The following is a 113,067-nucleotide window of genomic DNA, read 5'->3' as shown; positions in this document are numbered from 1 at the left end:
ATCGCTGACGGTGCCCGCCGAGATCTTCGCGAGCCGGCCGTAGACCAGCATCAGGGCGAGGTCGGTGAGCGAGTCGCCGATGGTCGCGAGCTCCCAGTCGACCACGGCGCCGGGCTCGTCCTGCGGGGTCACCAACACGTTGTCGAGCCGGTAGTCGCCGTGCACGATGCCGGGGGCGGCGTCCGCGGGGACCCGCGCCTCCAGCGCAGCGAACAGCTCGTCGACCTTGGGCAGGTCGCGGGTGTGCGCTGCGGCGAACTGCTTGCGCCACCGCTGGACCTGCCGGCCGAGGAAGCCCTCAGGGCGGCCGTAGTCGGCGAGGCCGACGCTCGCGGGGTCGACGTGGTGCAGCTCGATCAAGGTGTCGACGAGCCGCTCGGAGATCGCGCGGGTGCGGTCGGCGCCCAGCGCCTCGAGCTCGGACGCTCGCCGGTAGGGCACGCCGTCGATCTCGCTCATGAGGTAGAACGGAGCCCCGAGCACCTCGGGATCGTCGCAGAAGGCATACATCACGGGCACGGGCACGGCGGTACCGCCGAGCGCCGACATCATGCGGTACTCGCGACCCATGTCGTGTGCCGTGGCCAGTAGCTTGCCGACCGGCGGGCGGCGCAGGATCCAGGAGGAGGCACCGTCGGAAACGCGGTAGGTGAGATTGGACTTGCCACCCGCGATGAGGACCGCCGTCAGATCCGAGCCCGCGCCCTGCACGTGCTGCGGAAGCCAGGTGCCGAGGACGTCGAGGTCGAGGCCCGGGTGCTGCTCGGTCATCAGAACACCACCACGGAGACGATCTCGCCGACGCACGCCGGTCGCTCGCCTCCCTCGATCTCGATGGTCACCTTCGCGATCACCTGCTGGCCGCCGCCGCCCGGCGTGACGGACAGCAGCTCGACGCCGGCGCGCACGCGCGAGCCCACGGGGACCGGGGCGGGGAAGCGAACCTTGTTGCTGCCGTAGTTCACCCCCATCTTCGTGCCCTCGACGGTGTAGATCTGCCACGTCAGCATGGGGATCAGCGAGAGGGTGAGGTAGCCGTGGGCGATGGTCGTGCCGAACGGTCCGGCCTTCGCCTTCTCCGGGTCGACGTGGATCCACTGGTGATCGCCGGTCGCCTCGGCGAACATGTCGATGCGTTTCTGGTCGATCTCGACCCAGTCGCTGTAGCCGAGGTGCTCGCCGACGGCCGCCTGCAGCTCCTCGAGTCCGTTGAGTACCCGCATGATGGTGTGCCCCTAGTCCTTCGGTCCGCCGGCGACGTAGACCACCTGGCCGGAGACGAAGCCGGCACCCTCGCTCGCGAAGAAGCTGGCGGTGTGGGCGATGTCGGCGGGCAGGCCGACGCGCTGCACCGGGATCTCCTTGGCCGCAGCGGTCTTGAAGTCCTCGAACGAGACGCCCATGCGCTCCGCGGTGGCGGCGGTCATGTCCGTGGCGATGAAGCCCGGGGCGATCGCGTTGGCGGTGACGCCGAACCGGCCCAGCTCGAGGGCGAGGGTCTTCGTCAGGCCCTGCATGCCGGCCTTCGCGGCCGAGTAGTTGGCCTGGCCGCGGTTGCCGAGCGCCGAGGTCGACGACAGGTTGACGATGCGGCCCCAGCCCTCCTTGGTCTGGTACTTCTGCACCTCGCGCGACATCAGGAAGGCGCCGCGCAGGTGCACGCCCATCACCGAATCCCAGTCGGAGACGGTCATCTTGAAGATCAGGTTGTCGCGGATGATGCCGGCGTTGTTGATCAGGATCGTGGGCGGCCCCAGCTCCTCGGCGACGCGGGTGACCGCGGTGGTCACCTTCTCCTCGTCGGAGACGTCGACGCCCACGCCGATCGCCCGGCCGCCGGCGGCGGTGATCCGGTCAGCGACCTCCTGGCAGGCGGCCTCGTCGAGGTCGAGGACGGCGACGGCGTGGCCGTCGGAGGCGAGGCGGGCGGCGACCTCGGCGCCGATGCCGCGAGCGGCTCCGGTCACGATGGCGATGCGCTGGGTCATGAGAACTCCTTCTGTGGGGACGTGCGGCGGGCGAGCGCGGGGACGAGGTCGGCCAGCGCGGCCCGGGTGGTGTCGGGATCGGTGTGGTGCACGGCGCGGATGCCGAGGGCGGCGGCACCGTCGACATTGGGCGTCGCGTCGTCGATGAACGCCGCGCGCTCCGGCTGGACGCCGAGGCGCTCCAGCGCGAGGGTGAAGATCGCGGGGTCGGGCTTGCGCAGCCCCACCTCCTCCGAGATGATCACCGGCGCGAACAGCGCGGCGAGACGCTCACGGGGATAGAGGTTCCCGCCGCCCCAGCTGTTGGAGACGATGGCGACGGGCACGCCCGCGGCGCGCAGGTCCTCCGCGAGCTCCCACATCGCCGGGTCCTCCTGGATCCGCGCGAACATCCGCCGCAGCACGCCCTCGGGGTGCACCGGCGCGCCGGAGGTCGTGCGCAGCGCGGCGGCGAACTCCGCGTCGAACGCGGCCTCGGGGAGTTCCCCGGTCTCAAGCCGGTGGATCGGGCTGCCCGCGGCGGCGTCGCGGCCGAGCCACGACTTGAGCGTGGCGGTGAAGCTCGCGGGGTCGATGCCCTCGTCCGCGATCCACGCCTCGATGCTGTGGCGCATCGGCTCGGTGAGGACGCCGCCGTAGTCGAACAGCACGGCATCGACCTCGCGGCCCGCGGCGGGGTCGACCTCGCGGCCCGCCGCGCCCGACGGTGCCGTCACCGGTCCGCCTGGTAGACGACGCGGCCCACGGTGGTGCCGTCGGCGAGGCGTTGGAGGCCGTCCGGGACCGCGTCGAACGAAAGCCGCTCGCTCACCAACGGATTGATGAGGCCCTTGTCCGCGAGCGCGGTCAGCTCCGCGTGGCACTGCTGGATGGCGGCGGGGTCGTACGCGTTGTACAGGCCCCAGTGCAGGCCCACGATCGAGTAGTTCTTGATGAGGGCGTGGTTGAGCGCGGCCTCCTGGATGGTGCCGCCGGCGAAACCGATGATGAGGATCCGTCCCTCGAAGGCGACGCACTTGGTGGAGCGCTGGTAGGTGTCGCCGCCGACCGGGTCGTAGATCACGTCGGCGCCGCGGCCGCCGGTCTCGGCCTTGACCACCTCGACGAAGTCCTGGGTGTGCCGGTCGATCACGATGTCGGCGCCCAGCGTGCGGGCCACCTCCGCCTTCGCCTCACCGCCGACGACGCCGATGACCTTCGCGCCGGCCGCCTTGCCGAGTTGGATCGCGGCGCTGCCGACGCCACCGGCCGCCGCGTGCACCAGCAGCGTCTCACCGGACTGCAGGTGCGCCCGGCGGTGCAGGCCGAACCAGCCGGTCTGGTAGCCGATGAACAGCGAGGACGCCTGCGCGTCGTCGAGCGACGCCGGGGCCGCGAAGGTCTGCGCGGCGTTCAACACCGCGTACTCCGCGAATCCGCCGGCGGGGAGCGCCGCGCCGCCGAGCACGCGGTCACCCACGGCGAAGCCGTCGACGCCCTCGCCGAGCGCCGTGATCTCACCGCACAGCTCGACGCCCGGTGTGAACGGGAGGTCCGGCTTGACCTGGTAGAGGCCGCGGCACATGAGCACGTCGGGGAAGTTCGCCGCGGTCGCGAGGGTGCGCACCACGACCTGGCCCGCGGCGGGCTCGGGCGTCGGGATATCGACCTCGCGCAGCACCGCGAGCGGCTCGCCCAGTTCGGGGACCTGCCATGCCCTCATCGCGTGCCCTCCTTCTCTTCCAGCCGCTGCTGGAGCTTGTTCATGCCGTGCAGCCACTTGTCGGTGGCACCCGCACGGGTCGCGTAATAGCCCGCCACCTCGGGGTGCGGGAGGATCAGGAACTCGTCGCCGGCGAGCGCGTCGACGGCCTGCGTCGCGACCTGCTCGGGGGTGAGTGCCGTGTCACGGCTCAGGAGTTCCTCGAGGTCGCCGGACTGTTCGAGCATCCGGGTCTGCACGCCCTGCGGGCAGATCGCCTGGACCACGACGCCCCGATGCCGGTAGGTCACCGACAGCCACTCCGCGAACGCGACCGCGGCGTGCTTGGTCACCGAGTAGGCGGGCGCACCGATCATCGTGAGCAGGCCCGCCGCCGAGGCGGTGACGACGAACCGACCACCGCCGTTGGCAGCCCACTCGGGGACCAGCAGCCGCGCGGCGCGCACGTGCGCCATGACATTGACCTGCAGCGAGATGTCCCAGTCGGATTCGGGGGCCTCGAGGCCACGGCCCCGGTCGACACCGGCGTTGGCGTACCAGGCGTCGATCGTGCCGAGCTCGCGGCGAGCGACCTCGACGAGCGCGGTCACGCCCTCCTCGGAGGCCGCGTCGCCCGGCGCGGCGACCGCGGTGCCGCCCGCAGCGGTGATCTCGGCGGCGACGCGAGCGGCACCGTCGGCGTCGAGATCGGAGACGACGACGCGGGTCCCACGGGCACCCAGTTCCCGGGCCAGCGCCGCGCCGATGCCGTTACCGGCCCCGGTGACGACGACGCCGCGGCCGTTCGGATCGAAGGCGGGCACGGCTAGACCCCGCCGGTGAGCAGGACGCCGCCGTCGACGGTGAGCGTCTGGCCGGTCATCCAGGCCGCATCGTCGGACAGCAGGAACGCGACGACCGAGCCGATGTCGTCCGGGACGCCGAGCCGCTTGAGCGGGTAGGCCGCGGAGACCTGCTCCTCGCGACCCTCGTAGAGCGCGGTGGCGAAGCGGGTCTTCACGACGGCCGGCGCGACCGCGTTGACGCGGATGTTCGGGCCGAGCTCGACGGCGAGCTCCTCGGTGAGGTGGATAACGGCGGCCTTGGTGACGCCGTAGAAGGCGATGCCGGGCGCGGGGCGCAGTCCGGCGACCGAGCCGACGTTGACGATCGCACCGCCGTGCTCCTTCTGCCAGGCGGCGTGGACCTTCTTGGTCCAGGACAGGGTGGAGAGCACATTGACCTCGAAGATCTTGCGCGCCGCGTCGGTGTCCAGGTCCATCAGCGGGCCGTACACCGGGTTGATGCCGGTGTTGTTGACGAAGAAGTCGGCGCTGCCGAAGGTCTCGATCGCGGTGGCGATCGCCTGGTCCTGGTGCTCCGCGTCGTCGCCCGAGCCCGCCACGGCCACCGCGACCTCGGGTCCGCCCAGTTCCGCGACGGCGGCGTCGAGCGCCTCCTGCTTGCGGGCCGTGATGACGACCTTCGCACCGTCGGCCACCAGCCGCTGGGCGATGGCCAGGCCGATGCCCCGGCTGGCTCCCGTGACGATCGCGGTCTTCCCGGCGAATCGGGTCATGCTGCACACCTTCCGTTCAAACTGACTAAGCGCTCGCTTATTTTGTAGCTTAGGACACACCTCGCGCGGAGACGACCCCTCCGGAGCACGCAGCCCTGTGACTCTTCTCACACAGTACTGAACACGCTCGCCGCAGGCCCCCGGAAACGACGGAGCGGCCCGCGCGAAGGCGCGGGCCGCTCCGGGGCGGTTCAGCAGTGGATCAGCTGAGCCGTTCGATGATCATCGCCATGCCCTGGCCGCCGCCGACGCACATCGTCTCGAGGCCGAACTGCTTATCGTGCCACTGCAGCGAGTTGATGAGTGTGCTGGTGATCCGCGCGCCCGTCATGCCGAACGGGTGGCCGATCGCGATGGCGCCGCCGTTGACGTTCACCTTGTCGGCGTCGATGCCGAGGTCGCGGACCGACGGGATCACCTGTGCCGCGAAGGCCTCGTTGACCTCCATGAGGTCGATGTCGCCGATGGACAGGCCCGCGCGCTGCAGCGCCTGCTTCGACGCCTCGACGGGGCCCAGCCCCATGATCTCGGGCGAGAGGCCCGTGACGCCGGTGGAGACGATGCGCGCGAGCGGCGTGAGGCCGAGCGCCTTGGCCTTGGTGTCCGACATGATCACGACCGCGGCGGCCCCGTCGTTGAGCGGGCAGCAGTTGCCGGCCGTGACGGTGCCGTCCGGGCGGAAGACCGGCTTGAGCCCCGCGATGCCCTCGTAGGTGACGCCCGCACGCGGACCGTCGTCCTTGCTGACGACGGTGCCGTCGGCGAGGGTGACCGGGGTGATGTCCTTGGCCCAGAAGCCCGAGGCGATGGCGGCCTCGGCGCGGTTCTGGCTGCGCACGCCCCACTCGTCCTGATCCTGCCGGCTGACGTTCTTGAACTGCGCGACGTTCTCCGCGGTCTGGCCCATGGCGATGTAGACATCGGGCAGGAGGCCGTTCTCACGCGGGTCGACCCAGGTCTGGCCACCCGCCGCAAAGGTCGCGGTACGCGCCTCGGCGTCCGCGAACAGGGCGTTCTTGGTGTCCGGCAGGCCGTCGGCGTTGCCCTTGATGTAGCGGCTCACGGTCTCGACGCCGCCCGAGAGGAACACGTCACCCTCGCCGGCCTTGATGGCGTGGAAGGCCATCCGGGTGGTCTGCAGGCTCGAGCTGCAGTACCGGTTGACGGTGACGCCGGGCAGGTGATCGAGCCCGGCCTCGACGGCGACCACGCGGGCGATGTTGAAGCCCGACTCGCCCGCCGGCTGGCCGCAGCCGAACATCAGGTCGTCGATGTCGCGCGGGTCCAGCTCCGGAACCTTGGCCAGCGCGGCACGCACCATCTGGACGGACAGGTCGTCCGGTCGAACGTCCTTCAGGGAGCCCTTCGCGGCGCGGCCGATGGGCGACCGCGCGGTGGAGACGATGACGGCTTCGGGCATGTGAGACCTCCGAGTTCGAACCATAAGTAACTAAGCGCTCGCTTAGCGGTGTACCATCCACTCTGCACCACTGCGTCGCGAGCGTCAATCCGCCCGTCGCTGTGGTCCCGTTCACAATAGGCAGACCGCCGCGCGGTGGCACACCCGGAAGGGAAGACGATGACCGAACCCGACGCACCGTCCCGCGCGGACGCCACCCGCGCCCGCCTCCTGGCAGCCGCCGCAGCCGCCTTCGCCGAACGTGGATTCCACGGCACCACCACCCGCGACATCGCCGCTGCGGCCGGCATGAGCCCCGCCGCGGTGTACGTGCACTACAAGTCCAAAGAGCAGCTGCTGCACCAACTCTCGAAGGTGGGCCACCAGCGGATCATCGACGCGATCGACGCCGTCGACGACGCCGCGGACACCCCCGCCGACCGGCTGGCCCGCGCCGTCCGCGCGTTCGCCAGCCACCACGCGACGGCGCACACCAGCGTGCGGGTGGTCAACTACGAGCTCGACGCCCTCACCGAGGAGCACCGCGCCGAGATCGGCGCTCTGCGCCGCGAGATCACCCGGCGCATGCGCGCGATCGTCGACGCCGGCGTGGCCGACGGCTCGTTCGACACCCCCGATCCGCGAATGGCGACGATCGCCGTCCTGTCCAGCGGCATCGACATCGGCCGCTGGTACCATGACGGCGGCGAGATCACCCCGGAGCGGATCGGCGACTTCTACGCCGACCTGGCCCTGCGCACCGTCGGTGCGACCACACTGGACACACAGCAGTAGAACCGAAGGAGAACACCATGCTGCGCACCATCTACACCGAGGACCACGAGGCGTTCCGCGACACGCTGCGCTCGTTCATCGAGGCGGAGGTCGTTCCCCACTACGACGAGTGGTACGCGAACGGGATCGTGCCGAAGGAGTTCTACCGCAAGCTCGGCGAACTGGGCGTGTTCGGCATCGAGGTGCCCGAGGAGTTCGGCGGCGCCGGCGAGCACACCTTCAAGTACGAGGCGATCATCGCCGAGGAGTGCGCCCGGGCGGGCGTCTCCTTCGGCGGCAGCGGCGTGCACGTGAACCTGTGCCTGCCCTACCTGATGAAGTACTGCACCCAGGAACAGAAGGAGCGTTGGCTGCCCGGCTTCGTCGAGGGCACCAACATGTTCGCCATCGCCATGACGGAGCCGGGCACCGGCTCGGACCTGGCCGGCATGAAGAGCACCGCCAAGCTCTCCGAGGACGGCACGCACTACGTGCTCAACGGTTCCAAGACCTTCATCACCGGCGGCGTCAACGCCGACCGCGTGATCGTGTGCGCGCGCACCTCCCCCGCCACCGCGGAGGACCGCCGCTACGGCATCTCCCTGTTCGTGGTCGACACCACGCTCCCCGGCTACGAGGTCGGCCGCAAGCTCGACAAGCTGGGCCTGAAGGTCTCGGACACGGCGGAGCTGTCGTTCACCGACGTCGAGGTGCCCGTGGAGGACCTGCTCGGCGAGGAGAACAAGGGCTTCGGCTACCTCGGACAGAACCTGCCCCAGGAGCGCCTGTCGATCGCCAACGGCGCGTACGCCCAGGCCAAGGCCGCGATCGCCTTCGCCCAGGACTACACGCAGCAGCGCAACATCTTCGGTAAGCCGGTGGCCTCGTTCCAGAACACCAAGTTCGAGCTCGCGGCATGCAAGGCGAAGCTCGACGCGATGGAGTCCAGCGTGGACCGCGGCATCGAGCTGCACGACGCCGGCAAGCTCACCGCCGCCGACGCCGCCTCGCTCAAGCTGTTCTGCACGGAGGCCGCGTCCGACATCATCGACCGCTGCCTGCAGCTGCACGGCGGCTACGGCTACATGAACGAGTACCCGATCGCCCGCCTCTACGCCGACAACCGCGTCAACCGCATCTACGGCGGCACCTCCGAGGTGATGAAGACGATCATCGCCAAGGACATGGGGCTGTAACGACCGCCCTGCACGGCGGTGCTTGACTGAGCGCATGGACCTGCTGATCGGCCTGGTCGCGGTCGTGCTCTTCGGGGCCGCGGTGTGGAACGTGCGGCGTGCCGGGCCGGGCTCCGAGCGCATGCTCGGTACCGCCCGGTACGCGCGCGCGTGGGTGCGGGCGAGCCCCGTCGCCGCCCTGATGTGGCTGGTCGTGATGGCCAACACCGTGATGCTGCTCGGGCTGCCGCGGAGCCTCGGCGAGCAGGTCCTCGCGGCCCACAGCACCAATCTCGACCAGTTCGGCTCCCACCCGCTGCAGTCCCTGGTCACGTCCGCGCTGTGGATCGACCCCGTCGACATCCCGTTCGTCACGCTGATGACCGTGCTGGTGCTCGGCCCCGCCGAGCGGTGGCTGGGCCACGTGGGGATGCCCGCCGTCTACTTCGCCGGCAGCGCGACCGCCTCGCTGATCTCGGTGCTGTCCGCGAACCGGCTTCTCGCGCACGGGATCATCACCGACGACCTCGACGTGCAGGGCATGATCGACGTGGGTGTGAGCTACGGCAGCCTGTGCCTCGCCGGGCTGATGGTCTACCGGATCACCTCGTGGCGCCGGCGGATCGGCGCGATGATCACTCTACCGATCCTGGTCGCTCTGAGCATGCCGATGTTCGGCCTGTACTCCACCCTCGGGCACCAGCGCGCCGTCCTTCTGGGCTACCTCCTCTACCCCGTCACCCGGGTCCCGTCGATCCGCCGCCGCGCCGCGAACTGGACCTGGCGGTTCCGGGTCACCACACCCTGACGCGGTCCTTCGGGTCGAGCCATTCGCCGTCGCCGGCCTTCACGCCGAAGGTGTCGGCGAAGGATCCGACATTCTTGACCACCTGGTTCGCCCGGAACTCGTTGGGCGCGTGTGGATCCGTGGCCAGCGACTGAATCGCCGCGGCCTGCCGGGCCTTGTTGCGCCAGATCCGTCCCCAGCTCAGGAACAGGGGCGTCAGGTCCGGGCCGGACGCCGGTGTCGCGCCGCCCGACGGTGCCGCGCTCGCCCCCGCACTCGCCGACGGTGCGATGCTCGCCCGGCCCGCCCCCTCGGTCCCGGCGTCGCGGTTGGCGACGGCGATCCGGTAGGCGGCCACGGCGATCGACAGGCCGCCGAGGTCGGCGAGGTTCTCCCCCACCGTGAGTCCGCCGTTGACCTTGTTCTCCGGCGGGAGGCCCGCCGGCACGAGCGCGTCGTACTGGGCGATGAGTGCCTTCGTCCGCTTCTCGAACTCGGTCCGGTCGGCCGGCTCCCACCAGTCCTTGAGGTTGCCGTCACCGTCGTACTTGGCTCCCTGATCGTCGAAGGCATGACCGATCTCGTGCCCGATCACCGCGCCGATACCGCCGTAGTTGACCGCGGACTGCGCATCCGGGGAGAAGAACGGCGACTGCAGGATCGCCGCCGGGAAGACGATCTCGTTCATGCCGGGGTTGTAATAGGCGTTGACCGTCTGCGGTGTCATCAGCCACTCGCCCTTGTCCACCGGCTTGGCCAGCTTCGCGAGCTGGTAGGCGTTGTCGAACTCGCCGGACGCGCGGACGTTGTCGACGATCGACCTCGAATCCGTCTTCAAATCCGAATAGTCGCGCCACTGGTCCGGGTAGCCGATCTTGGTGCGGATCTTCTCGAGCTTCGCCGCCGCCGCCCGGCGAGTGGCCGGCGTCATCCAGTCGAGGTCCTCGAAGCTCGCGCGGTAGGCGCTGCGCAGGTTGTTCACCAGCTGCTCGGCCTGCTTCTTCGCGTCGGCGGGGAAGTGCTTCTTGACGTACAGCTCCCCCAGCGCCTCACCGAGGGCGCCCTCGACCACCGCCACGCCGCGCTTCCACCGATCGCGCTGCTGCTCCACCCCGCTCAGTGCCTTCGAGTAGAACTCGAAGTTGGCGGTCACGATCGGCGCCGCGAGGTACGCGGCGTAGGCCCGCACCACCTGAATCCGGGCGTGGTCCTTGAGGGTGTTCAGGTCGGTGTCCGCCCACAGCTTGGCCGCCGAGGTGAGGAAGCTCGGCTGCGCCACGACGATGTTCTTCGCGTCGTCGGCCTTGATCCCCACGGCCTTCTGCCAGCGGTTCCAGTCGTAGCCGGGCGCCAACTTGCCCAGTTCCGACCACGGGTACGGGTTGTAGGTGTTGGTGGCGTCGCGCGAGCGCACCCGGTCCCAGTGGCCCTTCGCGACGGAGGTCTCGAACGCGAGCACCCGCGCGGCGACGGCGGGCGGGTCCGACAGGCCCGCGAGCGAGGCGACCTTCTCGAGGTAGGCGCGGTACTTGTCGCGCACCTCCGCGTACTTGGCGTCGCGGTAGTACGCCTCGTCGGGCAGCCCGATGCCGGACTGCACCAGGTTGAGCACGTACTTCGAGGAGTCCTTCTGATCGGTGTCGACGTAGTAGCCGACGAGCCCGCTCACGCCCTGCTTCTGGTGCGCGCCGGTCACGTCCAGCAGCGCGTCCTTGTCGGCCGCCTTGTCGATCGCCTCGAGGTCCGGTTTGATCGGGTCGGCGCCCGCGGCATCGATCCGTGCGGTGTCCATGAACGAGTCGTAGACGTCGCGGATCTTCGCCTCGGAGCTGCGCGTGCGCGGATCCTTGATGCTCTCGATGATGGTCTTGAGCTGGTCGAGGGCCCGGTCGGACAGGTCGGTGAAGGTGTTGAACGAGGCCTTGTCCGCCGGGATCGTGAAGCCCTCGTACCACGCGCCGTTGACGTGCCGGAACAGGTCGTCCTGCGGCCGCACGCCCGGGGCGACGCCCGAGAGGTCCGGGCCGCTCAGGGGGCGCGGCGGGGCCGCGGAGGTCGACGGTCCGCCGCCCGGCGCGGTGACGCCGCAGGCGGCGAGCACGCCGGCGCCCGCCAGCACTCCGAACCCGGCGAGGAAGCGCCGGCGGTCGAAGCCGGGCCGGCCGAACGGATCCCGGTCCGTGCGATGCGGGTGGGCGTGATCGGTGGCATCGTCGCTACGCATACCCGAATCTAACCCGATCCCCCGCCAGGATGTGCGACGGACTAACTACCCGATCCGGTTTCGGCCGCCTGCGGACGTGCGTCCCGCGAGGTCACGACGATGGCGATCACGACGAGCGCGATCCCGATCGCCTCGATCCAGCCCGGGCGCTGGCCCAGCATCACCGCGCCGACGCCGGTCGCGGTGACCGGCAGGAGCGCGAGCAGCAGCGCGAACCGCGCTCGGCCGACCCGTCCCAGCACCACCTGGTCCAGCACGTACGGGACCACCGAGCTGAGCAGGCCGAGGCCCAGCCCCAGGACCCACACCTCCCAGTGCAGGAAGGATCCGGCGCGACTCACCAGGTCGGGGGCCAGGCCGGGCACGGCCAGCACGACCGCACCGGCCGCCAGCCCCACGCCGAGCCCCTCGATGCCGCCGCCGGCGTCGGCGACGCGCTTGCCGATCACGATGTACCCGGCCCACAGGGCCGCCGCGAGCAGCGCGAATCCGACGCGATGTTCACTCCCGCCACGCACACCACCCCGACCAGCGCCGCCGCGGCGGCGAGCAGGTCGACGGCGCGCCGCGACCCCGCGACCGCGACGGTGATCGGCCCGAGGAACTCGATCGCGACCGCGGTGCCGAGGTCGATGTGCGCGATCGCCTCGTAGAAGGCCATGTTCATGAGCACCGTCACGGTGCCGAACAGGGCGGCGACGCGCAGCCGCGCGGCGGACCAGTCCCGGCGGCGGGGTCGCAGCGCGACCAGCAGGATCAGGCCCGCCCCCGCGCCGCGCAACCACGCCACCGCGACGGGTGAGAGCGTCTCGAACAGGCCGACGCCGAGCGATGCGCCCACGTACTGGCTGATCGCCCCGATCACGAACATCGCGGGGATCATCAGCGGCGTCACGTCGCCCAGCCTAAGGGCCCGCTCAATCGGTTTTGTTCACCCTCCGAGAACATGCCGCCCACCTCCCGGATGCGGTGGAACAAATCGGTACCCTCGAACGTATAAAGAGATGTAAGAACGGTTCACCTAGGAACGGAGGAATCATGACGAACACTGTCACTTCAGAGGCCCCCGCGGGCGACGCCTTCGCTCCCCTCACCGCGTCCGATCGCTGCGATCGCTGCGCGGCGGCCGCCCAGGTCCGAGCGGTTCTCCCCTCGGGCTTCGAGCTGCTCTTCTGCGGCCACCACTTCACCGAGCACCGGGCGAAGCTCGACGCGCAGGGCGCGACCGTCGTGGGCGAGCCGCTCACCGTGTAGTCACCGATCCCGGCCGACGGCGCCGCGCATCCGCCCTACTTCCGGATGCGCGGCGCCGTCGTCGTTCCGGGTCACTTCCAGGTGCGCAGTGCCGCGATGCGCTCACGGAGCTGATCGGCCGAGGCCATCGCGGTCACCGGGCCGCCCAGCCTGCTGCGCAGCTCGTTGTGCACCACGCCGTGCGGCTTGCCGGTGCGGTGGTGGTGCATCGCGACCAGCGAATTGAGCTCACGGCGCAGCGCCGAGAGCTGCGCGCCGGCGGTGGCGCGCTCCTCGACCTCGGGCGGCGGCGCGGGCCTGTCCTCGACCGCCGACCGACCGCCGACCTGTTCCTTCTGCCGCTGCTGCAGCAGTGCGCGCATCTGCTCCGCGTCGAGCAGGCCCGGGAGGCCCAGGTAGTCGGCCTCCTCCTCGCTGCCGGCGAAGGTCGCGGTGCCGTAGGAGGATCCGTCGTAGATGAGCTGGTCCAGCTCGGCGTCGGCGTGCAGCGAGATGAACGCCTTCTCCTCCTCGCCCGGCTCGTCCTTCTGCTTGATGGCGTCGATGAGCAGCGCGTCCTCGAGACCGTCGGACTCCCGGTGCGGCTTGCCGAGCACGTGGTCGCGCTGTTCCTCCAGCTTCGCGGCGAGGTCGAGCAGGACGGGCACCGAGGGCAGGAAGACGCTCGCCGTCTCGCCGGGTACGCGCAGTCGCACGAAGCGCCCGATGGCCTGCGCGAAGAACAGCGGTGTCGACGCGCTCGTCGCGTACACGCCGACGGCGAGCCGCGGGACGTCGACGCCCTCCGACACCATGCGCACGGCGACCATCCACTTGTCGGTGCCCTCGGAGAAGGCCGAGATCCGCTTCGAGGCCGTCGGATCGTCGGAGAGCACCACGGTGACCTTCTCGCCGCTGATCTCCTCGAGGAGCTCGGCGTAGTCGCGCGCGGTGGACTGGTCGGTGGCGATCACGAGGCCGCCCGCGTCGGGCATCGCACGACGGAGCTGGTCGAGCCGGGTGTTCGCGGCCTGCAGCACCGCGGGGATCCAGTCGCCGTGCGGGTCGAGCGCCGTCCGCCAGGCGCGCCCCGTCTGCTCCTTGCTGAGCGGCTCGCCGAGGCGGGCCGTGAACTCCTCGCCGGCGCTGGTGCGCCAGCTGGCCTGGCCCGAGTAGGCCAGGAAGACGACGGGGCGCACGACTCCGTCGGCGAGCGCGTCCGAGTAGCCGTAGACGTGGTCCGCCTTGGAGCGCTGGCCGCCGCCGGCCTCCGGCTCGTAGGTCACGAACGGGATCGGGTTGTCGTCGCTGCGGAACGGGGTACCCGTCAGCGCGAGCCGTCGCGTGGCGCCCTCGAAGGCCTCGCGCACGCCCTCGCCCCAGCTCTTGGCGTCGCCCGCGTGGTGGATCTCGTCGAGGATGACCAGCGTCTTGTAGGCGGTGGTGCGCGCATGGTGCTTGTACGGGTGCATGCCGACCTGGGCGTAGGTGATCACCACCCCGTCGAAATCCGACGAGGTGCTGCCGCCCGAGTTGGTGAAGTTCGGGTCGAGGTTGATGCCGCTGCGGGCGGCGGCCTCGGCCCACTGGTACTTCAGGTGCTCCGTGGGCGCGACCACCGTGACGCGCTCGACGGTGCGGTCGGCGAGCAGCTCGGAGGCCACCCGCAGCGCGAAGGTCGTCTTACCGGCACCCGGCGTCGCCACGGCGAGGAAGTCCTGCGGCTTCGCGGTCAGGTACTTCGTGAGCGCTCGGCGCTGCCAGACACGAAGTGAAACCGCCATCGAGAAACGCACCCCTAAACCGCGAAGAGAAGGCCCGCCCGGCAGGTGTTGCGAGCGCGGGCGGGTCGATCGTGAACCCTGAAGGAGTCTACTCGCAACACGCGCCGATCCCGGTTCCGGCGTGATCGGCCCCGGTGCGGAAGACTGGACCTCGATGGACGACGCAGAGGGACCGGCTCCGGGCCGGCAGCAGGGTCCCGAGAAGGACGCGGGGCCGGTCGATCCGGGTCCGCACACGCGTGACCTGGACCGGCCCCGGCGCGCCCCGCTGCACCTGCGCGCATGGGCCGTGGTGCGGGACATGCCCGCCGTGCTGTGGCGCACCGTCGTCAAGTCCTGGGACGATTCGATCGTCGGACACAGCGCCCAGGCCGCCTTCTGGACCACCCTCTCACTGGCGCCACTGCTGCTGGCGCTGATGGGCCTCATCGGCTATGTCGCGAACTGGTTCGGCCCGGACACCATCGGCGTGATCCACGACCGGATCATCTCCTTCGGGCTCCGGGTGTTCACCCCCAACGTGGTCGACGAGATCATCCGTCCCATGGTCGACGGTGTGCTCCAACAGGGCCGCGGCGATGTCGCGTCCGTCGGTTTCATCCTGGCCTTGTGGGCCGGGTCGTCCGCGCTGTCCTCGTACGTCGACTCGATCAACATGGCCCACGACCAGCACACGGTCCGCAATCCCGTGTTCCAGAGACTGTTCGCCCTGCTCCTCTACGTCGAGTTCCTGGTGATCGCGGTGTTCACGCTGCCGCTGGTGGCGCTGGGGCCGACCTTCATCGTCAAGTACATCCCCGCGTCGTGGCACCCGGCCGTCGGGCAGCTCATCGACTTCGGATACCTGCCCTTCGTCGTGCTGATGCTGGTCGGCGGGCTGGCCCTGCTCTACCGGCAGGCCCTGCCGCGGCCGTTGCCCTGGTACCGGCACCTGCCGGGCGCCGCCCTCGCCGCGCTGATCTTCCTCGTCGCGTCGACCGGGCTGCGGGTGTACCTGTCGTTCATCGCGTCCGGACGGGGCATCTCCTACGGAGCGCTCGCGACGCCGATCGCGTTCCTGCTGTTCACGTTCTTCCTCGGCTTCGCCGTGATGGTGGGCGCCGAGTTCAACGCCGCCCTCCAGACCCGCTGGCCCGCCCGCGAGATCCGCACCGACCAGCTGCGCGACTGGGTGGTCGAGCAGATCAAGGAGGTCGGCATCCCCGACCCCGGGAAGGCGGCGGCCGAGGGACTGCGCCGCGCCACCGACCCGATCCGTCGACGGCAGCGCCCCGAACCCGCACCCGAGCAGCCCGCACCGCCGCCTCGGCCCGCTGCGCCGAGGCCCGCACCCCGGGTCGGGCCCCGCTGACCTACTTCTTCATGCGGTCGTAGATCTTCTTGCATTCAGGGCACACGGGCGAGCCTGGCTTCGCCGACTTCGTGACCGGGAAGGTCTCGCCGCACAGGGCCACGACGTAATTGCCCATCACCGCCGACTCCGCGATCTTGTTCTTCCGCACGTAGTGGAAGAACTTGGGTGCGTCGTCGTCGTTGCCGGTGTCGGCGTCGACATCGACGTCCGGCTTCTCCAGGGTCTTCGTGCTCATGACTTTCATTCTGCCAGGCGCAGTGGGACGATCGAAGGGTGGGAAATCAGGAGGACGGCACGTACGTCATCACCGACGCGGAGGAGTCGTACGAGGATCAGTACCGGCGCCGCGTGCGGCGCTACCTCATGATCATGGCCATCCGCATCCCCGCGCTCGTCATCTCCGCCTGGATCTACTCGGCGACCGGTAACTGGGTCATCGCGCTCGCGGTGCTGGCCGGATCGATCCCGATCCCGTGGATCGCGGTGATCCGCGCGAACGATCGGCCCCGCAAGCGCAAGGGCGCACCGGACCGGTTCACCCGGCGCAAGCTGGACCGCCTCGCGCTGCAGGGACACCCGATCACGACGCTCCCCGGACACGGCGAGTAGGTGCACCTCTCCCCCGCCCTGGTACCACTGTGCCGGCGGCTCGGCCCCGTGCTGGCCGCCGCCGACTTCGCGGAATCCACTGTCGCCCATCGGCTGGGTGCGGCGTACGGCTGCCTCTCGCGGGGCGAGCCCGGCCCCGTCGAGGCCGCGGCGCCCGGCGACGCGCCGCTCGACGTCCTGATCAGGTTGTTCCTCGCCGCAGCGCCCGTGTCCCGCCCGCAGGTCGACGATGCGCTCGCGCCGGTCACCGTCGACGAGGCGGTCGCGTCCGGGTTGCTCGAGCCCGACCCGGACGATCCGACGCGGGTGCGCGCGGCGCTGAGCCTGCGGCCGCTGGACCTGCCGGACGGGCCGCAGTGGTTCGTCTCCGACCTCGACGGGCTGATGCGGCCGCACCCGCAGCACCGCGAGCACGTGCTCGGCGTGGGCCACGCCTCCCAGTCCCTGCTGCGGGCCACGCCCCGTGAGCGCACGGGCACCGTCCTCGACCTGGGGACGGGCTGCGGCGTGCACGCATGCGCCGCCGCGCGATTCGCGGGTGCCGTGACGGCCACCGATGTCAGCGAACGGGCCGCGGGTTTCGCCGCGGCGTCGGCGGCGCTGAACGGCGTCGACGTCGAGGTGCTGACCGGTGACTGGTTCGCCCCGGTCGCAGGGCGCACCTTCGACCTGCTGCTCGCGAACCCGCCCTTCGTCGTGGGTGAGGGCCGGGTCGACCACACCTACCGCGACTCGGGGCTGGACCTCGACGGCGCCTCGGAGCTGGTGGTGCGCGGCGCACCGTCGCACCTGGCCGACGGCGGGACCGCCGCGCTGCTCGCCTCCTGGGTGCACCGCGACGACGAGGCCTGGCAGGCGCGCGTGGCGTCCTGGCTCCCGCCCGAGGGCGTCGCGGCCTGGGTGCTGCAGCGCGACGTGGCGGACCCCGCGCTGTACGTCGGCACATGGCTGCGGGACGAGGGGCTCGACCCGCGCGTCGGCGAGGGCCGCGCGAAGTCCGATCGGTGGCTCGCGCACCTCTCCGACGCGGCCGTGACCGGCATCGGCTTCGGGTTCGTGTTCCTACGGTCGATCGACGGCCCGTCCGAGGTGGTCTGCGAGGAGCTCTCGCATCCGTTCGACGACCCGCTCGGCGACGAGGTGCCCGAGCACTTCGCCCGGACGACCCTGCTCCGGGACCTCGACCTGGACGCCGCGCGACCGCTGCTCGGCGACGACATCGCGCTCGAGCGGGTGTCGGTGCGCAACGGCGACGAGGGCTGGGACGAGGTGGCGGTGCGGGCGACCCGGATGTCCGGCCCGCGGTGGACCCACGAGATCGACGACGCCGGCGCCCGGCTGCTCGCGGGATGCCGCGGGGAGCTCACGACCGAGGACCTGGTGATCCTGCTCGAGGCCGCGACCGGCGCGGACGGTCTGGCGGAACCGGCCCGCCGCCTGCTCGCGGATCTCCACCGGCACGGATTCGTAACCTTCCTCTAAGCAACTTCTCAGAACACCTCTGTGTTTCCGCAGGTCAGGGGAACCGGGCTCGGGAACTCTGCGCGCCCGCCGTCCGTTGAACCTCATGTACCGGCGAACAGGAGGCAGCCACATGGCACACCGCGTCAACACCGTTAGCACCGCCCGCCCCGCGGATCGGGTGCGGCCCCCGCTGACCGAGGCCGATCTCGATGCCCAGAGCCCCGCCGCAGATCTGGTGCGGGTGTACCTGAACGGCATCGGCCGCACCGCTCTGCTGACCGCGGAGGACGAGGTCGAGCTGGCCAAGCGGATCGAGGCGGGGCTCTACGCCCAGCATCTGCTGGCCACCAAGAAGCGGATGGCCGCGTCGAAGAAGCGCGACCTGGCGTTCGTCGTCCGCGACGGGCAGTCCGCCCGCCAGCACCTGCTGGAGGCGAACCTGCGCCTGGTGGTGTCGTTGGCCAAGCGCTACACGGGTCGCGGCATGCCGCTGCTGGACCTGATCCAGGAGGGCAACCTCGGGCTCATCCGCGCGATGGAGAAGTTCGACTACGCCAAGGGCTTCAAGTTCTCGACCTACGCCACCTGGTGGATCCGCCAGGCCATCACGCGCGGCATGGCCGACCAGTCCCGCACCATCCGCCTGCCCGTCCACCTCGTGGAGCAGGTGAACAAGCTGGCCCGCATCCGGCGTGAGCTGCACCAGCAGCTGGGCCGCGAAGCCACCGACGCCGAGCTGGCCGCCGAGTCGGGCATCCCGGCCGAGAAGATCGCCGACCTGATGGACCACTCGCGGGACCCGGTGAGCCTCGACATGCCCGTCGGCTCCGACGAGGAGGCGCCGCTGGGCGACTTCATCGAGGACGCCGAGGCCGCCTCCGCCGAGTCGGCCGTCATCTCGCGGCTCATGCACAGCGACGTGCGCTCCGTGCTGGCCACGCTCGACGAGCGGGAGCAGCAGGTCATCCGCCTGCGCTACGGCCTCGACGACGGTCAGCCGCGCACCCTCGACCAGATCGGCAAGCTGTTCGGCCTCTCCCGCGAGCGGGTGCGCCAGATCGAGCGCGAGGTCATGAGCAAGCTCCGCAACGGCGAGCGGGCGGACCGCCTGCGCGCGTACGCGAGCTAGGGACCAACCCTTTCGAAGGAACCGCGTCGGCTGCTACAGCCGGCGCGGTTCCGCTTGTTGGGCGAGGACGTCGTCGGCGTGCCCGATCCGGATCACCGTGGACAGCACGGACGCCCCGTCCGTGGTCGCGAGGATCGGCTGGCAGTCGATGGACGCGATCTCCGGCACCTCGTAGGCCAGGGCGGCCAGGCGTGTGATCACATCGGTGAGGGCGGCGCGATCGACGCCCGCCTCACCCGCGAAGCCGTCGAGCAGCGGCGCCGACCGGGTAGCGGTGATCAGGTCCTGCGCCGCGGCGTCCGTCAGCGGGAGCAGACGGTACGCCCTGTCCCCCAGGAGCTCCGGGACCGCTCCGCTGAGCCCGAAGGACAGCAGCGGGCCGACCCGCGGGTCGTTCTCGTACCCGACGGCGCAGCCGATCCCCTTGTGCGCCATACGCTGCACGTGCAGCGTCGTCTCGCCGGTGGCATCCGTCAGCTCCCGGAACGCGTCGGCGACGGCCTGCGGCCCGGTGAGGTCCAATCGGACCGCGGCGAGGTCGGCCCGCAGGCGCCAGCGCTCCCCCATCGCCTTGACCGCGACCGGATAGCCGAGGCGTTCCGCCGCGGAGACCGCGTCGTCGGCGGACGACGCGACCTCGAAGGGCACCACGTCGATCCCGTAGAGCCGCAGCAGTTCCGCACTCCGTTCGAAGGTCAGCGTGACGGGCCCGCCTGCGGCGTTCCCGGCGGCGTCGGGCGCACCGTCGGTCCCCAGCGGTGGAAGCCACTCCCGCACCCTGGTACGAGCGGTCTCCACGTCGGTGCCCTCGGGACGCGCGGTGTCCGAGACGGGGCGGGCGCGCCACTGCGCGTACCGCCAGCCGTGGGCCAGGACCCGCGCCGCCCGCTCGGGCTCGGGGTACGACGGGACGGAGCCGCGCACCCGCACCCCGTGCTCGTCGGTGGCGGCGAGCAACTCCGTGACGCCGTCGAAGGCCAGGAAGGTCGAGACGATCGGCTTGATCAGCTTCCGCGACGCCTCGAGCAGCACGGCGGCGTGGGCCTCCGGCGGCGCTTCGACCGGGGGCACGAAGACGGCGATGATCGCGTCCACCGCATCGTCGGCCAGCGCCGCATCGATGGCGGCCCCGAACTCCTCCGGGGTGGCGGCGGCGCCGAGGTCGACGGGCTGCGCGACGTCGAGCCCCTCCCGGATCCCGGTGTGCGTGGCGAGGATCCCCAGCGCCGTCGAATTGCCGATGACGGCGACCCGCGGTCCCGCCGGCAGCGGCTGATAGCTGAAGAAGGTCGCGCAGTCGAACAGCTCCGGGATCGAATCGACCTGCACCACACCGGAGTTCTCGAACAGCGCCTCCGATCCGCGCCGGCGCCGGTCGACGTCGATCCCACCCCGGTGCACCGCGACGATCGGCTTCTGCCGCGCCAGGCGGCGCGCGATACGGCCGAATTTGCGCGGGTTGCCGAAGCTCTCCAGGTAGAGCAGCACGACCTCGGTGGAGTCGTCGGTGTCCCAGTACTGGAGCACGTCGTTGCCGGACACGTCGGCGCGGTTGCCGGCCGAGACGAAGGTCGTCAGGCCCACGCCGCGCTTCGCCGCGGTGTCGAGGATGGCGATCCCCAGAGCGCCGGACTGGCAGAAGAATCCGACGTTGCCACGGCCGGGTACGACGGGGGCCAGCGTCGCGTTGAGCCGCACCTCCCGGTCGGTGTTGACGACGCCGAGCGCGTTCGGTCCGATCAGCCGCATGCCGTGCGAGCGCACCGCCGAGAGCAACCGCTGCTCGGACTCCTTGCCGCGCCCGCCCGCGTCCGAGAAGCCCGACGAGACGACGAGCAGGGTCCGGACGTCCTTGGCGAGGCAGTCGTCGAGCACCTGGTCCATATTGTCGGCCGGCACCGCGACCACTGCGAGGTCGACCTGGTCGGGGATGTCGCGCACGGACTCGTAGGCCCGGATCCCGGCGACCGAGCGCCGCTCGGGGTGCACGGGATAGACGGGACCCGCGAAATCACCGGCGATGATGTTGCGCAGCACCGCGTGTCCGACCTTGCCGGGCGTCGCCGAGGCGCCGATGACGGCGATCGAGGTGGGCCGCAACGCGTTGCTCACACTGCGCGCCTCGGACGCGAGCTCGCGCGCGTTGCGCACGGCGACCAGCGCCTCCGTCGGGTCGATGCCGAACTCGACGTGCACGACGCTGCCGTCGAAACTGCGCCGCAGCTCGTATCCGGCGGCCTTGAACACGCCCACCATGTAGCGGTTCTCGGCGAGCACCTCCGCCTCGAAGCGGTGGAAGCCGTTCTCCGCGGCGGCGCCCGCGAGATGCTCGAGCAGGATCGGGCCGAGGCCCCGCCCCTGATGCTCGTCCGCGACGACGAACGCGACCTCCGCCGAGGTCGGCTTGCCCGCGTCCGCGAGGCCCTCGTAGAGCCCCACGGCGATCACCTTGCCTCCGAGGATCGCGAGCAGGCACACGCGCTGCTCGTGGTCGACGGTGGTCATCCGCGCGACATCGCGCGGCGGCATCACCGGGTAGGGACCGAAGTAGCGCAGGTACCGGGTGCGTTCGGACAGGCCGGCGTGGAACTCCACCATCGCGTCGGCGTCGTCGGGAACCACGGGCCGCAGGTGCACGACGCCTCCGTCGGAGGCGAGGACGTCGGCCACCCAGTGCACCGGGAACTCGTAGGGACCGGCGTTGGAGTGCAGGCCCGGCGCGGGGAACGGATCGGTCGCGGGGCCGGACGGGTACAGCGGGGTCTCGTCAGTCACGGGGATCCTCCGGGTCGGGTCCTGGAGTGCGAAGTGCGGCAGGGAACACGTCAGTCACGGGGGTCCTCCGGATCGAGGCCCGGAGTGCGAACTGCGGGAGGGAACAGGTCAGTCACGGGGGTCCTCCGGATCCAAACCGTGGAGGGGGAAAACAGCGGAACGGGCGCGGGCGATGAAGCGGTCGGCGGTGGCGTCCAGCGTGGGCGCCGCCGGGTCGAACGACGACGGCTCCCAGGGGGTGAAGGAGGTGTCGCCGCCCTCGCCCATCGTCTCGGGCAGCGTCCCGACCGCGCCCACCTGATCGGTCGGTAGGGCGCCCGCGAGGTCGCGCCACTCGTCGGGGATGGGCGTCTCCGGCGCGATGTCGACGCCGACGACCGCCCCGATCAGGTGCGTCCACGCGCGGGGCACCACCTGCACGAGCTGGTAGCCGCCGCCTCCGACCGCGAGCCAGCGCCCGTCGCACAGCTCGTCGGCCAGGTCACGCATCGCGAGGATCGCTGCGCGCTGGCCGTCGACGGTGAGCGAGAGATCGGTGAGCGGATCGCTCGCGTGGGAGTCGCAGCCGCACTGGCTCACGATCAGCTGCGGCCGGAACTCGCGGACCACCGAGGGGACGACCGCGTGGAAGGCCCGCAGCCACAGGCCGTCCGGGCAGAAGGCGGGCACCGGGACGTTGATCGCGGTGCCGCGCGCTTCGGGTCCGCCGAGCTCCGTGGGGTAGCCGGTGTTCGGCCACAGGTGCTGTGGGTCCTCGTGCAGGGACACCGTGAGCACGCGCGGGTCGTTCCAGAACTGCGCCTGCACCCCGTCGCCGTGGTGGGCGTCGATGTCGATGTAGGCGATCCGGTCGAAGCCGTTGTCCAGCAGCCACGAGATCGCGATGGCCGCATCGTTGTAGATGCAGAACCCGGAGGCGTGCGTGCGCATCGCGTGGTGCATGCCGCCGGCGATGTTGACGGCCCGTGTGGCGGCGCCGCCGGCGATCGCCCTGGCCCCCGTGAGGGTGGAGCCCACGAGGCTCGCCGCCGCCTCGTGCATGTGCAGGAACACGGGGTTGTCGTCGTTCCCGAGGCCGTATCCGGTGAGGTCGATCCGCGAGCGACCGGACCCCGCGACCCGGACCGCCGCCTGGTAGTCGTCGGTGTGGGCACGCCCGAGCTCGATGGCGTCGAACCCGCGCGGCGCCACCACCTCCACCCCGTCGAGCACCCCGAGCATCCGCGCGAGCTCCATCGTCAGGTGCAGCCGGACCGGATCCATCGGGTGGGAGTGGGAGAAGCGGTAGTCGAGGACCGAGGGATCCCAGACCACCTGGGAGTCGGGGAACCGTGCCATGGCTGACGACCCTAGTCGTTGCGTCCGTGGGACGCGCCGAAGTTAGGTAACCTTTAGTCAGGATGGCGGGGCGCCGCCTCGGTTAAGCTTGCGGCGACGATAAGGAGCTGGATACGTGAACGATCTGGTGGACACCACCGAGATGTACCTGCGGACCATCTACGAGCTCGAGGAGGAGGGCGTCGTTCCCCTGCGGGCGCGGATCGCGGAGCGCCTCGAGCAGAGTGGCCCCACGGTGTCGCAGACGGTGCAGCGCATGGAGCGCGACGGGCTCGTCCGGGTGGCGGGCGACCGCCATCTCGAGCTCAGCGAGAAGGGTCGTCAGCTCGCGATCGCGGTGATGCGCAAGCACCGGCTCGCCGAGCGGCTGCTGGTGGACGTGATCGGCCTGCAGTGGGAGAACGTGCACGCCGAGGCGTGCCGCTGGGAGCACGTGATGAGCGAGGACGTGGAGCGCCGCCTGCTCGAGGTGTTGGGCAACCCCACCACCTCGCCCTACGGCAACCCGATCCCGGGGCTCGGCGAGCTCGGCGTGGCGATCGGCAACGAACCCGCGCGCCCCGCCCGCCTCACCGACCTGCCGCAGGGCGGGCCCTCCGCCGTGGTGATCAAACGCCTCGCCGAACACGTGCAGGCGGACACCGATCTGATCGCGCGTTTCCGCGAGGCGGGCGTAGTGCCGGACGCACGCGTCTCGGTCACCGTGCAGCGCGGTGCGGTGGTCATCTCGGTGGCCGGGCACGAGGACTTCGAGCTGCCCGACGAGATGGCCCACGCCGTCTTCGTCGAGGCGGTCTAGGTCGCCGTGCAGCTCCTGGTGACCGGCGGCGCCGGCTACGTGGGCAGCGTGTGCACGCAGGTGCTGCTCGAGCGGGGCCACGAGGTCACGGTGATCGACGACCTCAGCACCGGCAACCGCGACGCCGTGCCTGCGGGCGCGACCTTCGTCGAAGGCGATGTGGCGCAGGCCGCGCGCCCCCTGCTCGCCGACGGCGAGTTCGACGGTGTGCTGCACTTCGCCGCCAAGTCGCTGGTGGGCGAGTCCGTGTCGCATCCGCACATGTACTGGCAGGGCAACGTGGTGACCACCCTGTCGCTGCTCGACGCGATGCTGGCCGCCGGCGTGCCCCGGTTGGTGTTCTCGTCGACCGCCGCCACCTACGGCGAGCCGGAGTCGGTGCCGATCACGGAGGACACCCGCACCGCCCCCACCAACACCTACGGTGCGACGAAGCTCGCGATCGACGCGGCGATCACGTCCTACGCCACCGCGTACGGCCTGGCGGCCGTGTCGCTGCGGTACTTCAACGTGGCCGGCAGCTACGGCGGTTTCGGCGAGAACCGCGAGGTCGAGACGCACCTGATCCCGCTGGTGCTGCAGACCGCGCTGGGCCAGCGCAAGGACATCGCGGTGTTCGGCGCGGACTACCCGACCACCGACGGCACGGCGGTCCGCGACTACGTGCACGTCAAGGACCTGGCCGAGGCGCACGTGCTGGCGCTGGACCACGCCCGCCAGGGCGAGCACGAGGTGTTCAACCTCGGCTCGGGCGAGGGCTTCTCGGTGCGCCAGGTGATCGACACGTGCCGCGAGGTCACGGGCCGGGACATCCCCGAGATCGCGGCGGACCGGCGCGCCGGTGATCCCGCGGTGCTCGTGGCGTCCTCACAGCGCGCGATCGATGCGCTGGGCTGGCGGCCCGAGCACACCGACCTGCGCGGCATCGTCGCCGATGCGTGGGCGTACACGCAGGCGCTGGGCGACCGGGCCCACGCCGCCCGCCGCGCCTGACTGGTCAACCCGCCAGCGTGAACTCCGCGTCCCGCGGAGGCAGCTCGACGCCGAGCCTGCGGGCCATCGCGACCCCCAGCTCCGCCGCCTCGGACATCTCGGACGGGTGCAGTCCGGCACCGAACGCGGTAGCCAGGAGCCGGGCGGCCCGGTAACCGCGGTCCGCGGCCAGCGCTGCGTCGAGGGCGATACCCGTGAGCGGACCGTCACCGCGGAGATAGCCCGACGCCGCGACGAGAGTGGCCGCGGCCGCACGCGGTGTGCCCCGCAGCCGCCGGGCGAGTTCCGCGAACAGGAGCCGCGCCTCGTCGGCGATCACCGTGAGCGCCAACGCCATCGCGGCATCGCGCACCTGCAGGTCGAGCAGCGCGCCGCCGAGCAGCGCGACATCGGCGTCCGTGAGCTCGGCCGATCGTTGGCCCGTCGCTGCGGCGACGATCGCCGCGAGCAGCTCCCCGGGATCATCGTCCGCCTCGAACGCCGCGGCGTCCCGGCAGCGGTCGGCGACGACGCCCGGCCCCTCCTCCGCCAGCAGATCGGTGAGCGCCGCCCGCGAGCGGTGAACCGTGCGGCCCTCGACCAGCGCGGCCAGCATCACCGGTGAGGTCTCCGGGTCCGGGACGGCGCCGCTCTCCCCGTGCCGGCACACCCAGCGCTCCCCTGCGGCCACCCGCGGCAGCAGCATCACGTCCTCGATCTCGAGGTCGGGGTCCGCGAGGCTCCGGGACCGGGCGTGCTGCTGCAGCACCTGGAGAAGCGCAGGGGTGGCCCGGACCAGCGGCCGATCGTCGACCACCACGCAGAACACGCGGTCGGCGCCCTGGATCCGGAGCAGGCGCACCGCCTCACCGAGGTGCCGGCGGCAGTCCTTGCGCAGATCGCCCGCCTTGGTGAGTCCCAGGTCGATGCGCGCCGTGGCACCGATCCGCCCCGTCACCTCGTCGTGCGCGAGCAGCACGACCGAGTGGTCCGGGTAGAACCCCAGCAGGGCGGGAACGGCGGCGAGCAGGTCGCCGACGGAGTCGATCTTCATGGCCGTGGTCGTGCGTCGATTCGTCATGCGGGGAATGCTCGCGGAGACCGGCGACGGGTTCCGGCGCCCGCGCGGCACTGCTCCCCACTGTGGTTATGAAACGTTCTGTGCGCTGCGGTTCCTCCACAGGACCGCCCGTACCGGACACCACCCGCCGGGCGGCCGACGCCCCGCATCCGCGCGGGCTACTGTGAACCGCGTGATCGGCTTACCGCGGTTCTCGGACCGCACCCGGGACTGGTTCCTCAGCGGCATGTCCGAACGGGCGGGAACGCACGTCGGCCCCCACGCGAGCGACGCGGAGCATCCGCAGCCGTGGTGGAAGGTCATGTGCTTGACCGGCGTCGACTACTTCTCGACCCTCGGCTACCAGCCGGCCATCGCGTTCATCGCGGCCGGCGTGGTCTCGCCGATCGCGACGCTCGTGCTGATCGCCCTGACCCTGTTCGGCGCGCTCCCGGTCTACAAGCGGGTGTCGCGGGAGAGTTTCAACGGTTCGGGCTCGCTGGCGATGTTCGAGCGCCTCCTGCCGTGGTGGGGCGGCAAGTTGTTCGTGCTGGTCCTCCTGGGCTTCGCGGCCACCGACTTCATCATCACCATCACGCTCTCGTCCTCGGACGCGGCCGAGCACATCGTCGAGAATCCGCTCGTCCCCTCGTTCTTCCACGGCGCGAACATCCCGATCACGCTGGGCTTGGTGTTGCTTCTGGGGCTGGTCTTCCTCAAGGGGTTCCGGGAGGCGATCGGCACCGCGGTCGTGCTGGTGACCATCTACCTGGCGCTCAACGTCGTGACGATCATCGTCGCCCTGTGGCACGTCGCCGAGCGGCCGCAGCGGATCGTCGACTGGCAGGACCTGCTGTGGGCCCAGCACTCGAACCCGCTCATGGTGATCGCCGTCGCCCTGGTGGTGTTCCCGAAGCTCGCGCTCGGCCTGTCCGGCTTCGAGACCGGCGTCGCCGTGATGCCGCAGATCAAGGGCGACCCGAACGACGCACCCGAGTACCCGGCGAAGCGGATCCGCGACACCGGCCGCCTGCTCACCACCGCGGCCGTCATCATGAGCGTGCTGCTCGCGACCTCCAGTTTCGCGACCACGATCCTCATCCCGGCGAAGGAGTTCGAGCCCGACGGCAAGGCCAACGGCCGCGCCCTCGCCTGGCTCGCGCACGAGTACCTCGGGAACGGCTTCGGCACCGTCTACGACGTCTCGACGGTGGCCATCCTGTGGTTCGCGGGCGCGTCCGCGATGGCCGGCCTGCTCAACCTGGTGCCCCGCTACCTGCCGCGCTACGGCATGGCGCCGCGGTGGGCCTCCGCCGTCCGGCCGCTGGTCGTGGTGCTCACGGTGATCGCCCTCGTCATCGTCCTGATCTTCGAAGCCGACGTGAACGCCCAGGGCGGCGCCTACGCGACCGGCGTCCTGGTGCTGATGACCTCCGCCGCGATCGCGGTGACCATCTCCGCCCGGCGCAAGCGGCAGACCGTCGCAACGTGGGCCTTCGGGCTCATCTCCGCGGTCTTCGTCTACACGACGATCGACAACATCATCGAGCGGCCCGACGGTGTGCGGATCGCGGCGCTGTTCATCCTCGCCATCGCGGTGGTCTCCATCGGCTCGCGCGTCCGCCGCTCGTTCGAGCTCCGCGCCTCGTCGATCACCTTCGACGAGAAGGCCCTGGAGTTCATCCGCGACGACGCCGCCGCCCAGCACGCCATCCGGATCGTCTCCCACGAGCCCGACGTGGACACCAAGAAGGAGTACCGCGACAAGGTGCGGGCCGAGCGCAAGTTCGGGCACATCCCGGGTCGGTCGCGGGTGATCCTGCTCGAGGTGTGGCCGCGCGACTCCTCGGACTTCGAGGAGGATCTGGAGGTCCGGGGCATCGAGAAGTTCGGGTACCGCCTGCTCAAGGTCCGTTCGGGCAGCATCGCCAACACCATCGCCGCGGTGTTGCTCTACATCCGCGACGAGACCGGCGTGGTGCCCGAGGTCTACTTCCAGTGGTCGGAGATGAATCCCGTGCTCAACATGGGCAAGTACCTCGTGGAGGGCTCGGGCGAGGTCGCCGCGGTCTGCCACGAGGTGCTCCGGCAGGCCGAGCACGACGCCAAGCGCCGCCCGACGGTGCACGTCTCCTGACCCGTGCCCGGCGCGGGTGCCGCGGGGCGCGTCAGGGCCGGTAGGCGAAGGGCAGTTGGTGGTGCGACACGGGCAGCGTCTCGACCCGCATCCACGGGTACCGCTGCCCGACGGTGCGCGCCAGGGCCGCGCCGTCGTGGTACCGACTGCGCAGCCCGACGACGACCGTGACCCCGCCCGGCAGGTCCGCGAGCACGTCCAGGTCGACGGGGCGCGGCCGCTTCGGCACGAGCAGCTGCGGGCGTGGCCCGCCGGCTGCGAGTTCGGCCAGTTCCCCGAACGCGGGGCACGGCGGCCAGTGCCCCCTCGTCTCCCATCGCCGGTACGCCCGGAGTCGTCCGCCCGACGGTGCCGCGAGCAGTGGGAGCGCTCGGAGCACCGTGGTGGGCTTGAGCGGGACGAACACGCCGGTCGGATCGAGCAGGGTGAGCCCGACGACCCGTTCCGGATGCGCCGCGGCATGGGCGACGGCGATCTGCGCGCCGTACGAGTGCGCGAGCACCCGGACTTTCCCGGCACCGACGCCGTCGAGCACCTCGTCGACCCAGCCCGGCAGGTCATCGTGTGTCCGCATGCCCGTCCGCGCACTGCCGCCGACGTCCCCGGGGAGATCCGGGGCGATGACGCGGTGCGAGCGCACGAGTCCAGCGGCCTGCGCGCACCAGGAGGCGGCGGTGTCCCCGCCACCCGGCAGACACAGCAGGGGCGAGGCGGCGTCGTCGCCCGCGATCAGGACCCGGGTCCGGGCCAGCGCACCGTCGACGACGACCCGCCGCACGGGGACTCCCCAGTCCCGGACCACCGCGTCGTACGCGCTCTCGACGTCCTCACCCATGCCATTCCTCTCGATCATCGAGATATTTGACTATCAAGCTACCTGATAGGTTCGAGCCGTGAGCGACAACGAGCACCTCGTGCACGCCCTGCGCGCCGCGGCAGTGCGCTGGGACGACGAGATCGCGGCCTTCGGCGCGCGGCACGCGCTGGGCGGCACGGACGTCCGCGCCCTCATCGCGCTGCTCGACCTCGAGCGGGCCGGCGAATCCGCCACCCCGGGCGTCCTCGCCGGCGAACTGGGCCTGAGCTCGGCGGCCTGCACGGCGCTGGTCGACCGGCTCGCCGCGGCGGGCCTCGTCGGACGCGCCCCGGACCCGGCGGACCGACGACGCGTGCGGCTCACCGTCACCGATCGGGCGCGCACGCTCGGGGAGGGCTTCTTCCGGGCCTTCCTCGGCCCGATCCGGGCCGCGGCCGCCGCCCTCTCCCCCGCGGAGGCGCAGGTGGTGGCGCGTTTCCTCGGATCGACGAATCCGCCGTGAGCAGAAACACGCGTGACCGGGGAATCGGGACAACCGCCGGGAAGTTGTTCCTCTGTGAAAAACTGATGGTTCCTCCTCGCGGAGGAGCACGGTGACGGAGGTAGTGGCATGGACGAGCAGTCCCACATGTACGAGCTGGAGTTCCCGGGCCCCACGGTGTCGGACACCGACGGCAACGGGCCCGTGCTGGTACACGCGCTGGACGGCTACGCCGACGCGGGGCACGCCCTGGGTCTGCTGCGCAAGCACCTCAAGCAGAACCTCTCCGCGGAGCTGGTCGCGTCCTTCGACGTCGACGAGCTGATCGACTACCGCTCCCGCCGCCCCTCCATGACCTTCGAGGACGGATTCACCGGCGTCGAGGAGCCCGAGCTCAACCTCTACGCGATCCGCGACACCGCGGGCACGCCCTTCCTGCTGCTCGCCGGCGCCGAGCCGGATCTTCGCTGGAACGGCTTCGTCAGCGCCGTCGCGGGCCTCGCCGAGCGGTTCGGCGTGCGCACCGTGGTCGGGTTGCACGCGATCCCGATGGCAGTGCCGCACACCCGTCCGGTGCCGGTCACCGCGCACGGCAACAATCCCGACCTGCGCGAGGGCATCCGGTCGTGGGAGGGCACGATGCGGCTGCCCGGCACCGCGGCGGGGATGCTCGAGCTGCGGATGGCCGACAAGGGCTACGACACCGTCGGCCTGTCGGTCCACGTGCCGCACTACCTGGCGCAGAACGACTACCCCGAGGCCGTGCTCGGCATGCTGGGCGCGCTGCGCAGCACCGTCGGGCTCGACCTGCCCGACGGTGAGCTCCCCGTCGAGGCCGCCGAGCTGCGCGAGCAGATCGACGCGCAGGTCTCGTCCAGCGCCGAGATCTCCTCGGTCGTCGAGACCCTCGAGCAGCAGTACGACGAGGCCGCTGCGCAGCCGCGCGAGCTGCTCATCGCCGACGGCGAGGCGATCCCGACCGGTGACGACCTGGCGAGCGAGTTCGAGGCCTTCCTCGCGGAGCAGGCCGGCGACGAGGGCGAGAACGGCGAGAATCCGTGACCACGGTGCGCCGGCGGACGGCGCTGATCCACGGTCACCGTCGGGCGTACCGGATGGGCGGCAGCGGGCCCGCGCTCCTGCTGATCCACGGCATGGCCGACAACTCCTCGACCTTCGAGCCGCTGTTCGAGCGGCTCGCCGAGGACTACACGGTGATCGCGCCAGACCTCCTCGGCCACGGGGACTCCGACCGGCCGCGCGCCGACTACTCGCTGCCCGCGTTCGCCAACGCCATGCGTGATCTGCTGCTCTACCTCGGCGTCGAGCGGGCCACTCTGGTCGGCCACTCCCTCGGCGGCGGCATCGCCGGCCAGTTCACCTACCAGTTCCCGGAGATGGTCGAGCGGCTCGTCTTCGTGAACACGGGCGGCGTGACCCGATCGGTCTCGCCGGTGCTGCGCGCGGTCTCGCTGCCGCTCTCGGAGGTCGCGATCCGCTCGCTGGCGCTGCCGGGCGTGCTGCCGGTCACCAATGCGGCCCTGGGACTCCTCGGCCGGGTCCCGCTGAAACTGTTCGTCGACAACGCCGAGTGCGCCCGGGTCCTCACGGGCCTGCCGCACGCGGGAACGCCCCGCGCCTTCGCGCGCACGCTGCGGGCCGTCGTCGACCCGTCGGGCCAGGTGGTGACGATGCTGGACCGGACCTACATCGCCGATTCCGTGCCGGTACTGGTGGTGTGGGGTTCCGACGATCCGATCATCCCCGTCGAGCACGCGCACCTGCTGCACGCCGCACTGCCCGCCTCCCGCCTGGAGGTGTTCGACGGTGCCGGCCACTTCCCGTTCCGGACGGATCCGGAGCGCTTCCTGCGCGTCCTGACCGAGTTCGTCGATTCGACGGTGCCCGCACGCCTCACGCAGGACGACCTGCAAAACGCACTGCGCCGCGATGTCGCCCTCGACGTCGAGGTCGAGGTCGAGGTCGAGGTCGAGGTCGAGGTCGAGGTCGAGGTCGAGGTCGAAACGCCCGCGTAACCGACGGCGCCGCCGCACGTAACGCGGCCCGCGCACACTTCACAGCGCAGTGCAGACGCTGTGAGGAGGCCGTGATGAGTCCCGAGATCCTGCCGTTCCGGGCGCGCCCGTACGCGCCCGACCTGTGTTTCGCCACGATCCACGGCCACCGTCGCGCCTACCGGATCGGCGGCAGCGGCCCCGCGCTGCTGCTCCTGCACGGCATCGGGGACAACTCCCTGGTCTGGGAACCGGTGATGGAGCGACTGACCGACCGGTACACCGTGATCGCGCCGGACCTGTTGGGGCACGGCCTCTCCGATCGACCGCGTGCGGACTACTCGGTGTCCGCGTTCGCCAACGGGATGCGGGATCTGCTGTGCTACCTCGGCATCGACCGGGTGACGATCGTGGGCCACTCCCTGGGCGGCGGTGTGGCGGGCCAGTTCTCGTACCAGTACCCGGAGATGGTCGAGCGGATCGCGTTCGTGGCCCCCGGCGGTGTGGATCACGACGTCTCGCCGCTCCTGCGCCTGCTGTCGCTGCCGTTCGCCGAGCAGATCGTCGCACTCACCGCCCTTCCGGGCGCGAAGCAGGTCCTGGCAGGCGCGCTGCTCGCGACCGCCGCACTGCCGGGCCCCCTGCGCGCCGACGCGGTGCAACTGCGTCGCGCCCTCGACCGGATGCCGAACACCGCCTCACCGCACGCCTTCTCGCGCACGCTGCGATCGGTGGTCGACCTCCGCGGTCAGGTCGTCACGATGCGCGATCGCTGCTATCTGACCGCACGGGTGCCGACTCTGATCGCCTGGGGTGCGGACGATTCCATCATCCCCTCGGCCCATGCCGAGGTGCTGCGCGCGGCGCTGCCCGAGGCGCGCGTGGAGGTGTTCGACGGCGTCGGGCACTTCCCGATGACAGAGGCACCGGATCGGTTCCTGGACGTGCTCACCGACTTCCTCGCGTCGACCGAGCCCGCCCGCCTGGCGCGCACGCACCTCCGCGACGGCCTGCGCGGGGCGGCGGGCGTCACCGTCGTCCCTCCCGCGCGGGAGCTGGGCTGAACAGCCGCGATGACGGTCCGTAGAATCAGATGAGTGAACCTCACCGACCTGCTCCCGTCCGACCCGACGGCGGATGCGGTCTTCGAGGCCTTCCTCGACTGGACCACCGGCCGTGGCATCGAGCTCTACCCCGCACAGGAGGAGGCGCTGATCGCGGCGTGCTCGGGCGCGAACGTCATCGTCGCCACTCCCACCGGTTCCGGGAAGTCCCTGGTGGCGATGGGCGCCCAGTTCGCGGCGCTCGCGCAGGGCCGGCGCACGTACTACACCGCGCCGATCAAGGCGCTGGTCAGCGAGAAGTTCTTCGCCCTCTGTGAGGTCTTCGGCACCGAGAAGGTGGGCATGGTGACCGGCGATGCGGCGGTCAACGCCGACGCGCCGATCGTGTGCGCGACCGCCGAGATCGTGGCGAACCTCGCGCTGCGCGAGGGGAAGGACTCGGACATCGCGCAGGTGGTCATGGACGAGTTCCACTACTACTCGGAGCCGGACCGCGGCTGGGCGTGGCAGGTGCCGTTGATCGAGCTGCCGCACGCGCAGTTCATCCTCATGTCGGCCACGCTCGGTGACACGTCGTTCTTCGAGGAGGACCTCACGCGGCGCACCGGCCGGGAGACCGTGCTCGTGGCAGGTGCGGAACGCCCCGTGCCGCTGCACTTCTCGTACTCGACCATGGCCGTCCAGGACCAGATCGTGGAGCTGGTCACGACGCACCAGGCGCCCGTGTACGTGGTGCACTTCACGCAGCAGGCCGCGGCCGAACGCGCGCAGGCACTGATGTCGTTGCCGCTCACCTCCAAGGAGCAGAAGGCGGAGATCGCGGAAGCGATCGGCGACTTCCAGTTCACCACGGGTTTCGGCAAGACCCTCTCGCGGCTGATCCGGTCCGGTATCGGCGTGCACCACGCGGGCATGCTCCCCCGCTACCGACGCCTCGTCGAGAAGCTCGCCCAGGAGGGCCTGCTCAAGGTCATCTGCGGCACCGACACGCTCGGCGTCGGCATCAACGTGCCCATCCGCACCGTCTACCTGACGGGCCTGACCAAGTTCGACGGTACGCGGACCCGCCACCTGCGCGCGCGCGAGTTCCACCAGATCGCCGGCCGCGCGGGCCGCGCCGGATTCGACACGATGGGCACCGTCGTCGTGGCGGCGCCGGACCACGAGATCGAGAACGCGCGTCGCGAGGCGAAGGCGGGCGGCGACCCGGCGAAGCTCAAGCGCGTCCAGCGCCGCAAGCCGCCGGAGGGCTTCGTCTCCTGGGGGAAGGCCACCTTCGAGAAGCTGGTCGCCGCGGACCCGGAGCCACTCACTTCCCGCTTCTCCGTGACCAATTCGATGTTGCTCAACGTGATCGCCCGGCCGGAGAACTGCTTCTCCTCGATGCGGCACCTACTGGAGGACAACCACGAGTCCCGGCGCAATCAGCTGCGCCACATCCGCACCGCGATCACCCTGTTCCGCGGCCTCCAGTCCGGCGGCGTCGTGGAGAAGCTCGCCGAGCCCGACGGGTTCGGCCGGCACGTGCGGCTCACCGTCGACCTGCAGCCCGATTTCGCTCTGAATCAGCCCCTCGCACCCTTCGCGCTGGCCGCGCTCGAGCTGCTCGATCCCGAGGAGCCCGATTACGCACTCGACGTCATCTCGGTGATCGAGTCGGTGCTCGACGATCCGCGGCCCGTGCTGCGGGCACAGCAGAACGCCGCGCGCGGCGCGGCCGTCGCGGAGATGAAGGCGGACGGCATCGACTACGACGAGCGGATGGCGCTGCTCGAGGACGTGACCTACCCGAAGCCCCTCGAGGACGTCCTCGTGCCCGCGTTCGCGACCTACGCGGCGGGTCACGCGTGGGTGACGCAGTTCGAGCTGTCGCCGAAGTCCGTGGTGCGCGAGATGATCGAGCGCGCGATGACCTTCAACGACCTGGTCTCGAAGTACCAGCTCGGCCGCTCCGAAGGGGCCGTGCTGCGGTACCTCTCAGACGCCTTCAAGACGCTGCGGCACACCGTCCCGGAGGCGGCGCGCACGCCGGAACTCGAGGATTACATCGCCTGGTTGGGCGCCCTCGTGCGGTACGTGGACAGCTCGCTCGTGGACGAGTGGGAGGAGATGACCTCGCCGGATCCGGTGAAGGCGCACGCCTCCGCGCCGGAGATCGGGCGGTCCACCTCGCTGACCTCCGACGAGCGCGCCTTCGCGGTGATGGTGCGGAACGCCATGTTCCGCCGGGTGCAGCTCGTCGCCGAGGAGGAGTACGACCTGCTCGACGCGATGGACCCCGGTGTCGACTGGTACGCCGCCTTCGACGACTACTACGAGGACTACGACGACATCGAGACGGGCGCCGACGCCCGTGGGCCGCAGCTGTTCTCGCTCGACACCTCCATGCCCCGCGCGTGGAAGGTGCGGCAGACGATCGCCGATCCCGACGGCGACCACGGCTGGGCGATCACCGCCGTGGTCGACCTGCCGGCGTCCGACGACCGCGGCGATGTCGTGCTCGTGGACGTCGAGGTCGTCTCGGGCTGAGTCAGAGCGCACCCAGGTACTGCAGCACGGCGAGCACCCGCCGATGGTCGCTGTCCGCGGGCGGCAGGTCCAGTTTCGCGAGGATGCTGTTGATGTGCTTGGCGACGGCGCGCTCCGTGATCACGAGGGATGCCGCGATCCCGGCGTTCGAGCGCCCACTCGCCATCTGCTCCAACACCTCCCGCTCACGCGTCGTGAGCCGGGCCAGCGGATCGCGGTCGCGCCGCACCAGCAGCTGCGCCACGACCTCGGGGTCGAGGGCGGTGCCCCCGGCGGCGACGCGGCGCAGCGTCTCGGCGAACTCGTCGACGTCCGCCACGCGCTGTTTGAGCAGGTACCCCACACCCGCGGTCTCGGTCGCCAGGAGCTCGCCCGCGTAGCGCTCCTCGACGTACTGGGACAGCAGCACGACCGCGGTACCGGGCGACTCGCGCCGGATCTCCAGGGCTGCGCGGACCCCCTCGTCGCGGAAGCCCGGAGGCATTCGCACGTCGACGACGGCGATGTCGGGCCGGTGCCGCTCCACGGCTGCGATCAGCGCCGCCCCGTCGCCGACCTCGGCGACGACGTCGAATCCCGCGTACCCGAGCACCTGCGCCAGGCCCACGCGCAACAGGACCGAGTCCTCGGCGATCACCGCACGCACGGCAGCTCCGCCCGCACCGTGGTCGGGCCACCCGGCGGGCTCGTGACCCGCAGGTCACCGTCGACCGACGCCACCCGACGGGCCAGCCCGGCCAGGCCGGTCCCGCCGGACGGATCCGCACCGCCGACACCGTCGTCCTCGACGGTCACGACGATCGTCTCCGGGCCGCCGTCGACGACCACACCCGCGCGGGTGGCGTGCGCGTGCTTGATCACGTTGGTCAGAGCCTCGGAGACCACGAAGTACGCCACGGCCTCGACCGCGGGGTCGGGCCGGTACGGCAGCCGCACCGTCAGGTCGACGGGGATCGCCGCGGTCCCGGCGAGTCCGGACAGGGCGGCGTCGAGGCCCCGATCCTCGAGCACCGGCGGGTGCAGGCCCCGCACGAGGTGCCCGAGTTCGGCGATCGCGAGCTTGGCCTGGTCGTGCGCGTCGTCGAGGACCGCTCGGGCGGGCTCGGGCAGGTCGGCGAGCGTGGCACGCGCGACCCCGAGGTTCACGGCGAGGGAGACGAGGCGCTGCTGCACGCCGTCGTGCAGGTCCCGTTCGAGTCGCCGACGTTCGGCGTCGGCGGCCTCGACCACGCCCGCTCGGCTCTCGGTGAGGTCGTCCACCCGCCGGCTGAGCCGCTCGCCGTCGCCGGGGCCGAGAAGGACTGCCGCACAACGTGCGTCGACGACCGGCAGGAGCGGCGTCGCCCACCACAGCAGTGCGCCGCCGACGACAGCGGCGACCGTCCACGCGCACGCCTCCCAGACGGAGTGCGGGAGCCCGCCGGCGGGACGCACCCACATCCAGAGCAGGCTCGTGCCGCCGACGACCACCAGCAGCCACCCCGCGATCACGGCGAGGAGGGCCAGCAGGAGCAGCGGACCGACCAGGACGTGATAGCCCAACTGCCGCAACCGCGCCATCGATCGCCACACCCGCTCGTCGCGCGAGGGCGGGATCACGACACCGACGCGGGCGAGTCGGGAGCGGTGCGCGGCGGTCAGGACGGGCGAGGCCACCACCGGCACGACGACCGGGACGGCCAGGAGGGCGAGCGTGGCGACGGGCAGCTTCGCGGGGAGCGACACCCAGGGCGCGACGATCACGGCCACCACGACGGCGTGCAGGGGCATCGCGGCGACGGTGTTGGGCCAGGTGGGACGGGACATGTTCTCACCGTATGTCCGCCGCGGCGACCGCGACCAGCATGCTGGCATCCCTGTTCCGGGGGATGTGAGGGTCACCGTCGAGAGGCCTACTCGCACCGGCGAGATCCGGCGCTCCCACGACGAGGCTGGGGAGACAGTCGTTTCCGTCGAAGGAGCCACATCGTGATCACCCCGTCCGCCGTCCGGCGCCCCGCCGCCACCAGCACACCCGTCGACGTCACGCCCGTCGACGGCCGGCCCCGTGGACGTGGGGTCGCCGCCGTCCTGCTCGCCGCGGGTGCGGCGCTGACGCCGTGGCTGGTGGTTCTCGGCACGACCCTGCCGGCCACCACCACCGTGCGGCACTGGCCACTCGCGTGGGTCGGTCTCGATGCGCTGGAGGCCCTGGGACTGCTGACGACGGGCGCCCTCCTCCTCCTCGACGATCCGCGTGCGCGACAGGCCGCCGCGGCGACGGGCACGCTCCTCCTCGCCGACGCCTGGTTCGACGTGACGACCGCCGCCGCCGGGAGTGAGTTCGCCGTCGCGCTCGCGATGGCGGTGTGTGCGGAGCTACCACTCGCCGTTGCGTGCGCCCGGATCGCGATGCGGTGCGACGACGCCTACCCGGAGATGTGCCGGTCCAGGGCCTCGAGCGACTGATCGAGGTACTCCGGCGGGAACGGCGGCATGGCGCCGACGAAGTCCCGGAAGGACTGCGGGGTGTCGGTCCAGTCGTAGGTCAGGGTCACCTCGGTGCCGTTCCCCGACGGGGCGAGGTCGTACCGCCACCACCATCCGCCCGCCTGCCACTGACCCTCCCGACTCGTCCCCGGCAGCCAGCCGATGACGCGGTCGCGTTCGAAGTCGGTGACCTTGTTCTCCATCACGTAATCGCCGCCCGCCTGCTCCAGGTACATGTTCACCGAGAACATCTGCCCGACGTGATCGAGCGCGGCGGTGTCAACGGCGTCGCGGACCCAATCGGTGGGCTCGATGTCCTCGTGGCGCGCGGGATCGGCGAGGACGGCGAAGACCCGATCGGGGCTCGCGGCGATGACGCGGGTGGTGGACATTCGCTCGGACATGGTGACTCACTCTCTCCGGTGTCTCCACGGCGAGCGTCGGCTCCGCACGCCATGTTCACAGCGTACACATGGACGCCCGTGCCCGTGGCACTTCGCACGGGCCCCGTGCTCAGACCTCGCCGGTCGGCAGGACCGCCTTGCGGATCTTCCCCGCCGGTGTCAGCGGTAGCGCGTCCACGACGAGTACCTCGTCCGGCACCTTGTACGCGGCGAACGCTGCGCGGCAGGCCTCCCGGATCACATCGGGCTCGATCTCGGCGCCGCGCGCCGGAACCACGAAGGCCCGGCCGGTCTCGCCGTACACCGCGTTCGGAACGCCGATCACGGCCACCATCGCGACGCCCGCGAGTCCGCCCACGAAGTTCTCGACCTCGGCGGGGTAGACGTTGTACCCGCCGCGCACGTACATCTCCTTGAGGCGGCCGCGCAGGGCGACATGGCCGTCCTCGGAGAGCACGGCGACATCTCCCGTCGCGAGCCAGCCGTCCGCGCCGAACGCGGCAGCGGTCGCCTCGGGCATGCCCCAGTAGCCCGCCGCCACCGACGGTCCGCGCACCTGCAGTTCCCCGTCCGCGCCGGGCGGGACCGGCGCACCGTCGGGCCCGACGACGCGCACCCGCACACCGGCCAGAGGCGTCCCGATCGATGTGGCGATCAGTTCCGGCCCGTCGTCGGCGGCCGAGACGATGCACGCCCCGGAGGCCTCCGACGCGCCGTACAGGTTCGCGATCCGCACGCCCGGGAATGCCTGCCGCATCCGCTGGGCCAGAGCGGGTTCCAGGTTCGCCCCGCCGACCACACACAGCCGGACGGCGCTCAGGTCCCGATCGCCGATGCCGCCGAGCATGAGCGTGTACATGGTGGGCACGCCGACCAGCACCGTCACGCGACGCGAGGCCGCGGCGTCGAGGCTCTGCTCCGGGTGGAATCCCGGGACCAGGGCAACGGCTGCGCCGGCGACCGCGGCGGCGGCGATCGTGCAGGTCAGCCCTCCCACGTGGTTGAGCGGCATGTGCCCGAGGATCACGTCCGTGCCGATGAGATCGAACCGCTCCGCCTCGCCGGCCGCGGATGCCAGGATTCCGCCCTGGGTGAGGACGGCCCCCTTGGGCGCCCCGGTGGTGCCGGACGTGTAGAGGATCACCGCCGGCGCCGCGCCGACGGCGGATGCGGGCGGCGCTCCTGCTCGGCCACCGCGACCGCCGGCGACGAATTCGGGCCAGGAGAGGGCGCCGGACACCGCCGCGAGGTCGCCGGCACCGTCACCGTCTGCGAGGAAGACGATGCCCTCGACGCCGGGGATCCGGTCGCGCATCGCGGCGAGCATCGCGACGAAGTCGTAGCCGCGCGCCTCCGCCGCGCACACCAGCAGGCGAGCGCCCGACTGCCCGAGCATGTATTCGAACTCCTGCTCGCGGTAGACCACGTTGAGCGTCACCAGGACCGCACCGATCTTCGCGGTCGCGAGCCACAGCAGTATCCACTCGGTGCAGTTGGGCGCGGCGACCGCGACCCGGTCCCCCGCGTCGATCCCCACCGCGAGCAGTGCCTCCGCCACCTCACGGGCACCCTCGTCCACCGCGCGGTAACCGAGGACACCGGCATCGGTGAGGAGGAAGGCGCGATCCGGAGCGTCACGCGCCCACCGCGCGATGACCTCCGCGACCCCCGATTCCGCTGCTGCGAGCACCTGTTCATCCGCCACGGATCGAGCGTGTCACGCGCCGCGGCCGTACGCGGTCAGTCCGCGGGATCCGCCTCGACCGGCGGGCCGATGACCACCGGATCAGTCGCGGCGGGCGCGATCCTGGTGCAGCGACTTCACGCGCCGCTCCTCGCGCAGGACCACCTGGTAGCTCGCGCGCTCCGTGGCGAGCCACTCCGGATTCTCCGCGATGATCGCGTCGATCTGCTCGGTGGTCAGCGCGTCCTCGACCCCGCCCCTTGCCAGGCCGGAGATCGACACCCCCAGCTTGGACGCGACCAGATTCTTGGGATGCGGGCCGTGCTTGCGGAGATCGGTGAGCCACTGCGGCGGATCCGCCTGCAGCGCAGCGAGCTCCGCGCGGGTGACGGAGGACTCCTGGAACGCCGGCGGCGTCGCGGGCAGGTACACGTCCAACTTCTTCGCCGCGGTGGCCGGTTTCATGGACTGCGTGTTCTGCCTGCTCATGACCATCAGCCTATCGGTAACCTCCAGGAGTGACCTCCTCGCTCCCGCCGGTCCTGCGGCTCGGCTACGTCCCCGGCGCCACGCCCGCCAAGTGGGCCCGCATCTGGGGCGAGCGCCACCCGGACGTCCGGCTCGAGCTCGTGCCCGTCGGGGCGGGGAGCGCAGCGGACGCGGTGCGGGAGGGCACCGTCGACGTGGCGCTGCTGCGCCTGCCCACCGAGACCACCGGCCTCGCCGTCATCGCCCTGTACGAGGAGCAGGTGGTCGCCGTCGTCCCGCAGGAGCACCACACCGCGGCGGCCGACGAACTCACCGCCGGCGACCTCGACGGCGAGCCGACCCTCCTGCCGCTCGACGACGCGCTGCACTGGGACGGCGCCCCCGGCGCGCTGATCGAACACCGGCCCGAGACCACCGCGGACGCCGTCGAACTCGTCGCGGCCGGGCTCGGCGCGCTGATCGCGCCGCAGTCGCTGGCGCGCCTGCATCACCGCAAGGACCTGACCTACCGGCCCATCACGGACGCCCCGCCCTCACCCGTCGTGCTGGCCTTCCCCACCGGCGAGCAGTCCGACGCGGTCGCGGAGTTCATCGGCGTCGTCCGCGGCCGGAAGGCGGGTTCCTCACGGGGACAGGCGGAACCCGCCCCCAAGCGCACGGCCCGGGAGAAGACGTTGGCCAAGCAGGCGGCGCGCGCAGCCGCCGGGAAGAAGTCGACGGGGTCGAAGGGCAAGCCCGGCAAGCGGACCCGCCGCTGAGCTCAGCCCAGGGCCTCGATCCACTCGTCGACGGTGACCACCTCGGCCTGTCGCGGGAACACCTTGCGCATGAGCACGCGGTGCACCTCCGGATCGTGATCGGCGCAGGCGTCGAACAGTACCGTCAGGCCGTAATCGAGGTCCCCGGCGTAGCGGACCGTCGAGAGGACGACGCCGCTGGTCGAGATGCCCGCCAGCACCAGGTGATCGGCCTGCAGGCCGCGCAGCACCACGTCGAGGTCGCTGCCGCTGAAGGCGCCGAACCGCCGCTTGATCACCACCGGCTCCCCCGGCAGTGGCGCCACCTCGGGGACGATCGCCGTGAGCGGCGACACCTCCGTCATCGAGTCGCCACCCTCGCGGATCATCGCGAAAGCCCGGTTGGACGGCGGGATCTCGGGATAGTCGGGCCGGAAGGCGACCCGCACGTGGACCACCGGGACGCCCCGGTCCCGCGCCGCGGACAGGGCCCGTGCGGCGGCCGCGACCGCCCCCTGCCCCGCCCGCTCGGCACCGTCGACGATGCCCTTCTGGAAGTCCATGAGGATGAGGACGGAGCGCTGGTTCACCATGCCCCCAGGCTAGCGCTCAGCAGTGTCACAGGGTGGATTCCGCGGCGGAGCGGGCGATCTCGGCGAGCCGCGTGAAGCCCTCGGTCTTCGCGCTGGAGGCCCGGTAGGCGAGGCCGATTCGCCGCCCCGGGGCGGGCGCGGCGAACCGCGCGACGGCGAGGTCCGTGCCCCGCAGCTCGACGGCGACCGCGGGCTCGGGCAGCAGGGTGACGCCCAGGCCGCCGGACACGCACTGCACGATCGTGGCCAGCGACGCGGCCCGGGTGTCTCCCATGACGCCGACGCCGGACTCGGCCTGCCGGCACAGGTCGAGCGCCTGGTCGCGCAGGCAGTGTCCCTCGTCGAGCAGCAGCAGCGGCAAGCCGGAGAGGTCATCGGCAGTGAGATCGTCGCGGCCGGCGAGCGGATGCCCGGGCGGGACGACGAGGACGAACTCCTCGTCGTAGAGCGGGATCTCGGCGATCGACGCGCTGTGCACGGGCAGCGCCACCACGGCCACGTCGATGCGGCCGGACCGCAGCGCGTCGAGCAGCCGGGCCGTCTGGTCCTCGACGACGGTGACCGCCAACTCGTCCGCCTCCGCGCGCAACTGCGGCAACAGGCGCGGCAGGCGGTAGGGCGCCACCGTCGGGATCATGCCGATGCGCAGGGTGCCGCGCAGTTCCCCGGTGAGCCCCGCCGCCGAGCTCACCAGCTCCGCCGCGGAGGCGACGATCCCGGAGGCCTGCTCCAGCAGTGCCATGCCGGCCTCGGTGATGAGCACCTTGCGGGTACTGCGTTCGACCAGCTGCACCCCGAGGCCTGCCTCCAGCGAGGCCAGCGCCTGCGACAGCGAGGGCTGGCTCACGCCCAGCGAGGTGGCGGCCGTACCGAAGTGACGCGAGCGCGCCACCGCGACGAAGGCCCGCAGCTGCGCGAGGGTCGGCTGATACGGCTGATCGGACATACCTATCAGTCTACGTCCATCCATCGTCTTTGCTTTGCAGCAGCGAGATCCGACGGGGTCGTTCACCGCGCCGACCTCGTCCGATCCGAGGTCATTCCGGCACGTAACGAAGTACCGTCGCAGGAGGTCGACCGGGGAGGGCGGATGGGACGCGTCATTGCGCCGATCGCACGGTGGGTGGCGCTCATCGTCCTCGTCGTGGGCTTCGTCGCCTTTTCGGCCGAGGCGCACCCGCGGGACGCGACGTACGCGGATTTCCGGCACGACCTCGAGCGGGGCGCCGTCACCCAGCTGATCATCCCCTCCGATCAGTGGACCCAGGACAACGTCCGATCGGGCACGTGGTCCACCCGCCCGTTCCGCTGGCGGACCGGCCGGGTGCTCGACAGGCCGGAGGGCGCTGGGCCGAGTCCGTCCGGAACGTCCGAGGGCACCGCAGGGTCGCCGTGGTCCGACTTCGCGAACGACATGGAGGGACGGGACGTCAGGCTCCGCACGACCTCCGACGACGACAGCGGTTCCCTCTCCCTGCCGTTCCCCTCGTCGCCGCAGCCGGACTGGACGGGCCTTCTCATCAGCATCGCCTGGCTCGCGACCTTCGCCGCCGTGTTCGTGTTCCAGCCGCGCCGGGGCAACCGCTGGGCATGGTTCTGGATGTTCACCATCGGGCAGATCGGGGCCCTGCTCTATCTGATTCTCGAACCCGAGCCGCTGATCCGACGCGCGCCGGCGCTCGACCGACAGCAGGCCGCCGTCGAACCGAACGCCGACGGACCCGATACCGCGACTCCTCCTACGAGCCGGCCACTGAGCGGCGCTCAGGGATTCGGACTCGCAATCGTGAGCGCGATCGCCACCGCAATGGCTTCCGTCGCGATCGGCTGGCTCGCGGGACGCATGCTCCCCTGACGTCAGGGACGCCAGGCGCCGGCCTGCTGGCGCGTCGCATGGTTGAGCCGGTTCCAGAGGTTGATCTGTCCGATCGCGAGCACGAGACCCGCGAGCTGGGCGGCGTCGAACTCGTCGGCGGCGGCATCCCAGAGCTCGTCCGAGACAGCGTCGGGCGCCCCGGCGAGCGCCGTGAGCTCCTCGGTCATCTCCAGGGCGATCCGCTCGGCGTCCGAGAAGTACGGCGTGTGCCGCCACGCGCCGACGGCGAACAGCTTGTCGTCCGACGCGCCGTGCTTGCGCGCCGTGCGCCAATGCCCGTCCAGGCAGGTGCTGCACCCGTTGAGCTGGCTGGCGCGCATGTTGACCAGCTCCAGCAGCTCCGGCGACAGCCCCGTCTCGGCCACCACCGCGCCCAGCTTCATCAGCGCGTCCATCGCTCCGGGCAGCGCCATCGCGGGGTTCGTCATCCGTGCGGTCATGATGTTCTCCTTCGGTCCGTCACAATCGGGGCGATCGCCCCGTCACCCTCATGACGAACCGACTACGAAGGATGTGACAGATGGACGCCGACGACTTCGAAACCGCACGACCGAGGCTCCTGGCGGTGGCCACCCGGATGCTCGGCTCGGCCGCCGACGCCGAGGACGCCGTGCAGGAGGCGTGGCTGAGGACAGACCGCGCCGAGGGCACCGTCGACAACCCGACAGCGTGGCTGACCACCGTGGTCTCCCGGATCTGCCTCGACCGCCTGCGGGCCCGTCGCGACACGGCACCGCTCGACGACGTCGAGCCGGCGGATCCCGCGCTCGGGCCGGACGCGCAGGCGGAACTCGCGGAGTCCGTCGGCGCCGCTCTGGGCGCCGTCCTCGACGACCTCGCTCCCGCCGAGCGGGTCGCCTTCGTCCTGCACGACGTGTTCGCCGTGCCCTTCGACGATGTCGCGGCGGTCCTCGGCAAGAGCCCGGCGGGAACCCGCCAGCTGGCCAGCCGGGCGCGCCGCCGGGTGGCCGGCGCTCCCCGGCCCGACGCCGCCCGCGCCGACGCCGTCCGCGCCTTCCTCGCGGCATCGCGCGACGGGGACTTCACCGCGCTCGTCGACCTGTTGGACCCGGACGCCGTGTTCCGGACCCACGCCGACGACGCCCCCTCGACGGTGCTGTCGGGCGCGCCCGCGATCGCGGAGGCCTTCCTGTTCAAGGCGAAGACGGCGCTCGTCGCGCTGGTGGACGGCCTCCTCGGGTACACCGTGCGGCTGCCCGGTGCGCCCGGCTACCTGCTGCTCGGGGACGTGACCTTCACCGCCGACGGCCGCATCGCCGCCCTCGACGTCACGCTGCGCGCCGACGAGGTGGCGGGCAGCGAGGTCGTCCCCCTCTGACCCCGATACGACGGTGCCCGCCCCCGGAAGCCGGGGACGGGCACCGTCGAACGCGTGGGATTAGTGGTCGATGGCCTTCTCGACACCGACACCGGTGAGCGAGCGCACCTCCATCTCGACCGCCTTGTCCGTCAGGTCGGCGTCGGGCTTGCCGAGGAAGGTGCCGATGATCGCGAGGCCGAAGCCGATCGGAATGGAGATCAGGCCCGGGTTCTCCAGCGGGAACCAGTGGAAGTCCAGCGATTTGAACATCGACGTGGGCTTACCCGAGACGGCCGGGGAGAAGATGATGAGGACGATCGCCGAGATCAGGCCGCCGTACATCGAGAGCACGGCACCGGTCGTGTTGAACTTCCGCCAGAACAGCGAGAAGAGGATCGTCGGCAGGTTGGCCGACGCCGCGACGGCGAAGGCGAGCGCCACGAGGAACGCGATGTTCTGCCCCATCGCGCCGATGCCCAGGATGATCGACGCGATGCCGATGACGACCACCGTGATGCGCGAGACCCGCACCTGCGACTCCTCGGAGGCCTTGCCGCGCTTGATGACCCCGTTGTAGATGTCGTGCGCGAGGCTCGCCGACGCCGTGATCGCGAGACCCGCGACCACCGCGAGGATGGTTGCGAACGCGACCGCCGAGATGACCGCCATCAGGATCGTGCCGCCGAGCGAGAACGCCAGCAGCGGAGCCGCGGAGTTCACGCCGCCCGGCGCCTTCGCGATGACATCGGCACCAACATAGGCCGCGGCACCGAAGCCCAGGACCAGGGTGAAGATGTAGAACGCGCCGATCAGGCCGATCGCCCAGGTGACCGAACGACGCGCCTCCTTCGCGGTGGGGACGGTGTAGAAGCGCATGAGCACGTGCGGCAGGCCGGCGGTACCGAGGACCAGCGCGAGCGCCAGCGAGAGGAAGTCCAGCTTGGTGGTCTCGGTCTTGCCGTACTTGAGGCCGGGCTCGATGATCTTCTCGCCGACGGCCTCCTTCGCCCCGGTCTTGGCGTTGGTGACGGTGCCGTCCATCGCCTTCTGCAGCAGATCGGAGAAGTTGCCCTTCACCGCGGCGAGCACCATCAGCGTCATGAGCAGCGCGCCGCCGACGAGCAGGACGGCCTTGACCATCTGCACGTAGGTGGTGCCCTTCATGCCGCCCACCAGGACGTAGACGATCATCAGCACGCCGACCACGGCGACCACGATCGACTGGCCGGTGTGCCCCTTGATGTTGAGCAGCAGGGCGACGAGGCCGCCCGCGCCCGCCATCTGCGCGATCAAGTAGAACAGCGACACCGTGAGCGTCGCGAGGGCCGCGGCCATCCGGACGGGCCGCTGCTTGAGCCGGAAGCTGAGGACGTCGGCCATGGTGAACTTGCCGACGTTGCGCAGCCGCTCGGCGACCAGCAGCAGTGCCACGAGCCACGCCACGAGGAAGCCGATCGAGTAGAGGAAACCGTCGTAGCCCTGCACGGCGATGGCGCCGCAGATGCCGAGGAAGCTGGCGGCGGAGAGGTAGTCGCCCGCGATGGCGAAACCGTTCTGCGGGCCGGTGAACGTGGCGCCGCCGGTGTAGAAGTCGGTGGCCTTCTTGGTGGTCCGGCTGGCGCGGATCACCAGACCCATCGTGAGGCCGATGAACAGGAGGAAGATCACGATGTTGAGCGTGGTCGAGCCGACCTGCTCGCCCACCTGAATCTTCCTGGGATCGAACGAGAACGCGAGGATGTCGGTCACTTCGGCTCTCCCTTGCCCAGCGCGACGTCGCCGCCGTCGCCCTTGAGGTCCGCCTCGATGCTCTGGCGGAGGTCCGTCGCCATGGGGTCGATGGTCCTGTTCGCGAACCGCACGTACGCCCAGGTGATGGCGAAGGTGGTGACGAACTGACCGAGACCCAGCACGAGCGCGACATTGATGTTGCCGAACAGCTTGTGGCTCATGAAGTCGTGCGCGTAGGTGGCCAGCAGCACGTACAGGACGTACCAGAGCAGGAAGGCCGCGGAGATCGGGAGCACGAACGACGCCAGCCTACGGCGGAGTTCGTGGAATTCCTTGCTGTCGTAGGCGCGTTGATAGACCGCAGCCGTATCATCTTCGTTCACGAGCGGCAGTGTGTCACGGACCACACTTATCAGGGGTTTGAATGGTCAACAAACCGCAATGCAACCCCCTGCAACCCGCCATCGACGGACCACCGCTCCGTCAGGCGTCGAGGGCCCTCCGCGTCGCGGCAGCGATCTCGGCGACCTGCTCGTCGGTGGTGACGAAGGACGGCGAGTACTGGAGCGTGCCGAGCCCGGCCGCGCGACCCGACACACCTTGTGCGCGAAGCTTCTTCACCATGGCCATCGCCTCCGCGGGTTCGTGCAACTGCACACCCGCTACGGCGCCGACGCCGCCGCGGACCTGCTTGACCTTCGGATGATCGGCCAGCGCCGAGAGCTCGCGGAGCAACGTGTCCTGCAAGCGCAGAGCCTCGGCCACGAGGTTCTCCCGCTCCATGATGTCGAGGACCGCCATCGCGGCGGCAGCGGCGGCCGCATGCCCGCCGTAGGTGTACCCGTGGCGCCACCACACCCCGCCGGCGTAGAAGGGCTCCGCCACGTGCGGCGCGACGAACAGCGCACCCATCGGGACGTAGCCGCTGGTGAGTCCCTTCGCCGTGGTCATGAGGTCCGGCTGCAGGTCGAACCGGCTCGACGCGAACCACGCACCGCCGATCCGACCGAAGCCCGTGATCACCTCGTCCGCGATGAACAGCACGTCGTGCTCGCTGCAGATGTCGCGGACCTCGCGCAGGTAGCCCTCCGGCGGCGGGAGCAGGCCACCCGCGCCGATCACCGGCTCCGCGACGAAGGCCGCGATCGAGTCGGCACCCACCCGCTCGATGAGCCCGAGCAGTTCCTTCGCGTCGTCCCACGCGATCGTCGCGGTGTCGTCGAACAGCACGCCGCCGTAGCCCTCGGCGTTCACCGGAATGCCGCCGAGCGAGGTGCCTCCGACATGCATGCCGTGGTAGGCGTTCGACCGTCCGACGATCAGCTTCTTCTCGGGCCGGCCCCTCTCCTGCCAGTACCGGCGGGCGAGCTTGATCGCCGAGTCCACCGAATCGGAGCCACCGGAGGTGAAGAAGACCTTGCTGTCCGGCACCGGCGCGATGCCCTGCAGGCGGTCGGCCAGGGCCACCGTCGTGTCGGTGGCGGCGTCGCCGAACCCGGTCACGTGTGCGACCTTGAGCAGCTGGTCGCGCACCGCGTCGGCCACCTCGGCGCGACCGTGCCCGACGTTGGCGAACCACAGACCCGCGGTCGCATCGAGGTAGCGATTGCCGTCGGTATCGAAAACGTACGAGCCCTCGCCGCGGGCGAAGACGAACGCGCCGTCGCGCTGCACGGCGCCCATGTCGGCGAAGCCGTGCCAGAGTGCCGATGAGGTCGTGGGTCCCTGTCCGCTCATAGGCATAAACTAGAGCAAATGAGTGAACAGGAGACGCGTACGGCACCATGCGGCGCAGACGAGGCGCAGCTCCGCCCCTCCACGAAGCGCGACCTGTACGCCGCTCTCGGCACCGACGCCGCGCCCGTCGTCACCCTCCGGGACGAGACGCGGTTGCGGGGCAAGCTGAAGCGCGCCAAGGATTCCGACCTCCCCCGGCTGGCCCGCGACGTCGACGCCGCACGGGAGCGCTTCGCGGTCCGCGCCGCGGCCGTCCCCGCGATCGTCTACCCGGAGAACCTGCCGGTCAGCGCCCGCCGCGACGAGATCGCGAGGGCCATCGCCGAGAACCAGGTGATCATCCTCGCCGGCGAGACCGGCTCGGGGAAGACCACCCAGCTGCCGAAGATCTGCCTCGAACTCGGACGCGGCGTGCGCGGCATGATCGGCCACACCCAGCCCCGGCGCCTCGCCGCCCGCTCCGTGGCCGAGCGCATCGCGGAGGAGACGGATACCGAGTTGGGAGACACCGTCGGCTACGCCGTCCGGTTCACCGACAAGGTCTCACCGAAGACCTCCGTCAAACTCATGACCGACGGCATCCTGCTGCGCGAGCTCACCCGCGACCGGCTGCTGCGCGACTACGACACGATCATCATCGACGAGGCGCACGAGCGCAGCCTCAACATCGACTTCCTGCTCGGCTACCTGCGGCAGATCCTCCCCCGCCGGCCCGATCTCAAGGTGATCGTCACGTCCGCGACCATCGAGCCGGAACGGTTCGCGGCGCACTTCGCGCGGCCCGACGGTGCGCCGGCCCCCGTCATCGAGGTCTCCGGGCGTACCTACCCGGTGGAGATCCGCTATCGCCCGCTCGACGAGATGACCGACGACACCGAACCGCTCGACCAGGTGACGGGCATCGTCCACGCCGTGGACGAGCTCTCCCGCGAGGCCCCGGGCGACGTCCTCGTCTTCCTCTCCGGCGAGCGGGAGATCCGCGACGCCGCGGAGGCACTGCAGGCCCACGTCCGGCCCGGCACGGAGATCCTGCCGCTCTACGCCCGCCTGTCCTCCGCCGAGCAGCACCGCGTCTTCGCGCCGCACTCCGGGCGCCGGATCGTGCTGTCCACCAACGTGGCCGAGACCTCGCTCACGGTGCCGGGCATCAAATACGTGGTGGACACGGGCACCGCCCGCATCTCCCGCTACTCGACGCGCACCAAGGTCCAGCGGCTGCCGATCGAGCCGATCTCCCAGGCATCGGCGCAGCAGCGCTCGGGTCGCTGCGGACGCACCTCCGACGGCATCGCGATCCGTCTGTACTCGGAGGACGACTTCGACGCACGCCCCGTCTACACGGATCCCGAGATCCTCCGCACCAACCTCGCCTCGGTCATCCTGTCGATGACGGCGCTCGAGCTCGGCGAGGTCTCCGCCTTCCCGTTCGTCCAGCCGCCCGACGAGCGCGCGGTGCGCGACGGCACGGCGCTGCTCGAGGAGCTGGGCGCGCTCACGGTCGCCGGGAGCGGAGCGAGCGGGACCGACGCGGGACCCGCCGCCCCGGGCCACAAGAAGCTCACGACGGTGGGCCGGCAACTGGCCGACCTCCCCGTCGATCCGCGGATGGCCCGGATGCTGGTGGCCGCCCGCGAGTTCGGCGTGCTGGCCGAGGTGCTGGTCATCGTTGCGGGCCTGTCGATCCAGGACGTGCGGGAGCGGCCGGCCGAGCACCGTCAGGCCGCGGACACGCAGCACGCCCGCTTCGCCGATCCCACCTCCGATTTCCTGTCCTACCTGAACCTGTGGCGCCATCTCGGCGAGCGCCGCGCGGAGCTCAGCTCGAGCGCCTTCCGCCGCGAATGCCAGCGCGAGTTCCTGCACTACGTGCGGATCCGGGAATGGCAGGACCTGCAGGGCCAACTCCGGCAGATCTGCCGGGACCTGGGATGGAAGGCCGAATCGCTCGGCCGGGAACCGGCACCGTCCGCGGACCTGATCCACCAGGCCATGCTGGCCGGACTGCTGTCCCAGATCGGCCTGCGCGAACCCGACGGGCGGGAATTCCTCGGTGCGCGCGGCGCGAAGTTCATGGTCTTCCCGGGATCCGCCCTGTACAAGAAACCGCCGCGACTCGTCATGGCCGGGGAACTGGTGGAGACCTCGCGGCTGTTCGCACGGACCGTCGCGAAGATCGAGCCGGAATGGGCTGAGAAGCTGGCGGGGCCACTCGCCAAACACCACTACTCCGAGCCGCACTGGTCCACCAAGCGCGAGGCCGTCCTCGCCAAGGAGCGGGTCACGCTGTTCGGGGTGCCCCTCGTGGCGGAACGCACCGTGAACTACGGCCGGATCGACCCGGTGGTCGCCCGCGACCTGTTCCTGCGGCACGCACTGGTCCAGGGCGAATGGCGCACCCGGCACCCGTTCTTCGCGCGCAACCGCGCGCTGCTCGACGACGCCGAGTACCTCGAGGACAAAGCCCGCCGCCGCGACCTCGTCATCGACGAGGACGGACTCTTCAACTTCTACGACCGCAGGGTCCCGGAGGGCATCGTCTCCGCCCGGCACTTCGACGCGTGGTGGAAGAAGGCCTCCCGCGGGGAGCCGACACTGTTGGACTTCACCGCGGACGACCTCCTCGCCGACGGTGCCGCCGAGGTGACGGCGGACGCGTACCCCACCACGTGGCTGCAGGGCCGCGTCGAGGTACCGCTGAAGTACCGCTTCGAGCCGGGTGCCACCGACGACGGGGTGACCGCACGGATCCCCGTCAAGGACCTGGCGACGGTGCGCGCGGACGGCTTCGAATGGCTCGTGCCCGCGATGCGCGAGGAGCTCGCGACGGCGCTGATCAAGTCGCTGCCGAAACAGCTGCGCCGCGAGGTCGTGCCCGCGCCCGACTTCGCCGCGGCCGCCCTCGCGCGGCTCACCCCGCGTGCCGAGCCGCTCGCCGACGGGCTCGCGCGGGAGCTGACCCAGTTGTCCGGCACGGTGATCCGTGCCGAGGACTTCTCCCCCGCCGCGCTGGCGGATCACCTGCGGGTGACCTTCGTGGTGATCGGCGACGACGGCCGCGAGCTCGGTGCCGGCAAGGACCTCGACGCGCTCAAGCGACGGCTCGGGGCGGCCGTGCAGGAGGACCTGTCGAGCCGCGCGGGCGACTACGAGCGTGCACCCGCCCGGGAGTGGACCGCGGCCACACTCGGCGACGTGCCGCGCACCATCGACACGGAGATCCGGGGCAGCCGGGTGACCGGGTTCGGGACCCTCTATCCCGACGGTGACCGGGCCGGCGTCCGGGTGGTCGCGAACGAGCCCGATCAGCTGGCACTGATGGGGGCCGGCCTCGACGTGCTGCTGTCGAACGTGCTGCCCGCAGCGCACAAGTCGGTGTTGCAGTCGGTCGGGCAGCGGGACCGGCTGGCGCTGTCGCAGAGCCCGTACCCGACGCCGATGGACCTGGTCGCCGACTGCCGCCGGCGCGCCATCACCGATCTCCGCACGCGCGCGGGCCTCGCTTGGACACCCGATGAGTTCACGGCCCTGACGGCGTCCGTGCGCGCGGGCCTGGGCGCCACGGTGCAGGAGTACTTCGCGGACGTCGCAGCGGCCGTGGCGACCGCGACGGAGGTGCGCGGCGCGATCGCCTCCGCGCCGCCCGCGCTCCGCGACGCCGCGGACGACATCGCCGAGCAGCTGGACGGCCTGCTGTTCCCCGGCTTCGTGGCCGCCACGCCCGGCGTGCACGTGCGGCACCTTCCGCGGTACACGGCGGGGGCGGCCGCGCGCTGGGCGGCTCTGCCCGCGGCGATCGACCGGGACGACCGTGGGATGGCGACGCTCGACCGCGTGTACGGCGCGCTGACGGCGAAGCTCGACACGCTGCCCCAGCACCGTCGTGATGCGGCGCTGGACCAGGCGAACTGGTTGATCGAGGAGCTCCGCGTGAGCCTGTTCGCACAGTCACTCGGCACCGCCGGCTCGATCTCCGAGAAGAAGGTGCTGGCCGCGATCGCGGCCCTGACCTGACCGCGCTACGCGGCGTCGGTCGGGCCCGCCGCGGCTGCGCGGGTGCGGAGGTCGCGGATCGCGGCCTCGAAGTCCTCGATGGACGAGAACCCCTGGTAGACGGATGCGAATCGCAGGTAGGCGACCTCGTCCAGGTCGCGCAGCGGGCCGAGGATGGCCAGGCCCACCTCGTTGGCGGGGACCTCGGCGACGCCGGTGGCCCGGACGGCCTCCTCGACCTGCTGGGCGAGCTTGTGCAGATCGTCCTCGGCCACGTCCCGGCCCTGGCAGGCCCGGCGCACGCCCTTCATGACCTTCTCGCGGCTGAAGGGCTCGGTGACGCCGTTGCGCTTGACCACGGCCATGACCGCGCTCTCGACCGTGGTGAACCGGCGCCCGCACTCGTTGCACGAGCGGCGCCGACGGATGCCCTGCCCGTCGTCGAACACCCGCGAATCGACCACACGGGTGTCCTCGTTCTTGCAGAACGGGCAATGCATGGGTTCACCTCCCGCGCGGGTGCGCTCGGATGTACGGCGGGGCAACTGCAGCACCGTGGCCCCTGCCACGGCCGTGCCCCGCGATCTCGACATCGAGAATACTCGGCGCGGCAACGGCACCACATTGTCGAGGTGCGCCACGCGCCCGCCCTGCCGGGAATCCACTATCGCCATCCGAGTGGTCATCCGCTTCTCCTTCGCTCGTGCTGTGCCGTCAGTACCGCGGGGTGACCAGCGTCTGCCCTGCGTGGACCCGCCCGTCGCGGAGCCCGTTGATCTCCTCGATCTCCGCGATCACCGAGGCCGGCGCATGATCGGGCGCGATCTCACGGGCGATCTGCTCGAGGCTCTGGCCCGTCCGCACCGTGACGATCGACGTGAGCGCGGGCTGCGCGGCGCCGGCCGGGGCGGGATCCGCCTGCTGCGCGCCGCCGAACAGGACCAGCAGGCCCACGAACGTGCCGACCGCGAACAGCAGGCACACGGCCAGGGACGGGCCCGGGGTGCGCCGGGCGCAGCCGTCCACCCGCGAGACACCGCGACGCGTCCGACCGACCGAACGCACGCGCGGGCGTTCGACGGTGCGCCGCGCCGCGCCGCGCGCTCCGGTCACGCGGACCGCGCCGGGCACCGTTCGAACAGCGCCCTCGGACACCTCGTTCGACGAGGTGATCGATCGGTCCGCCACCTCCTGCGAACGACTCCGGGCGAGCCGCGGCGACACGCCGCGGGCCCGGGTGGCGCCGCGCCGATCCGCGGCCGCCGAGCCGTGCCGCGCCAGTGCCTGCGCCTCGGCAGTGGGCTCCTGTGCTGCGGTGATGACATCCCGATCGATGATCGCGGTCATGATCTCTCCCTACGTCGGTAGCGGGTCCTTCTCGCTCACCTACAGGTCTATCGGAGGGGACTGACAAGTTTTTCCATCCAGCCCCACCAGTCACACCGGAGTGCGTGCAAGTGTTCGAAAGAACTTCTGTTCGATTTCTACCACACCCTCGAGCGGAGCGGAAGACACGCAGGAGAATTTCTCGAACAGATGTTTGTCATGACCCAGCGGCTCGACTACAGTGGGTTGCAGAACCGAACGGGCGTGAGGAGCGGCACATGGCAGAGGAACGACAGGTCCAGCATCGGGACAAGCGCTTCCGCGACGCGCAGGGCAATGTCTCGGAGGATCACCTCACGCGCCGGCAGAAGCAGGTGCTCGAGGTCATTCGGCGCTCCGTGCGCGATCGCGGCTACCCGCCCAGCATCCGCGAGATCGGAGACGAGGTGGGTCTGACCTCCACCTCGTCGGTCGCGCATCAGCTGCGCACCCTCGAGCGCCTGGGCTTCCTGCACCGCGATCCCAACCGCCCGCGCGCAGTGAACGTGCAGGGCGCCGAGGAGCGCACGGCGCAGGTCATCCAGAAGGTCATGGAGGACGAGGACAGGATGCCGGAGCCGGCGTTCGTGCCGGTGCTCGGCCGGATCGCCGCGGGCGGCCCCATCCTCGCGGAGGAGGCGGTGGAGGAGATCTTCCCGCTGCCGCGTGAGTTGGTGGGCGAGGGCTCGCTGTTCCTTCTCAAAGTGGTCGGCGAGTCGATGACCGACGCGGCGATCTGCGATGGGGACTGGGTTGTCGTCCGGCAGCAGTCCGTCGCCGAGAACGGCGACATCGTGGCTGCGATGCTCGACGGCGAGGCCACGGTGAAGACCTTCCGCCGCACGGGCCGCGACGTGTGGCTCATGCCCCACAACCCCGCGTTCGACCCGATCCACGGGAACGACGCGGTGATCCTCGGCAAGGTCGTCACGGTCATGCGGCGGATCTGAGCGTTCCCGTTTCCGGCAGCGCCGGCTCGTCGACCTCCCGGTCGAGAGCCGGCGTTCGTCGTCCTCCGAGGGAGGCGATCGCGCACGCCGCGCCGCCCAGTGCCAGCCCCACGACCACGCCGGGATGCACCGGCTCGCCCAGCATCACGAAGGCGAACAACGCGGAGACCGAGGGGATCACGGCGAACAGCATCGCGGCGCCGCTCGCGCCCGCGATGCCGATCACCCGCAGGTACAACGTGGTGGCAGTCATGGAGCTGAGCAGCACCATCAGCACGAGCACTACCGCGCCCTGCACCGGGTGGAGCACCGACGCGCCGAAGAGCAGCGTCAATGCGCCCGCCGGCACCGCCGCGACGAGCATGCCGACCGCGTTCCCCGCGACCGGATCGACGTCCCCGCAGAACCGCTGCTGGTAGACGCCGCCGAGCGCGATGCCCGCCAGTCCGAGCAGGGTGAAGCCGATGCCCGCCCCGGCATGGGCCAGCGCGGGCACCGTCGACCAGCACGCCGTCACGACCGCCGCCAGTCCGAGCACGGCTGCGAGAGCCCTGCGCACCGTCAGGTGCTCCCCGAGGACGAGACGGGCCACCACGGCCGTCACCGCGGGATTGACGCCGATGATCAGCGCCGCGACCCCGGCGGGCACGCCCGCACGCAGTCCGAGGTAGCACCCGAGGAACTGCGTCGCCTGCGTCAGCAGCCCCACCACGACGGCGTGCCCCAGTGCAGCACCCGTCGGATTCCGGCGGCCGGTCACACGCACGACACCGAGCATCAGAACACCGGAGATCGCGAACCGGAGGAACAACAGCAGGAACGGGCTCATCGCCGCGACGCCGAGCGCGCCGAGCGGATAGCCGAACGCGTACAGGACGATGACGGAGACGGCGAGCATCGGAGGGATTCTCATGGCTCCCATCGTCGAACGCGCAGGCAGCGCTCGTCCAACAATGATTGACGATCATGATCGATCGAGGATATCGTTCGGTCATGTCCACACCGATCCTCGACATCGTCCCGCTGCGCAGCGTCGTCGCGATCGCGCGGTGCGGCGGGGTCCACCGCGCCGCCGAAGCACTGCACCTGACGCAGTCGACGGTGAGCGCGCACCTCCGGCGGCTGGAGAAGTCGACCGGCGGGACGATCGTGGAGAAGGCCGGTCGGGGCGTCCGGTTCACCGACCACGGCTCTCGCCTCTTGGCACACGCCCAGACGATCCTCGACGCGCACGACGCCGCCGTCCACGAGCTGTCGTCGCCGACCACCAGGACGCTGTCCGTCGCGGCAACGGAACACGGCGCCGACCGTCTCATCCCCGCGCTGAGCAAGGCCTTCGGCACCCTGCCGGGCGGCTGGGCGGCGCACTTCCGCTTCGATCGCAGCGCGCAGGTCGCGAACGCCGTGGAGCACGGGCTCGCCGACGTATCGGTGTTCCTCGCCGCGGCGGACCACCCCGACGCCGTCGGGCCGATCCCCCTCCACTGGTACGCGGCGCGCGAATGGGCCGTCCCCGAGGGCACGGTCCCGGTCCTGCTCTTCGACGAACCGTGCGTCCTCCGCTCCCCCGCGACGGCAGCGCTGCGGCGGTCGGGGATCGACTACGCGATCGCCGTCGAGGCCGCGAACCTCGCCGGGCTCTACTCCGCCGCCCGCAGCGGCATCGGCGCGACCCTGCTGCCCGCGATCGACGCGACCGACGGACTCGTCCCCGTCGACGCGCTTCCCGCCATCCCCGCGATCACGCTCGCGGTCACCGTCGGGCCGCGCGTGCCGCCGGCCGTCCGCGCTGCCGTGCGACGCGGCGCCGCGACGCTGACGGCCGCCGGCTAGCCGCCGACCGCCTCGGCGTACCGGTGCAGATGGTCGGTGGCGGAACCGAACTCGGTCTCGATCACGGTGAGCCGCTTGAAGCAGTGACCGATCGCGAGTTCCTCGGTGAGCCCCATGCCGCCGTGCAGCTGCACCGCGTTCTGGCCGACGAACCGCGCCGCCCGGGCGATCGTGATCTTCGCCGCGGACACTGCCCGCCCGCGCACCCGCGGCTCGGCGTCCAGGTTGAGCACGGCCAGGTAGGCCGCGGCCACGGACTGCTCCACCTCCAGCGCCATGTCGACCATCCGGTGCTGCAGCGCCTGGAAGGAGCCGATCGGCACGCCGAACTGGCGACGGTTGCGGGTGTACTCGACGGTCTCCTCGAGCACCCGGCGCATGATGCCGACCGCCTCGCTGCAGACGGCTGCGGCACCGTCGTCCAGGGCGCGTTCGACGAGCTCCCAGGCCCGCCCCTCGGCACCGAGCAGCGCCGCTGCGGGCACGCGGACGTCCGTGAGCACCAGGTCACCCGTGTGATGGTCGTCGATCGTGCGGAAGTACCGGGCGTCGGCCCCGGCGGGCGGCGCCTGCGGGTCGAACTCGACCAGGAACAGCGAGAGCCCCTCCCGGTCGAGCCGGTCCCCCGTGGTCCGCGCGACCACGATCAGGTGGGTCGCGAGCGGGAGGTCGGCGACCACGATCTTGGCGCCGGACAGCACGTAGCCGTCGCCGTCGCGGACCGCGGTGGCCTGCACGTCCCAGGGCTCGCGCCCCGACTCGGGTTCGGTGAGGGCGACCGCGATCCGGGCGTCACCCGCGGCGACGGCCGACAGCACGGCGTCGGCGGCCGGACCACCGGAGCCACGGAGCAGGGCGGCGCCCACCACGACCGTGCCGGTGTACGGCTCCACCACGAGGGCGCGGCCGAGTTCCTCGGCGATCACCATCATCTCCTCGGGCCCTCCGCCGAGGCCGCCCACGGACTCGGGCAGCGTCGCGGCGAGAATCCCCAGGTCGGAAGCGAATGCCTCCCAGACCGCGGGTTGCCAGCCGGCCTCGGACCGTGCGGCGCTCCGCGATTCGACCAGCGGGTACCGACCCGCGAGGTAGGACCGCACGGCGTCGCGCAGCATGCTCTGTTCGTCGGTGAGTGTGAAGTCCATCTACAGCCCCAATGCCGCTTTCGCCAGGATGTTCCGTTGAATCTCGTTGGAGCCCGCGTAGATCGAGCCCGCACGATCGTTGAAGTAGCGCAGCGGCGCCACGGCCTGCCAGAGGTCGCCGCTGTGCGCGCCGCCCGCCGGCGGCAGGTACTCGACCACCGGACCGCCGGGCCGGGTGACGTGCGGCTGGTAGACGCGGCCGCGCGGCCCCGCGCTCTTGTGCACGAACTCGGTGACCGCCTGGCTCAGTTCGGTGCCCAGGATCTTGAGCATCGACGATGCCGGGCCCGGGTTGCCGCCCTCGGCCAGCACGGCGAGCGAGCGGTGCTCGAGGATCTCGAGCACGTCGACGCGGGCGCGCAGCTCGGCGAGGCCGAGCCGGAAGTCGTCGTCCTCCGCGAGCGGGCGGCCGCCCCGCCCGGGCACCGTCGTCGCTCGTTCGGCGAGCCGGTCCAGCGAGACCTGCAGCCACGGTGCGGACGCGCCGCCCCCGCGTTCGAACTCGAGGAGGTACTTGGCGACGGTCCAGCCCTCGTCGATCGTCCCGAGCACGTTGGCCTTCGGTACGCGCACCTTGTCGAAGAAGACGACGTTCTGCACCTCCTCGCCGGAGGCCATGACGAGGGGCTGGATCTCGATGCCGGGCACCGTCATGTCGAGCAGCAGGAAGGTGATGCCCTGCTGCTTGCGCTCCTGCTTCGAGGTGCGCACCAGCGCGAACATCCAGTTCGCCTCCCGGGCGTGAGTGGTCCAGATCTTCGAACCGGTGAGGACGAGATCGTCGCCGTCGGACTCCGCGCGCATCGCCAGTGACGCGAGGTCGGAGCCCGACTCGGGCTCGGAGTAGCCCTGGCAGAAGAACACCGACGCGTCGAGGATCCCCGGCAGGAAGAAGCGCTTCTGCTCCTCGGTGCCGAACTTCACGATCGCGTGCGCCACCATCCGGATCCCCATCGGCGACAGGAAGGGCGCACCGGCGAGCACGGACTCGCGGGCGAAGATGTAGTGCTGTGCCACCGTCCAGTCGCAACCGCCCCACTCGACGGGCCACGCCGGCGCGGCCCAGCCCCGCTCGTGCAGGATCGCCTGCCACTGCAGGCTCGCCTCGTGGTCCGAGTACACGCTGGTGGCGAGGTCGCCCGCGGCGCGCAGATCGTCGGTGAGGTGCTCGTCCAGGAACGCCCGCACCTCGTCGCGGAACGCCTCTTCGGCCGCCGTGAACGTCACATCCATCCGGGATTCCCCTCGTTGACACCCTCGCTCTAGCGAGACAAAATAGGAGTATGTCTCATCCATCGCGTCCTGACAACCAGTCCGCCGTGATCCGTCGCGCGGCCGAGTGGTTCCGCGAAGGCCGCCGGGTGGACCTGGGGCAGCTGGCGAAGGCCAGCGGCATCGGCCGGGCCACGCTGTACCGCTGGTTCGAGGGGCGGGAACAGGTGGTCGGCGAGGCGGTCTGGCTCGGTATCGCCCAGGCGATCGAGCGCGTCGAATCCACGGAGCCCGTGCGCGACCGCGCGGCCTTCCTCCGGTCCTTCGGGCGCCTGGCGCACGAGGTCCGTGCCTATCCCCCGCTCACCGGATTCGCCGCGGAGGAACCGGAATTCGCGATGCGGGTCCTGCAGGCTCCCGGCAGCGTGGTGCAGGAGCGGCTCATCGCATGGGTGGCGGCCTGGCTGACGGACCTCGCGATCCCACAGCCCGACGGTGCGCGGGACGTCACCCGGGCCGACCTGGCCTACGCGATCGTGCGGCTCGCCGAGTCCTTCCTGTGGTCGGACATGATCATCGGCACGCCGCCGCAGCCCGACACCGCGACGGCCCTCGTCGCACTGCTCCTCGACGGCGCCTCCGGCCGCGACGCCTCCAGCCGCGGACCGTCCGGCCGCGAGGCCGCGGATTAGCCGGAGACGATGCCCACGACCAGGTTGATCGCGGTGGCCAGGATCAGCGTGCCGAAGGCGTACGACAGCAGGCACTGGCGCAGCACCAGGCTGCGGATCGTCGGCGACGAGACGGACGTGTCGGAGACCTGATAGGTCATGCCGAGGTTGTAACTGAAGTAGAAGAAGTCGCGGTACGCGGGCGCGATGTCGGCGTTCCAGTCGATCCCACCGGCTTGGTCACCGGGATCGCCGTAGTACTCCGCCGCGTACTGCGTCGCGTAGGTCAGGTGCAGCGCGGCCCACACCGCGAACGCCGCGAACAACGCGGCGGCGGCACCGGCGTCCTTGTTCGCGGACTTGCCCACGACGAGGAGCGCCACGATGGCGACGAGGCCGCTCAGCGCGATCACCGCGACGGCGAGCTCGGCGACACGCGGCCGGAAGTTCTCCCGCTGCACCGTCGCCCGCGTCGCCTCGGCGCCGAGGGGCCAGAGCATCGCCCACCCCGTGACCACGAACACCGCTGCGGCCGCACCGATCCCGACCAGGACGCCGAGAGTGCCGTCGAGCAGCGCGCCCACGATCACCGCGGCGATCGCACCGACGACCAGCGCGATCCCCGCGCGCGCGGAGACGGACAGCAATGGCCCTGGGGCCCGACGAGTCATGGTCTCGATTGTGCGCGACTACTGCGCGAAGCGGGCCAGCAGCCCCGCGAGCGCGCCGGGCACCCGCGCGACGATCCGCGTACCGTCGGCCTCGTGATCCGCACTGACCACCGTGCCCTCGGCGTGGATCCGGGCGACCAGGTCGCCCCGCTCGTACGGCAGTAGCGCGGCCACCTCGACATCCCCCGCGGTGATCAGCCCCGTCAGCGCGTCGAGCAGCTCCGCGATGCCCTCACGGGTGTGCGCGGAGACGAACACCGCCCCCGGCAACGCGACGCGCAGCTGCGCGAGCACCATCGGGTCGGCGGCATCGATCTTGTTGACCACCAGGAGTTCCCGCGGCAGCGTCGCCTCCCGCTCGCCCGCGACCTCGCGGAGCACGTGCCGCACCGCGTCGATCTGGCGCTGCGGCATGGGGTCGCTGCCGTCCACCACGTGCAGGAGCAGGTCGGCGTCGACCACCTCCTCCAGCGTGGAGCGGAAGGCCTCGACGAGCTGGGTGGGCAGGTGCCGCACGAACCCGACGGTGTCGGTGAAGACCACGTCGCGACCGTCGGCCAGCGTGCTCTGCCGGGTGGTCGGGTCGAGAGTCGCGAACAGCGCGTTCTGGACCAGCACGCCGGCGTCGGTGAGCGCGTTGAGCAGGCTCGACTTGCCCGCGTTGGTGTACCCAGCGATGGCCACCGACGGCACGCCGGAGCGGCGGCGCTGCCCGCGCTTGGTGTCGCGGGCCTGCTTCATGCCCTTGATCTCCCGGCGCAGCTTGGCCATCCGCTCGCGGATCCGGCGACGGTCGGTCTCGATCTTCGTCTCGCCCGGGCCGCGCAGGCCCACGCCGCCGTTGCTGCCGGCGCGGCCGCCGGCCTGCCGGGACAGCGCCTCACCCCAGCCGCGCAGCCGCGGCAGCATGTACTCCATCTGCGCGAGGCTGACCTGCGCCTTGCCCTCGCGGGAGGTGGCGTGCTGGGCGAAGATGTCGAGGATCAGGGCCGTGCGGTCGATGACCTTGACCTTCACCACCTTCTCCAGTGCGTTGAGCTGCGCGGGCGTGAGCTCGCCGTCGCAGATCACCGTGTCGGCGCCCGTGGCGAGGACGACCTCGCGCAGCTCGTGCGCCTTGCCCGAGCCGATGTAGGTGGCCGGGTCGGGACGGTCGCGACGCTGGACCACGCCGTCGAGGACGACGGAGCCCGCGGTCTCGGCGAGGGCCTTCAGCTCGGCGAGCGACGAGTCCGCCTCCGCGGCGGACCCCTCGGTCCACACACCGACGAGCACGACCTGCTCGAGGCGCAACTGCCGGTACTCGACCTCGGTGACATCGTCGAGCTCGGTGGAGAGGCCGACGACGCGGCGGAGCGAGGACCGCTCCTGGAGTTGGAGTTCACCGACGGTCGGCTGCTGCGCGTCGGTCGGTTCCCAGGTGTCTGTCTGTGTCATATGGGACCCATTCTCGCACGTCGGGGCGACGCGGGTCACGCGAGTTTTCGCAGGGCGAAACCGCTCAGAGCGCGGAGAGGCGCGCCGTCCCGGAGGCGACGATGCGGCTGGGCCCGCGGAGCACGGCACCGTCGGCCTCGACGGTGACGGTCACGACCCCGCCGGGCACGTGCACGTCCACCTCCCCGGTCTCGGCGCCCGCGGCGCGCAGTGCGGCGACCGCGGCGGCGACGGTGCCCGTCCCGCAGGACCGGGTCTCCCCGGAGCCGCGCTCGTGCACCCGCATGTGCACGGCACCGTCGTGCAGCGGGGTCAGGACCTCGACGTTCGTGCCGTGCGGGAACAGGCCGTGGTCGAAAGTAGGCGGGCTCGCCACGTCGAGGGCCGCGAGGTCCTCCTCGGTGAGCCCGGGCACGACGCACGCGATGTGCGGGTTGCCCACGTCGACGGCGATGCCCGCCAGATCCCGCCCGTCGACCCCCGCGGAGGACGTGCCGAAGACCCGCGGCACACCCATCGAGACGGAGACCTCCGCCGCCTCGGGATCCGCGTGGTGCACGCGCACGGGCTTGGCGCCCGCCCGCGAGCCGACGACGAACTCGTCACCGGCGACCAGCGCCGACGCTGCGAGGAAGTGCGCGAATACGCGAACGCCGTTGCCGCACATCTCGGCGATGGAGCCGTCGGCATTGCGGTAGTCCATGAACCAGTCCTCGCGGGACACTCCGTCGGGCAGCGCGTCGAGGACGCCCGCGTCGAGCAGATCACCGGCGCGGGCGACGCGCAGCACGCCGTCGGCGCCGATCCCGGCCCGGCGGTCGCACAGCGCCGCCACCAGCTCCGGCACGAGGTCGATGTCGACGCCCGGATCCGGCAGGATCACGAAGTCGTTCTCCGTGCCGTGCCCCTTGAGGAAGTCGACCGCACCCGTCACGCCCATGCCGCCAGTCTACGGGCGCCACGGCGGGGCGGCGTGCGCGGCCAGGGCCCCGTCGAGCAGGTCGGGGGCGGCGCCGTCGAGCCAGGTCACGCGCGGGTCGCGCCGGAACCAGGACCGTTGCCGCCGGACGTAGCGGCGCGTGCCGATGAAGGTCAGCTCACGGGCGTGGTCGAGGTCGTACTCGCCGTCGAGGGCGGCGAGGACCTGCGCGTACCCGATCGCCCGGGACGCGGTCACGCCGTCGCGGAGTCCCCGGGCCTCGAGGGCGCGGACCTCGTCGACGAGACCGCCCTCGAACATCAGGCGGGTGCGCAGGTCGATGCGAGCGTCGAGCTGCTCGGTGTCGCGGTCCAGCGCGACGATCGTGGTGTCCCAGCGGGCGGGCCCGATCTGCGGCGCCGACGCCGCGAAGGGCTCGCCGGTGATCGTCACGACCTCGAGTGCCCGGACGATCCGGCGGCCGTCGGTGGTGAGGATCTTCGCGCCGGCCGCGGGATCGAGGGCCGCGAGCTCGCGGTGCAGAACGAGCGGTCCGACCTCGGCCAACCGATCCTCGAACCGGGCGCGCACGTCCGGGTCGGTCGCGGGGAAACTCCACTCGTCGAGGAGGGCCTGGACGTACATCATCGAGCCGCCGACGATCACCGGGGTCCGGCCGGCCACGAGCAGCGCCTCGACGTCCGCCCGGGCCCGCTCCTGGTAGGCGGCGACGGTGGCGGTCTCGGTCACCTCCAGCACGTCGAGCTGGTGGTGTTCGATGCCCCGGCGCTCGGCGACCGGCAGCTTCGCCGTGCCGATGTCCATGCCGCGGTACATCTGCATGGCGTCGATGTTGATGATCTCGCCGTCGAGGCGCTGCGCGAGGTCGAGCGCGAGGTCGGACTTGCCGGTGGCGGTGGGTCCGACGACGGCGACGGGTCTCGCGGCGCTCACTCGGCTCCGCCGCCGGTCGCGACCAGGTAGCCGACGCCGAAGGGCGCACCCCGGTAGAGCACGTCGGCGCGGCCGTCCACGGCCTCCGCGAGGGTGCGCCAGGCACCGTCGAGCCCGTCCGACGGTGCGCCGCCCGTCACGGCCGCGACCTGGGCGTCGAAGACGGCCTCGTCCTCGGGACGGTGGCCGCCGGGCGCGCGGGCGGTCAGCGTGTTCGGACCGTCGAGCACGAACAGCAGGCCCTCTGCCTCGTCGTCCGCGGCGACGATCCGCGCCGACGGTGCCGCACTCCCCCGCAGCCATGCGGCGATGAGCAGCGGGAGCGGCAGGTCGGGGCTCGGCGGCAGGTCGTTCGACGGTGCGCCGGGCGCAGTCGTCACGAGCACGTCCGCACCGAATCCGACGAAGGTCCCGGAAGCGGGCACGTCGGCACCGTCGACCCTGGTCAGCGGCTCGGCACCGACGACACGCCAGGTGCGTGCGCGCTCGCCGAGCCAGTACCCGGCCGCGAGGACGCGCTCCCGCAGACGGTCCGCATCGGGGTCGCCGGGTAGCCCGACCAGCTCGGGAACGAGCAGCGGGGCGCCGGGGATCACGACGACGGGCCGGTGACGCTGGGACGAGTGCACGAGAAGAACGCTAATCGATCGCGCCGACGGGCCCGCGGAGTGCTTCAATGGATCGAAGGGTCCGCGTACGGCGCGGGTCCATGACGACGGCAGCCGTGACGCGCGGCGCAGACGAAGGGGAACCCCGTGGCCGAGAACGACCCGATCGCCGAGACCACTCCGATCGAGAACGCCGCTCCGAAGCCCACCCCGGGCGCCCGGCCCGGCCCCAAGCCGCATCCGGGGCCCCACCCCGGCCCGCGGCCCGGTGGTCCGCGCCCGCACGCCCCCGCGGCGGCGCAGGCACCGCGCGTGCACCCCGCCTCGGACCCGAGCAAGCACGGCCGGGTCGACGCGGACGGCACCGTCTACGTGATCACCTCCGCGGGCGAGCGCGCCGTCGGATCGTGGCAGGCCGGCGAGGGCGCCGAGGGGCTCGCGCACTACGGCCGCAAGTACGACGAACTCGCGACCGAGGTCGAGGTGCTCGAGGAGCGCCTGGCCAGCGGCACGAGCGACCCGAAGAAGGTCCGCGCGGCGGCGCAGCAGGTGGCGGACACGCTGCCGACCGCGGCCGTGGTCGGCGATCTCGACGGTCTGGCCGCCCGCGTCGGCGCGCTTCTGACCGGCGCCGACACCGCGATCGTGACCGCGCAGGCCGACCGCGAGAAGAGCCGATCCGAGGGCATCGCCCGCAAGGAGGCGCTCGCCGCCGAGGCCGAGACGATCGCCGCCGACGCCACCCAGTGGAAGACCGCGGGCGACCGGATGCGGGCGCTGCTCGACGAGTGGAAGACGATCAAGGGCGTCGACCGCAAGACCGACGACGCGCTGTGGAAGCGCTACTCGAAGGCGCGCGACGCCTTCAACAAGCGGCGTGGCGCGCACTTCGCCGAGCTCGACCGGGAGCGCGCCGGCGCGAAGGCGCGCAAGGAGGAGCTGATCGCCGAGGCCGAGAAGCTCAAGAACGACACCGCGTGGGGCGAGACCTCCGCGAAGTTCCGCGACCTGCTCGCCAAGTGGAAGGCCGCCGGCCGCGCGCCGCGCGACACCGATGACGCGCTGTGGGCACGGTTCAAGGGCATCCAGGACGAATTCTTCTCGGCGCGCAACGCCGCCGCCGACGAGCGGGACGCGGAGTTCGGCGAGAACGGCAAGGCCAAGAAGGCGCTGCTCGACGAGTACACCCCGCGGATCGAGTCCGCGGCGAACCTCGCCGCCCAGAAGTCCGCGCTGCGCGAGCTGCAGGACAAGTGGGAGGCGATCGGCAAGGTCCCGCGCGAGCAGATGGGCTCGCTCGAGGCGGGCATCCGCGCGCTGGAGAAGAAGATCAAGGCCGCCGACGACACCCAGTGGCGGCGCACCGACCCCGAGGCGACGGCCCGCGCGGCGCAGTTCCGCGACCGCGTCGCGCAGTTCGAGGACCAGGCGGAGAAGGCCGAGAAGGCCGGCAAGACCAAGGACGCGGTGCGGCTGCGCGAGCAGGCCAGCCAGTGGCGCGAGTGGGCGGACGCGGCGGAGGGCGCGGTCGAGAACCGCTGACCCACCGCGGTCGCGGGAAGGAGAGCCGGACGCGGCGGAGGGCGCGGTCGAGAACCGCTGACCCCGGCCCGACACGACGAAACGCAGAACCGCCCGGCGATCCGCCGGGCGGTTCTGCGTCGACGGGTGGCTACGCCTCGTCGGTAGGGCGCTGCACTCGCGGCGCGCGATTGCCGATGCGGTTGGACCGTGCGAAGTCCTCCCACTCCTGCGCGGCGTCCCGTCGGTCCTGCTCGGCCGCGAGCTGGAACGGCGAGCGGGCCCAGATCGTCTTGATCCAGACGACGGCGAGCACGACCATCGCCAGCCAGCCCAGGTAGAGGCCGATGCCCGCGCCGCTCGGCGGCTCGCCGTGCAGACCGTTGGTCTGCCGGGACCACACCGACAGCAGGCCGAAGACCACGGCGACGCCGCTGCCCGCGCCCGCGATCACCGCGAGCACCCAGCGGCGGGTGAGGAGCGCAGCGCCGGAGGCGAAGACGCCGAACAGCACCTCGAGCCAGACGAAGATCTTCGAGACGATCACCAGCGAGCTGCCCTGGATGTGCGGGTCACCGGTGATGATCTCGATGCCCGTGACCGATCCGGTGTGCGGGAGCGCGAGGGAGCCGATCACCACGACCACCGCGATCGCGGCGACTAGGATGCGCGGACCGACCTGGAACTCGCCGGCGAGCTTGCGTTCGACCGACTCGACCTGCGTGCGCAGGCCGTCCAGCTCGTCGGCGCTCCGGGGGTTCTCGCTGTCCGCGTTCATGGGGTCCATTGTCCACCCCGTGCCCGGACTTGTCTCCTACAGGTCGTCGTAGCGCACCGTCGGACAGCGGGTCAGCAGGTCGAGCAGCCCGACTGGGCCGGCGCGGACGCGGCCTCGGGGCGGCCCACGGGCGGCAGTCCGAGGCCGACCCCGACGGGGGCCGTCACGGGGGTGATCTCCGCCTCGACGTTGTCGCCCGCGCGGGTCCGGCGATGGGTGAGCACGCCGGCGTCGGCGACCAGGTGGTGCGGGGCCGCGCCGGTGATCTCGACCTCGACGACGTCGCCGGGGCGGATGCCCTCCCGCCCGGTGAAGTGCACGAGCCGGCCGTCGCGGGCGCGTCCGGACATGCGCTTGGTCTCCGCGTCCTTGCGGCCCTCCCCGAGCGCCACGAGGAGCTCGACGGTGCGCCCCACCTGCTTCTGATTCTCCTCCAGGGTGATCCGCTCCTGGAGCTCGATCAGCCGCATGTACCGCTCCTGTACGACCGCCTTCGGCAGCTGGTCGGGAAGATCCGCGGCGGGGGTGCCGGGGCGGATCGAGTACTGGAAGGTGAAGGCGCTGGAGAAGCGGGCCTTCTCGACCACGTCGAGGGTCGCCTGGAAGTCCTCCTCGGTCTCCCCCGGGAAGCCGACGATGATGTCGGTGGTGATGGCGGCGTGCGGGATCTTCTCGCGGACGCGATCGAGGATGCCGAGGAACTTCGTGCTGCGGTAGCTGCGCCGCATCTCCTTGAGCACGCGATCGGATCCCGACTGCAGCGGCATGTGCAGCTGCGGGCAGATGTTCGGGGTCTCGGCCATCGCGTCGATCACGTCGTCGGTGAACTCGGCCGGGTGCGGGCTGGTGAACCGCACGCGCTCGAGTCCCTCGATGCGGCCGCAGGCGCGGAGCAGGTCGGCGAAGGCGCCCCTGTCGCGGCCGAGCTCGGGGTCGGCGAAGTTGACGCCGTAGGCATTGACGTTCTGGCCGAGCAGGGTGACCTCGGAGACGCCCTGGTCGACGAGGGCCTGCACCTCGGCGAGGATGTCACCCGGGCGGCGGTCGACCTCCTTGCCGCGCAGGCTCGGCACGATGCAGAAGGTGCAGGTGTTGTTGCAGCCGACCGAGATGGAGACCCATCCGGCATACGCGCTCTCGCGGCGGGCGGGCAGCGTCGACGGGAAGGCGTCGAGCGCCTCCTTGATCTCGACCTCGGCCTTCTCGTTGTGTCGCGCGCGCTCGAGCAGCGTCGGGAGCGAGCCGATGTTGTGGGTGCCGAACACCACGTCGACCCACGGCGCCTTCTTCACGACGGTGCCGCGGTCCTTCTGGGCCAGGCAGCCGCCGACGGCGATCTGCATCCCCGGGCGCTCCTTCTTGATCGGCGCCAGGTGACTGAGGTTGCCGTAGAGCTTGTTGTCGGCGTTCTCACGGACCGCGCAGGTGTTGAACACCACCAGATCGGCCTGCTCGCCGCCGTCCGCGCGCACGTAGCCGGCGTCCTCGAGCAGGCCCGAGAGGCGCTCGGAATCGTGCACGTTCATCTGACACCCGTAGGTGCGGACCTCGTACGTTCGGCTGGCGGGAGCTGCGTCGATCACCCCTCCAGGGTATCGGCGACCGCAAATCCGGCCCCGAAGGTAGATTTCCGATACCAATACTGCGGACTTTACGCGGACGAAACCTGACCGAACATAGGGTCGTCCCCATGACTACTCCCGCAGCGACCGGGCCCACCGGCGCGGTCCCGATGATCGAGATCGAGTCCGTCGACAAACACTTCGGCGCCCTGCACGTGCTCAAGGACATCAACCTCACCGTCCCGAAGGGTCAGGTCGTGGTCATGCTGGGCCCGTCGGGGTCCGGCAAATCCACACTGTGCCGGACCATCAACCGGCTCGAGCCCATCGACTCCGGCACCATCAAGATCGACGGTGCGCTACTCCCCTCCGAGGGGCGGGGCCTGGCGAACCTCCGCGCCGAGGTCGGCATGGTGTTCCAGTCGTTCAACCTCTTCGCCCACAAGACGATCCTCGACAACGTGACGCTGGGCCCGCTCAAGGTCCGCAAGATGAACAAGGCCGACGCGGAGAAGCGGGCGCTCGAGCTCCTCGACCGCGTGGGCATCGTCGCGCAGAAGGACAAGTACCCCGCCCAGCTGTCCGGCGGTCAGCAGCAGCGCGTGGCGATCGCCCGCGCGCTCGCGATGGGGCCGAAGGTCATGCTGTTCGACGAGCCGACCTCGGCGCTCGACCCCGAGATGGTCAACGAGGTCCTCGACGTCATGGTCGGCCTCGCCAAGGACGGCATGACGATGGTCTGTGTGACCCACGAGATGGGCTTCGCCCGTAAAGCCGCGGACCGGATCCTGTTCCTCGCGGACGGCCAGATCGTCGAGGACACCGACCCCGAGTCCTTCTTCACCGCGCCGAAGTCCGACCGGGCGAAGGACTTCCTCGGCAAGATCCTGGGGCACTGATGACATCACCTATCGCTACGAGGCCACGACGGTGGCGGGTCGTGATCGCCGCCGCAGCCGCAGTCGCCGTCACGCTCCCCCTCGTCGCCGCGTGCGGCACGACCACTCCGCGCAGCCTGCTGACCTCCATCAAGAGCGGTGAAGTGGTACTCGGCACCAAGTACGACCAGCCCGGCCTCGCCAATCGGAACCCGGACAAGTCCCACTCCGGCTCCGATGTGGCCGTCTCCGAGTTCGTCGTCAATCAGATCGCGAAGAACAACGGCTGGGCCGCCCCGAAGATCACCTGGAAGGAGACCCCGTCTCCCCTGCGAGAGAGGATGATCGAGAACGGCGAGGTCGACATGATCGCCGCGACCTACTCGATCAGCGCGGCGCGCGCCAAGAAGGTCGACTTCGCCGGACCGTACCTGACCACCTACCAGGCACTGCTGGTCAGTAAGACGACGTCCAACCCGATCCGCAGCCTCGAGGACCTCAACTCGGGCCGCAAGCTGTGCTCGGTGTCGGGCTCCACCTCGGCGATCAACGTCAAGGCCGCGCTGCCAAACGTCCAGCTGCAGCAGTACGACGGGTACGCATCCTGCGTCGAGGGCGTGCGCCGCGGCGTGCTGGACGCGCTCACCACTGACGCCACGATCCTCGCCGGCTTCCAGGCCAAGTACCCCGGGGAATTCGACATCGTCCCGATGACCTACCCGAAGGACGTGACCCTGACCAGCAGCACGGGCGCGAAGACGGAGAAGAAGAGGGGCGACCAGTTCTCCACCGAGCGGTACGGCATCGGCCTGCGCAAGGGCGACACCGACGCGCTCCGCGAGGCGAACAAGGCGCTGCGCCAGATGATGCTCGGCGACGAAGCGGCTGCCGCTTACGATGCGGAGGCGATCCCGGCGCGACCGACCTGCGTGGTCCCTGCAGCACTGGTCAGCAAGTACACCGAGCTCGCCTACGCGAATCCCGGCAACGAGTTGTTCACCGCGCTGCGCAAGAACCTCGGCGAGTACGCGGACACGATGATCGACCAGGGGCGGCCCGTCGGCGGTGGCAAGCCGAAATCGGTCCTCATCGCGATCCCCGGAGACCAGTCCTGGCTGCTGCCCGACACGAACGGAAACGTCAAGATCACCGTGGACGGTAAGAGCGTGACGGTACCCAAGACCGATCCGCAGGCGCAGTGCACGAAGGTAGGTGCGTAGAACATGTGGGAAGACCTCGGGCCACAGCTGTGGCCGGCGTTCTGGGTGACGATCAAGTTGACGTTCTGGTCCGCCATCGGCGCGACCATCTGGGGCACGATCCTGGCGGGTATGCGGGTCTCCCCCGTTCCGGCCATGCGGATGTTCGGCACCTGGTACGTCAACATCGTCCGCAACACGCCACTGACGCTCATCGTCTTGTTCCTGTCGCTCGGCCTGTACCAGAACATGGGCCTCGCGCTCGCCCCCGATAACGCGAACTTCACGGACAACAACAACTTCTGGCTCGCAGTGGTCGGCTTCGTGGCCTACACAGCGACCTTCGTCTGTGAGACCCTGCGGTCTGGCTTCAACACCGTGCCGCTCGGCCAGGCCGAAGCCGCACGCTCACTGGGACTGAACTTCACCCAGGTCTTCGGACTGATCGTGCTGCCGCAGGCCGGCCGCGCCGTCATCGCCCCGATGGGCAGCGTCCTCATCGCGCTCACGAAGAACACCACGATCGCCTCGATCATCGGCGTCGGCGAGGCGGCGTTGCTGATGAAGGAACAGCAGGAACTACACAGTGACCAGCTGATCCCGATCTTCCTAATCTTCGCGGCGGGCTTCATGATCATCACTCTGTTGGAGGGTGCCGTGTTCGGCTACTTCGCGAAGCGACTGGCGGTGAAGCGATGAGTGCCAAGTCGACCTCGACGGTCCTCTACGACGCCCCGGGCCCCAAGGCCCGCATACGCAACAACATCATCGCGCTGGTCTTCGTTGTCGTGATCGTCGCGATCCTCGCGTGGATCGTCACCGTGCTCGCTGGCAACGGGCAGTTCGAGCAGGAAAAGCTCGAGCCCTTCGTCAACAAGAACTACTGGGGCACGTACATCCTCCCGGGCCTGTGGGGCACGTTCAAGGCCGCGATCGCCTCGATCATCCTGGCGATGATCATGGGCGCATTCCTCGGCATCGGTCGCCTCTCGGACCACCGCTCCGTGCGGTGGGTGACCGGAGCGCTGGTCGAGTTCTTCCGAGCCATCCCGGTGCTGATCCTGATCACCTTCCTGTACATCGTCTTCGGCACATACCACGTCTTCAACTCCGACTACATGGCATTCTTCGCCGTGGTCTTCGGCCTGACGCTGTACAACGGCTCGGTGATCGCCGAGATCCTCCGCTCCGGCATCAACTCGCTGCCGACGGGCCAGTTCGAGGCCGCGAAGGCGTTGGGCCTGCGCAAGTCGCAGACCATGCGGCTGATCCTGCTCCCGCAGGCCGTGGCCGCGATGCTCCCCGCGCTGATCTCGCAGATGGTGATCGCGCTCAAGGACAGCGCTCTCGGCTACACGATCGGCTACGTCGAGGTGGTCAAGTCCGGCATCCAGGCCGGTAACGAGTGGGGCAATGTGATCCCCTCGCTGATCATGGTGGCGATCATCATGATCGCCATCAACTTCGCCCTCTCCGCACTTGCCTCGAACATCGAGAAGAACCTGCGCGAGGGACGCAAGAAGAAGCTGATCGTGGACGCGCCGCTCCCAATGCCCGAGCCGGGGCTCATGTCCAAGGAGGTCCTGGAGACCACGCATCCCGACCCGAAGCACAAGGATCTGCGACAGGACTACGGCGACTGACCGCCGTGCTCCCGAGATCCGCCGCGCGTCGGAGCGCGGCCACGGCACTGGTGACGGTGCTCGTGGCCGCGCTCTGCGCGTGTTCGGGGCCGTCACCGCGGAATCTGCTGTCCTCGATCGACGACGGTGTCGTGCTCATCGGGGTGAAGGTCGACCAGCCCGGGCTCGGGCTGCGCGGGTCCGACGGTGCGCTGTCCGGCTTCGACATCGACGTGGCGCGGTACGTGATCCGAACGGTGGCCGCGACTCGCGGCAAGACCGAACCGAGGATCACCTGGCGCGAGACGCCGTCGTCGCAGCGCGAGCAGCTCATCGACAACGGCGAAGTGGACGCCGTCGTCGCCTCGTACTCGATCGACGGTGCCCGCGCCGGTGCGGTCGGTTTCGCCGGTCCGTACCTCGTGACCCGGCAGGGACTGCTCGTGCGGCGCGACGAGTCGGCGATCAGCACCGTCTCGGACCTGGGTCGCGATCGGTCTCTGTGCTCGGTCGCCGGGTCGACATCGGCTCGTGCGGTGAAGACCCTGCTCCCCGGTGTACGGCTCGTCGAGTTCGACACCTATTCGGCGTGCGTGGACGCGTTGGCGCGCAAGAACGTCGATGCTGTGACGACCGACGAGGTGATCCTGGCCGGCTTCGCCGCGCAGCGACCCACCGCCTTCCGGCTCGTCGACATGAGCGTGCCCAAGGACAGCTGCATCGACGGGCGGCTGCGGACCGCCGGCGCACCGTTCGCGGTCGAGCGCTACGGCATCGGGCTCGGCCGCGACGATTCCGCGGCCCGCGACGCCGTCAACGCGGCCCTGCGGACGATGTTCGAGAGCGGCGAATGGGAACGGTCGCTCCGGCGCGCGGTCGGCGATGAGGAAGCCGCGCGCACCCTCGACCGAGACGGCGGCGCCGGGGAGTCGCTCGCCCGGATCGGCGACCTCTCGTTCCTCTCCGCGACGAACTCCCCCTGCGCCGCTCGCTGAGCTCAGAGGTACGGACTCGTGAGCAACTCGATGCCGTGGCCCGCGGGGTCGCGGACGTAGACCCCGCGGCCGCCGTGGCCGTGGTTGATGCGGCCCGGCTCCTTCCAGAACGGATCCGCGGCGTGGTCCACGCCGCGCTCGGTGATGAGCGCGTACGCCCGATCGAAATGCTCGTCGTCGAGCAGGAACGCGTAGTGCTGCGGTTGGATGTCGATCGGCGGCGCCGCGATCTGCAGGAGAACACCGTCCTCGATCTCGAGATTGGTGAACGGGCCCCAGGACTCGATGGGCTTCGCCTCGAGGTAGTCGCGGTAGAACGCCGCCGATTCCTCGCTGTTCGTCGCGAAGACGATGGTGTGGTTGAAACGTGCTGACATGGAATCTCCTTCGGGTGGGTTCGGTGAGGTGTTCGTCCGTACCCGCCCGGTGGTGACCGCGCCGTCAACCGTTCGCCGGATCACCCATCTGTGCGTGGCCCGAGGCCGTTCCGGCAGTCATGCGAGCGACCATACCCGCTGCCGATCCCCCAGGTCGAGCCTCGGTCACGGTGCCTTGCTGATCGCCAGCGAGGCGAACGCGACGGCGCGATCGCACTCGATCACGTTGCCCGGGGAGGGATTGGTCGACGATGCGATCGTCGCAACGATCGATTCTTCCGACCGGAACACCGCGAGGCAGTTATCGTTCTCCGCCGCCACAGCGAGGGACCTACCGCGAACAGTGCGATCGGTCTGCCAACGAAGGGTCGCCATGTAGCGCTTGTACTCTTCGAGCGTCATCTCCCGGCCGACGATCTGCGAGTACCCCAATCCGCCTCGAGAAAGGGTGTAAGCCTTGTCTCGCCAATGGCAGCCACGGTAATTCGCGGAGTCCACCTTGGCAGCGTCGCGGATCGTGCTGGGATCAATGTTGAGCGCGCGTAGCTCATCGTCGGCATATGCAGTACAGGGTTCAAAACTAGTGCCGTCGGTGCGATCGTTCGTGCGGTCCTTGATCGTCGGTGTAAATGGCAAGGGTTTAGGCGACGTGCGGGATGCTCCACCCGCGACGGGATCGCCTGGGATCGTGACGCTGCATCCACTCCCGACGACAGCGACGGCCAGCGCCAGGGCCAACGCAACCGACTTCATGAGTGTCCAATCACCCGGTTGATCTGCTCTTCGCTCGCACCCTCGGTGCGTAGGATCCAGCGGCCGATCTCGCGGTATGACTCTGCCATCGAACGGGCCTCGGCAGCCTGGGCGACGAAGGTGTTGCGTATTGATCGCTCATGGTCGACAACGCCGAGTCGAATGTTGTAGGTGGCCGCCTCGCCTTCTACGGTCGGACCGAGGAAATTCTGGGTTCCCACGTTGTACACGTCCCTCGCGGCCTCGATGAGCCGATCAGCGTGCCGCTCGAGTGCCCGAGCCAACTCCTCCTGCGGATTCCCGTCGGACACCATCGAGGGACGATCGTTGATCCCCTCCCGCGCAGCCTCGATGAGCTCGGTCATTTCCCCGCCCGCCATGGCATCCCCTTGCTGTCGAACCGTCCGCACAGACGTCTCTATGAATTGGACGCACCAAGTCGACGATCGGTTCCCAGCTCATCACGCAGCGAAGCCCCCGGAGTGATCTCCGAGGGCTTCACTTCGCTGGGGATCACTCCCCTGGTCTCTTCGCACGGCCTCAGCCGCGGTCGGCGTCGGCCTTCTCGCGGACGGCGTCCAGTACCACCGACATGGCGAGCGACGGATGGTAGCCACGGCGGCCGAGCATCCCGACCAGCCGCTGCGTGAGCTTGTCGCGCTCCGCCCGGTCTTCCGGGACCTCAACGCGAGCGAGCTTGCGCTCCACCAGCTCTGCGGCCCGTTCCCGCTCGTCCTCGCGACTGACGGTGTCGAGGGCCGCTGATGCCTCCTCCGCGCCGACGCCCTTGCTGCGCAGCTCCTGCGCCAGCGCACGCCGGCCGCGGCCGGAGAACTGATGCCGCGACTGCACCCACCGCTCCGCGAACGCAGCGTCGTTGATGAGGCCCGCGGCGACGAACTTGTCGAGCATCCGCTCGGTGAGCTCCTCGTCGAACCCCTTCTTGGCGAGCTTCGCCCGCAACTCCGCCCGGGAATGGTCCCGCATGCCCAGCGCTCGGTAGATCAGGTCCCGGGCGAGCGCCTCGCGCTTCGCCGGGTCCTGTTCGACCTCCCTCTGCCGCCGCGGTTCCCCGTCACCGTCGTCCGTGGACCGTCGACGACCTCGCCGACGGCCCCGGGACACGACCTCGTCGTCCGAGTAGTCGGACATCGCGGCCTAGAAGTCGACGGGCGCCGGCGCGATCTCGTCGGCATCGACGGTGATGTCCGCACCTACGCCGAGCTTCTCCTTGATCCGCTTCTCGATCTCGTCGCGGACGTCGGGGTTCTCGAGCAGGAACTTGCGGGCGTTCTCCTTGCCCTGGCCCAGCTGGTCACCGTCGTAGGTGTACCAGGAGCCCGACTTGCGGATGAAGCCCTCGTTGACGCCCATATCGATGATCGAGCCCTCGCGGCTGATGCCCTGGCCGTAGATGATGTCGAACTCGGCCTGCTTGAACGGCGGCGAGACCTTGTTCTTGACGACCTTGACGCGAGTACGGTTACCGACCGCGTCGGTGCCGTCCTTGAGGGTCTCGATGCGGCGCACGTCCAGACGCACCGACGAGTAGAACTTCAGCGCCTTACCACCCGTGGTGGTCTCGGGCGAGCCGAACATGACGCCGATCTTCTCGCGCAGCTGGTTGATGAAGATCGCGGTGGTGCCCGAGTTGTTCAGCGCGCCCGTCATCTTGCGGAGCGCCTGGCTCATGAGGCGGGCCTGCAGGCCGACGTGGCTATCGCCCATCTCGCCCTCGATCTCGGCCTTGGGCACCAGGGCCGCCACCGAGTCGATGACGATGATGTCGAGCGCGCCGGAGCGGATCAGCATGTCGGCGATCTCGAGCGCCTGCTCACCCGTATCCGGCTGCGAGACCAGCAGGGCATCGGTATCGACACCCAGCTTCGCGGCGTAATCGGGATCGAGAGCGTGCTCCGCATCGATGAACGCCGCGATGCCGCCGTTGGCCTGCGCCTCCGCGACCGCGTGCAGCGCCACCGTGGTCTTACCCGAGGACTCCGGGCCATAGATCTCGATGACGCGGCCGCGCGGCAGGCCGCCGATACCCAGCGCCACGTCCAGCGCGATGGAGCCGGTGGGGATCACCGCGATGGGCTGACGCACCTCGTCTCCGAGGCGCATGACGGAACCCTTGCCGTAGTTCTTGTCGATCTGCGCGAGGGCCAGCTCGAGGGCCTTGTCGCGATCCGGTGCCGCAGGTGCCATGGGACTCTCCGTCCTTCGGGCCGGAGCGGGGAAGACGCTGCCGGCGCTGGGTTCTTCAGTTGCCACGGACGTTAGAGGGACCCACTGACAAGTTTTCGCATCCCCATCGGATGCGCGCCCTGCCGGCTCGCTCTCGCGTCGAACACCACCGACTATAGGCGAACGACCGTTCGAAGCAAGTATCGAACGCGCGACACGCCGCCGGGGACCGCACACGGCGTCGAAGACAGGGAGACGATCACCTCCGAGCTGCGGTTCCGCCAGTCAGGACGAAGCGCCCGGGGGTCGTCCCGACCATCGACTTGAAGTGACGGTTGAGGTGCGACTGGTCGTGGAAGCCCGCCTCCACCGAGACCTCCGCCGGCGCCCCGCCGGCCAACAGCATCCGCCGCGCCACCTCGACCCGCCGCCCGATGAGGTACCGGTGCGGCGGCAGCCCGAACTCGCGGGAGAACTCCCGGACCAGGTGCGTCGGGTCCACGTGGAGCGTACGTCCCGCCTCCTCCAGTGTGATCCCGTCGCGGACGCGGCCGTCGAGCAGCTCGCGCAGGGAGTGCGCGACGGATCGGTTCCGCGGCGCTCGCGCCGACTCGGGATTCCCGTCGAGGTGCCACTGCAGTCGTTCGACGATCAGCGCCAACCGGCTCGCCGCTTCGAACTCCTCACCCGGCGCCGCGAGCGCGCGGTTGAGCCGATCGACCCGCTGCCGCAGCGGCCCGTCGAGCAGAGTGGGCCTGCCGACGGCGCGGCCGATCCCACGCAGCACCCCCGCCTCCAGGTAGATCACGCGCTTGTCGAACCCGCCCGAGGTCAGGCTGTGGCCGTCGTGCGCGACGTGCGGCGGCAGCAGCGTCACCGACCGCGTCGACGAATCGCAGCGCTCACCGTCGAGTTCGTAGCCGATGCGGCCACGATCGACCGTGAGCAGGGTCCAGACCTCGTGCGTGTGCATCGGGTAGGCGTGCGCCTCGAAGTGCGCGCGGAAGACCTCGGCGATCCCCTCGACGCCGGGCCGCCACGCGACGCTCGTCTCCGCGGACATCCATCAAGTATGTACAAGACTCCGGCCCTTGACGGCGGCGACGCTGGAGGCATGACCGAGACGATCCGATTCGACACCAAGATCGCGGTGCTGCTCCGCGACGACCTGGCCACCTGGCAGCGACTGAACGTCACGGCCTTCCTCGTCAGCGGCATCGCAACGGCGACACCGGAACTGATCGGCGAGCCCTACGCCGACGCCGACGGCACCGAGTACCTCCCACTGTTCCGCCAGCCCGTCCTGGTGTTCGAGGGCTCGACGGAGAACCTCCGCAGCGCGCACGAACGAGCCGTCGTCCGTGCGGTGCACCGCGCCGGTCTCGACCTCGTCGGGACGGCCGTGCACGGCCCCAGGAACGCGGTGGACCACATCCTCAAAGGCGCGCACATGCACCCGTGATCGCATCGACCGCTCAGCAGTCACCCCGTCACGGGGAGCTTGATGACCTTGTCCGTGAAGAAGCTCCCGTAGGCGTACACGTTCCCCGCACCGTCGACGGCGACTCCTTGGACGAACACCCCGGTAGGAGAGGTCGGTCGCAGAACCGTCTGCACGGTGCCGCGCGCCGGCAGCGCCAGGATCCGCCCCTTTCCATCGGTCGCATCGTCCGCGACGTACACCGTGCCGTCCCGATCCACCGCCATGCCCTTGATTTCACTGATATCCGTGAAGGGCAGCGGAGTCGGTTTCGCAGCTCCGGGTTCCAACGACATCACTCGGAATCCCTGGTCGCGGCCGTATGCGGCGTAGACGGTGCCGTTCGGCCCGGCCGCCAAGTGTTGGATTCCCCGTCCGTCGAACGGAAGGTGCGTCGGCTCCGTCACGCCCGCGCGGAACACCGTGACGCCGCCCTCGGCGCGGCTGCCGTCGCCGACATAGACCGTTCCGGAATCATCGACCGCAACCCCACGCGCCTGCACATCCTGCGGCCGCACATCATTTCCGAATCGAAGCTTCTCGGCTCGCGATGCCCCTTTGCGGAGCACGTACGCGGACTTTCGATCCACGAGGTACACCGTGCCCGCCCGGTCGACCGCGATATCCGACGGAACCGTCTCGGGAAGACCTGTGAACGGCAGGACCACCGAGGCACTAGCGCCAGGCGCGAGCGAACGCACAACGGCCGGCAACGTTTTCCCTCTCTGACCGATCATCAAGTAGGAGAGATAGACGGTCCCCGACTGATCGACCGCAATGCTCTGCGGGAGCTCGTCGACCGATTCCTTGGGGAACGGCAGACCGATCTGAGGACCGAAGGTGTGGACTTTCCCCGGCTGCACAGCAGCTCTTCCCGGCGTCCCCTGCGAACCTGTGAACGCGAGGACCCCGACCACGACGAGAACGACCACGACCGCGGCGGAGCCTGATGCGATGACCCACCCCCTCCGCCACCACGGCGGGGCAGTACCAACTTCGGGAATGCCGGCCTCGTCCACTGCATTCACCGCGGGAACGCTCGACTCAAGAGTTCTGGGCTCCGCAGCGAGAGCCGGGCCCACCGGTGCCGTGATCGTCACTGCCCGCCGCGCGTCGCACCACCGGCCCGTGGACACCACAAGAGCGAGCACGATCGCCGCCACACCGAAGACGGCGATGGGCCCGACCACGAGTGAGATCCGCCCCAGCGCCCTCGCCGGATGACTCGAAATCCGCGTGACCGCATACGCGAGACCGACCATCAGCAGGATCACCACCGACCACGACACGACGATGACGATCCTGCCCGCGTGCCGCCGACGAAGGAGCATGACCCCGCCGAGGACGAGCCCCACGGTCACCAGCGCAGAAAGAACTGCCCCGACAGCGGAGACGACGTGATCGTCGGACAATCCGCCCACCACGCCGGCTACGGTCGTCACCGCGAAGGGCAGCGCGCCGACGAAGCTCAGCACCGACGCGGCGATCGCCGCGCCGCCGGACGGCGGCGGAAGGGCCACGCCAGTGGCCAACGCGTCGTTTGCCGGAGCCGCGGTCTTCGACGGGGGCCGGATCACCACCCAGTACGCCAGGAGCACGATCACCACCGCGAAGAGGCATCGCGCGATGACGCTTCCGATACCCGAACCGACGTCGGTGACCTCGACGGACGTCACGTCCTGCATCGCCGTGTGGATCCGATCCCACACGCGACTACTGAGTACGTACATCGCGATGACCGCGAGCACCTGCACCGCGCAGGTCACCGCGATGATCGCGCGCCCCACGGGCTTCCGGCGCAGCAACACGACCCCGCCGGTCACGAACCCGACCGCGATCACCACCGCCAGCACAGCGTTGACCACGTTCAGCGTGCTCAGCTCACCGATCGCGGCCCGCGCGTCTTCGGGGAGTCGGTCTCCGACATCGGAGACCGAGCTGTCGACGAGCGACTTCGCGACGACGTTCAGAGCGACGGTCAGGACACCACCGATCGCCATGACGAAGCACAGCGCCGCGGCCACGACGTCCGACGTCGCACGACCCTCACGCGCAGCCGGCGGACCCGGTTCCACCGGCACGTCACGATCCCCCACAGAATGCATTCTTGCAATCTAATCGTTTCGGCACCCGCGCGGAACCACGCCCAGAACGACGGTGGCCGCCCCTCGGAAACGAGGGACGGCCACCGTCGAACAGGGAACTGCGCCTACCAGCCCAGCGTCTCCAGCTGCGCCTGCACCGCGGCGCGGTACTTCTCGACGTTGTCGGTCTTGATCGACTCGTAGCCGCGGACCATGTCCGGCAGCTCGGCGAGGGCGACGACCTGCTCACGCTGGTCCTCGACCACCCGGCCGCCCTCGGCGGCCGCGATCATCAGACCCACCAGCGCGCGGTACTCGGCGACGAGCGTGCGCTCCATCTTCCGCATCTCGGTCATGCCGAAGAAGTCGAGCTTGGTGCCGCGCAGGCGCTTCATCTTCGCCAGCGTCTTCATGCCCGGGTTCACCCACTCGCCCAGCGCGAGCTTGTTCTTCAGACCCATCTCGCGCAGCGTCGGCGGATGCAGGCGGATGGCCTTCTTGGCATCGGCACCGAACTCGTCCGCCACCGTCGCCGCGAAGCCCGCGTCCTGCGACAGGCGGGCGACCTCGTACTCGTCCTTGTAGGCCATCAGCTTGTGCAGGTTGTGCGCGACCGCGGCGGTGAGATCCTCCGAACCCCAGGACTTCTCGGCACGGAACACCCGCGCGACATCGTCCATGTAACGCTCGGCGTAGGCCTTGTCCTGGTACGCGACCAACTCGTCGACGCGCAGCGCCACCTGGCGCAGCACCTCGGGCGAGGCACCGTCGAGCTTGGCGGCCTGCGCCGACGCGTACGCGCTCGCCGCGACCGGAGCGGGCAGCGGATGCAGCGCATCGATCGCGGCCTGGACGCCGGCCGGATCGGAGACCGACTGACGGCCGCGACGGAAGGCCTGCAGGTTCTTCTCCACGGCCACGCCGTTGAGCTCGATGGCGCGCTCGAGCGACGCCGAGCTGATCGGCAGCGCACCCGTCTGGAACGCGGCGCCCACCATGAACAGGTTGGCGTACTGCTCGTCGCCGAACAGCTGCAGCGTCAGGTCGCCCGGATCGAGGTAGACGGTGCGCAGCGACGCCCGGTCGATCGCCTGGTGGATGCTCCGCGTGTCCGGGTATCCCACGGACGTGTCGATCACCATCTGGCCCGTGGGCACCTCGGTGGTCGAGACGATCGAGGTGGTGCGCTCCGGTGAAGCCACCTTGAGGTTCGCCGGGTCGACACCGACGAGGCTGTCGCAGGACAGGTACACGTCGCAGTCGCCGGAGGCGACCTTCGCGGCCTGGTCGACGTACGTGGCGGAGACCTTGATGTCCGAGACCACGGCGCCGCCCTTCTGCGCCATGCCGGTCATGTCGACGGTGCGCGCGGAGTGGCCGTCGAGCACGGTGGCGGTGGCCATGATCTGCGAGACCGTGACCACGCCCGTGCCGCCGATGCCGGTGACGCGGATGGCCATGCCGTCCGCCTCCCGCCGGGCCTTCTTCGGCTGCGGGATCGACTCGGCCGAGATGTCGGGCACCGACTTGCGGACCTTGCCCTGCGAACCGGGCGTGACCGTCACGAACGACGGGCAATCGCCCTTGAGGCACGAGAAGTCGAGGTTGCAGGAGCTCTGATCGATCCGCGTCTTGCGGCCGAACTCGGTCTCGACGGGGTGCACGGACAGGCAGTTGCTCTTCTGGCCGCAGTCGCCGCAGCCCTCGCACAGGCGCTCGTTGATCACCACGCGCTGGTTCGGCGTGGGGTACTTGTCGCGCTTGCGCTTACGCCGCTTCTCGGCGGCGCAGTACTGGTCGTGCACGAGGACCGTGACGCCCGGCACTTCCGCGAGCTCGCGCTGCACGTCGAGCATGTCGGCGCGATCGCGCACCTCGATGCCCTTCGGCAGGCCCACCGCGGTCTGCTTCGGGTTGTCGGAGGTGACGATGATCTTGGCGACCCGCTCGGCCTGCAGCAGTGCGCAGATCTGCGGGAGGGACATCTGGCCCACCGGGTCCTGGCCGCCGGTCATGGCGACGGTGCCGTTGAACAGCAGCTTGTAGGTGATCCGCTCCCCCGAGGCCACCGACTGGCGCAGCGCCAGCGAGCCCGAGTGCATGAACGTGCCGTCGCCGATGTTCTGCACGAAGTGCTTCTCGTCGACGAAGGGCGCCATGCCGACCCACTGCGCGCCCTCGCCGCCCATCTGGCTGACGCCGGTCACCTCGCCCACCTGCTGCGGGTCCATGAGCAGCACCATCGCGTGGCAGCCGATGCCGGCGCCGACGAGCGTGTCGTCGGTGACCTTGGTGGAGGTGTTGTGCGGGCAGCCGGAGCAGAAGTACGGGCTGCGCGCGGCGAGCGGCAGCTCGATCCGGGTGCGCACCTGCGCCTTCCGATCGAGCCAGTCCTTCGCGGCGGCCACACCGTGGACGCGCGAGAGCCGCGCGGCCAGACCGCGGGAGACCGAGTCCACATCCAGCTCGCCGAAGCGGGAGAACAGGGTGGAGCCGTCCTCGTGGGTCTTGCCCACGATGTTCGGCGCACCCGGGTGGCGGAAGAGGATGTCGCGCATCATCGTCTCGAGGAAGTCGCGCTTCTCCTCGACCACGATCACCTCGTCGAGACCGTCGATGAACTCGTGCATGATCTGCCGCTCGAACGGGTAGACCATGCCCATCTTGAGGATGCGGATGCCGAGGCCGTTGAGCTCGTCGTCCCCGATGCCGATGAGCCGCAGCGACTCCCGCACGTCCAGGTAGGTCTTGCCGGCGCAGACGATGCCGATCCGGTCGTCGCTCGAACGCACCGTGATCCGGTTGAGCCGGTTGATCCGGGCGTACTCCGTGGCACGCGGCATGCGGACCGTGAGCTGGTTCTGCTCGAGCTCCATGAGCTTCGCGCCGAGCAGCTGACCCGACGGGACGTGCGGGCTGGTGCCCAGGTCCCCGTAGACGGGCAGGATGCGGTCGGGGTGCACGTCGGCGGTCGACGAGCCGTCCGCGACGTGCGCGGAGATCTTCAGCGAGGTCCACAGCCCGGAGACGCGGGACATGATCGCGGCGTGCACGCCCAGATCGAGGATGTCCTGCGAGTCCGCCGGGTACAGGATCGGCATGTACAGGTCGGCCAGCGCCATCTCGGAGGCGCAGGGCACCGTCGAGCTCTTGGCACCCGGATCATCGCCGACGAGCGCGACCGCGCCGCCCGTGGGGTGGGTGCCGATCATGTTGGCGTGCCGCAGCGCGTCGGTCGCGCGGTCGAGACCGGGCGCCTTGCCGTACCAGTAGCCGGTGACGCCGTCGAGGCCGCGGGCCAGATGCCCCACCTGCGCGGCGATCTGGGAGCCCATGACGGAGGTGGCGGCGAGCTCCTCGTTGAGCCCCGGCCGGTGCACGGTGTCGAAGTCCTGGAGGTACTTGCCGCGCTTGGCGATCTCGAGGTCGTAGCCGGCCAGCGGCGAGCCCTCGTAGCCCGAGATGAACGAGCCGGTCTTCAGGTTCTGCCGGCGGTCGAGGCGGGCCCGGTCGCGCACCATGCGGACGAGCGCCTGAATGCCCGTGAGGTAGATCGTGCCCTCTTCACGCGTGTACCGATCATCCAGCGAGAAGGACTGCACGGCGGCCGACTGCCCGCCCCGAGGGTCCGCGTCGTGCTGACCTTCGGCGGCCTCACCGGCGGTGCCGGGAAGCTTGTCGATCGGCGAATTGGCGTCAAGGGTCACTGAAACCACCGTGCTTTCTCTCAATGCGCCTGCTCCAGGGGTGTCGGAACGCAGCGCGGGCTGTGTCGGTAGTCACAGCCTAACGTCTGATGCGGCAGATTTCACAGCCGTCTCCGCAGACTCGCCGTGGGCGCACCGGATCACGGGGCACGGGCCGATACCCTCAGTGATCGTGAACCTCCGAACCGCCCGGATCGCCGCCGTCGTGACCGGCCTGCTCGGCCTCGTGCTGGCGATCGCCACGCCGCTGCTGCCGATCAAGCAGACCGCCGTGACGATCGACTGGCCGCAGTCCGGCTCGCTCGCGCCGGTCACGGCACCGCTGACGATGTACAAGCCGCTCGAGGTCGACCTGACCGTGCCGTGCGCGGTCGCGGCGGCGGCACCGTCGGGCAAGGAGACGGTGCTCGCGGCCACGACGCCCCCGCCCGCCGGGGACCGGGCGCGCACCGTCGGCCTGTTCGTGACGGTCGACGGCGAGGCGCTGACGGTCCGCTCGCGGGGCGCGCTGGTGGGTACCGTCCCCCGGGCCGACCTCGCGCACTGCGAGAAGGCCACGGTCTCGATCGACGCGGATCGCGCGGTCACCCTCATCGACGCGAAGCGGACCGAGGTGCCCGGTGACCTGCGCCCGCAGGTGGTCGGCGTCTTCTCGGACCTCCCGGCGGACCTGCAGGGCGCCAAGCCCTCGGCGCGCATCGACGTGGACTCGCGCTACACCTCCTCACCGTCGACGCTCAAGGGCGTCGCGATCCTGGTCGGCGTGCTGTGCGTGCTCATCTCGCTGTTCGCGCTCGCGCTGCTCGACCGCGCGGACGGCCGCCGCGGCACGCACCTCATCCCCCGACGGTGGCTGCACGTACGGCTCGCGGACGCGGCGGTGGTCGGCAGCCTGCTGGTCTGGCACATCATCGGGGCGCCCACCTCCGACGACGGCTACATCCTGGGAATGATCAAGGCCGCGCCGCACTCCGGCTACATGCCCGAGGTGTTTAGGTACTACGACGCCCCCTACGCGCCGTTCGGCATGCCCTTCTACGTGGTCTCGTGGATGGCGGAGCTGAGCGTGTCCAGCCCGTGGCTGCGCCTGCCCGCGCTGCTGTCCGGCATCCTGGCCTGGTTCCTGCTCTCGCGGGAGGTCCTGCCCCGACTGGGGCTCAGCAAGCGCCGCGCGCCCAAGGACTACTCCCGCGCACTGTGGGCGGCCGCCGCGGTCTTCACGCTGTTCTGGCTGACCTACAACCCCGGCCTGCGCCCGGAGCCGATCGTCGCCCTCGGCACCGTCGTCACCTGGTGCCTGGTGGAACGCACCGTCGCGACCCGCCGCCTGGCGCCCGCGGGCGCGGGGTTGGTCGTGGCGGGCCTGACGCTCTCGGCCGCCCCCACCGGCAGCTTCGCCTTCGTGGTCTTCCTCGTGGCGGCGGCGCCGCTGTGGAAGGCCGTCCGGTCCCATGTCTCGGTCAACGGGTGGGCCGCGTCGCTGCTGCCGCTGGCCGCGGCGGGCGCGTCGGTGCTGTACCTGATCTTCGCCGACCACGGCCTGATCGAGATGTTGCAGTCCACGAAGCTGCTCGGCGATGTCGGCCCGAGCGAGCAGTGGCACCGCGAGATCATCCGGTACGAGGCCCTCTTCCAGCAGAATCCCAACGGCTCGGTGGCCCGACGGTTCGCCATGCTCGCCATGTTCCTCTCCGCCGCGCTCACCGCGACACTGCTGCTGTGGCGCCGCCGGATCCCCGGCATCGCGTCCGGTCCCGCGCGGCGGGTGGTCGCCGCGATCGGCGTCTCACTCCTGGTGATGGCCTTCAACCCGACCAAGTGGACGCACCACTTCGGGGCGTTCGCGACGCTCGGCGCCATGGCCGCGGCGGTCGCGGTGGTCGCCGTGCGGCCGCGTGCGATCCGGCGCCCGCAGTTCAGCCTGCTCGTCCTCGCGGCGACGGCCGCCTGCGCGACGCTCGCCTTCGAGTCGACCAACGGCTGGTTCTACCCCGGCAACTTCGGCATCCCGTGGGGCGGCACCGAACCCGTGGTGGCAGGGATCAAGCTGGCGAACCTCTTCGGGGCGATCACGGTGGCGCTGCTGCTCGCCGCTCTCGTGGTGCACGTGACGGGATGGACCCCGCGCCTGCCCGACATCGGCGGGCGCCTGCCCGGGTTCGCCACGCCGATCACGCTGGTCGCCGTCCTCATCCTCGCGATGATCGGGGCGACCAACGCCGCGTCGATCATGATCCAGCACCCGGCCTACTCGTACGGCCAGCAGAACCTGCGCTCGCTCGCCGGGAACCCGTGCGGCATGGCCGACGAGGTGCTGGTCGAACGCGACGCCACCGCCGGCGTCCTCACCCCGCTCGGGAACGCCCGCGACCCGCTGGTCGGCGAGCAGAACGCGAACTTCACACCGAACGGCATCGCGGGTAGCTTCTCGTCGAGCTCGCGCGGCGCGGCCGACCTGGTGCGTACCGGCGACGCCGACAACACCCCGTCGAACACCGGCGGCACCGGCGGCGGCACGCTGGAGCGGCCCGGCGTCAACGGCTCGACGGCGGCCCTGCCCTTCGGTCTGGACCCGGCGCGGGTCCCGATGGTCGGCAGCAGGCAGACCGGCGTGCAGCGCTCCGCGAACGCCACCTCGAGCTGGTACGCCCTGCCCGCGGGCGGGGTCGACCGGCTGCTGACGATCAGCGTCGCCGGCCGGTTCGGCCCCGCGGACCTGCAGCTCGAATTCGGCACGGGCACAGCTGCGATCACGCCCGCCGGGATGGTCATCCCGATCGACATCGGCCCCGCCCCCGCGTGGCGCAACCTGCGCGTACCGTCGGCGATGATCCCGCGGGGCGCCACCGCGGTCCGCGTCGTCGCGAACATCACGGCACCGTCGGAGAACACCTGGGTGGCCTACACGCCGCCGCGCGCTCCGAAGCTCGAGACGATGCAGCAGTTGCTCGGCGACGACCCGACCCTCGTCGACTGGGGTGCCGGCATCGGCTTCCCCTGCCAGCGGCAGTGGCAGGAGAACGGCGGCGTCGCGGAGCTGCCGAAGTGGCGGATCCTGCCCGAGCGCGACCTCGCCGCCGCGGCGACCACGACGTGGGAGGGCGGCGACGCCGGCGGCCCGTTGGGCTGGGCGCTCCTGCTCGCCACCGCGCAGACGGTGCCGACCTACCTGAACAACGACTGGGGCCGGGAGTGGGGCGCGCTGGAGCGGTACGTGCCGTACGTCGACGCGCCGGCCGCGCAGCTGAGCCGCACGGACGTCAGCCGGTCCGGCCTGTGGTCGCCGGGGAAGACGCCGCAGCAGAAGTAGCTACCAGCGGGCCTTGGGAACGTCGGGGTCGGAGCAGAGGGCACGCGCCCAGCGCGACCCCGGTTACCAGCGGGACCGGGGAACGTCGAACTCGGAACAGAGGGCACGCGCCCAGCGCGACCCCGGTTACCAGCGGGACCGGGGAACGTCAGGGTCGGAACAGAGGACACGCGCCCAGCGCGACCCCGGTTACCAGCGGGACCGGGGAACGTCGAACTCGGAACAGAGAGCGCGCCACACGTCCCGCGGGTCCGCGCCGGATTCGATGGCCTGATCTCCGGTGGCACCGAAGGCCGCGAGGCGGTGGTCGCTCATGAGGGTGTCGCCGCGGAGGGTGCCGAACTCGGCGTAGAGCAGTTCGCGGAAGTCGGTGAGACGCACCGGACCAGGCTACCGATGCACAACCGTCTCGCACACCACCACCGGGTCGGCCACGCGGTGCGCACTGCGCGCGGCAGCGCGGGCGGCGCGCGCGAACGACGGATCGTCCAGGACGCGCCGCACACCGTCGCGGATCGCCTCCGGCGTCGCGGGCCGGACCACCACGCCGCTCCCCTGCCGCACGACGCGGTTCGCGAGCTCCCATTGGTCGCCGCCACCAGGGACGACCACGACGGGCCTCCCGGCGGTGAGCGCCTTGGTCAGCATGCCGTGCCCGCCGCCGCAGACCACGGCGTCGGCCTGCGCGACGAGCCGGTCCTGCCGGCCGAATCCACTGGCGACCCACGGCTCACCGTCGAAGACGGGCGGGTGCAGGCCGCTGACCGCGACCCGCACGCCGGCCCCCCGGAGCCCGTCGACGGCGACCTCCGCCAAGTTCTGCTCGCCCGTCGCCGCGGTCGACGGTGCCACCATCACGACCGGCCCGGAGCCCTCGGGGACGGGGCATCGCGCGTCGGTCGGCTCCAGGGTGAGCGGCCCGACGAGGTGCGTGTGCGCCGGCCAGTCGGGGCGCGGCAGCTCGAGGGCGGGGATGGTGGCGACGAGCCGGCCGTCGGGTCCGGGATCGGGCGGGGGCAGGCCGATCCCAGCGCGGGCGGCCTCCCGTTGGCGCCGGCCGTTGCGCAGGTCGCGGGCGGTGAACGCGCGGAGCACGGCGTCGCGCAGGTGTTCGCGGGGCGTCCGCGCGGGGGCGAGACCGGATCCGATCGGTGGCAGGCCCTTCGAGGACAGGTACAGCGGGTGGGGGCTGAGTTCGAGCCACGGCAGGCCGAGCAGCTCGGCGGCCATGCCGCCGCCCGGGGTGAGGATGTCGGCCACCACCAGATCGGCGCGGAACTCCTGGATACGTGGCAGCACGCACGTCCCGATGTACGCGGCGCGGGCGTGGATCTTCGAGCCCGCGTCCTCGTCGTCGTCGCCGGGGCGCGCGGCCAGGCCCGGCAGCTCGCGGGTGTCGACGCCGTACCGGGCTCCCACCTCCGACCACTGCCGGCCCGTGAACACGACCGGCACGTGGCCGGCGCCGATCAGGCGGAGGGCGAGGGCGAGGCCGGGCAGTGCATGCCCGGCCTCGGATCCCGCGACGATCGCTACGCGCACCCGTGCTCCTCCCGCGACGGCGGGCTGCCGGGTACGCCGCACGTTAGAACGTGCTGGTGGTCTTCTTCCCGGATCCCAGCCACTTGACCACAGTGACGATACCGATGACGACGAGCGCGATGATCGCCAGCGGGAACAGGGACTTGATGATCGCCGAGGCCACCATCAGGGCGAGCCAGATGACGACGATGGCGCCGAGGATCTTCCAGAACATTGCGAGCACCTTTCGAGGATTTCCGTGGAGGTCTTTCTTCTTCCACCATGCCCCCGTCGGTGCCGAAAGTCACCCTCTGAACAGGGGTTTCAGGGAGATTTGGGGGTTAACCCCGAGGGCGGGTCACCAGGTGTGCGGATCCGGCACGGCAGGCAGCGCCGCGATGCCGTACGCCCAGGCCCGCAGCCGTTCCGCGGTCTCCTGCAGGCGCGGCGTGGCCATGCTGAGCTCATCGAACCGGGCGGGCGAGCCGAGCGACCCGCGTGCGGCGGCGACCGTCGTCGCGGCGGACCGGACCATCTCGCGGTACGCATCGACGCCCTCGTCCAGGCTGGCGCGCCCCTCGTCGAAGGTCTCACGCAGGTACGCGGCCGACCCGCCGCCCCCGGCGACGACCCGCTCGAGATCAGCCAGTTGTTCCGCGTAGGACGCGATGGCGTCGGCCGAGGCCTCCGCGTCGTCGTCGAGTTCACTGAGCGCATCGGGCGGCAGGGCCCCGGACCGCGACAGCACGGCCATCAGCGCGAGGAACTCCTGCTCCGACTCGGCGAGGGCGCGCACCGGCTTGTACAGCGCCGACGAGCCGGCCGGCAGGGTGCGCCGCGCATAGGTGCGCGGCGGGGCCGGGGTGCGGCGCAGGCGCCGCAGCTTCCGGACGGCGTAGGCCGCGGGGACGGCGATGACCGCCGTGACCGCGGTCGCGGTGCCGCCCACGACGGGGGCCGCGGTGGCGAAGCCGCCCACGGCGACCACCGCCGACGTGGAGGTGGTCGCGGCCCACCCGTTCACGGTGTGCCGGGCCTTCGTGATCGACCGTTGGTGGGCGGCCTTGGGATCCTTCCGGCGGGCCGCCCTGTCGCGCGCCTCGTCGGCCGCGCGGGCGGCGGTCTCCATCGCCGCGGACGCCGCCGTGATCGCCGAGGCGGCCATCCGACCAGCAGAGGCCGCCACCGCCGAGAAGTCGGTGCGGTAGCGGCCTCGCTGGTCAGTCATGGTTCCTCGTCGGTTCAGGGCTTCTGCAGGTTCGGGTTCGGCACCTGCTGCGGGGCCTGCGGCGCGGGCGCCGCCTGCGGGGCCGCGGGAGCGCCGGCGATCTGACCGCTGGCCTGCATGGACGCGCGGATCTGCTCGAGGCGCGAGTGGCCCGCCATCTGGACCGTGGCCTGCTGGACCTCGGCCATGCGGCCCTGGACCGAGTTCTGCGCGAGCTCGGTGGAGCCGAGGGCGTTGGCGTAGCGCCGCTCGATCTTCTCGCGGACCTCGTCGAGGTTCGGCGTGTTGCCCGGCGCGGCGAGCTGGCCCATCTGGTTCAGCGACGCGGAGACCTGCTCCTGCATCTTGGCCTGCTCCAGCTGGCTCAGCAGCTTGGTGCGCTCGGCGAGCTTCTGCTGCAGCTGCATCGCGTTCTGCTCGACGGCGCGCTTCGCCTGGCCGGCGGCCTGGAGCGACTGGTCGTGCAGGCCCTTGAGGTCCTCGACGCTCTGTTCGGCGGTCACGAGCTGCGCGGCGAAGGCCTCGGCGGCGTTGGTGTACTCGGTGGCCTTGGCGGCGTCACCCGCAGCGGTCGCCTGGTCCGCCAGCTGCACCGCCTGGCGCGTGTTGGCGGACAGCTTCTCGACCTCCGCCAGCTGGCGGTTCAGCTTCATCTCCAGCTGGCGCTGGTTGCCGATGACCGCCGCCGCCTGCTGCGACAGTGCCTGGTGCTGCCGCTGCGCGTCCTCGATCGCCTGCTGGATCTGGACCTTGGGATCGGCGTTCTCGTCGATCTTCGCGTTGAACAGCGCCATCAGGTAGCGCCACCCCTTGACGAACGGGTTAGCCATCGTCAGTTCTCCTCCGCCTCGATGCGTTCATCGCCGAATCATCGTCCGGCCGTCCGGCGACGCCGGACTCGTGCTTACCAATCTATCGGGTATTCGGTCCGGCGCGCCGCCCTGATCCGCGGGTCCGGGGAAATCCCCGAATCCGCGGATCGCCCGTCTCAGGGTCAGGCAGCGGCAAGAGCGGGCGCCGGGATCACCATCGTGGGGATCGGGCGCATCGACACACTCGCCTGAGCCACCACGTCGGCCACCTCGACGGCCAGCGCGCCGCAGATCGCGGCCAGCAGTTCGCTGGACGCCTCCTTCTGGCCGCGCTCGACCTCCGACAGGTAGCCGAGACTGACCTGTGCCGACGACGACACGTCACGCAGTGTGCGACTCTGGCGGACCCGCGTCTTCCGCAGGTTCTCCCCGATCGCCTCGCGAAGCAGTAGAGCCATGCTCACCTCCGTCTTGATCTTGTCCAGTCAACGCCGGAGGGGCCCGGATGGTTCCCGGTTCGCGCAAACCCGTTCCGTCATCTCCCGCACGGCCGCGTCGACCGCCCCGCGCCGGACCGCGGCGCGGTCACCGTCGAGCGCGAGCGTGGTGACGGTCGTGCCGGACGGCCCGGAAATCCCCAGGTGGACGGTGCCGACGGGCACGCCGTCCTGCTCGGTCGGTCCGGCCACGCCGGTCAGCCCGACGCCCCAGTCCGCGCCGCAGCGCGACCGCGCACCGTCGGCCAGGGCACGTGCGGTGTCCGGATGGACGGGCCCGTTGCGCTCCAGATCGCCCGACGGTACGCCCGCGAGGCTCGCCTTGAGATCGGTCGCATACACGATGAGGCCGCCGCGGAGCACTGCGCTGGCGCCGGGGACGTCGGCGATCGTGGCGGCGAACAGTCCGGCGGTGAGGGACTCGGCGGAGGCGACGGTCTGGCCGCGCTCGGCGAGCGCGGCGACCAGGCGGTCGGCGCTATGCGCGGCCACGCCACCAGCTGATCAGATAGTCGACGCCCGTCGCGACGGTGACGATGAGCGCCGCGCCCATCGCGACCTGGCTGGGCACGTCCATCCAGCCCGGCAGGGGCATGAGGTACAGGCCGATCGCGATGGTCTGCAGTAGGGTCTTGAGCTTGCCGCCTCGGCTCGCCGGGATGACTCCGTCGCGGATGACGGCGAACCGGAAGGCGGTGATGCCGAACTCCCGGGCCAGGATCACCAGCGTGACCCACCAGGGGAGTTCGGCGAGGACGGACAGTCCGACGAAGGCAGCGCCGGTGAGCGCCTTGTCCGCGATCGGATCCATGAGCTTGCCGAAGTCGGTGATCAAGCCGTAGCGGCGTGCGATCTGGCCGTCGATGCGGTCGGTGATCATCGCGACCGCGAACACGGCGAAGGCGATCCAGCGCCACAGCGTCGTATGGCCGCCGTCGACGAACAGGGCCGCCAGGAACACCGGCACGAGTACGATCCGGAGCACCGTCAACCCGTTCGCGACGTTGACGTTCGAAACAGGTGTGCTCGCGGGATGCTGCACGCCGTCCGTTGCACTCACGATGATCACCCTATCGGTACGCCGAATCCGCGGCCGTGCGCGCTACAGTTTCGTCCGTGACCACCGACCACGACGACGTGCTGCGCCGCGCCCGGACCTCCGACGTCCCCGGGATCAAGCGCCTCATCGACGTGTACGCGGGCAAGATCCTGCTCGAGAAGAACCTGGTGACCCTGTACGAGTCCGTGCAGGAGTTCTGGGTGTACGAGGTGGACGGCGAGATCGTCGGCTGCGGCGCGCTCCACGTGCTGTGGTCGGACCTGGGCGAGATCCGGACGCTCGCGGTGAACCCCACCGTGAAGGGACACGGGATCGGGCACAAGATGGTCGCGCGGCTGCTCGACGAGGCCCGGTCGCTGGAACTGCACCGGGTGTTCGTGCTGACCTTCGAGACCGAGTTCTTCGGCCGGCACGGCTTCCAGGAGATCGACGGGACGCCCGTGAGCGCCGAGGTCTACAACGAGCTGTGCCGCAGCTACGACGAGGGCGTCGCCGAGTTCCTGGACCTGTCGTACGTCAAGCCCAACACCCTCGGCAACACCCGCATGCTCGTGACGCTCTAACCCTGCCGGGGCGGATGACTCGGCGGTTGCTGCGGCGCCTGCGGGCGCTGCACCTGCTGCGGCCCGGGGTGCCACTGCCAGTGGCCCTGCTGGGGCTGCGGCGGGATCTGGGCGACCGGGCGGGGCGCCTGGGGTGCCCCGGGTCCGGGCCGGGTGTTCGACGATGCCGTGCGCGTGAGCAGCTCGAGGCCCCAGCCGATGAGAATCGGAATCGCCGTCGTGATCAGGAGCCACGGCACGACATTGAACATCCACTGGTCCACGCTGTCGGTGCGCGGGCCCATGGGGTCGCTCAACAGATCCACGATCACGTAGCGGTACAACGCCCACGTGACAAGGCTGATCGGAATCGACACCGACCACAGCCAACCACTTCGTCGCGCGATCCCCCATGCGGCCACGGCAGTGACCACGGACAGCGCGTCGAGCACGTCGTAGACGCCGGATGGCACCGCACCGTTCGAGTCGATCGACAGGGACAGGACAACGGTTCCCACCACTACGAGGAAGGAGAACGCCTGTAGCCCACCGCCGACGAGCTTTCCCATCGTCCCCCGCCCGACGACGAACAGATACACGACGAAGATGAAGTCGACGGACACCAGGCTGAGGAAGAACGCCCAGTGGTTGAAGGCACCCACTTCGCGCCACACGATCCGCACGAGAAGATTGGCGACGAGCACGGCACCGAACACGGCTGCCGATGCGATGGCGACCCCGGTCCCCGTCGGACCGGGCTTCGGAGGTTTCGGCCCGGCCGGAGAACCCACGGGAACGTAGGGCGGCATGCTCGGGCCCTGTTGCTGTCCGTACACGACTCCCCCGTTTCCGCCGGTCGTCACCGGCGCCGACGGCAGAATAGACCCGGATCGCGGTCGGCGCAGCGGCACGGGCGTGGATGTCATCCGTTCGGACGACGCCGCCGGCCGGTCAACGCTGCGGCGTGATCACGACGACCGTGTCGCCGTAGGGCTGGTCCCGACCCTTGAACTTCGCGCCGATCGTGTTGAAGAACTTGGACATCGGCACCTGGAAGCCGTACTTGGCCTTCACCGCGGCCTGCACGGCATCGAACTCCGGGCCCGAGGTCACCAACTCGGCGGTGCCCGCGGTGGTCACCGCGCCGGCTGAGACGGCCCCGCGCTGGTTGCACGGGGTGATCTCGACCGCGGGGTTGTTCTTCAGGCGCTTGGCCTTTCCCGAGGTCGACGAGGTCCAGAAGCCGAAACGGTCGCCGTCGACGGGCACGACCCACACCGGGGTCGCCACCTTCTCGCCCGAGCGGCGGAAGGTCGCGACGGAAATGGTCTTCTCACTGGCGAGCGACATGCGAGGAGCGTAGCGCCTCCGCGACCACGACGAGCATTCTGAACTGGGCAAACACCGCGAACCGGCGCGATCCGGTCGTCCCGAGTGCGGAGGGTGCGGGAGCGGCGCACCGTCGAGATTCATCCACTCGGACGACGAACCGCACTGGTGTGAACCAGCCCGTACCCGGATCGCGGGAGTGTGGTGAATCACGCATAACCGTGATTGACTTCCCCGGTGGATGTCATCGGCGAACTGCGAGCGGCGGGGTGCGTGTTCGCCGAACGGGAGGCGGCGCTGCTGACCGAGGCCGCGTCGGGCGACGACCTCGAGGCCCTGGTCCGTCGACGGTGCGCCGGCGAGCCGCTCGAGCACCTCCTGGGCTGGGTGGAATTCCGGGGGCGACGGCTCCGGATCGGCCCCGGAGTGTTCGTCCCCCGCCTCCGGACGGAACTGCTGTCCGAGCTCGCGGACGGCACGGGGATCCTGGTCGACCTGTGCTGCGGCGTGGGCCCCGTCGTCTCGACCACCGCCTCGGCCAAGGCGTACGGCGTGGACATCGACCGCACCGCCGCCGAGTACGCGGCACGCAACGCGCCGACGGCGACGATCCTCGTCGGCGATCTGTACGCGCCCCTGCCGGGCGCGCTGCGCGGCACCGTCGACGTGATCGCGGCGAATGCGCCGTACGTGCCGACCGCCGCGATCGCGACGATGCCGGCGGAGGCTCGCGACAGAGAGCCCCATCGCGCGCTGGACGGCGGCCCGGACGGTCTCGCGCTGCACCGTCGGATCGTGCGGGACGCGCCGCGGTGGCTGCGACGGGGCGGGCGCGTCGTCATCGAGACCGGTCGTCAGCAGGCCACGTACACGGTTGCGGCGATGCGGGCCGTGGGCCTGCGGACCCACATCGAGATCGACGACGAGCGGCAGGCGACGGTGGCCGTCGGCGTCATGCCCTGATCCGCACCGTCAGGACGCCGCGCCCCGGCGCTCGCGGAGCACGGCGACCACGGCCTCGACGGTCCCTACGGGATCGTTGACGACGTCGTGCCAGGTGAAGGCGAGGACGGTGAGGCCGCGACGGGCGAAGTCGTTGCGCTTGTCGTGGTCGCGCTGGAAGCGGACGGCGTCCTTGTGGAAGGCCCACCCGTCCACCTCGACGACCAGGTTCTCTTCCGGCCACGTGAAGTCGGCGCGGTACCGCCCGATCGGCAGCTGTGTCTCCCAGCCGCTGATCCCCTCGGCGCGCATGAGGTCGGCGAACTCGCATTCCGCCTCCGACTCGGTGTCGGACTCGACGACCTCCACGACGCGCCGAGCCTCCGCCATGCCGCGCCGACCGGCGTTTCGATCCAAAGCACCGGTCAGACTCGAGACAGTGACCTCGGCGGTCTGCAGCGAGCGATCCATGAGCGTCGTGGCGTCCGAGCGCACGCCGACACAGTCGAGCAGGGTGAGAGGTCGGCGCGTCACCGACAGCCCGCGAACCACCTCGATGTCGTCCGCGAGCAGGTCGCGCCGGTGGATCTCGAGTGGCGCGAGGTATCGCGGTGACCGATGTCGTTTCGTAGGCGCGGAGATGGTGGTGGGCAGAGGCGGATCCTCGACCATGCCGTGCCACCACAGCGCGGTCTGGGCGTCGGCGACTCCACCGGTCAGCGCCACCGCCCCGCGGATGCGGGCCGCGTCGGTGAAGTGGTGGGCCGCGACCAGGTACACCCCTCGCCCTAGGGCGATCCACTCACCTCGCGCGAGCCAGCCCTCGATCGCGCGGGGTGTCAGTCCGCATTCCCTGGCCTGGGTGGCGGTGATCACGCCATCGTTGTCAGCCAGGATCGTCCAGAGACGAGTCGATTCCCCCATGTCAATTGGACGAACCGGAGACGAGCGCGGTTCCGCCACCGGCGCTGTGCTCCGAACATCACCTGCCAGGTGGTGTTCGGAGCACAGCTATCTCGGTTAGTTCTCCCGGGTGCTGGTGCCGCTGCCGGAGTCCGAACCCGAGTCGCCGTCCGCCAGCGCCTTCCGGTCGTCCCGCTTGGACTTGATCAGCGACGCGACGGTCGTGATCACCAGCACACCGAGGATCACGGCCAGCGACAGGCCGGTCGAGATCTCCGGCACCGCGACGTGCTGTCCACCGTTGAGGAAGGGCAGCGTGTTCTCGTGGAGGGCGTGCAGCACCAGCTTGACGCCGATGAACCCGAGGACGATCGACAGGCCGTACGAGAGGTACACCAGGCGGTCGAGCAGACCGCCGATGAGGAAGTACAGCTGGCGCAGCCCCATGAGCGCGAAGGCGTTCGCCATGAACACCAGGTAGGGCTCCTGGGTGAGGCCGTAGATCGCGGGGATCGAGTCGAGGGCGAAGAGGACGTCCGTGAAGCCGATGACGACCAGTGCCAGGAGCAGCGGCGTCGCGACCTTCTTGCCGTCGATGCGGGTCACGAGGCGATCGCCGTCGTACTGCTCGGTGGTCGGGACGATCTTCTTGAACAGGGCGGCGACGCGGCCCTCGCGCTCCTTCTCGTCCTCGACCGGCCCCTCCTCGGACGAGGCCTCGCGGACCAGTTTGATCGCCGTGTACAGCAGGAACGCGCCGAAGATGTAGAACACCCAGGAGTACGCGGAGATCGCGGCGGCGCCGACGGCGATGAACCCAGCGCGCATGACGAGAGCCATCACGATGCCGATCAGCAGGACCTTCTGCTGGTAGATCCGGGGCACCGCGAACTTCGCCATGATGATGACGAAGACGAACAGGTTGTCCACCGAGAGCGCCTTCTCGGTGACGAACCCCGCGAAGAACTCCCCGCCGTACGTCGACCCGGACACCGCCCACACCCCGAGGCCGAACAGCGCAGCCAGCCCGATGTACACCGCCGACCAGAAGCCGGATTCCTTGAGCGAGGGCTCGTGCGGCGTTCGGACGTGACTGTAGAAGTCGAAGACGAACAACCCGAGAACGACCAGGATCGAGACGATCCAGACGAGCGCAGAAACGTGCATTGCATACACCTCCGGTACAGATCCGGAGGTCTCTCCCGACCCGACCAGCGGGTCCGGCGTGCCCGGGTGGATGTGGATCCACCGTGTTGACGTTCACGCCGCGAGCGGGATACTCCCCTCACGCATGCAAGCAGAACTGTATCAGAAGTCCGGTTCGTCCGCTTCCTGAGCGACCTCGCCGCCGCCTCGCAGCACCATCATCAACCCGGGCAGCTCGTCGGGCGTGACCAGCACGTCGCGCGCCTTCGAGCCCTCGGACGGCCCGACGATGTCCCGGCTCTCCATGAGGTCCATGAGCCGCCCGGCCTTCGCGAACCCGACGCGCAGCTTGCGCTGCAACATCGAGGTCGACCCGAACTGCGAGGACACCACCAGCTCGACGGCCTGCAGGAAGACGTCCAGATCGTCGCCGATGTCGGGGTCGACGTCCTTCTTCTCGACCTTCGTCTCGGTGACCCCGTTGGCGTAGTCGGGCTCCGCCTGCGTGCGCACGAAGTCGACGACGGAGGTGATCTCCTCGTCCGTGATGAACGCGCCCTGCATGCGGGTCGACTTGCCGCCCATGGGCAGGAACAGCGCGTCGCCCATACCGATGAGCTTCTCGGCGCCGGGCTGATCGAGGATGACCCGCGAGTCCGTCAGCGACGAGGTCGCGAACGCCAGACGGGAGGGCACGTTGGTCTTGATCAAGCCGGTCACGACGTCGACCGACGGTCGCTGCGTCGCGAGCACCAGGTGGATGCCGGCGGCGCGAGCCTTCTGCGTGATCCGGACGATCGCCTCCTCGACATCGCGCGGGGCGGTCATCATCAGGTCGGCGAGCTCGTCGACGATGGCGACGATGTACGGGTACGGCCGGTAGACCCGCTCCGACCCCAGCGGCGTGGTGATCTCGCCCGACTTGACCTTGCGGTTGAAGTCGTCGATGTGCCGCACGCGCGAGGCCTGCATGTCCTTGTACCGCTGCTCCATCTCCTCGACCAGCCAGGACAGCGCCGCGGCGGCCTTCTTGGGATCGGTGATGATGGGCGTGATCAGGTGCGGGATGCCCTCGTAGGGCGTCAGCTCGACCATCTTCGGGTCGATGAGGATCATCCGCACCTCGTCCGGGGTGGCGCGGGCGAGCAGCGAGACCAGCATCGAGTTCACGAAGCTCGACTTGCCCGAGCCCGTTGAACCGGCCACCAACAGGTGGGGCATCTTGGCGAGGTTGGCGTTGACCATCTCGCCCTCGATGTCCTTGCCCAGGCCGATGACGAGCGGATGGGTGTCCTTGCGCGTGTTGTCCGCGGCGAGCACGTCCGCGAGGCGGACCATCTCGCGGTCGGTGTTCGGCACCTCGATGCCCACGGCGGACTTGCCGGGGATCGGCGCAAGTAGCCGCACGTTGTCGGTCGCGACGGCGTAGGAGATGTTGCGGTGCAGCTGGGTGACCTTCTCCACCTTCACACCGGGGCCGAGCTCGAGCTCGTACCGCGTCACCGTCGGGCCGCGGGTGTAGCCCGTGACGGCCGCGTCGATCTTGAACTGCTCCATGACGCCGGTGATCGCGTCGATCATGGCGTCGTTGGCACTGGTCCCGGCCTTGGCGGGCTCGCCCTCGATGAGCAGGTCCGCCGGGGGCAGGATGTAGTCCTCGCTGTCGATCGTCCGCGCGACCGTGAACTCGCTCGCCTTCGGCGCGGGCGGGGGCGTGTGGTCCTTGACCACCGGCGCGGCGCGGCGCGCGCGGACGGGCGGGGCCGCCGGCTCGACCTCCACCGTGGGCTCGTCAGAGGGCTCGGGCTCCGGCGTGATCGGTGCCGTCACCTGGTCCGACGGTGCCTCCTCGACCTGCTCCGCAGCCTTCCGGCGACGCGCGGGACGCTTGGGCGGCTCGGGGTCGGCCGGGTAGTTGTCGTACGGATCGCCGTAGGGCGGGAGTGCGCGGGTGGCGTTGTCGTTGCCCGTGTCGAAGTCGAAGGGCACGTCGAGGTCGCCGTCGAGCGGCTCCTCGTCGCCGTACTGCTCACGCATGTCGACGCCGAAGTAGAACTTGAGCCGGTCGACGATCTCGCGCACCGTCATCCCGCTGACCAGCAGCAGCCCGAACAAGGCGACCAGCACCAGGAGCGGGACGGAGATCCACGCCGTGAAGCCGTCGGTGAGCGGGCCGCCCACGACGTAGCCGAGGTAGCCGCCGGCGGCGCAGCGGCCGTCGAAGGTCGACGGTCCGCCCGAGCCGATGTGCAGCAGTCCGAGGAAGGGCAGCACGATGAGCGCTCCGCCGACGCGGTGCCGGACGTGCGCGGACGGATTGTCGGGGCGGCGCATCATGATCACGCCGAGCGCGATCGCGAGCGGCGGAACGAGAACGGCGAACCACCCGACCACGGCGCGGACACCGGTGGAGAAGAAGGAGCCCACGGGCCCACCGGCGTCGAAGTACACCGCCGCGCCGAGGATGATCGCGATCGCGAACAGGGCCAGCGCCAGTCCGTCGCGCGAATGGGTGGGGCGAGGAATCTCCCCGGTCACGGCGGGAGCGGCGGCAGCTGCGGGTTCACCGGGGCCGCTTCCGGTACGGACGGCCCCGCCGACGCCCTTGGCCAGCAGTTTCCAGCCGGCGCCGAGGCCGCGGCCCACTCCCCTACCGGCCGCCGAGGCGACCCCCGAGCTCTTCGCCGCGCCCGCGCCGCCCTGCTTGGCACGCGTCCGCGGAGCCGCCTGCCGGCTGCGGGTCGGGCTCGCCGCGCGGCTGCCGCCGCGGGCGGAGCCGCGGGAGGTGGCGGCGCGATTGCTCGACTGCGCGCGACTGGTGGTCTTCGATGCCATGGGGGCAGTCTATCGACATTAACCCCACCCGTATCAAGTGCCACACATGTAACAGCAGCGAGAGCGGCGGGTCGCTACATGGACCGGACGACGGAACCGAGCAGATCGATGTCGGCGTCGGCGCCCTCGAACGTGATGAGCGCCTCGTCGCGCCCGAAGGCCCACATGGCGACCTCACCGATCGCGCCGATCACGGCGACCTCGGGTCCGCGTCCGACGGTCGCGACCGTGCCGGTCTCCGTCGTGAGGCTGATCCGCAGCGGCGCGCCGCGCAGCGTCATCCGCGCCATCCGCGCGACGACCGAGGTCAGACCGCGTTGGACGCGCTCGTCGAGGGCACGCGGCGTCCAGCCGGGCGTCGCACGGCGGATGTCCTCGGCGTGCACGAAGTACTCGCCGAGGTTCGCCTGCTCGTCGACGAGCCGGAACGGCGAGAACCGGGGAGGTCCGCCTGCGACCGAGGCGAGGAGCTCGTCGAACGGACGGGCGGCGATGCCCGCCTGGACCCGCTCCGTGTAGCCCGCGAGCGGCGGGACCATGATCCCCGCGACGGCGTCGAGCCGCCCCTCGCGCAGGACGAGGTGGGCGAGCAGCTCGCGCACCGTCCAGTCCCCGCAGAGCGTGGGGGCGTCGGGACCGGCGGCGCGGGCCGCGTCGACGAGTGCAGCGCGCTGTATGCGAGCAGGTTTCACGTCGCCACCCTATCGCCTCGCGACGGGGCCCGACCGCGTCCGAAAGACACGGGGTTCTGTAGTGAAATTCAGATGCACTGTCGTATACTTCGCGCATGATTGCGAAGACCACGCAGACGTCCATCCGTACGCGGTTCGCCTCGGCGACCGCGATCGTCGCCACTGTCACCGCGGGCGCGACACTCGCCGCACCGGTGGCCTCCGCCGCACCGGTCAACAGCGCCCTGGTGCTCACGCAGGCGCAGTTCCCGGCCGGCTCCACCGACTACCGCGCCGGGCGACTCCGCGGCGGCGCCATCAACATCAAGGCGGGCGCTCCGCAGCCGTGCGTCGACGCCGCGAACCGGCTCAACGCCGCGACCACGACCGCACAGAACGCCGGCGCCGCCGCCCGCAACGGATACTCCTCGATGGTCAGCATCGTCATCTCCCCGATGCAGGGCGGCCTGTGGCGCTCGATGGCGCAGGCCTGCTCCGGCCGGGTCTCCGAGCTCGCCGTCCCCGGCGACCTCGCGCGCTACAACCCCGCGGTGATCACCTACGGCGGCAAGACCGACTCCACCATCGAGGGCGCGGCCGATGTCAACGGCCACACCGTCAACGTCCTCGTCCGCGGCCTGTCCGACACCCCCGCCAACGCCGCCAAGTTCTGGCAGGTGTTCCGCGCGCAGATCCAGAAGGTGCAGGCGGCCCGGTGATGCGCGCCCGGCACGTTCTGGTGGGTTCGACGGTGACCCTCCTCGCCTTCGCGGGCCTCCCCGCGATCGCGCAGGCGGCGCCGGTGGTTCCGGCACGCGCCGTTCTGGCCGCACACGAGTTCCCGGCGGGAACGACCGGCTACTCCGTCCGGTCCGAGGTCGGTGAGCCGGCCGGAGAGCTGATCTCCGACACCGCGTGCGGGGCTGCGGAACACCGCGTCGACAAGGCCCTCGCAGGTGCCCACAGCACCGACGCCAAGGCCCGCCGCGGTGCACTCGACCTGGAGACGAGTGTCATCGAGCGTCCGATGGCCACCGTGATGCGTGATGTGATCACGACGTGTTCTGCGAAGCTGCGCTACGGCACCCGCGCGATCGTGAAGCCACTTCCGGCCGACCTGAGCCGCCACCAGGGCTTCACGGTCAGCACCGGCGACAACCGGACTCTGATCGCCGTCGTCGAGGTCCGCGGCGCGTCCGTCGGCGTCCAGGTCGAAGGCACATCGACAGCACCCGCCGACGCGGCCGTGTTCTGGCAGCTCGTCCGTACTCAGGTCGCCAAGGTCGAGCGGCAGCCGTGATCACCCGACGGTCCGCCGCCGCAGGCGCACTCGCTCTGGGCGCCGCCACGGTGCTCCCGGGCGTCGCGAACGCCGCTCCCGTACAACCGCGAGCCGCGATCGTGTCCGCCGGTGAACTACCGGCGGGCAGTTCGGGCTACACACTGTCGACGAAAGTCGCACAGCCGCCGACGAAGCCCGCTCGCGATACCCCGTGTGATCGCATGGCGCACCGGATCGAGACCGCACTCGCCGGGAGCACGACCGTCGAGGTGTCGGCGACACGAGGCACCGATGAGATCCACGTGGGTATCTCCGAAGGGTCGGGCGTCAGCACCGCCCGCGACGTGATCACCGCATGCAACACCGATCCCGGCGTCGTGCCCCAGGCGACCGTCGGAGCCCCTTCCGACCTCGCCCGCCTCGCACCGTTCATCACTCGCACTCGAGACGGCAGACTGCTGCAGGCGACGATCGACCTCCGCGGCGTGAGCGTCACCGTCTATGTCGTGAACATGGATCGCTCGGTCGACTCCTCGATCTTCTGGCAGGTCTTGCGGGCTCAGGTCGCCAAGGTGGAGCGGCAGCCGTGATCGCCCGACGGTTCGCCGCCGCAGGCGCGCTCGCACTACTGATGGCCAGTGCCGTCCCCGCACTGAGTGTCGCGGCCCCGGTCGATCCGGCCCGAGCGATCCTGTCCGCGGCCGAGTTCCCCATCGGCAACGACGCGTCGTACCGGGTCACGCACACAGTCAATCGTGCGCCGACCAAGGCATCGGGCCTCACCAGCGACGGCTGCGAACTCGCCGGCGTGCGGATGATGAGCGCCGCCGCGGGATCGCGATCCACGGAGGCAACGTCGTTCCAGGGGAAGACCTACGCATCGGTGGAACTGACGGACCGTGCTCTGGTGACTCCCATCCGCGCGGTGATGGACGCGTGCCGGACGACACCGGAAGCCGACGTGCCGGTGCTGGTCGGCACCCCCGCGGAGTTCACCCGATACCGACTGATCGCCGGCGCCGCGTCACATGGCAAGGAGCTGAACGGCTGGGCCGAGGTCCGTGGGGTCACCGTCCAGGTGGTGGTGGACGCGAGCCCGAATCCCCCTGACTACGACACCTTCTGGCGACTGTTCCGCACCCAGATCGCCAAGATCGAGAGGCAGCGATGACCGCTCGTCGAGCCCTGGCAACCGTAGTGATCGGCGCGGCGATCGCTTCGATCTTCCCGGCGACCGCGTACGCCGCGCCCGTCGTCCCGGCGCGCGCCGTACTCACCGCGGCGGAGCTCCCCTCCGGGAGCAAGGACTACATGGTCTTCCCGATCGCAGCATTGCCCGCCCCGACGGGGCCCGCTCCCAACACGTCCTCGCAGTGCGAGACGGCGTCCCATGCGCTGCAGACGTCACTTGCCGGTGTGCCCGCGGTGGAGGCGGAGGCGTGGCACGGGGACACGCACTTCTACGCGAGCGTGGTCGGCCGCGCCGCGACAGCGAAGTTCACCGCTCAGGACTCGGCGTGCGGTGAGACGGCCAACGCCACGAGGCTTCCGGTCCCGGCCGACCTGGTACGACTCGACCCGGTTCTCCTGCGGGTGAACACCCACCGAATCACCGGCATGGCCGATGTCCGCGGTGCGACAGTGGGGGTGATCGCCTCGTCGCCGGATGACAGGCCACTGAGCCTCGATACGTTCTGGCAGGTGTTCCGCGCTCAGGTCGCCAAGGTGGAGAGACAACCGTGACCTGCCGGCGGTTCGCTTCCGCAGCGGTGATCACGATCGTCGTGCTGGCCGCTGCCGGCTGCGATCGGCCCTCCGGGCCGCCACCGCACCCGCTCCACGGACTCGCGCTCGTCGAATCCGACCTACCGACCGGGATCACCGCGTTCAGATCGAACGAGAGTCAGTACGGCACCACCGTGACGGGCGGAACCGCGGAGCCCTGCCATACCGCGTCCAGGAACCGCGAGCGTTCGCGCGACGGTGCGGCAGTCGCATCATCGTCCGCCATGAAGCAGAACATCTGGATCCGCGCCGAGGTGATCAACGTCCGGCTCGCGATGCAGAACACGAACGTCGAGCTGGCGTGCGACGGGAAGGCTGCGCTGGCGCCGACGCCCGAGGACATGCTCGCGAATCCGCCATCGGTACTCGAATACCGCACCGGGAACGGCCGACTCGCCGCGATGCACGGATTCGTCGACATCGACGGTCGATCGGTCGACGTGTTCTTGATGAATCGCGCACTGTGGGCCGACGAAGCGGACGCCCCGGCCGACACCGTCGACCCCGGCGACTTCTGGAAGGTGTTCCGCGCTCAGATCGCGAAGGTCGAAGCTGCGGCGTAGGAACATCATTCGAAGCGTTCTGCGAGATCTCCCGGAAGAAACCTCGCAGAACGCTTGAAGAAGATGTTCGCTACTCCCCCACCACCATCACGGTCGGCACGATCATCGGCCGGCGACGGTAGGCCTTGTCGACCCAGCGACCCACGGCCCGTCGAACGCCCTGGGCGATGCGGTGGGCCTCCTTGACGCCCTCGGCGGCCAGGTCGGCGAGCACGTCCTCGACGAGCTGCTCCGCCTCCTTGAGCGCGGTCGGATCGTCGGAGAAGCCGCGGCCCGACACCTCGGGCTTGCTGACGGCGTTGCCCTCCTTGTCGATGGCGACGCTGATCGAGATGAAGCCGCCCTCGCCGAGAACCAGCCGGTCGGACAGGGTGGACTCGCCCACGTCGCCCACCGAGTTGCCGTCCACGTACACATGGCCGACGGGCACCTGCCCGACGATCTTGGCGACGCCGTTCACGAGGTCCACCACGACGCCGTCCTCGGCGAGCATGATGCGGTCCTTCGGCACACCCGTGGCCTCGGCCAGGGCGGCGTTGGCGCGCAGATGCCTCCACTCGCCGTGCACCGGCATGGCGTTGCGCGGGCGCACCGCGTTGTACAGGTACAGCAGCTCACCGGCGCTGGCGTGGCCGGACACGTGGACCTTGGCGTTCTGCTGGGTGATCACCTTGGCACCCAGCTTCGACAGCCCGTTGACCACGGCGAACACGGAGTTCTCGTTGCCCGGGATGAGCGAGCTGGCCAGCACGATCAGGTCGTTCGGCGAGATGGTGATGTTGCGGTGCTCGCTGCGGGCCATCCGCGACAGCGCGGCCAGCGGCTCGCCCTGCGAGCCGGTGGAGATCAGCACGACGCGGTCGTCGGGCAGCGAGGCGGCGGTGTCGAGGTCCACCTCGACGCCCTCCGGCAGGTGCATGTAGCCGAGCTCCTGCGCGAGCGCCATGTTCCGGACCATCGAGCGGCCGACGAACGCGATCCGCCGGTTGTGCGCGACGGCGACCTCGGCGATCTGCTGGATGCGGTGCACGTGCGAGGCGAAGGACGCCACGATCACGCGGCCCTTGGCGCGACCGATCACGTTGTCGAGAACGGGGCCGATCTCCCGCTCGGGGGTCACGAAGCCCGGCACCTCGGCGTTGGTCGAGTCGACGAGGAACAGGTCCACGCCGGCGTCGCCGAGCCGCGAGAAGCCCGCGAGGTCGGTGAGGCGGCCGTCGAGCGGCAGCTGGTCGAGCTTGATGTCGCCGGTGTGCAGCGCCACCTGACCGCCGGCGTGGATCGCGACGGCGATCGCGTCGGGGATCGAGTGGTTGACCGCGAAGTACTCGCACTCGAAGGGGCCGTGGCTCGTCGACTCGCCCTCGCGGACCTCGACGAGCTTCGGCCGCAGGCGGTGCTCGTCGCACTTGGCCTTGACCAGCGCCAGCGTGAACTTCGCGCCCACCACGGGGATGTCGGGCCGCAGACGCAGCAGGAACGGGACGGCGCCGATGTGGTCCTCGTGGCCGTGCGTGAGGACGATCGCCTCGACGTCCTTGATCCGGTCCTCGATGTACCGGAAATCCGGGAGGATCAGGTCGACGCCGGGCTGCTGGTCCTCGGGGAAGAGCACGCCGCAGTCGACGATGAGCAGCTTGCCGTCGTACTCGAAGACGGTCATGTTGCGACCGATCTCCTTGATGCCGCCGAGCGCGACGATCCGCATGCCGCCCTTGGGCAGCTTGGGCGGGGCGCCCAACCGTTCGACGGGCGCCGACGGTGCCTTCTGCCGGTCGTTGCCGCGCCGCCCGCCACCGCGGCGACCACCGCCGCCCTTCGCCGCAGCCTTCTGCGGCTGCTGCGCGGGAGCTTTCGCCGCCGTCGCCTCGGAGGCCTGAGCCGCCGGGGCCTTCGCTGCCGGGGCCTTGTCCTCGACGACGACGCGCGCCGCCGAGGTGGCGATCACCGGCTTGGGCTCGGCAGGCGGACCCGCCTGTCGGGTGGCCTTACGGCCCCGTCGGGCTCCACCTGCTGCACCGTCGGTCATTGTTTAGAGCACCCCCGCTTGGGTCAGTAGCGCTGCGAGCCGGTCGCGCTGTTCACCGGTGGGCGGCACCTGCGGCAGGCGCGGTACCCCCATATCAAGGCCCTGCAGGGCCAGTGCCGCCTTCGAGAAGGTCACGCCGCCGAGGCCGGCCATGGCCTCGTAGACGGGCCCGAGGGAGGCGTTGATGTCTCTGGCGCGGGCGTTGTCGCCCGCGTAATAGGCGTCGCGCATCGCGCGCAGCTGCGGCGCGACGACGTGCCCGATGACGGAGACGAAGCCCAGCGCGCCCACCGACAGCCAGGGCAGGTTCAGCGGGTCGTCGCCGGAGAGGAACTGGAGGTCGGTCTCGGCGATGAGCCGCGCGCCGGCGCCGAGGTCGCCCTTCGCGTCCTTCACGCCGATGATGTTCTTGTGCTCCGACAGCTTCCGCAGCGTGTCGGTCTCGATCTGCACGACCGAGCGCGGCGGAATGTCGTAGAGCAGCACGGGCAGGTCGGTCGCGTCGGCCACCGTCGTGAAGTGCGCGAGCAGGCCGGCCTGCGGCGGACGGGAGTAGTACGGGGTGACCACGAGGAGTCCGTGCGCGCCGGCCTCGGCGGCGTCGCGCGCGAAAACGGCGGACTCGTCGGTGTCGTACGTGCCGACGCCCGCGGTGATCTTCACCCGGTCGCCGACGGCCTCGATGACCGCCTTGAGGAACTGGATCTTCTCCCACGGCTGCGTGGTGGGCGACTCGCCGGTGGTGCCCGCGACGATCAGTCCGTCGCAGCCCTGATCGGCCAGGTGCGACGCCAGCTTCTGCCCTGCTTCGAGGTCGAGCGTGCCGTCGGCCTTGAACGGGGTCACCATCGCCACGGAGATCGTGCCGAACGGGGTGGTGGGCGGTGTCGCACTCATAAGTGTCAAGGCTACCCACCCGACTACGGAAAGCTGCTATTGGCTAGTGGTTGCGCCGGTAGGTCAGGTGCCGGTAGCGCAGTCCCGACGATGACTCGCTCCACCCCGGCTCGTCGTCGAGCGCGAATCCCTCCGGGACCGACGGTGCCGTCGTGTCACCCTCGATCGCGGCGTCGACCTCGGTGACGGCCAGGACGTCAGCGAGAGGCAGTGCGGCGGTGTAGATCTCGCCGCCGCCGATGACCCACACGTCGCCGTCCGGGAGGGTGAGATCGTGCTGGACCACCGCACCGTCGGCCTGCCAGGACCGGTCCCGAGTGACGACGATGTTGGTGCGGCCCGGGAGGGGCCGGAACCGCGGCGGGAGCGAGTCCCACGTGCGGCGCCCCATGAGGACCGTGGCGCCCGCGGTGGTCTCGCGGAAGAACTTCATGTCCTCCGGGATGTGCCACGGGATCCCGCCGTCCGCGCCGATCACTCCCCCGCGTGCCTGTGCCCAGATGAGGCCGATCATCTACACGGCCACCGGGGCTTTGATGGCGGGGTGGTGCACGTAGTCGTGGACGGTGATGTCGCCGTACTCGTAGTCGAAGATGCTGGGCCGCTCGGCGAGTTCGAGCCGCGGGTACGGGTACGGGTCGCGGCTCAGCTGCTCGGTGACCTGCTCGACGTGGTTGTCGTAGATGTGGCAGTCACCACCGGTCCAGACGAAGTCACCCGGCTCGAGGCCGACCTGCGCGGCGACCATGTGGGTGAGCAGCGCGTAGCTGGCGATGTTGAAGGGCACGCCGAGGAACAGGTCGGCGCTGCGCTGGTAGAGCTGGCAGCTGAGCTTCCCGTCGGCCGCGTAGAACTGGAAGAACGCGTGGCACGGTGGCAGCGCCATGTTCTCGATCTCCGCGACGTTCCACGCGGAGACGATGTTGCGCCGGCTGGACGGGTTGGTACGGAGCGTCTCGATCGCGGTGCTGATCTGGTCGATGTGGCGGCCGTCCGGCGTGGGCCAGCTGCGCCACTGCACGCCGTAGACGGGGCCGAGTTCGCCCTCCGGCGAGGCCCACTCGTCCCAGATGGTGACGCCGTTGTCCTGGAGCCACTGCACGTTCGAATCGCCGCGCAGGAACCACAGCAGCTCGTACGCGATGGACTTCATGTGCACCCGCTTGGTGGTGATGAGCGGGAAACCCTGCGACAGGTCGTACCGGAGCTGGCGACCGAACACGCTGCGCGTCCCGGTGCCGGTGCGGTCCGGGCGGTGCGTGCCGTTCTCCATCACGTCGCGGAGCAGGTCTTCATAGGGCGTCGCGATCACAACGTCAGTCTAGAGGCGACCCCTGACACGTTCGTTCACGGCGCGGCCAGCCGCCCGATCACCCACCCCGCGACCTGGGGACTCGACCGCAGCGACCCATGGTCGACGGCGGGCGCGGCGGGGAACGCATCCTCGTAGAACACGTTCGTCACACCGGGTTCTTCGATGAACGAACACGTGCCCGCCGGGGTCGCGACCACATCGCGCTTCGTCGCCATCACCGAGTACCGCACACCGGGCTGAGCGAGCACACCGTCGAAGATCGCGTCGAAAACGGGTGATCCCGGAGCGAGCTGCAGCGGTCCCGCCGCGGACGGCATCAGACGGGCGAGCAACGCCGGCACTGCGGGCACCGCCCGGAACAGGGGGAACGGCGACGTCGGCAGTCCCATGGATTCCGCGAAACCCCGCCCGTCACAGTGTGAGGTCTCGGGTGCGAGGAACACTGCGTCGGCGACCTTCGGCGCACCGTGCTCCACCTTGAGGAAGTGATTCGCCACAACACTGCCCGCCGAATGCGCGACGATCGCCACCTGCTGGGCGCCGGTACGGACGAGCACCAGGTCGACGAACGCGTTCAGGTCCCGGCCGGCAGTCGGCACATCCGCCGCCCAGCGATTTCCGTCCGAGCCGCGAACCTGGAACACCAGCGTGCAATACCCAGCACCTCGCAGCGCATCCGTCGTGGTGCGCCACTGCGCGTCGGTCTGGTCGACGGTGCCGTCGCCTCCCGGCAGCACGACGACGGGGTGCGGACGTTCCGGCGTCGCACGACAGTCGATCGGCGGCACAACGGCGTCGCCCGCCTTCGCAACGGGCGGGCCGAGGAACCACACGACGCCCAGCGCACCGACCACGATGACAACTATCACCAGTACACCGATACCGAGCACCTTCAGGAGTCGGCGAAGCAACCGCAGCACCCCGTGCATGACACCACCGCCCGGACCGCGCTGAGGAGCTGAAGCGGCACGACCTTGGTCCGGCGATGAGTCGACCACCACTCAACCCTAACGCGGTCGTCGTCCCGCGAGCACGACATCGCCTTCGGTGCGATCACGCTGACCGCGTTCCGTGTCGGCATCGAACTGGCCGATACCTCCGAACGCGCTGCCGCACGGTCCGCGAAACTCGCGCGGACCATCGTCAGCACCGACAGCGCGGCACGATTCGGCGACTCCCCGGGGTCGACTCGCAGAATCCCGAGTAACGATGTCTCGCAGCATCGACGCCTGCGACTACGCCGCCTGGTTCGGGGCGGTGGATCGGTGGACATGCCCTGTCGGGGTTCGGGTTTCGACGGTGTGCCGCCCGGACGGGTCGTCAACGGTTGCGCTGCGCCAGCCGGGTGCTTCCTTGGCGTAGTTGCACGCCGCGCACAGGCCCTGCCCGTTCTCGAAACTCGTCGCTCCGCCTTTCGCGTGCGGGGTGACGTGGTCGGTGTGCGCGATCGGTGCGTCGCAGTACGGGGTGCGGCAGTACCGATCCCGCACCCGGATGACCTCCGCCAGCCCGTCGGGGAAGAGCCGCTGCCGCGAGTCCATCGCCACCACCGCCCCGGTCTCAGGCGCTATGAACAAGCGGCGCACCCAGGCGACGCCCTTGGCGGTGGCCTTCCCGATGAGGTTGCGGGCGATCTCCACGGGCATGATCCCGCCACCGTCGAGATGCGCGGTGCCGGGCTGATCGCCCAGCAGTACCTCCGCCGAGACGGTGAGGTTGACGGCGACCGGCTGGCCGTCGGCGGCGTCGCGGCCAGTGAGGCGGGCGAACGCGGTGTCGGCCATGAGCTGCGGCCGGGTCCGTAGTTCCTGATCGTGACCCACATGAGTGTCGGCGTGCTTGCGCAGCGCGGCGTAGGCGCCGACGGCCTGCGCCATCGGCAGCAACAGCGATAGCCGGGCCATGCCCTCCGGCTGCGGCCGCAGAGTGACCTTTCGGTCCTTCTCCGCCGCCGCATTCCGGTCCACCGTGGCCTGCGCATCCAAGCGGTAAGCGACCTGCTCAACCTTCGCCGCCAGCTGCTTCAATCCCAACCCGGCCAGCACCGCTGGATCCGCGCACAGCTCGACATCGGCCTGCTGACGCTCGGAGATGTCCAAATGCGACAGGCCGGCCAGCAGCGCCGGTATCGCTTCCGGGGAGAGGTCCCCGTCGTAGAGGCGGGCGCGGGTGTGCGGCATGTACTTCTCCAACTCCACCGCCCGCGCCAGCACCCGGCTGGCGGTGTTCGGAGAGATGTGCAAGGCGAGCGCGACCTCACCGGCGACGCCCTGCTGCCACCGATCCTGCGGCACGCCCGCCGCGACCCGCTCGCAGACCCGTTGCCGGAGCAGGTCCGCGGCGAGCGCGTACTGTTCGACCGCCAACCGGCACCGCTGGATTTCACTCGAACGCAACCGGTCCACCACTTCCGCACCCACGGCACCGTCGGGAGGTGGGTCTTCCTCTACCGCAATGTTTTCGTCCATACCAGGACGCTACCCGGACCCACTGACAAGTTTTCGAGGTGAAATCCCACATCGAATATACGAACTACCTGTTGTCATACTGACATGAGCTGCGCGGCGACGGTGGCACCGAGATTCCAGCACGCCTCGAGGTCCGCCTTCGTGGGCTTCCCCGACACCACGACGTGCGGCGTCACCTTCTCCCACCCGAGCCCGGCGGTGATGGAGTCGACGGCGCGCACGGCACCCTCGCCGCCCTCGTTCGCATGCAGGTACAGCCCGAACGGCCGGCCGCGGGTGGCGTCGAGGCACGGGTAGTAGATCGTGTCGAAGGCGTGCTTGAGCGCGCCCGAGATGTATCCGAGGTTCGCGGGTGTGCCGAGGACGAACCCGTCGGCGGCGAGCACGTCCGACGCGGTCACCGACAGCGCGGCTCGCCGCACCACCTCCACACCCTCGATCTCGGGATCGGTGGACCCGGCGATCACCGCCTCGAACATCTCCTGGCAGTGCGGAGACGGCGTGTGATGCACGATCAGGAGCCGGCGCTGCGTATCCATCAGGACCGTCCCGCGAACGCGAGCAGGCGATCGGCAGGCGCATCGGAAGCAGCCACACCCGCCGCAGCGAACATGCCGTGTGCCCGCAGGTCCTCGATGACGGTCGCGCCCTCCTCGAGGAGGTACTCGGTGACGGTGGCGGACGGTGCCCACGGCAGCGACAGCCCCACGCAGAGGTCCCGGGTGTGGAGGGCCAGCTCCATGATCCGCATCGTCAGGAGGTCCCGGCCCGGTCGGGGCCCGGCCCGGTGATCGACCGTCGCGTCGAGATCGGCCGCATCGAGACCCACGCGGAACAGCCTTTCGTAGCGCCAGAACTCGCCGATCGGGTCGGTTCCGACGTAGTCGTTCTCGCGCGTGGTCGCGGTGTCCGCAGCGCTCGCACCATCGAGCAGCATCGCGTACCGGTGCCCACCGCCCACCACGTGATCGATCAGCTCGCGGTTGTCCCACCCGTCGCAACCGCTCGGTCGATCCAGCGATTCGCCCGCAGCGGCCACCGTGCCCGCCCAGTACGCCTCGGCGTCGGTCAGCACGTCCACCGCGGCCATCAGCGCGACTTCTTCTCCAGCGAGACGGCCTTGGTCATCCAGTCCCGCGCCCGGGACCGGTCGCCGGCGTAGTCGTAGGCGCGGGCCAGCCGGTAGGTGTTCACCCAGGAGTCGGGATCGGCCTCGTACTCCGCCTTGACCTCGGCGAACAGCGCGTCCGCGGCGTCCCGTTGGACCCGGCCGGACGGCATCTTCGGCAGGTCCGAGACGTCCAGGTCGCGCCCCAAAGCCTTCGCCGACGCCGCCAGCCTCTGGTGCGCGTAGCCGTTGCGCAGCACGGACCACAGAATCCACAGGCCCATCACGCCGACGAGCACCATGCCGATCGCGAGACCGATGTTCACCGCGCCGCCGCGGCCGGCGATCATCGACGCCCACACGCCGATCAGCCCGATGTACAGGAGCATCGCGACCGCGAGGAACCCGATGACCAGGAGCTGCCCCAGGTTGCCGCGCTCGCGCTGTGTCATGCCACTCACAGATCCATGAACGGCTCGATGCCCACCGTGAGGCCGGGCCGCGTCGAGATGCCGCGCACCCCCAGCAGTACCCCGGGGACGAACGAGCTGCGGTCGAGCGAGTCGTGCCGGATGGTCAGGGTCTCGCCCTGGGTGCCCAGCAGGACCTCCTGGTGGGCGACGAGGCCCGCGACGCGCACGGAGTGCACCCGGACACCGTCGACCCGGGCGCCGCGCGCGCGGTCGAACTCGGCCGAGGTGGCGTCGGGCATCTTGCCGCGACCGGCCTCCTCGCGGGCCTCGGCGATCAGCTCGGCGGTGCGGCTGGCGGTGCCGGACGGCGCGTCGGCCTTGTGCGGGTGGTGCAGCTCGATGATCTCGACGGAGTCGAAGTACTTCGCGGCCTGCGCGGCGAAGCGCATGCACAGGACGGCGCCGATGGCGAAGTTCGGGGCGATCAGCACGCCCACCTCGGGCTTCTCGGCGAGCCACTCGCGCACGGTGTCGAGGCGGTCGTCCGTGAAACCGGTGGTGCCGACCACGGCGTGGATCCCGTTGTCGATGAGGAACTTCAGGTTGTCCATCACCGCATCGGGGTGGGTGAAGTCGATCACGACCTGCGTGTTCGAGTCGAGGAGGCCGGTGAGCATGTCACCCGCGTCCACCGCCGCACTCAGCGACAGATCGTCGGCCGCCTCCACCGCGTCGACCATCGCGCGGCCGACCTTGCCACCGGACCCCAACACACCCACGTTCAGCATGCGCCCGACGATACCCTGGGCCGGTGACCGCCCGACCAGACGTTCCCGACGCGTGGATCGACCGCCTCGCCGGCATCCTCGAGGCCTTCCCCGAGTGCGTCGCCGACCGTGCCTGGGTGGGCACGCGCTGGCGCGTCCGCGGTTCGACGGTGGCCCACGTCTTCGGCGGGGAGGACCAGCTGTTCCGCCTGATCTTCCGCGCGGAACCGGGCGAGGTCCCGGCGTTCGAGAACCTCGGGGACCCGTACTTCCGGGTGAACTGGGGCGAGAGCACCGTCGGGATCCTCGTCGACGAGGCCACCGACTGGGACGAGGTCGCCGAGCTCCTCACCGACTCCTACTGCGTGCAGGCTCCCGCGGCCCTCGCGGAACTCGTCGAGCGCCCGCCCGTGGCCGGGTCCTAGGGTTGCGCGCATGGACGTGACCATCCGCACGTGGAACGAGGGTGCCACCGGTGAGCCCTGCTTCGATCGCTCCGACCACGCGGAGGTCGTCACCGCGGAGGACGCGCTGACGC

The 113,067-nt window shown here is 70.4% G+C and carries 114 protein-coding genes (2 of these 114 only partly in view); 42 read left to right on the top strand and 72 right to left on the bottom strand.

Annotated features, from left to right (window positions below):
- The 8 genes from AXK61_RS17235 to AXK61_RS17200 all read right to left on the bottom strand — a co-directional run.
- Positions 1-771 carry the 5' portion of a phosphotransferase family protein gene (locus AXK61_RS17235; RefSeq protein WP_068572714.1) on the bottom strand. It extends 246 nt beyond the left edge of the window, so only the first 771 of its 1,017 coding nucleotides appear in the window; it begins with the start codon at positions 769-771; its stop codon lies beyond the left edge, outside the window.
- Positions 771-1,223: a MaoC family dehydratase gene (locus tag AXK61_RS17230; protein ID WP_068572716.1), complete on the bottom strand. Its 453-nt coding sequence runs from the start codon at positions 1,221-1,223 to the stop codon at positions 771-773. The genes AXK61_RS17235 and AXK61_RS17230 overlap by 1 nt, the downstream gene beginning before the upstream one ends.
- Before the next feature lie 12 nt (positions 1,224-1,235).
- Positions 1,236-1,988 (bottom strand): SDR family oxidoreductase, encoded by a 753-nt coding sequence (locus AXK61_RS17225; RefSeq protein WP_068572718.1) that lies wholly within the window; start codon positions 1,986-1,988, stop codon positions 1,236-1,238.
- A complete protein-coding gene (locus AXK61_RS17220; RefSeq protein ID WP_068746462.1) occupies positions 1,985-2,704 on the bottom strand; it encodes an HAD family hydrolase in 720 nt (239 codons plus the stop codon). The genes AXK61_RS17225 and AXK61_RS17220 overlap by 4 nt, the downstream gene beginning before the upstream one ends.
- A complete protein-coding gene (locus AXK61_RS17215; RefSeq protein ID WP_068746461.1) occupies positions 2,701-3,690 on the bottom strand; it encodes an NADPH:quinone oxidoreductase family protein in 990 nt (329 codons plus the stop codon). Before AXK61_RS17215 ends, AXK61_RS17220 begins: the two co-directional genes overlap by 4 nt.
- Complete coding sequence (locus AXK61_RS17210; protein ID WP_068746460.1) at positions 3,687-4,493, bottom strand: SDR family NAD(P)-dependent oxidoreductase; 807 nt, start codon at positions 4,491-4,493, stop codon at positions 3,687-3,689. The genes AXK61_RS17215 and AXK61_RS17210 overlap by 4 nt, the downstream gene beginning before the upstream one ends.
- A gap of 2 nt (positions 4,494-4,495) precedes the next feature.
- On the bottom strand, positions 4,496-5,248 hold the full coding sequence (locus tag AXK61_RS17205; protein WP_068572726.1) for an SDR family oxidoreductase: 753 nt from the start codon (positions 5,246-5,248) through the stop codon (positions 4,496-4,498).
- A gap of 202 nt (positions 5,249-5,450) precedes the next feature.
- Positions 5,451-6,668: an acetyl-CoA C-acetyltransferase gene (locus AXK61_RS17200; RefSeq protein WP_068572728.1), complete on the bottom strand. Its 1,218-nt coding sequence runs from the start codon at positions 6,666-6,668 to the stop codon at positions 5,451-5,453.
- 159 nt (positions 6,669-6,827) lie between these two features.
- Here AXK61_RS17200 and AXK61_RS17195 point away from each other — a divergent pair, with 159 nt between their 5' ends.
- The 3 genes from AXK61_RS17195 to AXK61_RS17185 are packed head-to-tail and all read left to right on the top strand — an operon-like array spanning position 6,828 to position 9,404.
- Entirely contained in the window at positions 6,828-7,442 is a 615-nt protein-coding gene (locus AXK61_RS17195; RefSeq protein WP_068746459.1) for a TetR family transcriptional regulator, read from the top strand.
- Positions 7,443-7,459: 17 nt separating this feature from the next.
- Positions 7,460-8,617: an acyl-CoA dehydrogenase family protein gene (locus AXK61_RS17190; protein WP_068572733.1), complete on the top strand. Its 1,158-nt coding sequence runs from the start codon at positions 7,460-7,462 to the stop codon at positions 8,615-8,617.
- A 34-nt stretch (positions 8,618-8,651) separates the two neighbouring features.
- Complete coding sequence (locus tag AXK61_RS17185; RefSeq protein ID WP_068572735.1) at positions 8,652-9,404, top strand: rhomboid-like protein; 753 nt, start codon at positions 8,652-8,654, stop codon at positions 9,402-9,404.
- Here AXK61_RS17185 and AXK61_RS17180 read toward each other — a convergent pair.
- Genes AXK61_RS17180 through AXK61_RS26010 form a run of 3 tightly spaced genes read right to left on the bottom strand, consistent with a single transcriptional unit; the run spans position 9,391 to position 12,502 of the window.
- A complete protein-coding gene (locus AXK61_RS17180; RefSeq protein WP_231855586.1) occupies positions 9,391-11,607 on the bottom strand; it encodes a M13 family metallopeptidase in 2,217 nt (738 codons plus the stop codon). The genes AXK61_RS17185 and AXK61_RS17180 overlap by 14 nt on opposite strands.
- A gap of 41 nt (positions 11,608-11,648) precedes the next feature.
- Positions 11,649-12,056: an EamA family transporter gene (locus AXK61_RS26015; RefSeq protein WP_331710568.1), complete on the bottom strand. Its 408-nt coding sequence runs from the start codon at positions 12,054-12,056 to the stop codon at positions 11,649-11,651.
- On the bottom strand, positions 12,053-12,502 hold the full coding sequence (locus AXK61_RS26010; protein ID WP_331710567.1) for an EamA family transporter: 450 nt from the start codon (positions 12,500-12,502) through the stop codon (positions 12,053-12,055). The genes AXK61_RS26015 and AXK61_RS26010 overlap by 4 nt, the downstream gene beginning before the upstream one ends.
- 143 nt (positions 12,503-12,645) lie before the next feature.
- Here AXK61_RS26010 and AXK61_RS17170 point away from each other — a divergent pair, with 143 nt between their 5' ends.
- Positions 12,646-12,861 (top strand): DUF7455 domain-containing protein, encoded by a 216-nt coding sequence (locus AXK61_RS17170; protein WP_068572737.1) that lies wholly within the window; start codon positions 12,646-12,648, stop codon positions 12,859-12,861.
- Between the two features lie 71 nt (positions 12,862-12,932).
- On the opposite strand, the gene AXK61_RS17165 is transcribed toward AXK61_RS17170, so the two are convergent.
- Positions 12,933-14,624, bottom strand: coding sequence for a DEAD/DEAH box helicase (locus AXK61_RS17165; protein WP_068746504.1), 1,692 nt, complete (start codon positions 14,622-14,624; stop codon positions 12,933-12,935).
- Positions 14,625-14,778: 154 nt separating this feature from the next.
- On the opposite strand from AXK61_RS17165, the gene AXK61_RS17160 reads away from it, so the two are divergent.
- A complete protein-coding gene (locus AXK61_RS17160; protein WP_068746503.1) occupies positions 14,779-15,975 on the top strand; it encodes a YihY/virulence factor BrkB family protein in 1,197 nt (398 codons plus the stop codon).
- A gap of 1 nt (position 15,976) precedes the next feature.
- Here the strand turns inward: AXK61_RS17160 and AXK61_RS17155 are convergent, their stop codons facing one another.
- A complete protein-coding gene (locus tag AXK61_RS17155) occupies positions 15,977-16,213 on the bottom strand; it encodes a DUF3039 domain-containing protein (protein WP_068572741.1) in 237 nt (78 codons plus the stop codon).
- A 38-nt stretch (positions 16,214-16,251) separates the two neighbouring features.
- Between AXK61_RS17155 and AXK61_RS17150 the strand changes: the two genes are divergently transcribed.
- The 3 genes from AXK61_RS17150 to AXK61_RS17140 all read left to right on the top strand — a co-directional run bounded on the left by AXK61_RS17150 (position 16,252) and on the right by AXK61_RS17140 (position 19,180).
- Positions 16,252-16,587: a DUF3099 domain-containing protein gene (locus tag AXK61_RS17150; protein WP_068572743.1), complete on the top strand. Its 336-nt coding sequence runs from the start codon at positions 16,252-16,254 to the stop codon at positions 16,585-16,587.
- Positions 16,588-18,069 carry a DUF7782 domain-containing protein gene (locus tag AXK61_RS17145; RefSeq protein WP_068746458.1) on the top strand — a complete coding sequence of 494 codons (1,482 nt, stop codon included), beginning with the start codon at positions 16,588-16,590 and terminating at the stop codon, positions 18,067-18,069. It abuts the gene before it with no gap.
- Between the two features lie 112 nt (positions 18,070-18,181).
- A complete protein-coding gene (locus AXK61_RS17140; protein WP_068746457.1) occupies positions 18,182-19,180 on the top strand; it encodes a sigma-70 family RNA polymerase sigma factor in 999 nt (332 codons plus the stop codon).
- A 33-nt stretch (positions 19,181-19,213) separates the two neighbouring features.
- Here the strand turns inward: AXK61_RS17140 and AXK61_RS17135 are convergent, their stop codons facing one another.
- Both AXK61_RS17135 and AXK61_RS17130 read right to left on the bottom strand, forming a co-directional pair.
- A complete protein-coding gene (locus AXK61_RS17135) occupies positions 19,214-21,955 on the bottom strand; it encodes a bifunctional acetate--CoA ligase family protein/GNAT family N-acetyltransferase (RefSeq protein ID WP_197466851.1) in 2,742 nt (913 codons plus the stop codon).
- A gap of 108 nt (positions 21,956-22,063) precedes the next feature.
- Positions 22,064-23,293, bottom strand: coding sequence for an acetoin utilization protein AcuC (locus tag AXK61_RS17130; protein ID WP_068572748.1), 1,230 nt, complete (start codon positions 23,291-23,293; stop codon positions 22,064-22,066).
- Positions 23,294-23,408: 115 nt separating this feature from the next.
- Here AXK61_RS17130 and AXK61_RS17125 point away from each other — a divergent pair, with 115 nt between their 5' ends.
- Both AXK61_RS17125 and galE read left to right on the top strand, forming a co-directional pair.
- Positions 23,409-24,092: a metal-dependent transcriptional regulator gene (locus tag AXK61_RS17125; protein ID WP_068572750.1), complete on the top strand. Its 684-nt coding sequence runs from the start codon at positions 23,409-23,411 to the stop codon at positions 24,090-24,092.
- A gap of 6 nt (positions 24,093-24,098) precedes the next feature.
- On the top strand, positions 24,099-25,085 hold the full coding sequence (gene galE / locus AXK61_RS17120; protein ID WP_068572752.1) for a UDP-glucose 4-epimerase GalE: 987 nt from the start codon (positions 24,099-24,101) through the stop codon (positions 25,083-25,085).
- Between the two features lie 4 nt (positions 25,086-25,089).
- Here the strand turns inward: galE and AXK61_RS17115 are convergent, their stop codons facing one another.
- Entirely contained in the window at positions 25,090-26,145 is a 1,056-nt protein-coding gene (locus AXK61_RS17115; RefSeq protein WP_082778075.1) for a DUF4192 domain-containing protein, read from the bottom strand.
- A 226-nt stretch (positions 26,146-26,371) separates the two neighbouring features.
- On the opposite strand from AXK61_RS17115, the gene AXK61_RS17110 reads away from it, so the two are divergent.
- Complete coding sequence (locus AXK61_RS17110) at positions 26,372-28,261, top strand: APC family permease (RefSeq protein ID WP_231855591.1); 1,890 nt, start codon at positions 26,372-26,374, stop codon at positions 28,259-28,261.
- Between the two features lie 31 nt (positions 28,262-28,292).
- On the opposite strand, the gene AXK61_RS17105 is transcribed toward AXK61_RS17110, so the two are convergent.
- A complete protein-coding gene (locus tag AXK61_RS17105; RefSeq protein WP_068746456.1) occupies positions 28,293-29,114 on the bottom strand; it encodes an alpha/beta fold hydrolase in 822 nt (273 codons plus the stop codon).
- 40 nt (positions 29,115-29,154) lie between these two features.
- Between AXK61_RS17105 and AXK61_RS17100 the strand changes: the two genes are divergently transcribed.
- From AXK61_RS17100 to AXK61_RS17080, 5 genes are all read left to right on the top strand, one after another.
- A complete protein-coding gene (locus AXK61_RS17100) occupies positions 29,155-29,580 on the top strand; it encodes a MarR family winged helix-turn-helix transcriptional regulator (protein ID WP_068572760.1) in 426 nt (141 codons plus the stop codon).
- Positions 29,581-29,688: 108 nt separating this feature from the next.
- Positions 29,689-30,621 (top strand): proteasome assembly chaperone family protein, encoded by a 933-nt coding sequence (locus AXK61_RS17095; RefSeq protein ID WP_068746455.1) that lies wholly within the window; start codon positions 29,689-29,691, stop codon positions 30,619-30,621.
- Positions 30,618-31,595, top strand: a complete 978-nt coding sequence (locus AXK61_RS17090; RefSeq protein ID WP_068746454.1) for an alpha/beta fold hydrolase — start codon at positions 30,618-30,620, stop codon at positions 31,593-31,595. The genes AXK61_RS17095 and AXK61_RS17090 overlap by 4 nt, the downstream gene beginning before the upstream one ends.
- A 74-nt stretch (positions 31,596-31,669) precedes the next feature.
- Positions 31,670-32,638, top strand: a complete 969-nt coding sequence (locus AXK61_RS17085; RefSeq protein WP_068746453.1) for an alpha/beta fold hydrolase — start codon at positions 31,670-31,672, stop codon at positions 32,636-32,638.
- Positions 32,639-32,671: 33 nt separating this feature from the next.
- The gene (locus AXK61_RS17080; RefSeq protein ID WP_068746452.1) at positions 32,672-35,167 is read left to right on the top strand and encodes a DEAD/DEAH box helicase; all 2,496 of its coding nucleotides are present in this window, start codon (positions 32,672-32,674) and stop codon (positions 35,165-35,167) included.
- Position 35,168: 1 nt separating this feature from the next.
- Here the strand turns inward: AXK61_RS17080 and AXK61_RS17075 are convergent, their stop codons facing one another.
- Both AXK61_RS17075 and AXK61_RS17070 read right to left on the bottom strand, forming a co-directional pair.
- Complete coding sequence (locus AXK61_RS17075; protein WP_068746451.1) at positions 35,169-35,813, bottom strand: response regulator transcription factor; 645 nt, start codon at positions 35,811-35,813, stop codon at positions 35,169-35,171.
- Positions 35,801-36,973, bottom strand: coding sequence for a sensor histidine kinase (locus tag AXK61_RS17070; RefSeq protein WP_156485726.1), 1,173 nt, complete (start codon positions 36,971-36,973; stop codon positions 35,801-35,803). The genes AXK61_RS17075 and AXK61_RS17070 overlap by 13 nt, the downstream gene beginning before the upstream one ends.
- Before the next feature lie 162 nt (positions 36,974-37,135).
- On the opposite strand from AXK61_RS17070, the gene AXK61_RS17065 reads away from it, so the two are divergent.
- A complete protein-coding gene (locus AXK61_RS17065; RefSeq protein WP_197466850.1) occupies positions 37,136-37,615 on the top strand; it encodes a hypothetical protein in 480 nt (159 codons plus the stop codon).
- Here the strand turns inward: AXK61_RS17065 and AXK61_RS17060 are convergent.
- From AXK61_RS17060 to AXK61_RS17050, 3 genes are all read right to left on the bottom strand, one after another.
- Positions 37,576-38,040 (bottom strand): SRPBCC family protein, encoded by a 465-nt coding sequence (locus tag AXK61_RS17060; protein ID WP_068746449.1) that lies wholly within the window; start codon positions 38,038-38,040, stop codon positions 37,576-37,578. The two genes, AXK61_RS17065 and AXK61_RS17060, sit on opposite strands and share 40 nt — an antisense overlap.
- Positions 38,041-38,149: 109 nt before the next feature.
- Positions 38,150-39,745 (bottom strand): class I adenylate-forming enzyme family protein, encoded by a 1,596-nt coding sequence (locus AXK61_RS17055; RefSeq protein WP_068746448.1) that lies wholly within the window; start codon positions 39,743-39,745, stop codon positions 38,150-38,152.
- 81 nt (positions 39,746-39,826) lie between these two features.
- Positions 39,827-40,213 carry a DUF5997 family protein gene (locus tag AXK61_RS17050; RefSeq protein WP_068572908.1) on the bottom strand — a complete coding sequence of 129 codons (387 nt, stop codon included), beginning with the start codon at positions 40,211-40,213 and terminating at the stop codon, positions 39,827-39,829.
- Positions 40,214-40,242: 29 nt separating this feature from the next.
- Here AXK61_RS17050 and AXK61_RS17045 point away from each other — a divergent pair, with 29 nt between their 5' ends.
- Positions 40,243-40,971 carry a LysR family substrate-binding domain-containing protein gene (locus AXK61_RS17045; protein ID WP_068746447.1) on the top strand — a complete coding sequence of 243 codons (729 nt, stop codon included), beginning with the start codon at positions 40,243-40,245 and terminating at the stop codon, positions 40,969-40,971.
- A 2-nt stretch (positions 40,972-40,973) separates the two neighbouring features.
- Here the strand turns inward: AXK61_RS17045 and AXK61_RS17040 are convergent, their stop codons facing one another.
- Positions 40,974-41,543, bottom strand: a complete 570-nt coding sequence (locus tag AXK61_RS17040) for a cysteine hydrolase family protein (RefSeq protein ID WP_068572782.1) — start codon at positions 41,541-41,543, stop codon at positions 40,974-40,976.
- A 25-nt stretch (positions 41,544-41,568) separates the two neighbouring features.
- Entirely contained in the window at positions 41,569-42,489 is a 921-nt protein-coding gene (locus AXK61_RS17035; protein ID WP_068746446.1) for a hydrogen peroxide-inducible genes activator, read from the bottom strand.
- A 144-nt stretch (positions 42,490-42,633) separates the two neighbouring features.
- Here AXK61_RS17035 and AXK61_RS17030 point away from each other — a divergent pair, with 144 nt between their 5' ends.
- Positions 42,634-43,398: a hypothetical protein gene (locus AXK61_RS17030; RefSeq protein WP_068746445.1), complete on the top strand. Its 765-nt coding sequence runs from the start codon at positions 42,634-42,636 to the stop codon at positions 43,396-43,398.
- A 2-nt stretch (positions 43,399-43,400) separates the two neighbouring features.
- Here AXK61_RS17030 and AXK61_RS17025 read toward each other — a convergent pair whose 3' ends face one another.
- Positions 43,401-43,859, bottom strand: coding sequence for a carboxymuconolactone decarboxylase family protein (locus AXK61_RS17025; RefSeq protein WP_068746444.1), 459 nt, complete (start codon positions 43,857-43,859; stop codon positions 43,401-43,403).
- An 80-nt stretch (positions 43,860-43,939) separates the two neighbouring features.
- On the opposite strand from AXK61_RS17025, the gene AXK61_RS17020 reads away from it, so the two are divergent.
- On the top strand, positions 43,940-44,758 hold the full coding sequence (locus AXK61_RS17020; RefSeq protein ID WP_068572790.1) for a sigma-70 family RNA polymerase sigma factor: 819 nt from the start codon (positions 43,940-43,942) through the stop codon (positions 44,756-44,758).
- Between the two features lie 60 nt (positions 44,759-44,818).
- Here the strand turns inward: AXK61_RS17020 and AXK61_RS17015 are convergent, their stop codons facing one another.
- From AXK61_RS17015 to AXK61_RS17005, 3 genes are all read right to left on the bottom strand, one after another.
- Complete coding sequence (locus tag AXK61_RS17015; RefSeq protein ID WP_414930007.1) at positions 44,819-46,450, bottom strand: solute symporter family protein; 1,632 nt, start codon at positions 46,448-46,450, stop codon at positions 44,819-44,821.
- A 35-nt stretch (positions 46,451-46,485) separates the two neighbouring features.
- A complete protein-coding gene (locus AXK61_RS17010) occupies positions 46,486-46,854 on the bottom strand; it encodes a DUF485 domain-containing protein (RefSeq protein WP_068572912.1) in 369 nt (122 codons plus the stop codon).
- Positions 46,855-46,954: 100 nt separating this feature from the next.
- Positions 46,955-48,208, bottom strand: coding sequence for an aminotransferase family protein (locus AXK61_RS17005; protein ID WP_068746443.1), 1,254 nt, complete (start codon positions 48,206-48,208; stop codon positions 46,955-46,957).
- 18 nt (positions 48,209-48,226) lie between these two features.
- Between AXK61_RS17005 and hrpA the strand changes: the two genes are divergently transcribed.
- A complete protein-coding gene (gene hrpA, locus AXK61_RS17000) occupies positions 48,227-52,219 on the top strand; it encodes an ATP-dependent RNA helicase HrpA (RefSeq protein WP_082789408.1) in 3,993 nt (1,330 codons plus the stop codon).
- A 5-nt stretch (positions 52,220-52,224) separates the two neighbouring features.
- On the opposite strand, the gene nrdR is transcribed toward hrpA, so the two are convergent.
- On the bottom strand, positions 52,225-52,698 hold the full coding sequence (gene nrdR, locus AXK61_RS16995) for a transcriptional regulator NrdR (protein ID WP_068572794.1): 474 nt from the start codon (positions 52,696-52,698) through the stop codon (positions 52,225-52,227).
- Between the two features lie 214 nt (positions 52,699-52,912).
- Positions 52,913-53,545, bottom strand: a complete 633-nt coding sequence (locus AXK61_RS24500; RefSeq protein WP_082789407.1) for a LysM peptidoglycan-binding domain-containing protein — start codon at positions 53,543-53,545, stop codon at positions 52,913-52,915.
- Between the two features lie 257 nt (positions 53,546-53,802).
- Between AXK61_RS24500 and lexA the strand changes: the two genes are divergently transcribed.
- Positions 53,803-54,513, top strand: coding sequence for a transcriptional repressor LexA (gene lexA / locus AXK61_RS16985; RefSeq protein ID WP_082778077.1), 711 nt, complete (start codon positions 53,803-53,805; stop codon positions 54,511-54,513).
- Here the strand turns inward: lexA and AXK61_RS16980 are convergent.
- Complete coding sequence (locus AXK61_RS16980; RefSeq protein ID WP_197466849.1) at positions 54,497-55,426, bottom strand: DMT family transporter; 930 nt, start codon at positions 55,424-55,426, stop codon at positions 54,497-54,499. The genes lexA and AXK61_RS16980 overlap by 17 nt on opposite strands.
- 80 nt (positions 55,427-55,506) lie before the next feature.
- On the opposite strand from AXK61_RS16980, the gene AXK61_RS16975 reads away from it, so the two are divergent.
- Positions 55,507-56,346, top strand: a complete 840-nt coding sequence (locus tag AXK61_RS16975) for a LysR family transcriptional regulator (protein ID WP_068746441.1) — start codon at positions 55,507-55,509, stop codon at positions 56,344-56,346.
- Here the strand turns inward: AXK61_RS16975 and AXK61_RS16970 are convergent.
- Complete coding sequence (locus AXK61_RS16970) at positions 56,343-57,491, bottom strand: acyl-CoA dehydrogenase family protein (protein WP_068746440.1); 1,149 nt, start codon at positions 57,489-57,491, stop codon at positions 56,343-56,345. The genes AXK61_RS16975 and AXK61_RS16970 overlap by 4 nt on opposite strands.
- Complete coding sequence (locus tag AXK61_RS16965) at positions 57,492-58,724, bottom strand: acyl-CoA dehydrogenase family protein (RefSeq protein WP_068746439.1); 1,233 nt, start codon at positions 58,722-58,724, stop codon at positions 57,492-57,494.
- A gap of 50 nt (positions 58,725-58,774) precedes the next feature.
- Here AXK61_RS16965 and AXK61_RS16960 point away from each other — a divergent pair, with 50 nt between their 5' ends.
- Complete coding sequence (locus AXK61_RS16960; RefSeq protein WP_156485725.1) at positions 58,775-59,395, top strand: QsdR family transcriptional regulator; 621 nt, start codon at positions 58,775-58,777, stop codon at positions 59,393-59,395.
- On the opposite strand, the gene AXK61_RS16955 is transcribed toward AXK61_RS16960, so the two are convergent.
- From AXK61_RS16955 to AXK61_RS16935, 5 genes are all read right to left on the bottom strand, one after another.
- Positions 59,392-60,045, bottom strand: a complete 654-nt coding sequence (locus AXK61_RS16955) for a DUF1345 domain-containing protein (RefSeq protein WP_068746437.1) — start codon at positions 60,043-60,045, stop codon at positions 59,392-59,394. The two genes, AXK61_RS16960 and AXK61_RS16955, sit on opposite strands and share 4 nt — an antisense overlap.
- A gap of 18 nt (positions 60,046-60,063) precedes the next feature.
- Entirely contained in the window at positions 60,064-61,482 is a 1,419-nt protein-coding gene (hflX, locus tag AXK61_RS16950) for a GTPase HflX (RefSeq protein WP_068570520.1), read from the bottom strand.
- A 64-nt stretch (positions 61,483-61,546) separates the two neighbouring features.
- A complete protein-coding gene (dapF, locus tag AXK61_RS16945; protein ID WP_068746436.1) occupies positions 61,547-62,422 on the bottom strand; it encodes a diaminopimelate epimerase in 876 nt (291 codons plus the stop codon).
- Positions 62,423-62,431: 9 nt separating this feature from the next.
- A complete protein-coding gene (miaA, locus tag AXK61_RS16940) occupies positions 62,432-63,355 on the bottom strand; it encodes a tRNA (adenosine(37)-N6)-dimethylallyltransferase MiaA (protein WP_068746435.1) in 924 nt (307 codons plus the stop codon).
- Positions 63,352-63,984 (bottom strand): class III extradiol ring-cleavage dioxygenase family protein, encoded by a 633-nt coding sequence (locus AXK61_RS16935; protein WP_068570523.1) that lies wholly within the window; start codon positions 63,982-63,984, stop codon positions 63,352-63,354. The genes miaA and AXK61_RS16935 overlap by 4 nt, the downstream gene beginning before the upstream one ends.
- A 126-nt stretch (positions 63,985-64,110) precedes the next feature.
- Between AXK61_RS16935 and AXK61_RS16930 the strand changes: the two genes are divergently transcribed.
- Complete coding sequence (locus tag AXK61_RS16930; protein ID WP_082789404.1) at positions 64,111-65,505, top strand: DUF349 domain-containing protein; 1,395 nt, start codon at positions 64,111-64,113, stop codon at positions 65,503-65,505.
- Between the two features lie 130 nt (positions 65,506-65,635).
- Here the strand turns inward: AXK61_RS16930 and AXK61_RS16925 are convergent, their stop codons facing one another.
- On the bottom strand, positions 65,636-66,262 hold the full coding sequence (locus AXK61_RS16925; RefSeq protein WP_231855585.1) for an Rv2732c family membrane protein: 627 nt from the start codon (positions 66,260-66,262) through the stop codon (positions 65,636-65,638).
- Between the two features lie 71 nt (positions 66,263-66,333).
- Positions 66,334-67,845 (bottom strand): tRNA (N6-isopentenyl adenosine(37)-C2)-methylthiotransferase MiaB, encoded by a 1,512-nt coding sequence (miaB, locus tag AXK61_RS16920; RefSeq protein ID WP_068746434.1) that lies wholly within the window; start codon positions 67,843-67,845, stop codon positions 66,334-66,336.
- A 149-nt stretch (positions 67,846-67,994) separates the two neighbouring features.
- On the opposite strand from miaB, the gene AXK61_RS16915 reads away from it, so the two are divergent.
- Genes AXK61_RS16915 through AXK61_RS16895 form a run of 5 tightly spaced genes read left to right on the top strand, consistent with a single transcriptional unit; the run spans position 67,995 to position 72,518 of the window.
- A complete protein-coding gene (locus tag AXK61_RS16915) occupies positions 67,995-68,723 on the top strand; it encodes an amino acid ABC transporter ATP-binding protein (protein WP_068570645.1) in 729 nt (242 codons plus the stop codon).
- Between the two features lie 41 nt (positions 68,724-68,764).
- Positions 68,765-69,922, top strand: coding sequence for a transporter substrate-binding domain-containing protein (locus AXK61_RS16910; RefSeq protein ID WP_068746433.1), 1,158 nt, complete (start codon positions 68,765-68,767; stop codon positions 69,920-69,922).
- A 3-nt stretch (positions 69,923-69,925) separates the two neighbouring features.
- On the top strand, positions 69,926-70,600 hold the full coding sequence (locus AXK61_RS16905; RefSeq protein ID WP_068746432.1) for an amino acid ABC transporter permease: 675 nt from the start codon (positions 69,926-69,928) through the stop codon (positions 70,598-70,600).
- The gene (locus tag AXK61_RS16900; protein ID WP_068746431.1) at positions 70,597-71,544 is read left to right on the top strand and encodes an amino acid ABC transporter permease; all 948 of its coding nucleotides are present in this window, start codon (positions 70,597-70,599) and stop codon (positions 71,542-71,544) included. Before AXK61_RS16905 ends, AXK61_RS16900 begins: the two co-directional genes overlap by 4 nt.
- 5 nt (positions 71,545-71,549) lie before the next feature.
- Positions 71,550-72,518: a glutamate ABC transporter substrate-binding protein gene (locus tag AXK61_RS16895; RefSeq protein WP_068746430.1), complete on the top strand. Its 969-nt coding sequence runs from the start codon at positions 71,550-71,552 to the stop codon at positions 72,516-72,518.
- A 2-nt stretch (positions 72,519-72,520) separates the two neighbouring features.
- Here AXK61_RS16895 and AXK61_RS16890 read toward each other — a convergent pair whose 3' ends face one another.
- The 6 genes from AXK61_RS16890 to AXK61_RS16865 form a co-directional block, all read right to left on the bottom strand.
- A complete protein-coding gene (locus AXK61_RS16890; RefSeq protein ID WP_068746429.1) occupies positions 72,521-72,895 on the bottom strand; it encodes a VOC family protein in 375 nt (124 codons plus the stop codon).
- A gap of 165 nt (positions 72,896-73,060) precedes the next feature.
- Positions 73,061-73,648, bottom strand: coding sequence for a DUF3558 domain-containing protein (locus AXK61_RS24495; protein ID WP_082789402.1), 588 nt, complete (start codon positions 73,646-73,648; stop codon positions 73,061-73,063).
- Positions 73,645-74,013 (bottom strand): hypothetical protein, encoded by a 369-nt coding sequence (locus tag AXK61_RS16880; protein WP_231855584.1) that lies wholly within the window; start codon positions 74,011-74,013, stop codon positions 73,645-73,647. Before AXK61_RS16880 ends, AXK61_RS24495 begins: the two co-directional genes overlap by 4 nt.
- A 175-nt stretch (positions 74,014-74,188) precedes the next feature.
- Complete coding sequence (locus AXK61_RS16875) at positions 74,189-74,800, bottom strand: regulatory protein RecX (RefSeq protein WP_082789401.1); 612 nt, start codon at positions 74,798-74,800, stop codon at positions 74,189-74,191.
- 6 nt (positions 74,801-74,806) lie between these two features.
- Entirely contained in the window at positions 74,807-75,856 is a 1,050-nt protein-coding gene (recA, locus tag AXK61_RS16870) for a recombinase RecA (RefSeq protein ID WP_068570532.1), read from the bottom strand.
- Positions 75,857-76,094: 238 nt separating this feature from the next.
- Complete coding sequence (locus AXK61_RS16865) at positions 76,095-76,898, bottom strand: helix-turn-helix transcriptional regulator (RefSeq protein WP_068746426.1); 804 nt, start codon at positions 76,896-76,898, stop codon at positions 76,095-76,097.
- Positions 76,899-76,949: 51 nt separating this feature from the next.
- On the opposite strand from AXK61_RS16865, the gene AXK61_RS16860 reads away from it, so the two are divergent.
- On the top strand, positions 76,950-77,297 hold the full coding sequence (locus AXK61_RS16860; RefSeq protein WP_068746425.1) for a DUF2000 domain-containing protein: 348 nt from the start codon (positions 76,950-76,952) through the stop codon (positions 77,295-77,297).
- Positions 77,298-77,317: 20 nt separating this feature from the next.
- Here AXK61_RS16860 and AXK61_RS16855 read toward each other — a convergent pair whose 3' ends face one another.
- Positions 77,318-79,420 (bottom strand): NHL repeat-containing protein, encoded by a 2,103-nt coding sequence (locus AXK61_RS16855; protein ID WP_197466848.1) that lies wholly within the window; start codon positions 79,418-79,420, stop codon positions 77,318-77,320.
- A gap of 104 nt (positions 79,421-79,524) precedes the next feature.
- Positions 79,525-83,106, bottom strand: a complete 3,582-nt coding sequence (locus AXK61_RS16850; RefSeq protein WP_068746423.1) for an indolepyruvate ferredoxin oxidoreductase family protein — start codon at positions 83,104-83,106, stop codon at positions 79,525-79,527.
- Between the two features lie 172 nt (positions 83,107-83,278).
- Between AXK61_RS16850 and AXK61_RS16845 the strand changes: the two genes are divergently transcribed.
- On the top strand, positions 83,279-86,416 hold the full coding sequence (locus AXK61_RS16845) for an arabinosyltransferase domain-containing protein (protein ID WP_231855583.1): 3,138 nt from the start codon (positions 83,279-83,281) through the stop codon (positions 86,414-86,416).
- Between the two features lie 189 nt (positions 86,417-86,605).
- Here the strand turns inward: AXK61_RS16845 and AXK61_RS16840 are convergent, their stop codons facing one another.
- From AXK61_RS16840 to pgsA, 8 genes are all read right to left on the bottom strand, one after another.
- Positions 86,606-86,797 (bottom strand): DUF3046 domain-containing protein, encoded by a 192-nt coding sequence (locus AXK61_RS16840; RefSeq protein WP_068570537.1) that lies wholly within the window; start codon positions 86,795-86,797, stop codon positions 86,606-86,608.
- Between the two features lie 9 nt (positions 86,798-86,806).
- Positions 86,807-87,958, bottom strand: a complete 1,152-nt coding sequence (locus tag AXK61_RS16835) for a glycosyltransferase (protein ID WP_068746422.1) — start codon at positions 87,956-87,958, stop codon at positions 86,807-86,809.
- Positions 87,959-88,001: 43 nt separating this feature from the next.
- Positions 88,002-88,172, bottom strand: coding sequence for a hypothetical protein (locus AXK61_RS25475; RefSeq protein WP_168545204.1), 171 nt, complete (start codon positions 88,170-88,172; stop codon positions 88,002-88,004).
- A 123-nt stretch (positions 88,173-88,295) separates the two neighbouring features.
- Complete coding sequence (gene pspM / locus AXK61_RS16830) at positions 88,296-89,165, bottom strand: phage shock envelope stress response protein PspM (protein ID WP_156485722.1); 870 nt, start codon at positions 89,163-89,165, stop codon at positions 88,296-88,298.
- Positions 89,166-89,179: 14 nt separating this feature from the next.
- Positions 89,180-89,995, bottom strand: coding sequence for a phage shock protein PspA (gene pspA, locus AXK61_RS16825; RefSeq protein WP_068570540.1), 816 nt, complete (start codon positions 89,993-89,995; stop codon positions 89,180-89,182).
- 164 nt (positions 89,996-90,159) lie between these two features.
- Positions 90,160-90,435 (bottom strand): helix-turn-helix domain-containing protein, encoded by a 276-nt coding sequence (locus AXK61_RS16820; RefSeq protein WP_068570541.1) that lies wholly within the window; start codon positions 90,433-90,435, stop codon positions 90,160-90,162.
- Positions 90,436-90,462: 27 nt separating this feature from the next.
- On the bottom strand, positions 90,463-90,966 hold the full coding sequence (locus AXK61_RS16815; RefSeq protein ID WP_068746420.1) for a CinA family protein: 504 nt from the start codon (positions 90,964-90,966) through the stop codon (positions 90,463-90,465).
- Complete coding sequence (pgsA, locus tag AXK61_RS16810) at positions 90,953-91,534, bottom strand: CDP-diacylglycerol--glycerol-3-phosphate 3-phosphatidyltransferase (protein ID WP_082789411.1); 582 nt, start codon at positions 91,532-91,534, stop codon at positions 90,953-90,955. The genes AXK61_RS16815 and pgsA overlap by 14 nt, the downstream gene beginning before the upstream one ends.
- An 80-nt stretch (positions 91,535-91,614) precedes the next feature.
- On the opposite strand from pgsA, the gene AXK61_RS16805 reads away from it, so the two are divergent.
- Entirely contained in the window at positions 91,615-92,097 is a 483-nt protein-coding gene (locus AXK61_RS16805; protein WP_068746494.1) for an amino-acid N-acetyltransferase, read from the top strand.
- Here the strand turns inward: AXK61_RS16805 and AXK61_RS16800 are convergent.
- Entirely contained in the window at positions 92,094-92,912 is an 819-nt protein-coding gene (locus AXK61_RS16800) for a hypothetical protein (protein WP_156485721.1), read from the bottom strand. The two genes, AXK61_RS16805 and AXK61_RS16800, sit on opposite strands and share 4 nt — an antisense overlap.
- 115 nt (positions 92,913-93,027) lie before the next feature.
- Positions 93,028-93,426 (bottom strand): PPOX class F420-dependent oxidoreductase, encoded by a 399-nt coding sequence (locus tag AXK61_RS16795; protein ID WP_068746417.1) that lies wholly within the window; start codon positions 93,424-93,426, stop codon positions 93,028-93,030.
- 216 nt (positions 93,427-93,642) lie between these two features.
- On the opposite strand from AXK61_RS16795, the gene AXK61_RS16790 reads away from it, so the two are divergent.
- Complete coding sequence (locus AXK61_RS16790) at positions 93,643-94,368, top strand: putative protein N(5)-glutamine methyltransferase (RefSeq protein WP_139057819.1); 726 nt, start codon at positions 93,643-93,645, stop codon at positions 94,366-94,368.
- 9 nt (positions 94,369-94,377) lie between these two features.
- On the opposite strand, the gene AXK61_RS16785 is transcribed toward AXK61_RS16790, so the two are convergent.
- The 4 genes from AXK61_RS16785 to AXK61_RS16770 all read right to left on the bottom strand — a co-directional run bounded on the left by AXK61_RS16785 (position 94,378) and on the right by AXK61_RS16770 (position 99,923).
- On the bottom strand, positions 94,378-95,271 hold the full coding sequence (locus tag AXK61_RS16785) for a DUF559 domain-containing protein (RefSeq protein ID WP_068746416.1): 894 nt from the start codon (positions 95,269-95,271) through the stop codon (positions 94,378-94,380).
- A 96-nt stretch (positions 95,272-95,367) separates the two neighbouring features.
- The gene (locus tag AXK61_RS16780) at positions 95,368-96,417 is read right to left on the bottom strand and encodes a TerC family protein (protein WP_068746415.1); all 1,050 of its coding nucleotides are present in this window, start codon (positions 96,415-96,417) and stop codon (positions 95,368-95,370) included.
- A 141-nt stretch (positions 96,418-96,558) separates the two neighbouring features.
- Positions 96,559-99,231 carry an FtsK/SpoIIIE family DNA translocase gene (locus AXK61_RS16775; RefSeq protein WP_197466846.1) on the bottom strand — a complete coding sequence of 891 codons (2,673 nt, stop codon included), beginning with the start codon at positions 99,229-99,231 and terminating at the stop codon, positions 96,559-96,561.
- A 74-nt stretch (positions 99,232-99,305) separates the two neighbouring features.
- Positions 99,306-99,923, bottom strand: a complete 618-nt coding sequence (locus AXK61_RS16770; RefSeq protein WP_068570548.1) for a TIGR03085 family metal-binding protein — start codon at positions 99,921-99,923, stop codon at positions 99,306-99,308.
- Between the two features lie 95 nt (positions 99,924-100,018).
- Here AXK61_RS16770 and AXK61_RS16765 point away from each other — a divergent pair, with 95 nt between their 5' ends.
- The 6 genes from AXK61_RS16765 (at position 100,019) to AXK61_RS25100 (ending at position 103,532) form a co-directional block, all read left to right on the top strand.
- Complete coding sequence (locus AXK61_RS16765; protein WP_068746414.1) at positions 100,019-100,621, top strand: hypothetical protein; 603 nt, start codon at positions 100,019-100,021, stop codon at positions 100,619-100,621.
- Entirely contained in the window at positions 100,621-101,202 is a 582-nt protein-coding gene (locus AXK61_RS16760; protein ID WP_068746413.1) for a hypothetical protein, read from the top strand. Before AXK61_RS16765 ends, AXK61_RS16760 begins: the two co-directional genes overlap by 1 nt.
- On the top strand, positions 101,199-101,774 hold the full coding sequence (locus AXK61_RS25470) for a hypothetical protein (protein WP_068746412.1): 576 nt from the start codon (positions 101,199-101,201) through the stop codon (positions 101,772-101,774). Before AXK61_RS16760 ends, AXK61_RS25470 begins: the two co-directional genes overlap by 4 nt.
- A complete protein-coding gene (locus tag AXK61_RS16750) occupies positions 101,771-102,355 on the top strand; it encodes a hypothetical protein (protein ID WP_068746411.1) in 585 nt (194 codons plus the stop codon). The genes AXK61_RS25470 and AXK61_RS16750 overlap by 4 nt, the downstream gene beginning before the upstream one ends.
- A complete protein-coding gene (locus AXK61_RS16745; protein ID WP_139057820.1) occupies positions 102,352-102,927 on the top strand; it encodes a hypothetical protein in 576 nt (191 codons plus the stop codon). Before AXK61_RS16750 ends, AXK61_RS16745 begins: the two co-directional genes overlap by 4 nt.
- 266 nt (positions 102,928-103,193) lie before the next feature.
- Entirely contained in the window at positions 103,194-103,532 is a 339-nt protein-coding gene (locus AXK61_RS25100; protein WP_156485719.1) for a hypothetical protein, read from the top strand.
- Positions 103,533-103,602: 70 nt separating this feature from the next.
- On the opposite strand, the gene AXK61_RS16735 is transcribed toward AXK61_RS25100, so the two are convergent.
- From AXK61_RS16735 to dapB, 10 genes are all read right to left on the bottom strand, one after another.
- Positions 103,603-105,561, bottom strand: coding sequence for a ribonuclease J (locus AXK61_RS16735; protein ID WP_068746409.1), 1,959 nt, complete (start codon positions 105,559-105,561; stop codon positions 103,603-103,605).
- 3 nt (positions 105,562-105,564) lie between these two features.
- Positions 105,565-106,458, bottom strand: coding sequence for a 4-hydroxy-tetrahydrodipicolinate synthase (gene dapA / locus AXK61_RS16730; RefSeq protein WP_068570556.1), 894 nt, complete (start codon positions 106,456-106,458; stop codon positions 105,565-105,567).
- A 43-nt stretch (positions 106,459-106,501) separates the two neighbouring features.
- Complete coding sequence (locus AXK61_RS16725; protein ID WP_068746408.1) at positions 106,502-106,972, bottom strand: dihydrofolate reductase; 471 nt, start codon at positions 106,970-106,972, stop codon at positions 106,502-106,504.
- Complete coding sequence (locus AXK61_RS16720) at positions 106,973-107,770, bottom strand: thymidylate synthase (protein WP_414930006.1); 798 nt, start codon at positions 107,768-107,770, stop codon at positions 106,973-106,975.
- 35 nt (positions 107,771-107,805) lie between these two features.
- Positions 107,806-108,693: an esterase/lipase family protein gene (locus AXK61_RS16715; protein WP_156485718.1), complete on the bottom strand. Its 888-nt coding sequence runs from the start codon at positions 108,691-108,693 to the stop codon at positions 107,806-107,808.
- A gap of 315 nt (positions 108,694-109,008) precedes the next feature.
- The gene (locus tag AXK61_RS16710; RefSeq protein ID WP_082789400.1) at positions 109,009-110,241 is read right to left on the bottom strand and encodes an HNH endonuclease; all 1,233 of its coding nucleotides are present in this window, start codon (positions 110,239-110,241) and stop codon (positions 109,009-109,011) included.
- A 74-nt stretch (positions 110,242-110,315) separates the two neighbouring features.
- A complete protein-coding gene (locus AXK61_RS16705) occupies positions 110,316-110,780 on the bottom strand; it encodes a flavodoxin family protein (protein WP_068570561.1) in 465 nt (154 codons plus the stop codon).
- Positions 110,780-111,331, bottom strand: coding sequence for a maleylpyruvate isomerase N-terminal domain-containing protein (locus AXK61_RS16700; RefSeq protein WP_068746405.1), 552 nt, complete (start codon positions 111,329-111,331; stop codon positions 110,780-110,782). The genes AXK61_RS16705 and AXK61_RS16700 overlap by 1 nt, the downstream gene beginning before the upstream one ends.
- Positions 111,331-111,801 (bottom strand): hypothetical protein, encoded by a 471-nt coding sequence (locus tag AXK61_RS16695; RefSeq protein WP_068570563.1) that lies wholly within the window; start codon positions 111,799-111,801, stop codon positions 111,331-111,333. The genes AXK61_RS16700 and AXK61_RS16695 overlap by 1 nt, the downstream gene beginning before the upstream one ends.
- A gap of 5 nt (positions 111,802-111,806) precedes the next feature.
- Positions 111,807-112,550: a 4-hydroxy-tetrahydrodipicolinate reductase gene (gene dapB / locus AXK61_RS16690; RefSeq protein ID WP_068570564.1), complete on the bottom strand. Its 744-nt coding sequence runs from the start codon at positions 112,548-112,550 to the stop codon at positions 111,807-111,809.
- 23 nt (positions 112,551-112,573) lie between these two features.
- Between dapB and AXK61_RS16685 the strand changes: the two genes are divergently transcribed.
- Positions 112,574-112,954: an MmcQ/YjbR family DNA-binding protein gene (locus AXK61_RS16685; RefSeq protein ID WP_068570565.1), complete on the top strand. Its 381-nt coding sequence runs from the start codon at positions 112,574-112,576 to the stop codon at positions 112,952-112,954.
- 10 nt (positions 112,955-112,964) lie between these two features.
- Positions 112,965-113,067, top strand: the 5' end (the start) of a protein-coding gene (locus tag AXK61_RS16680) for a magnesium transporter CorA family protein (RefSeq protein WP_068570566.1). 875 nt of this gene lie beyond the right edge of the window; only the first 103 of its 978 coding nucleotides appear in the window; its start codon is at positions 112,965-112,967; its stop codon lies beyond the right edge, outside the window.

The sequence above is a fragment of the Tsukamurella pseudospumae genome (assembly GCF_001575205.1).
GTDB lineage: Bacteria > Actinomycetota > Actinomycetes > Mycobacteriales > Mycobacteriaceae > Tsukamurella > Tsukamurella pseudospumae.
The sequence above is the reverse complement of the archived record's forward strand: the minus strand, read 5'-3'. Positions and strand labels throughout refer to the sequence as shown.

Excerpts from the sequence above, each read along its gene's own strand:
- AXK61_RS17230 (WP_068572716.1), bottom strand. The coding sequence starts at position 1,223 with ATGCGGGTACTCAACGGACTCGAGGAGCTGCAGGCGGCCGTCGGCGAG.
- AXK61_RS17225 (WP_068572718.1), bottom strand. The coding sequence starts at position 1,988 with ATGACCCAGCGCATCGCCATCGTGACCGGAGCCGCTCGCGGCATCGGC.
- AXK61_RS17215 (WP_068746461.1), bottom strand. The coding sequence starts at position 3,690 with ATGAGGGCATGGCAGGTCCCCGAACTGGGCGAGCCGCTCGCGGTGCTG.
- AXK61_RS17205 (WP_068572726.1), bottom strand. The coding sequence starts at position 5,248 with ATGACCCGATTCGCCGGGAAGACCGCGATCGTCACGGGAGCCAGCCGG.
- AXK61_RS17200 (WP_068572728.1), bottom strand. The coding sequence starts at position 6,668 with ATGCCCGAAGCCGTCATCGTCTCCACCGCGCGGTCGCCCATCGGCCGC.
- AXK61_RS17195 (WP_068746459.1), top strand. The coding sequence starts at position 6,828 with ATGACCGAACCCGACGCACCGTCCCGCGCGGACGCCACCCGCGCCCGC.
- AXK61_RS17190 (WP_068572733.1), top strand. The coding sequence starts at position 7,460 with ATGCTGCGCACCATCTACACCGAGGACCACGAGGCGTTCCGCGACACG.
- AXK61_RS17185 (WP_068572735.1), top strand. The coding sequence starts at position 8,652 with ATGGACCTGCTGATCGGCCTGGTCGCGGTCGTGCTCTTCGGGGCCGCG.
- AXK61_RS17180 (WP_231855586.1), bottom strand. The coding sequence starts at position 11,607 with ATGCGTAGCGACGATGCCACCGATCACGCCCACCCGCATCGCACGGAC.
- AXK61_RS17170 (WP_068572737.1), top strand. The coding sequence starts at position 12,646 with ATGACGAACACTGTCACTTCAGAGGCCCCCGCGGGCGACGCCTTCGCT.
- AXK61_RS17165 (WP_068746504.1), bottom strand. The coding sequence starts at position 14,624 with ATGGCGGTTTCACTTCGTGTCTGGCAGCGCCGAGCGCTCACGAAGTAC.
- AXK61_RS17160 (WP_068746503.1), top strand. The coding sequence starts at position 14,779 with ATGGACGACGCAGAGGGACCGGCTCCGGGCCGGCAGCAGGGTCCCGAG.
- AXK61_RS17155 (WP_068572741.1), bottom strand. The coding sequence starts at position 16,213 with ATGAGCACGAAGACCCTGGAGAAGCCGGACGTCGATGTCGACGCCGAC.
- AXK61_RS17140 (WP_068746457.1), top strand. The coding sequence starts at position 18,182 with ATGGCACACCGCGTCAACACCGTTAGCACCGCCCGCCCCGCGGATCGG.
- AXK61_RS17130 (WP_068572748.1), bottom strand. The coding sequence starts at position 23,293 with ATGGCACGGTTCCCCGACTCCCAGGTGGTCTGGGATCCCTCGGTCCTC.
- AXK61_RS17115 (WP_082778075.1), bottom strand. The coding sequence starts at position 26,145 with ATGACGAATCGACGCACGACCACGGCCATGAAGATCGACTCCGTCGGC.
- AXK61_RS17110 (WP_231855591.1), top strand. The coding sequence starts at position 26,372 with ATGTCCGAACGGGCGGGAACGCACGTCGGCCCCCACGCGAGCGACGCG.
- AXK61_RS17105 (WP_068746456.1), bottom strand. The coding sequence starts at position 29,114 with ATGATCGAGAGGAATGGCATGGGTGAGGACGTCGAGAGCGCGTACGAC.
- AXK61_RS17095 (WP_068746455.1), top strand. The coding sequence starts at position 29,689 with ATGGACGAGCAGTCCCACATGTACGAGCTGGAGTTCCCGGGCCCCACG.
- AXK61_RS17085 (WP_068746453.1), top strand. The coding sequence starts at position 31,670 with ATGAGTCCCGAGATCCTGCCGTTCCGGGCGCGCCCGTACGCGCCCGAC.
- AXK61_RS17070 (WP_156485726.1), bottom strand. The coding sequence starts at position 36,973 with ATGTCCCGTCCCACCTGGCCCAACACCGTCGCCGCGATGCCCCTGCAC.
- AXK61_RS17060 (WP_068746449.1), bottom strand. The coding sequence starts at position 38,040 with ATGTCCGAGCGAATGTCCACCACCCGCGTCATCGCCGCGAGCCCCGAT.
- AXK61_RS17050 (WP_068572908.1), bottom strand. The coding sequence starts at position 40,213 with ATGAGCAGGCAGAACACGCAGTCCATGAAACCGGCCACCGCGGCGAAG.
- AXK61_RS17040 (WP_068572782.1), bottom strand. The coding sequence starts at position 41,543 with ATGGTGAACCAGCGCTCCGTCCTCATCCTCATGGACTTCCAGAAGGGC.
- AXK61_RS17035 (WP_068746446.1), bottom strand. The coding sequence starts at position 42,489 with ATGTCCGATCAGCCGTATCAGCCGACCCTCGCGCAGCTGCGGGCCTTC.
- AXK61_RS17030 (WP_068746445.1), top strand. The coding sequence starts at position 42,634 with ATGGGACGCGTCATTGCGCCGATCGCACGGTGGGTGGCGCTCATCGTC.
- AXK61_RS17025 (WP_068746444.1), bottom strand. The coding sequence starts at position 43,859 with ATGACCGCACGGATGACGAACCCCGCGATGGCGCTGCCCGGAGCGATG.
- AXK61_RS17020 (WP_068572790.1), top strand. The coding sequence starts at position 43,940 with ATGGACGCCGACGACTTCGAAACCGCACGACCGAGGCTCCTGGCGGTG.
- AXK61_RS17005 (WP_068746443.1), bottom strand. The coding sequence starts at position 48,208 with ATGAGCGGACAGGGACCCACGACCTCATCGGCACTCTGGCACGGCTTC.
- hrpA (WP_082789408.1), top strand. The coding sequence starts at position 48,227 with ATGAGTGAACAGGAGACGCGTACGGCACCATGCGGCGCAGACGAGGCG.
- nrdR (WP_068572794.1), bottom strand. The coding sequence starts at position 52,698 with ATGCATTGCCCGTTCTGCAAGAACGAGGACACCCGTGTGGTCGATTCG.
- AXK61_RS24500 (WP_082789407.1), bottom strand. The coding sequence starts at position 53,545 with ATGACCGCGATCATCGATCGGGATGTCATCACCGCAGCACAGGAGCCC.
- lexA (WP_082778077.1), top strand. The coding sequence starts at position 53,803 with ATGGCAGAGGAACGACAGGTCCAGCATCGGGACAAGCGCTTCCGCGAC.
- AXK61_RS16980 (WP_197466849.1), bottom strand. The coding sequence starts at position 55,426 with ATGAGAATCCCTCCGATGCTCGCCGTCTCCGTCATCGTCCTGTACGCG.
- AXK61_RS16975 (WP_068746441.1), top strand. The coding sequence starts at position 55,507 with ATGTCCACACCGATCCTCGACATCGTCCCGCTGCGCAGCGTCGTCGCG.
- AXK61_RS16970 (WP_068746440.1), bottom strand. The coding sequence starts at position 57,491 with ATGGACTTCACACTCACCGACGAACAGAGCATGCTGCGCGACGCCGTG.
- AXK61_RS16965 (WP_068746439.1), bottom strand. The coding sequence starts at position 58,724 with ATGGATGTGACGTTCACGGCGGCCGAAGAGGCGTTCCGCGACGAGGTG.
- AXK61_RS16960 (WP_156485725.1), top strand. The coding sequence starts at position 58,775 with ATGTCTCATCCATCGCGTCCTGACAACCAGTCCGCCGTGATCCGTCGC.
- AXK61_RS16955 (WP_068746437.1), bottom strand. The coding sequence starts at position 60,045 with ATGACTCGTCGGGCCCCAGGGCCATTGCTGTCCGTCTCCGCGCGCGCG.
- hflX (WP_068570520.1), bottom strand. The coding sequence starts at position 61,482 with ATGACACAGACAGACACCTGGGAACCGACCGACGCGCAGCAGCCGACC.
- dapF (WP_068746436.1), bottom strand. The coding sequence starts at position 62,422 with ATGGGCGTGACGGGTGCGGTCGACTTCCTCAAGGGGCACGGCACGGAG.
- AXK61_RS16925 (WP_231855585.1), bottom strand. The coding sequence starts at position 66,262 with ATGAACGCGGACAGCGAGAACCCCCGGAGCGCCGACGAGCTGGACGGC.
- AXK61_RS16915 (WP_068570645.1), top strand. The coding sequence starts at position 67,995 with ATGATCGAGATCGAGTCCGTCGACAAACACTTCGGCGCCCTGCACGTG.
- AXK61_RS16905 (WP_068746432.1), top strand. The coding sequence starts at position 69,926 with ATGTGGGAAGACCTCGGGCCACAGCTGTGGCCGGCGTTCTGGGTGACG.
- AXK61_RS16900 (WP_068746431.1), top strand. The coding sequence starts at position 70,597 with ATGAGTGCCAAGTCGACCTCGACGGTCCTCTACGACGCCCCGGGCCCC.
- AXK61_RS16890 (WP_068746429.1), bottom strand. The coding sequence starts at position 72,895 with ATGTCAGCACGTTTCAACCACACCATCGTCTTCGCGACGAACAGCGAG.
- AXK61_RS24495 (WP_082789402.1), bottom strand. The coding sequence starts at position 73,648 with ATGAAGTCGGTTGCGTTGGCCCTGGCGCTGGCCGTCGCTGTCGTCGGG.
- AXK61_RS16880 (WP_231855584.1), bottom strand. The coding sequence starts at position 74,013 with ATGACCGAGCTCATCGAGGCTGCGCGGGAGGGGATCAACGATCGTCCC.
- AXK61_RS16875 (WP_082789401.1), bottom strand. The coding sequence starts at position 74,800 with ATGTCCGACTACTCGGACGACGAGGTCGTGTCCCGGGGCCGTCGGCGA.
- recA (WP_068570532.1), bottom strand. The coding sequence starts at position 75,856 with ATGGCACCTGCGGCACCGGATCGCGACAAGGCCCTCGAGCTGGCCCTC.
- AXK61_RS16865 (WP_068746426.1), bottom strand. The coding sequence starts at position 76,898 with ATGTCCGCGGAGACGAGCGTCGCGTGGCGGCCCGGCGTCGAGGGGATC.
- AXK61_RS16860 (WP_068746425.1), top strand. The coding sequence starts at position 76,950 with ATGACCGAGACGATCCGATTCGACACCAAGATCGCGGTGCTGCTCCGC.
- AXK61_RS16855 (WP_197466848.1), bottom strand. The coding sequence starts at position 79,420 with ATGCATTCTGTGGGGGATCGTGACGTGCCGGTGGAACCGGGTCCGCCG.
- AXK61_RS25475 (WP_168545204.1), bottom strand. The coding sequence starts at position 88,172 with ATGTTCTGGAAGATCCTCGGCGCCATCGTCGTCATCTGGCTCGCCCTG.
- pspM (WP_156485722.1), bottom strand. The coding sequence starts at position 89,165 with ATGACTGACCAGCGAGGCCGCTACCGCACCGACTTCTCGGCGGTGGCG.
- pspA (WP_068570540.1), bottom strand. The coding sequence starts at position 89,995 with ATGGCTAACCCGTTCGTCAAGGGGTGGCGCTACCTGATGGCGCTGTTC.
- AXK61_RS16820 (WP_068570541.1), bottom strand. The coding sequence starts at position 90,435 with ATGGCTCTACTGCTTCGCGAGGCGATCGGGGAGAACCTGCGGAAGACG.
- AXK61_RS16795 (WP_068746417.1), bottom strand. The coding sequence starts at position 93,426 with ATGTCGCTCGCCAGTGAGAAGACCATTTCCGTCGCGACCTTCCGCCGC.
- AXK61_RS16785 (WP_068746416.1), bottom strand. The coding sequence starts at position 95,271 with ATGGGGGAATCGACTCGTCTCTGGACGATCCTGGCTGACAACGATGGC.
- AXK61_RS16780 (WP_068746415.1), bottom strand. The coding sequence starts at position 96,417 with ATGCACGTTTCTGCGCTCGTCTGGATCGTCTCGATCCTGGTCGTTCTC.
- AXK61_RS16775 (WP_197466846.1), bottom strand. The coding sequence starts at position 99,231 with ATGGCATCGAAGACCACCAGTCGCGCGCAGTCGAGCAATCGCGCCGCC.
- AXK61_RS16765 (WP_068746414.1), top strand. The coding sequence starts at position 100,019 with ATGATTGCGAAGACCACGCAGACGTCCATCCGTACGCGGTTCGCCTCG.
- AXK61_RS16760 (WP_068746413.1), top strand. The coding sequence starts at position 100,621 with ATGCGCGCCCGGCACGTTCTGGTGGGTTCGACGGTGACCCTCCTCGCC.
- AXK61_RS16745 (WP_139057820.1), top strand. The coding sequence starts at position 102,352 with ATGACCGCTCGTCGAGCCCTGGCAACCGTAGTGATCGGCGCGGCGATC.
- AXK61_RS25100 (WP_156485719.1), top strand. The coding sequence starts at position 103,194 with ATGAAGCAGAACATCTGGATCCGCGCCGAGGTGATCAACGTCCGGCTC.
- AXK61_RS16735 (WP_068746409.1), bottom strand. The coding sequence starts at position 105,561 with ATGACCGACGGTGCAGCAGGTGGAGCCCGACGGGGCCGTAAGGCCACC.
- dapA (WP_068570556.1), bottom strand. The coding sequence starts at position 106,458 with ATGAGTGCGACACCGCCCACCACCCCGTTCGGCACGATCTCCGTGGCG.
- AXK61_RS16725 (WP_068746408.1), bottom strand. The coding sequence starts at position 106,972 with ATGATCGGCCTCATCTGGGCACAGGCACGCGGGGGAGTGATCGGCGCG.
- AXK61_RS16710 (WP_082789400.1), bottom strand. The coding sequence starts at position 110,241 with ATGGACGAAAACATTGCGGTAGAGGAAGACCCACCTCCCGACGGTGCC.
- AXK61_RS16705 (WP_068570561.1), bottom strand. The coding sequence starts at position 110,780 with ATGGATACGCAGCGCCGGCTCCTGATCGTGCATCACACGCCGTCTCCG.
- AXK61_RS16700 (WP_068746405.1), bottom strand. The coding sequence starts at position 111,331 with ATGGCCGCGGTGGACGTGCTGACCGACGCCGAGGCGTACTGGGCGGGC.
- AXK61_RS16695 (WP_068570563.1), bottom strand. The coding sequence starts at position 111,801 with ATGACACAGCGCGAGCGCGGCAACCTGGGGCAGCTCCTGGTCATCGGG.
- dapB (WP_068570564.1), bottom strand. The coding sequence starts at position 112,550 with ATGCTGAACGTGGGTGTGTTGGGGTCCGGTGGCAAGGTCGGCCGCGCG.